Here is a 113,027-nt window from a genome sequence, read left to right as displayed (position 1 = left end):
GCTGTCGATCTCCTGTGGCCCGGTACTCGCCCGGTAAACCTTCTTCGCGTCGATGCGGGGTCCCCCGGACCGACGGCTCCGATTATCGCACGCATTCCCAGAGGCGCCGATCCGGCGCGTGCCATAATCCCCCGGTGTCCAGCGATCCCGGGGTGCGCGACGCCCCCACCCAGCAGCGCCCCGTCCTCTTCGCCGTCCTGCTGATCGTCCTCGGCGTGATCGGCTGGACCGCCGCCTTCGCTCTCACGAACGACAAGTTCGCCGCTCTCGAGAACCCCGATGCGGGCCTCGGCTGCGACTTCAGCCTGCTGGTGCAGTGCAGTGCGAACCTGAACTCGGCGCAGGGCGCGGTCTTCGGCTTCCCGAACCCTCTCATCGGCCTGGCGGCCTGGATCGCGCCGATCGTGGTGGGGCTGGGCCTGCTCGCGGGCGCCCGGTTCGACCGGTGGTTCTGGGCGGCCTTCAACGTCGGCTTCCTGCTGGCCCTGGTGTTCGTGGGCTGGCTCATCGCGACGAGCGTCTTCGCGCTCGGAACCCTCTGCCCCTGGTGCATGCTCACCTGGGCCGTCGTCATCCCGGGCTTCTGGCTGGTGACGCTCCGCAACCTCCGTGAGGGCGTGTTCCCCGTCCCCGCCGGGGTGCGCCGCTTCGCCGGTGCCGCCTACGGCTGGGTCCCGTTCATCACGCTGCTCTGCTACCTGCTGATCGCGGTGATCGCGCAGGTGAGGCTGAACGTGCTCGCCTACCTCTGACGGACGTCGTCAGAGGCAGGCGGCCGAGCGGCTCAGGCGAACCAGAGGCCGAGCTCGCGCGCGGCCGACTCCTCGGAGTCGGACCCGTGCACGAGGTTCTGCTGGACCTTGAGGCCCCAGTCGCGGCCGAGGTCGCCGCGGATGGTGCCGGGCGCGGCCGTGGTCGGGTCGGTGGTGCCGGCGAGGGCGCGGAAGCCCTCGATCACGCGGTCGCCCGCGATGCGCAGGGCGACGATCGGGCCGCTCTCCATGAACTCGACGAGCGGCTCGTAGAAGGGCTTGCCCTCGTGCTCCGCGTAGTGGGCGGCGAGCAGCTCCCGGTCGGCCTCGACGAGCTTCACGTCGACGAGGGAGTAGCCCTTCGCCTCGATGCGGCTGAGGATCTCGCCGGTGAGGTTGCGGGCGACGCCGTCGGGCTTGACGAGGACAAGGGTCTCCTGGGTGGCCATGGTTCAGCGGTCTCCTTCGGTGGGGTCGGTGGGCTCCGCCGCCCGGCGCGTCTGAGCGTCGAGGCGGGTGCCGGTCACCATGCAGTACGTCCACAGCGCCACGAAGGCGGCGCCGATCACGTACATGATCGGGACCAGCAGGCCCGAGGCCACGATAACGAACTGCAGCACCCAGCCGATGCGGAAGCCGACCGGCCGGTTCAGCAGGCCCAGAGTGGCGACGAGCGCGAGGCAGACCACCGCTCCCCCGACCAGCACGATCACGGGGTCGGCCGCCTTCAGCCCGAAGGCCACCAGGGTGGCGAGGAAGACGATGACCGCCTCGAAGCCGAGCACGATCGAGCCGAGGCTCTCCCGGACGGTCCGCGAGCGCCGCGGGCGCCCGGCCCTCACGCGCCCAGCCAGTTCTCGTCGCGGGCCGCGGTGATCGTGCGGCCGACGAGGGTGATCGAGCCCGTGACCAGCAGGGCGCCCTTGTCGGTGCGCGCCGCGAGGACGCGACCGGCCGTGAGAGCACCCAGCGGGTCGTCGGCGACGCGGACCGCCTCCTCCGGGAACACGGTGCGGGCGAGCGCGGCGAGCTCCTCGGCGGGCATCGCCCGATCGCTCGGCGCCGTGGTCACGATCAGCTCGTCCACCACGGGGCGGAGCTCCCGGAGGATCCCCTCGGCGTCCTTCTCGGCCAGCACGCCGAGGACGGCCGTCACGCGGTCGAAGTCGAAGTAGCGGCCGAGAGCGGCGGCGAGGGACGCGGCACCGTGCGGGTTGTGCGCCGCGTCGACGACGGTGCGCGGAGCGAGTCCGACGAGCTGCAGGCGGCCCGGGGAGGTCGCGGCGGCGAAGCCCTCGTCGAGGACGTCGCCGGTGAGCTCCTGCGTCCCGCCTCCCAGGAACGTCTCGACCGCGGCGACGGCCACGGCGGCGTTCTCGGCCTGGTGGTCGCCGAAGAACGGCAGCAGCAGCTGCTCGTACGTGGTGACGAGTCCCCGGACGGTGACGACCTGGCCGCCGACGGCGACGGTCGTCGACTCGACGTCGAACTCCGCCCCCTCGACGACGATCGTCGACTCGGTGGCCTCGGCCGCGTGCCGCAGCACCGCCTCCGCCTCCGGGACCTGCCTCGCGGAGACCACCGAGGCGAGCGGCTTGACGATGCCCGACTTGGTGCGCGCGATCTCCTCGATCGTCGAGCCGAGGCGGTCGGTGTGGTCGAGGGCGATCGGCGTGAAGACGGCGACCTGCGCGTCGGCGACGTTCGTCGAGTCCCACTCGCCGCCCATCCCCACCTCGACGACGGCCACATCGACCGGCGCGTCGGCGAAGGCCGCGTAGGCCAGGACGGTGATCGCCTCGAAGAAGGACAGCGGCGCCTCGCCCTGCTCGGCCAGCTCGGCGTCGGTCATCCGCAGGTACGGCTCGACGTCCTGCCAGTTGTCGGCGAGGCTCCGGTCCGAGATCGGCTCTCCGTCGATGACGATGCGCTCGTTGAAGCGCTCGAGGTGCGGACTGGTGAACAGGCCCACCCGCAGCCCGTGGGCGCGCAGCAGGCTCTCGATCATCCGGCTGGTCGAGGTCTTGCCGTTGGTTCCGGCGATCTGGATCACCGGGTAGGCGCGCTGCGGGTCGCCGAGGATCTCGACGGCGCGCCGGGTCGGAGCGAGGCGCGGGCGGACGCTCGCCTCGCCCAGGCGCTCCAGCAGCGCGGCGTAGACGGCGTCGGCGGCCGCGCGGTCGGCGTCGTCCGGCTCGAACGGATCAGACATCGGCGGCCTCGACCTTCTCGACGCGGATGATGGCGGTGCCCGCGGGGCCGAAGGCGATCGCGCCCTCGCCGCCCTCGAGAGCCGTGGTGAGCGGAGTGAACGCGCATCCGGTCGCGAGGGTCTCCTCCGCGATCCAGAGCGCGTGCGGCTCGAGCGCCTGCAGGCTCGGCTCGTCGAGCACGACCTCCAGGACGATCCGGTCGCTGACCTCGAACCCGGCCGCCTTGCGGGCGTCCTGCACCGCGCGGATGAGGTCGCGGGCGAGCCCCTCCGCTTCGAGCTCGGGGGTGGTCGCCGTGTCGAGGAGCACGAAGCCCCCGCGCGGGAGCAGGGCGATGGCGCGGTCGTCGCCGGCCGAGCCGCCGACTTCGAGCGTGAGCTCGTACTCGCCCTCGACCAGCTCGACGCCGCCGGCGGTGACGACGCCGTCCGTCTCGCTCCAGTCGCCGGCCTTGGCGGCCCTGATCACGGTCTGCACGCCCTTGCCGAGCCGGGGCCCGGCGGCGCGCGCGTTGACCGCGAGACGGGAGGTGACGCCGTAGTCGGCGGCGCTGGAGTCGACCAGCGGCACCAGCGACACCTCCTTCACGTTCAGCTCGTCGCGGAGGATCGCCTCGAACGGCGCGAGCTCGGCGGCGTCGGCGACCACCACGGTCAGGCGCGCGAGCGGCAGGCGGACGCGGAGCCCGGCCTGCTTGCGGAGGGAGAGCGCGGTGGACGAGATGCCGCGGACCGCGTCCATCGCGTGCACGAGCGCCGGGTCGGCGGGGAACTCGTCCGCCTCCGGCCAGTCGGTGAGGTGGACGCTGCGGCCGCCGGTCAGGCCCTGCCAGATCTGCTCCGTGACGAGAGGCAGGAGCGGGGCGGCGACGCGGCACACGGTCTCGAGGACCGTGTAGAGCGTGTCGAACGCCTCCGATCCGCGGCCGTCCTCGTCGACGCCCTGCCAGAAGCGGTCGCGGGAGCGGCGCACGTACCAGTTCGTGAGCACGTCGCTGAAGTCGCGGAGCGCGGCGGCCGCGAGCGTGGAGTCCAGCGCCTCGAGCCGGCCGGTCACGGTCTCGACCAGATCGCGGGTCTTGGCCAGCAGGTAGCGGTCGAGGACGTCCTCGGAGCCGGTGCGCCTGGTCGCCTCGTAGCCGCCGCCCGCCGAGGCGTTGGCGTAGAGGGAGAAGAAGTACCAGGTGCTCCACAGCGGCAGCAGCACCTGGCGGACGCCCTCGCGGATGCCCTCCTCCGTCACGACGAGGTTGCCGCCCCGGAGGACCGGGCTCGACATCAGGAACCAGCGCATGGCGTCGGAGCCGTCGCGGTCGAAGACCTCGGCCACGTCCGGGTAGTTGCGCAGCGACTTGGACATCTTCTGCCCGTCGTTGCCCAGCACGATGCCGTGGCTGACCACGTTGCGGAACGCCGGGCGGTCGAAGAGCGCGGTGGAGAGCACGTGCAGCGTGTAGAACCAGCCGCGCGTCTGCCCGATGTACTCGACGATGAAGTCCGCCGGGTTGTGGGTGTCGAACCAGTCCGCGTTCTCGAACGGGTAGTGCACCTGGGCGAAGGGCATCGATCCGGAGTCGAACCAGACGTCGAGGACGTCGCTGATCCGGCGCATCGTCGAGCGCCCGGTCGGGTCGTCGGGGTTCGGGCGGGTCAGCTCGTCGATGAACGGCCGGTGCAGGTCGTCCGGGCGCACGCCGAAGTCGCGCTCCAGCTCGTCCAGCGAGCCGTAGACGTCGATCCGCGGGTACTCCGGGTCGTCGCTCTTCCACACCGGGATCGGCGAGCCGAAGTAGCGGTTGCGGCTGATGGACCAGTCGCGCGCGCCCGAGAGCCACTTGCCGAACTGGCCGTCCTTGACGTTCTCGGGGACCCAGGTGATCTCCTGGTTGAGCTCCTCCATGCGGTCGCGGATCGCGGTGACGCGGACGAACCAGCTCGAGACCGCCTTGTAGATCAGCGGATTGCGGCAGCGCCAGCAGTGCGGGTACGAGTGCTCGTAGCTCGCCTGGCGGAGCAGCCGGTGGCCCGCGCGCAGGAGCTGCGTGAGGGGCTTGTTCGCGTCGAAGACCTGGAGGCCGGCGACCTCGCTGATCTGCGGCAGGAAGCGGCCGCCGTCGTCGACCGAGATGATGACGGGGATGCCCGCCGCCTCGCAGACCTTCTGGTCGTCCTCGCCGTAGGCGGGCGCCTGGTGCACGATGCCGGTGCCCTCGCTGGTGGTCACGTAGTCGGCGACGAGGATGCGCCACGCGTTCTGCGTGCCCCAGGCCTCGGTGTCCGCGTAGTGGTCCCAGAGGCGGTCGTAGCTGATCCCCTCGAGCTCGGAGCCGCGGTGGGTGCGCGAGACGGCGGCCAGGGCCGACTCCGCGTCCGGATAGCCGAGGTCCTTCGCGTAGGCGCCGACCTGGTCGATGGCGAGCAGGTACTCGGCCGAGAGCTCGCGCTCCTCGGGCTCGCCCCTGCCGTCGGCCGCGCCGTTCGGGCCGGCGGGGACGACCGCGTACTCGATGTCGGGCCCGACGGCGAGCGCGAGGTTCGTCGGCAGCGTCCACGGCGTCGTCGTCCACGCGAGAGCGCGGACCGCCGTCAGCTGGAGCGCCTCCGCCGTCTCGCCGACCAGCGGGAAGGTGACGGTGACCGTCTGGTCCTGGCGCATCTTGTAGACGTCGTCGTCCATCCGCAGCTCGTGGTTCGAGAGCGGCGTCTGGTCGCGCCAGCAGTACGGCAGCACGCGGTGGCCCTCGTAGGCGAGGCCCTTGTCGTAGAGCTGCTTGAACGCCCAGATCACCGACTCCATGAAGGTGGGGTCGAGCGTCTTGTAGTCGTCGTCGAAGTCGACCCAGCGCGCCTGGCGGGTGACGTAGTCCTGCCACTCCCCGGTGTAGCGCAGCACCGACTCCTTCGCGGCGGCGTTGAAGGCCGCGACGCCCATCTCCTCGATCTGGGACTTGTCGGTGATGCCGAGCTGCCGCTCCGCCTCGAGCTCGGCGGGCAGGCCGTGGGTGTCCCAGCCGAAGCGGCGGTGCACCTGGCGTCCGCGCATCGTCTCGAAGCGGGGGAAGACGTCCTTGGCGTAGCCGGTGAGGAGGTGCCCGTAGTGCGGCAGGCCGTTGGCGAAGGGCGGGCCGTCGTAGAAGACCCACTCCGGCGCTCCCTCGCGCTGCCGGATCGACTCCTGGAAGGTGTCGTCCGCCTTCCAGTACGCGAGCACGCGCTCCTCGATCTCGGGGAAGCGCGGCGACGGGGACACGCCCCGGCCGAACGCGGAGCCCTCGGCGGGCTCGGCTCCGTGCGGGGTGGGCGGGGTCAGGGGGTAGGTCACGTGCGGTCTCCTGGCAGTGCTGCTGGTCTGCACGAGGACGGCCCGCCCGGATCTCAGACCCCGGGCCGGGTCGCGGTACCACCTCGCTTGGACCGGTCGGCCGGTCGCTCCCGGAGGAGTGCCCGCTGACGCGTTCCCACTCGATCGGCTGTCACGGGCCGCACCCGTCCGGGTCTACTGGGCGCAGGCCGGAGCCGGCGCCGTTCTTCCGGAGACTCACCGGTGATGGCCGGGTCGAAGTCGTCCGGCGCTATCCTAGCGCGTCGGGGGAAGCGGAGCAGGAGCGGGTCATGGTGCGAGGAGTGCAGCGCGGACGGCCCCGCGCGTCGTCGCGGTCCATGCTCGAGGACGCCGCACTGGACCTCTTCGTCGAGCAGAGCTACGCGGGCACGACGATCGAGCAGATCGCCCAGCGGGCGGGGGTCTCGCGCAACACCTTCTTCAACTACTTCGAGTCCAAGAGCGACGTCTTCTGGGTGCTGGTCGACGACCGGCTGGCCGAGCTCCCGGAGGCGCTGGCCGAGACGGCGGCAGAGGCGCCGGTGATGGACGCGCTCGGCGACGCGCTGCTCGCGATCGGCTCCGGCTTCGGACCCGCGACGGTGCCGTGGGTGCTCACCCAGTCCGAGATGATCGGCAGCGTCCACGAGCTGCAGGCGTCGGCCCTCGGCCGCCTCGCCCGGCAGGCGGCCGTCATCGCCCGCTTCGTGGAGGAGCGGAGCGCGCGCCCGCTGCCCTCGCACCTCTCGCGCGCCATCGCCTACGCGAGCGTCGGAGCCGCGGTGGCGGCCGTGCAGGCGTGGGCCGCGGCGGGCCCCACCCGCGGCGAGCTCGTGCCCTATCTCGACGAGGCGCTCGCGCCCGTCCGCGCCGGCTTCACCCCCGTCGTCGACTGACCCGGCTCCCGCCGCTCCGGTAGAATCGTCGCGGCCGGCGGGCGACTCGCCCCGGAGCCCCCATCCAGGCACCATCACCACCGACGCGGTGCCGCCCATAGCGAACCGGAGCATCATGACCCTCGCCGACCGCCTCCCCGCGAAGCCCGCCCTCGAGGGCCTGGAGGGCACGTGGGGCCTCCGCTGGCAGACCGACGGGACCTACCGGTTCGACCGCACCGGCCTCACCCGCGCCGACGTCTACTCGATCGACACCCCGCCGCCCACCGCGTCCGGGTCGCTGCACATCGGGCACGTCTTCTCCTACACGCACACCGACGTCGTCGCGCGGTTCCAGCGGATGCGCGGCAAGAGCGTCTTCTACCCGATGGGCTGGGACGACAACGGACTGCCCACCGAGCGCCGCGTGCAGAACTACTACGGTGTGCGCTGCGACCCGACGCTCCCCTACGAGCCCGGCTTCACGCCTCCGTTCGAGGGCGGCGACAACAAGAGCAGCAAGGCCGCCGACCAGAAGCCGATCTCGCGCCGCAACTTCGTCGAGCTGTGCGAGCGCCTCACCGTCGAGGACGAGAAGCAGTTCGAGGACGTCTGGCGGGCCCTCGGCCTGTCCGTCGACTGGTCGCAGAGCTACCGGACCATCGGCGACGAGTCGCAGGCCGCCTCGCAGCGCGCCTTCCTCCGCAACCTCGCCCGCGGCGAGGCCTACCAGGCGCAGGCCCCGACGCTCTGGGACATCACCTTCCGGACCGCCGTCGCCCAGGCGGAGCTCGAGGACAAGGACCAGCCCGGCGCCTACCACCGCCTCGGCTTCCACCGCGACGGCGGCGAGGACGTCTTCATCGAGACGACCCGTCCCGAGCTGCTGCCCGCCTGCGTCGCCCTCGTCGCGCACCCCGACGACGAGCGCTACCAGGCGCTGTTCGGCACCACCGTCCGCACGCCGCTCTTCGACGTCGAGGTCCCGGTGCTCGCGCACCACCTCGCGCAGAAGGACAAGGGCTCGGGCATCGCGATGATCTGCACCTTCGGCGACATCACGGACGTGGTCTGGTGGCGCGAGCTCGACCTGCCCAACCGCGCGATCATCGGCTTCGACGGCCGCCTGATCTCGGAGGCTCCCGCCGCGATCACGAGCGACGCGGGCCGCGCCGCCTACGAGCAGCTCGCCGGCAAGACCGTCTTCTCCGCCAAGCAGGCCGTCGTAGCGCTGCTGAAGGAGTCCGGCGAGATGGTCGGCGACCCGCGCCCCATCACGCACCAGGTCAAGTTCTTCGAGAAGGGCGACAAGCCGCTCGAGATCGTGTCGACCCGCCAGTGGTACATCGGCAACGGCGCTCGCGACGCGGTGCTCAAGGAGCGCCTGCTGGAGCTCGGCCGCGACGTGCGCTTCGTGCCGGAGTTCATGCGCGTCCGCTACGAGAACTGGGTGAACGGCCTCTCCGGCGACTGGCTGATCTCGCGCCAGCGCTTCTTCGGCGTGCCGATCCCGGTGTGGTACCCGCTCGATGGCGACGGCAACCCCGTCTTCGACTCCCCGATCGTGCCGGACGAGGCGGCGCTGCCGGTGGATCCCTCCAGCGACCCGGCCCCCGGCTACACGGAGGACCAGCGCGGAGCGGCGGGCGGCTTCCAGGGCGAGCTCGACGTGATGGACACCTGGGCGACCTCCTCGCTGACCCCGCAGCTCGCGGGCGGCTGGGAGCGGGACGACGAGCTCTGGCAGCTGGTCGCTCCCTACGACCTGCGCCCGCAGGGCCAGGACATCATCCGCACCTGGCTCTTCTCGACCCTCCTGCGCTCGCAGCTCGAGGACGGCCGCGCCCCGTGGAGCACGGCGACCGTCTCCGGCTTCATCGTCGACCCCGACCGCAAGAAGATGTCGAAGTCGAAGGGCAACGTGGTCACTCCCGCCGCGATGCTCGAGCAGCACGGCTCGGACGCGGTCCGCTACTGGGCCGCCTCCTCGCGCCTGGGCACCGACGCGGCCTTCGACCCGCAGAACCCGACGCAGATCAAGATCGGCCGCCGACTGGCGATCAAGATCCTCAACGCGGCGAAGTTCATCCACGGCTTCCCTCTCGCCGAGGGCGCCGAGGTCACCGACCCTCTCGACCTCAGCATGCTGGCCACCCTCGACACCGTGGTCGCCGACGCGACGACGGCGCTCGAGAACTACGACCACGCCCGCGCCCTCGAGACGACGGAGGCGTTCTTCTGGACGTTCTGCGACGACTACCTGGAGCTGGTGAAGGAGCGCGCGTACAGCGAGGACGGCGCGTCCGCCGCGACCGCCCTGCACCGGGCGCTCGACGTCCTCCAGCGCCTGTTCGCGCCGTTCCTGCCGTTCGCGACGGAGGAGACCTGGTCGTGGTCGCACGACGACTCGGTGCACCTGCGCCCCTGGCCGGCCGTCGAGGGCCTGGGCGGCGACCCCGCCGTCCTGGCCGCGGCGAGCTCCGTCCTCACGGCCATCCGGCGCGCGAAGACCGATGCGAAGGCCTCGCAGAAGACGCCGGCCCGCTCCGCCCTGGTGACGGCGCCCGCCGAGCTCGTCGCGTCTCTCCGACTCGCCGCGGGAGACCTCGCGGCCGTCGGCAGGATCGCGACGCTCGACTTCGCCGAGGGCGACGCCCTCGCGGTCGGCATCGAGCTCGAGACCGAGGCGTAGCGCCGCTCCCGGGAGGCGGGAATGGTCCCGCCTCCCTCCCCACCGTCGAGAGGACCCCTCCCATGCAGCTCGGAACCCGCTGGTCGGTCGGCCAGGTGCCGCCGCAGACCCTCCCCGAGATCGTCGTCACCGCCATCGGCGACGTCGAGGGCGAGCTCACCGCGGCCGGCACGGCGACCGCCGACTGGCGCTGGACGCTCACCTGGCTCGAGGGCAGGCCCGTCCTCGAACTCGACGACGGCACGACGATCACCTACCGTCCTGACGAGGACGCTGCCTACATCACGCAGCCGCAGGGCCGCGTGGAGGGCGAGGACGACGACGACTGGGGCTGACGCCCCCTCGCGGCGCGGTCGCCGAGCCCGGTGAACGCGCGCGTCCTGCGATCCTGAGCCGGAGCCCTCTCCCTCGCTCGAGCTCTAGGCTCGCAGGATGAGCGCTCCCGATCCCGTCGCCGTCCTGCTCGAGCCGAGCGGACTCCCCCACGGGCTCCCCGACTTCGCCGCCGTCGACCCCGAGGCCTACCGCCCGGCGTTCCTCGAGGCCCTCCGCCGGCACCGCGCCGAGATCGACGCGATCGCCGGCGCCTCCGAGCCGCCGACCGTCGAGAACACCCTCGTCTCCCTCGAGCGGACGGGCCGCGAGCTGCGCCGGGTGAGCGCCGTCTTCTTCACCGTCGCCGCCTCCGACCGCACTCCGCTCACCGACGCTCTGGAGGCCGAGCTCGCTCCGCTGCTCTCGGCCCACAGCGATGCGATCAGCCTCGACCCGCGCCTGTTCGCCCGGCTCCGCACCCTCGCCGAGCAGTCGTCGGAGCTCGACCTCGACGCCGAGACGGCCTACCTCCTCGAGCGGAGGATCACCGGGTTCGAGCGCTCCGGTGCGCTCCTCGACGACGCGGGGAAGGCACGGCTCGGCGAGCTGAACGAGCAGCTCTCGACCCTGACCACGCGCTTCGAGAAGGACCTGCTCGCCGAGTCGAACGACCGGGCGGTCCTGCTCGAGGACGTCGCCGGCCTCGACGGGCTCGACGAGTCCGACGTCTCGGCCGCCGCGCGCGCCGCCGCCGACCGCGGCGTCGACGGCTGGCTGATCACCCTGCCCCTCTACTCCGGCCACCCCTGGCTCGCGCGTCTGCGCGACCGCGGCGTCCGCGAGCGCGTCCTGCGCGCCTCTGTCGGCCGCGGTGCGGAAGGCGGGCCGCACGACACCACCGCGACCCTGCAGCGGATCGTCGCGCTGCGGGCCGAGCGTGCAGCTCTGCTGGGCGCGGCCTCGCACGCCGAGTTCGTGATCTCGGGCCAGACCGCGGGCTCGCCGGAGCGCGTCCTGTCGCTGCTGCACGAGCTCGCCGCTCCCGCCGCCCGGAACGCGAGGATCGAGCTCGAGCGGATGCAGGCCTCCGCCGACGCCGAGCAGGACGCCGCCGGAGCGCCGCGCTTCACGATCGAGGCGTGGGATCGTGCCTACTACGAGGAGCGCGTGCGGTCGGAGAGCTACTCCGTCGACTCCAGCGCACTGCGTCCCTTCTTCGAGCTGGAGCGGGTGCTCCGGCACGGCGTGTTCGCCGCCGCCACCGGTCTCTACGGCGTCCGCTTCTCGGAGCGGAGCGACCTGGCCGGCTACAGCGAGCACGTCCGCGTGTTCGAGGTGCACGAGGAGGACGGGACCCCGCTGGGCCTGTTCCTGCTCGATCCCTTCACCCGCGACTCGAAGCGCGGCGGGGCGTGGATGAACTCCCTCTCCAGCCGCACCTCGCTGCTCGGCGACTCCGCCGTCGTCGTGAACAACCTGAACCTGTCGGCTCCGGGCCCGGGCGAGCCCGCCCTTCTCAGCCTCGACGAGGTGGAGACGCTCTTCCACGAGTTCGGGCACGCCCTGCACGGCCTGTTCGCGAGCACGCGGTACCCGCGCTTCGCCGGTACCGCGGTGTTCCGGGACTTCGTCGAGTTCCCGAGCCAGGTGAACGAGACGTGGGTGCGCCGCCCCGGGCTCCTCGCCGAGTACGCCCGCCACGTCGAGACCGGCGAGGCCCTGCCCGCGGGGACCGTCGAGCGCCTCGAGGCGTCCGCGCTGTGGGGCGAGGGCTTCGCGACGAGCGAGTACCTGGCGTCCGCCCTGCTCGACCTCGCCTGGCACTCCCTGCCGGCCCCGGTCGAGCCGCGCCACACGGCCGCCTTCGAGCGCGACGTGCTCGACGGCGCGGGCCTCCTCCTTCCCGCCGTGCCGCCCCGCTACCGCAGCACGTACTTCGCGCACGTCTTCTCCGGCGGCTACTCCGCGGGCTACTACTCCTACATCTGGAGCGAGATCCTCGACGCGGACACGGTCGAGTGGTTCGAGGAGAACGGCGGCCTCGACCGCTCGGCGGGCGAGCGCTTCCGCCGCGGGGTGCTCGAGCTCGGCGGCTCCCGCGATCCGCTCGACGCGTACCGCGCGTTCCGCGGGCGGGATGCGCGGACCGAGCCGCTGCTCGCGCGCCGCGGCCTCCTCTAGCGGCGCCGGGGGACGAGCCAGGCGAGGAGGACGAGTCCCACGACCAGGCCCCAGAACGCCGATCCGATCCCCGCGATGGTCGTGCCGGAGGCGGTGACCAGGAGCGTCGCCGCCGCCGGCAGCCGCAGCCGCGCGTCCTCCACAGCGGCCTGCACCGCCGACACGAACACCCCCAGCAGCGCCAGACCGGCGACCGCCTCGATCAGCAGCGGGCTCGCGGAGGACACCAGCGCGGCGGCCGCTCCGGCGAACACGCCCAGCACGAGGTAGGAGGCGCCCGCCGAGACCGAGGCGACCCAGCGCTGCTCCGGCCGCGGCGAGGCCTCGGGACCCGCGGTCAGCGCGGCGCTGAGCGCGGCGTAGTTGATCGGCACTCCGCCGAAGACCGCCGAGACCCCGGAGAGAGCACCGGTCGAGACGATCCCGGGACGCGAGTGGGCCGCGAAGCCGAAGCTCGTCAGCACCGCGATGCCCGGGATGTTCTGCCCCGCCATGGTGACCACGTAGAGCGGCAGGCCGATCCCGACCATCGCTCCGATCTCGAACACCGGCGCGACGAACTGCGGCACGGGGAGCAGCGGTGCACCGGCGAGTGCCGCGCCGTCCGTCACGACCAGCAGCACGATCGCCAGGGCGATCGCGGCCGGCACCGCCCAGCGGGGCAGGAGCCGCAGGAGCAGCAGCCAGAGCAGGATCACCGGCAGCGCGAGCGCGGGGATCTCGACCGCCGCGCGCACCGGCGCCAGGACGAGCGGGAACAGGATGCCCGCGAGCATGGCGTTCGCGAGCGGCCGCGGGATGCGCGCGACGAGCCTCCCGAGCGCCGGCCACAGCCCGGTGACCACCAGCAGAGCGGAGGCGACCAGGAACGCTCCGACCGCGCGGTCGAAGCCGCCGGGGAGCGTCGCGGTCGCGGCCAGCAGGGCGGATCCCGGCGTGCTCCAGGCGAAACTCATCGGCACGCGGTAGCGGATGCTCAGCACGATGCAGAGGACCCCCTGCAGCACGCAGACGGCGAGGAGGCCCGAGGCTGCCTGCACGTCGGTGGCGCCCACCGCGACCACCCCGGCGAGCACGATCGCGAACGAGCTCGAGAAGCCGGTCAGGGCGGCGACGATCCCGGCGAGCAGCGGCTGGACGATGGCGGAGCCTCCCGGAGGATCGACCGGCACCGAGGCGACCGGACGCGCCGTCGGCGCGCTCCGCCAGGTTAGGGAAGCAGGAGCGCCTCGCCCGACGATCCGCCGGGCCAATCGCGGTGAACTGGCAGAGCGGGGCGGGGAGCGACTAGGCGCTCTTCTCCTGGCGACGGGGAGCGTGGGGCACGATCGTCGGGGCCGCGTTGTCGAGCACCGCGGCGCGGGTGACGACGACGCGCGCCACCTCGTCCGAGGAGGGCACCTCGAACATGATCGGGCCGAGCACCTCCTCGAGGATCGCGCGCAGTCCGCGGGCGCCGGTCTGACGGAGGACCGCCAGGTCCGCGATGGCCTCGAGAGCGCCCCGGTCGAACTCGAGCTCGACGCCGTCGATCTCGAACATCCGCTGGTACTGCTTCACGAGCGCGTTGCGCGGCTCGGTGAGGATCTGCATGAGCGCGACCTGGTCGAGCTGCGTGACCGTCGTGACGACGGGGAGGCGCCCGATGAACTCGGGGATCAGCCCGAACTTGTGCAGGTCCTCCGGGAGGACCTCGCTGAAGATGTTGATCTCGTCTTCCTTGTTGTGCAGCGGGGCGCCGAAGCCGATGCCGCGCTTGCCCGCCCGCGACGAGATGATGTCCTCGAGTCCGGCGAAGGCGCCGGCGACGATGAAGAGGACGTTCGTCGTGTCGATCTGGATGAACTCCTGGTGCGGGTGCTTCCGCCCGCCCTGCGGGGGCACGGAGGCGACGGTGCCCTCGAGGATCTTGAGCAGCGCCTGCTGCACTCCCTCGCCCGAGACGTCGCGCGTGATCGAGGGGTTCTCGGCCTTCCGCGCGATCTTGTCGACCTCGTCGATGTAGATGATGCCGGTCTCGGCACGCTTGACGTCGTAGTCGGCGGCCTGGATGAGCTTGAGGAGGATGTTCTCGACGTCCTCGCCGACGTAGCCCGCCTCGGTGAGGGCCGTGGCGTCCGCGACAGCGAAGGGCACGTTGAGGCGCTTCGCGAGGGTCTGGGCGAGGTAGGTCTTCCCGCAGCCCGTGGGGCCGATGAGCAGGATGTTGCTCTTGGCGATCTCGACCTCGTCGTGGATCGCGTCGGCGGCGGTGATGGTGTTGCGGGCCCGCACGCGCTTGTAGTGGTTGTACACGGCGACGGCGAGGGCCTTCTTCGCCTGCTCCTGCCCGATCACGTACTCCTCGAGGAAGCCGAAGATCTCCTTCGGCTTCGGGAGGTCGAACTCGTGGCTCGTCTCCTCGCTCGACTCGGAGAGGCGCTCCTCGATGATCTCGTTGCAGAGCTCGACGCACTCGTCGCAGATGTAGACGCCCGGTCCCGCGATGAGCTGCTGGACCTGCTTCTGGCTCTTGCCGCAGAAGGAGCACTTCAGCAGGTCGGCGCTTTCGCCAATACGTGCCACGGGGATGCCCCACTTCCTTGTCGTGCGTCTGTCGTGCGTCGGTCGGTCGTGCAACGGAGCCCGGAGCTCCGGCCGGTGCGAGCGGGACGAGCCCCCTGACACTGCTCCGAGCCTAGCCGCTGAGCCGCGAGGGCTCGGCAGGCGGGCCGGATTCGCCGTGCCTTGCGCCTCGTGTGGCGCTTTGCTACGGCGACGGAGGACGCAGAGAGGGGCCGGGCGGCGGATCGCTCCGCCACCCGGCCCCTCCCGGACGCCCTACGCCGTGAGAGCCGGGAGGCTCTTGCGGCTGGTGAGCACCTGGTCGATCAGCCCGTACTCGAGCGCGTCGCTCGCGCCGAGGATCTTGTCGCGGTCGATGTCCTTCTTGACCTGCTCGATCGAGCGGTTCGAGTGGTGCGACAGCGTCTCCTCGAGCCACTCGCGCATGCGCATGATCTCGGCGGCCTGGATCTCGATGTCCGAGGCCTGGCCCCCGCCCTGCTGCACGGCGGGCTGGTGGATGAGGATGCGCGCGTTCGGCAGCGCGAGGCGCTTGCCGGGCGTTCCCGCGGCGGTGAGCACGGCGGCGGCCGAGGCGGCCTGGCCGAGCACGACCGTCTGGATGTGCGGGCGGATGTACTGCATCGTGTCGTAGATCGCCGTCATCGCGGTGAAGGATCCACCGGGCGAGTTGATGTACATGACGATGTCGCGGTCCGGGTCCTGGCTCTCGAGCACGAGGAGCTGGGCCATGATGTCGTCCGCGGAGGCGTCGTCGACCTGGACTCCGAGGAAGATGATGCGGTCCTCGAAGAGCTTGGCGTACGGGTCCTGGCGCTTGTAGCCGTAGGCCGTGCGCTCCTCGAACGTGGGGAGGATGTAGCGCGAGGACGGTGCGGCTCCGGAGCCGAACGCCGTTCCGCCGAAGGTGGGTGTGGTCATTGTCTGTTCCTGATCTCTCGGCGCGTTCGCTGGACTACTCGTCGATGGCGGTTCCGCCACCGCCGGCCACGTCGGTCGCCGACGAGCGGATGTGGTCGACGAAGCCGTAGGCCAGGGCCTCCTCGGCGCTGAACCAGCGGTCGCGGTCGCCGTCCTCGTTGACCTGCTCGACGGTCTTGCCGGTCGCCTTGGCGGTGATCTCGGCGAGGCGCTTCTTCATGTCGAGGATGAGCTGCGCCTGGGTCTGGATGTCGGAGGCCGTGCCGCCGAAGCCGCCGTGCGGCTGGTGGAGGAGCACCCGCGCGTTCGGGGTGATGTAGCGCTTGCCCTGGGTTCCGGCGGTGAGGAGCAGCTGGCCCATGGAGGCCGCCATCCCGATGCCCACGGTCACGATGTCGTTCGGGACGAACTGCATCGTGTCGTAGATCGCCATGCCCGCGGTGATGGAGCCGCCGGGCGAGTTGATGTAGAGGTAGATGTCCCGCTCGGAGTCCTCGGCTGCCAGGAGCAGGAGCTTCGCGGCGATCTCGTTCGCGTTCTCGTCGCGCACCTCGGAACCGAGCCAGATGATCCGGTCCTTGAGCAGGCGGTCGAAAACACTGTTGGGCATAACCATGTCGGCCATGTATTGCTCCGTTTCAGTTGTCGCTTCGGAGGCGAATCTATCGGACGCCGCCAGGCCGATCCGGCCGTGTTCGCCCGGGGCGGAGCGGGAGTCGCTCGTGTTCGCCCGGGGCGGACCGGAGCCCCGCAACGAGAGGAGCCGCCCTCCGACGGATCGGGGGGCGGCTCCTGACGTGCTCGCGGGACTACTCCGCGGCCGGGGTCTCCTCGGCGGGAGCGGCGGCCTTCTTCTTGGCCGGCGCGCGCTTCTTCTTGGGGGCCGGGGCGGGCTCCTCCTCGGCGGCGGGCTCCTCGGCGACGGGCTCGGCGGGGACCTCGGCGTCGGCGGCGGCCTGAGCCTCCTCCGCGACCTCGGTCTCGTCCGAGGCGACGGCCTCGTCGGAGGCCTCGACGGCCTCGTCGTCACCGGGAACCGCGGTGAACGCGGTCAGGTCGACGGCGTTGCCCTCGGTGTCGGTGACCTTCGCCTTGCCGAGGACGATCGCGAGCGCCTTGTTGCGGGCGACCTCGCCGACCATCTGGCCGATCTGGTTGTTCTCGGACAGGATCTTGATGAACTCGTTCGGCTCCATGCCGTACTGCGCCGCACCCTGGATGAGGTACTGCGTGAGCTCGTCCTGGCTGACCTGGACCTTCTCCTGCTCGACGACGTGGTCGAGGAGGATCTGCGTCTTAAAGGTCTTCTCGCTGGCCTCCTTGACCTCGGCGCGGTGCTCGTCGTCCTCGAGGCGGTTCTCGCCCTCGAGGTGGCGGTGCACCTCGTCCTCGACGAGACCGGCGGGCACGGGGACCTCGACGAGGGCGAGCAGCGCCTCGACGAGCTTCTCGCGGGCCTCGCCGCCCTGGCCGAAGGTCTTCTGCTGAGCGGCCTGCTCCTTGAGCGACTCGCGCAGCTCGGCGATGGTGTCGAACTCGCTGGCGATCTGCGCGAAGTCGTCGTCGGCCTCGGGGAGCTCGCGCTCCTTGACGGCGGTGAGCGCGACGGCGATCTCGGCCTGCTCGCCGGCGTGGTCGCCGCCGAGCAGCGGAGCGGTGAACGTGGTGCTCTCGCCCGCGGTGAGCGAGTCGAGCGCCTCGTCGATGCCCTCGATCAGCTCGCCCGAGCCGAGCTCGTACGAGATGGCGTTGGCGGTGTCGACCTCGACGCCGTCGATGGAGGCGACCAGGTCGATCTGCGCGAAGTCTCCGGTCTTCGCCGGGCGGTCCACGGTGACCAGGGTGCCGAAGCGGCTGCGGAGCTTGTCCAGCTCGGCGTCGACGTCGGCGTCGGTGACCTCGGCCGCCTCGACGGTGAGCTCGATGCCGTCGTAGTCCGGGACGGTGATCTCGGGGCGCACGTCGACCTCGATGGCGAGCTCGAGGTCGCCGGTGAAGTCCTTGTCGCTCGGCCAGGCGACGATGTCGGCCTGGGGGCGGCCCAGGGGGCGGACCTCGGTCTCGCGGACGGCCTCGCGGTAGAAGCCGTCGAGGCCCTCGTTGACCGCGTGCTCGAGCACCGCGGCCTTGCCGACGCGCTGGTCGACGATGGCGGGCGGGACCTTGCCCTTGCGGAAGCCGGGGACGTTGATCTGCTCGGCGATGTGGCCGTAGGCGTGCGTGATGCTGGGGCCGAGCTCGTCCGGGGTGACCGAAATCGCGAGCTTCACGCGGGTCGGGCTCAGCTGTTCTACCGTGGTCTTCACGTGAGGGGATCTCCTGTGCTGGTTGGTGTCGGCGCCGGATGACGGTCGTCACGGGTCGATGTCGTCACGATGAGTACTCGTGGTCGGGGCGACAGGATTCGAACCTGCGACCTCCCGCTCCCAAAGCGGGCGCTCTAGCCAAGCTGAGCTACGCCCCGGATGCGCGGGCCTGGGCACCGTGCGTGAGACTCTCGTCGAGCCGTCCCCGCACGTGCGCTTGCGCGACACGCCGAAATGGCCTTCGCAAGTGTACTGCACCGCGGCAGCGGCGACCGGAACCGCGCGGCGGAGGACGACCGGGGTGTCCACGGTGCTCGCGCGATGTACTACGCTGTCCTGGTGCCCGGTCGGGAGATCCGGACGCACCGGTTCGCGGTCGTCAGACCGCCGATCCGGGGCTGTAGCTTAGTGGTAAAGCCTCTGTCTTCCAAACAGATGATGCGAGTTCGATTCTCGTCAGCCCCTCTCCTCTCGAAGAGCCCCGGATGTCCGGGGCTCTTCGTCGTTCCGAGGCGTTCCGGGCGTGCTCAGCCGACCGCGCCGCGGTGCTCCTCCGTCAGGGCGAGGTACGAGGCGGCGTTCCGGCGGATGCCCTCGCGCTCCTCCTCCGTCAGCTCCCGCCGGACCCTCCCGGGGACGCCCGCCACCAGCGAGCCCGGCGGGACGACCGTCCCCTCGAGGACGACGGCGCGCGCGGCGATCAGCGAGCCGGTGCCGATGACGGCCCCGTTCAGGACGGTCGCGCTCATGCCGACCAGCACGTCGTCCTCGAGGGTGCAGCCGTGCAGCACGGCGTTGTGCCCGACCGAGACTCCGGCGCCGATGACCGCGTCGTAGTCGGCGTCGACGTGGACGACGACGCCGTCCTGGAGGTTGCTGCCGGCGCCGAGCTCGATCCGCGCGTGCTCGGCGCGCAGGACGGCGCCGTACCAGACGCTCGCCCGCTCCCCCAGGCGCACGGAGCCGATCACGGTGGCGCCCGGAGCGACCCACGCGGTGTCGGCGATCTCCGGGGCGCGTCCCCCGGTCAGGGCGAGGACGCGGGCGCCCTCCGCAGGACTCGACGGCATCGGGTTCTCCTCTTCTCCGGTGGTCAGCGCCCGGCGCGCAGGAAGGCGAGGACCGCCAGCACCCGCCGGTGGTCGGAGCCCGAGTCCTCGAGCCCGAGCTTCTGGAAGATCGCGGTCACGTTCTTCTCCACGGCGCCCACGCCGACGAAGAGAGCGGAGGCGATGCCCGCGTTCGTGCGCCCCTGGGCCATCTGCTCCAGCACCTCCCGCTCCCGCGGGGTCAGCGAGGCGAGCGGGTCGCGGTTGCGCTGCAGGAGCGAGGCGACGACCTGCGGGTCGAGGACGGTTCCGCCCGCCGCGACGCGCTCGACGGCGTCGCGCAGCTCCTCCACGGAGGCGACGCGGTCCTTCAGGAGGTAGCCGAGTCCGCCGTCGCCGGAGCCGAGCAGCTCCTGCGCGTAGGTGACCTCGACGTACTGGCTGAGCAGGAGGACCGACACCTGCGGGTAGCGCCGGCGGATCTCCAGCGCCGCGCGGACGCCCTCGTCGCGGAAGGTCGGCGGCATCCGGACGTCGAGCACGGCGACGTCGACCCCGGCCGGGTCCCGCGCCAGATCGGCGAGCAGGGCGTCCGCGTCCCCGAAGGCGCCGACGGAGGCGAACCCCGCGTCCTCGAAGAGGCGGACCAGGCCCTCGCGCAGGAGGACCGAGTCCTCGGCGATGGCGACGCGGATCACGGGCACGCCCTCAGGATAGGGCGGCCGGGCGGTAGGGGACGTGCACCCCGACCGTGGTCGGCCCGCCGACCGGCGACTCCACGCTCAGGATCCCGCGCAGGCCCCGGACGCGCCCGCCGACCCCCTCGAGACCGTGACCGGCGACCGGCGACGCCCCGCCGACTCCGTCGTCCACCACCCAGGCGTCGAGCCAGCGCTCCCCCGGAGTGCCGGAGTCGCGGGTGTCGAGGTGCACCCGCACCGATCGGGCACGGGAGTGCTTGGAGGCGTTGGCGAGCAGCTCGGCGACGACGAAGTAGACGCTGCGCTCGACCTCGGGCGGGACGTCCGCCACGGGGTGCTCGGTGAGGACCTCGACCGGCACCGGGCTGAGCTCGGCGAGCGAGTGCACCGCCGCCTCGAAGCCCCGGTCCTGCAGGATCGGCGGCGCCACTCCGCGGGAGAGGGCGCGCAGCTCGTCGAGCGCGGCGCGCACGTGCTCGCGAGCCTCGTCGACCAGGCGGGCGGCGGACTCCGGGTCGGCGGCGAGTCGGTTGCGGGCCGAGGCCAGGTCCATCTGGACCCGGATCAGGCGCTGCTGCGGGCCGTCGTGGATGTCGCGCTCGAGCCGGCGCAGCGCGCGGTCCTCGGCGGCGACGGCTGCGCCACGGGAGGCGCTCAGCTCGGCGACCTCGCGCTGGAGCGCCTCCGACTCCCACGGGCCGAGCAGGAGACGGTCGACCAGCCAGTGCAGGAGGGAGAGGCCGCGGGTGGCGAACGGCAGGGTCGAGACGAAGAGGACGGTCGTGGCGACCGTCGCCGCGGCGACCAGTCCCGCCGGAGGCTGCGGGGCGCCCAGCAGAGCTGCTCCGCTCTCGGCCAGCAGGCGGGCCGGACCGGGGGCCCCCGTGAGCGCGGCGGCCACCGTGCCCGGGCCCGCCCAGGTCCACAGCGCGAGGAGCAGTCCGGACAGCAGCGCGAGCACCGGAGCCACGACGAGCGTGTGCAGGAGAGCGAGCCAGTAGTGCCCGTCGATCACCGGACCGTAGAGGGCGAAGGTCGACGGAGTGACGGAGGAGGGCGGTCGCCGCCACTGCGGCCGGGGGACGGCGGGCCGTCCGGCCAGCACGTCGAGGCCGACGGCGGCCCGCGAGAAGAAGCGCGCCGTGTAGAGGGCGGCGGGCAGGAACACCAGGCCGATCAGGACTCCGACGAGCCCGAGCGCGACGGCCAGCGCGACGCCGGCGCAGAAGGCGCCGAGGAGCGCGACCGGGATCGCGGCCACCAGCGCGAGCACCTCCCGGGGCAGTCCGCGCCAGAGCCGGAGGTAGGCGCGCGAGGCCTCACCGAGGGCCGTCGATGCTCCGCTCATCCGCGCCTCCTGTCCGCTCCCGCCGCCGCCGCGACCCGGTCGAGCGTACCGGCGGCACGGCTCCGGGCACCCGGGGGGAAGCCCCCGTGACGCCCCTCCGCGACCGAGGTGAGCCTGTCCTTCACCGGACTGAGCCGAGCCTGCGCTTCCTTGCGGCGCCGAGGGATCTGCGTACTGTTGACGATCAGTCACCCCCTCTCGAAAGGACCAGACGATGTCCACCACGTCCGTCACGTCGCTCACCTCGTCGAACCCGGATGTCGCATCCGGAGTCGCCCAGTTCCTCAGCCCCGTCGTCGTCGAGATGACCGCGCTCGCCGTCAACGGCAAGCAGGCGCACTGGCACGTCCGCGGCGCCAACTTCATCGGCGTCCACGAGCTGCTCGACGCGATCGTCGGCCGCGCCATCGAGTGGGCCGACCTCGCCGCGGAGCGCGTCGTCGCCCTCGGCCTCCCGGTCGACGCCCGCATCCAGACCGTCGCCTCGGCGACGCAGTCCGAACCCCTCACCCCCGGCTTCCAGCGCTCCGAGAACGCGATCGTCGAGATCATCCGCCAGATGGACGTCGCCATCGCGACCGTCAACACGGCGATCGCCGAGCTCGCCGAGATCGACGCGAGCAGCCAGGACGTCGCGATCGAGATCGGCCGCGGCCTCGAGAAGGACCGCTGGTTCCTCTTCGCCCACGTCAGCGAGAGCTGAGCATCACGCCTCGACTGGCCCGCGGATCCTCGGATCCCGCGGGCCGTCGTCGTTCCCGGGCCCGTTCGCGCGATCCGGAGCAGCCGGTGTCGCGACGGGCGCGGGTCAGCCGCCGTGCGTGAAGCGGCCCGCCAGGAGGGTCGCGGCGACCGGCATGGATCGGAGGGCTCCCGCGTCGGCGGCGAGCGGATCGCGGTCGACCACCACGAGATCGGCGGGATCGCCGGCCGCGGGCGTGAGCCGGCGCACCCGGGTCGAGGCGACGATCGCCTCCTCGACGCTCACCCGCTGCTCCGGATGCCAGGGCTCGTCGCCGGGCAGCGCCCGCGCGACCGCGGCCGAGATCGCGACCCACGGGTCGAGCGGAGCGACCGGAGCGTCCGAGCCGAGCACCACGCGGGCCCCGGAGTCGAGCAGCGAGCGCAGCGGGAACGCCCGGCCGGTGCGTCCCGGCCAGTACCGCTCCGCCACCTCGCGGTCGTCGAGCGCGTGCGCGGGCTGCACTCCGGCCTCCACGCCGAGCGCGGCGAACCGCGGAAGGTCGGTCTCCGCGAGCAGCTGAGCGTGCTCGATCCGGCCCCCGCCGACCCGGCCGAGCGCGTCCAGAGCCAGTGTCGCCGCGGCGTCTCCGATCGCGTGCACGGTGGAGCGGATGCCCCCGGCGGCCGCGCGGGCGAGCAGCTCGTCCAGCTCGGCGGGCTCCACGGTGAGGACGCCGTAGCCGTCGTGGTCGGCGTACGGGTGGGCGCAGTAGGCGGTCCTCGTGTTGAGGGAGCCGTCGATCAGGACCTTCAGCGGGCCCATCCGCAGCAGGCCGTCACCGCCGTCGAGCTCGTCGCCCGTGCGCAGTCCCTCCGCGAGGGCGCGGTCGAGGTGGTCGCGGTAGACGCCGGTGTCGACGCGGAGGGAGCGGGTTCCGCCGTCGACGCGACGGGGCCAGTCCCCCGCGTTCCAGCGCATCTCGAGGTCGACGACGCCGACCACCCCGCGGGCCGCAGCCCGCCGGGCCGCCGCGTCGGCGAGCGCGTCGAGCTCGTCGTCGCCGAGGGCTCCGAGTGCGGTGACGAGCTCGAAGCAGGCGTCCTCGCGCAGCAGCTCGGGCTCGGGATCGACGGCGTAGCGCCGGTACGCGGCGGAGTTCAGCCAGGCGCAGTGCAGGTCGCCGCTGATCAGCACGACGGGCCGTTCCGGAGAGACCTCGTCCAGGAGCGCGGTCGTGGGCGGCTCCGGCCAGAGGCCGTCGCGGAAGCCGAAGCCGATCAGCGTGCCGGTACCGGGCTGCTCCGCCAGGCGACGTCGGACCGCGTCCGCCGTTCCGCGGGCCGAGTCGGCTGACGAGACGTCCAGGCGCGGTGCCGTCATCGCCCACTGGGAGAAGTGGACGTGCTCGTCCCAGAGGCCGGGGAGCACCCAGCGCCCGTCGAGGTCGCGCACCTCGTCGCCCGGGGCGGCGGCGGCCTCCGGTCCGACCGCTTCCACGCGGCCGTCGCGCAGGAGCACGGCACCGGGTCGGGACGAGCCGAGGAGGCGGGCGCCCCGGAGCAGGAGACCGCCGGTCATCGGGCGGCCTCGCGGAGCGCGGGGCGGACGGCTCGGCGGGCGCGGGACCGGGCCGGCGTCTCTCCACCGGCGCTCACGACTGGCACACCGGGCACCAGTAGAGCTTGCGCGCGCCGATCTCCTCGAGCAGCACGTTCGTGCCGCAGACGCGGCAGGGCAGACCCTCGCGCTTGTAGACGTAGTTGCGCTCGGCGCGGCTGCGGACGGCTTTCGAGCGCTCGGTCTTCGTCAGGCCGCGGCGCGTGATCATCATCCCGGTCCGGATGCCGTCCTCGAGCAGGTCCGCCCAGTCCCGCCACAGCTCCTGTGCGAGCTCCAGCGGCACCTGCTTGCCGGGAGTGTGCGGGTCGAGGCCGGCGCGGTAGAGCAGCTCCGCGCGGTAGATGTTGCCGATGCCGCTGACCACGGACTGGTCCATCAGCACCAGCCCGACCGGCGTCGCCGTCCTGCGGAGCCGGTTCACGAAGCGGTCGCGCGCCTCGTCGGAGTCGTCGTCGGCCGGATCCGGACCGAGGCGGGCGAGGAGGGCCTCCACCTGGGCGAGGTCCATCACCTCGCAGGCGGTGGGGCCGCGCAGGTCGGCGACCGTCTCCTCCGTCATGATGCGCACGCGCACCGCGCCCACGGGCGGCGGCGGGAACTCGTCGAGGTCGGAGTCGGTCTCGTGCTCCGTCTCGGAGAGGCGCACGGCGCGGCGGCGCCGGGGAGCGCCGATGCTGCTGCCGGCCTTGCCGTCCGGGAACAGCGGCGAGACGTGCCCGAGGAAGTCCCACGCACCGTAGAGGCCGAGGTGGACGTGCAGCGTCAGGTCGCCCTCGAAGCGCAGCAGCAGGTGCTTGCCGACGGCCGTGGACTCGAGGACCTCGCGCCCGTCGAGGAGCGCGGCTCCTTCGGTGAAGCGGCCCTGGGGGCTGCTGGTCGCGACGCGGTGCCCGACGACGTCGCGCTCGAACTGCAGGGCGATCCGGTGGACGGAGTGCCCCTCGGGCACTCAGCGCTCCTTCGCGGCGGAGTCGACGACCCGGCCGGCGATGTCGCCGGTGGCCTCGTACTCGGCGAGCTGCGCGATACGGCGCACGTGCCGCTCCTCGAAGGTGAAGGGCTCGGCGACGAACGCGTCGATGAAGCCGGTGGCCTCCTCGACGGAGTGCTGGCGGGCCCCGATCGAGATGACGTTCGCGTCGTTGTGCTGGCGGGCCAGCACGGCGGTGCTCAGGTTCCAGACGAGTGCCGCGCGCACGCCCGCGACCTTGTTCGCCGCGATCTGCTCGCCGTTGCCCGAGCCGCCGAAGACGACGCCGAGGGCCTCGACCCCCGCCTCCTGATCGCGGACGACCGCGGCGGCGGCGTTGATGCAGAAGGACGGGTAGTCGTCCAGCGGGTCGTAGGACGTGGGGCCGTGGTCGATCACGTCGTGACCGGCGGCACCGAGGTGCTCGATCAGGTGACGGCTGAAGTCCAGCCCTGCGTGGTCCGTGGCGATGTGGATGCGCACGAGAGAACTCCTCCGGAAGAGCCGTCTGGGGCCCGCGGTGCCCGGGCCGGGAGCCAGAGTACCGCGGGTCGGCTCAGTCGAACTGCGGGTCGCGGGTCCGCGAGCGCTTGAGCTCGAAGAAGCCGTCGAAGGAGGCGGCGGCGACGATGCCGTCCCAGAGGGTCAGCGCCTGCTCGCCCGTCGGGATCGGCGAGATGACGGGGCCGAAGAAGGCGACGTCGCCGATCGCGATGACCGGGGTGCCGACGTCCTGGCCAACCCGCTCGATCCCGTCGAAGTGGGAGGCGCGCATCGGCTCGTCGTACTCGTCCGAGTCGGCGTGGGCGGCGAGCTCCGCGGGCAGGCCGAGCTCGGCGAGCGACTCGGCGATCACCGCGTCGACGTCGGTGCGCCCCCCCGGGTGGATCCGGGTGCCGAGCGCGTCGTAGAGCGGCTTCACGTGCTCGCGGCCCTCGCGCTCGGCGACGGCGGCGACCAGGCGCGTGTAGCGCAGCGCGCGCGGGAGGAAGGCGCGGTACGAGTCGTCCACGTCCTTGTCCTCGTTGAGGACGGCGAGGCTCATGATGTGCCACTGCACGTCGAGGTCGCGCGCGGGGGTCACCTCGTCCACGAATCGCGAGGTCATCCAGGCCCACGGGCAGGAGGGGTCGAACCAGAAGTCCACAGAGGTCATGGGGACACGCTACGCCGCTCGCCGGGGCCGCGTCCGCGCTCCCCGGCGGCTCCGCAGGATCGGCGCCACGGGGCTCCACGGCGGGTCCCGGCAGCTCTAGGGTGGATCGGCGGCGCCCGCACCCCGGCGCCCGCGGCAGCGCCCGAGACGAACGGATGGAGCACCCCCGTGCCAGGAGACAACCTCACCCGGAGCGAGGCGCAGGAGCGCGCCTCGCTGATCCGGGTCCACGACTACGACATCGCCCTCGACCTGACCCGGGGAGCCGAGACCTTCCTCAGCACGACCACGGTGCGCTTCTCCGCCACCGAGGGCGCCTCGAGCTTCATCGACGCCGTCACGGGCACGGTCCACTCCGTCACCCTCAACGGCGCGGAGCTCGACCCCGCCGACGTCGCCGACGGCGTCCGGATCCGCCTCGACTCCCTGGCTGCGGACAACGAGCTCACCGTCGTCGCCGACATGCTCTACACCAACACGGGCGAGGGCCTGCACCGCTTCGTCGACCCCGTCGACGGCGAGGTGTACCTGTACTCGCAGTTCGAGGTGCCCGACTCCCGCCGCGTCTTCGCGGTGTTCGAGCAGCCGGACCTCAAGGCCGAGTTCCGCTTCACCGTCACCGCGCCCGCGCAGTGGCAGGTCGTGTCGAACCAGCCCACTCCCGAGCCGGTCCCGGCGGGCGAGGGGATCGCGACCTGGAGCTTCGAGCCCACCCCGCGCATCTCCTCCTACATCACGGCCCTCGTCGCCGGACCCTACGTGGTCGAGACCGACTCGCTCGTCTCCTCCGACGGCCGCACCATCCCGCTGGGGGTCTTCGCCCGGGCCTCGCTCGCGCCCTTCCTCGACGCCGACTACGTGTTCGAGAAGACGAAGCAGGGCTTCGCCTTCTACGAGGAGAAGTTCGGCGTCCCGTACCCGTTCGCGAAGTACGACCAGCTGTTCGTCCCCGAGTTCAACGCCGGCGCGATGGAGAACGCGGGAGCGGTGACCTTCACCGAGACCTACGTGTTCCGCTCCAAGGTGACGGACGCGATCAAGGAGCGCCGGGTCGTCACGATCCTCCACGAGCTCGCCCACATGTGGTTCGGCGACCTGGTCACGATGAAGTGGTGGAACGACCTCTGGCTCAACGAGTCGTTCGCCGAGTACGCCTCCACCCTCGCCACCGCGGAGGCGACGGAGTGGACCGAGGCGTGGACCACCTTCGCCGCGATGGAGAAGAGCTGGGCCTACCGCCAGGACCAGCTGCCCTCGACCCACCCGATCGTCGCGACCATCAACGACCTCGAGGACGTCCAGGTCAACTTCGACGGCATCACCTACGCCAAGGGCGCCTCGGTGCTCAAGCAGCTCGTCGCGTGGGTCGGCGAGAAGGAGTTCCTCGCCGGCGTCCACGAGTACTTCGTCAAGCACGCCTTCTCGAACACGGAGCTGCGCGACCTGCTGGTCGAGCTGGAGGCCACCAGCGGGCGCGACCTCACCGAGTGGTCGGCGCAGTGGCTCGAGACGGCCGGCGTGAACACGCTCCGCCCCGAGATCGCGGTCGACGAAAGCGGAGCGATCGCGTCCTTCGCGATCCTGCAGACCGCGGTCGAGGAGTACCCGACGATCCGCCCGCACCGCCTGGCGATCGGCCTGTACGACTTCGAGGGCGAGCGCCTCGTCCGCGTCGACCGCCTCGAGCTGGACGTCGACGGGGAGCGCACCGAGGTGCCCGAGCTGATCGGCCGCACCCGTCCGGCGCTCGTGCTGCTCAACGACGACGACCTCGCCTACGCGAAGGTCCGCCTCGACGACGCCTCGCTCGCCGTGGCCGTCGAGCACCTCGCGAGCATCGACAGCCCCCTGGCCCGCTCGCTGGTCTGGGGCTCGGTCTGGGACTCGACCCGCGACGCCGAGTCGGCGCCGCGCGACTTCGTCCGCCTCGTCCTGGGCAACGTCGCGACCGAGACCGAGTCCACGACCCTGCGGACGGTGCTCAACCAGCTCGTCGCCACCGCCACCCAGTACGTCGCTCCGGAGTACCGGGCCGAGGTCGTCGAGGAGGCGGGCGATCAGCTGTGGACGCTCGCGCAGAGCGCCGAGCCGGGCAGCGACGCGCAGTTCCAGTTCGTGAAGTTCTTCGCCGCGATCGCGTCCACCCCGGCGCACCTCGAGGCCGTGCAGGCGCTGCTCGACGGCTCCACCGCCCTCGGCGGCCTCGACATCGACACCGACCTCGGCTGGGAGCTGCTGATCGCTCTCGTCGCCGGCGGGCGGGCCGGTGCGGACGACATCGACGCGGCGCTCGCCTCGGACAACACGGCGACCGGCCAGCAGTCGGCCGCGCACGCCCGTGCCGCACTGCCGACCGCGGAGGCGAAGCGCGCGGCGTGGGACTCCGTCACGGCCGACGACTCGGCACCGAACACGATCGTCCGCTCGACGGGCCTGGGCTTCCAGCGCGCCGCCGACCCGCGCCTGCTCGACGCGATGGTCCCGGTCTACTTCGACGCCCTCCGCTCCCTCTGGGAGTCGAAGAGCTACAAGATCGCCGAGTACCTGGTCGTCGGCTTCTACCCGGCCGCCACGCCCTCGCAGGAGATCGTCGACGCCACCCGCGCCTGGCTCGACGCGAACCCGGAGGTCCCGGCGCTGCGCCGACTCGTGATCGAGAACCTGGCCGGCGTGGAGCGTGCGCTCCGCGCCCAGGAGCGCGACACCCGGGGCTGACAGTGAGCCGCCCGGTCCCCGGCGCTCGGCGCTGCGGGACCGGGCGGCTCTCCCCGCTCCCGGCGCCTAGCGCTGCGGGACCGAGCGGCGCTCCGGCCCGTCGTAAGCGGACAGCGGCCGGATGAGCGCGTTCGAGCCCCGCTGCTCGATCACGTGGGCCGTCCAGCCCACCACCCGCGCGGCGACGAACAGCGGAGTGAAGATCCCGGTGTCGAAGCCCATCAGCCGGTAGGCGGGGCCGGACGGGTAGTCGAGGTTCGGCAGGATCCCCGTCCGCTCGGCCATCGCCGCGGCCAGGGCGTCGTACAGCTCCATCATCTCGCCGGCCCCCTCGTGCTCGGCGAGCCGCCGGAGAGCGGCGTCCATGGTCGGCACCCGCGAGTCGCCCGACTTGTAGACCCGGTGGCCGAACCCCATGACCTTCCGGCGCTGCCCGAGCGCCTCGGCGAGCCACTCGCGGGACCGCCGGTCCGCCTCCGGTCCGGTGCCGACCTCGTCGAGCACGCGCAGCACGGCCTCGTTCGCCCCGCCGTGGAGCGGTCCCTTGAGCGCTCCCACGGCGGCGGTGACGGCGGAGTGGACGTCCGACAGCGTCGACGTCACGACGCGGGCCGTGAAGGTCGAGGCGTTGAAGGAGTGCTCGGCGTAGAGCACCAGCGAGACGCGGAACGCGTCGACGACGACCGGCTCCGGCACCTCGCCGAAGGTCGTCCAGAGGAAGTTCTCGGAGTAGTCGAGGTCGTCGCGCGGCTCGATCGGCTCGAGGCCGCGCAGGCGGCGCTGGGCGTAGGCGACGATCGCCGGCAGTGCCGCCCAGAGCCGCACGGAGCGCTCCAGCACGGCCTCGGGAGCGTCGGCGTCCGGATCCTCCTCGAGCGCGCCCAGGACGCTCACCGCCGTCCGCACGACGTCCATCGGGTGCGCCGACAGCGGCAGCAGGTCGATCACGGTGCGCACCTCGGGGGCCAGGGCGCGGTGGGCCCGCTCCACGGCGGCCAGCCCGGCCGTCTCCTCCGCAGTGGGGAGCTCGCCGTGCCAGAGCAGCCAGGCCACGTCCTCGAACGAGGTCCCCGCCGCGAGCTCCTGCACGGGGTAGCCGCGGTAGAGCAGCGAGTTCGACGCCGGGTCGACCTTCGAGACGGCCGTCGTGTCGACGACGACCCCCACGAGTCCCTTGCGGATGTCCTGATCGGTCGTGCTCATCCTTCGCTCCTTCGCGAGAGGCGGGCGGCGGCGCCGGGGAGCGCCGCCGGTTCGTGCGGGTCGGCGCGCTCAGGCGCGGTAGTGGTCGGCGAGCGAGAAGTCGAAGACGCCCTCGTCGAAGCGGCTGTACGAGGCGTAGTCGAGGAGCTCGTAGAGCTCGGCGCGCGTCTGCATGCCCGGGACCTCCGAGCGGAGCGAGCCCTCCGCCTTGAGGGCGTCGAGTGCCCGCATCGCGGCGCCCATCGCGATCCGGAGCAGCGAGACCGGGTGGATCACGACGTTCACGCCGACGTCGGCGAGCTGCTGCGCGGTGAACAGCTCGCTCTTGCCGAACTCGGTCATGTTGGCGAGGATCGGCACGTCGATCGCGGCGCGCACGGCCTCGAACTCGGACAGGTCGCGCATCGCCTCGGGGAACACTGCGTCGGCTCCGGCGTCGACGAGGCGCTTGGCGCGGTCGATCGCGGCTGGCAGGCCGTCGAGGGCGCGGATGTCGGTGCGGGCCATGATCACCAGGTCGGAGTCGCGGCGCGCGTCGACGGCGGCCGCGATCCTGCGCACCGAGGTCGCCTCGTCGACGACCGCCTTGCCGTCGAGGTGCCCGCAGCGCTTGGGGTTCACCTGGTCCTCGATGTGCAGCCCCGCGACTCCGGCGTCCTCGAGCATCTGCACCGTGCGCGCGACGTTCAGCGGCTCGCCGAAGCCGGTGTCCGCGTCGACGAGGACCGGCAGGTCGGTCAGGCGCGCGATCTGCTGCGAGCGGCCGGCCACCTCGCTGAGCGTGGTGAGCCCGATGTCCGGCAGCCCCAGCTCGGCCGAGAGCACGGCGCCCGAGACGTAGATCCCGTCGAAGCCCTTCGCCTCGATGAGGCGCGCGGAGAGCGGAGTGAACGCGCCGGGCAGCTGCAGCAGCTCGCCCGAGGCGAGGCGCTCGCGGAAGAGGCGGCGCTTCTCGGCGGGAGTCCGGGTGGAGTGGAGCATCGGGCGTCCTTCCCAGGGCGGTGTCCGGGTCCGAGCGGACCCGCCTCGAATCTATACGCGCTCGGGGCTCGTGCACCCGTCTCGGAGGGAGGCGTCCCGTAGCCTGGAGCGGTCATGCTGCTTCTTCAGACCTCCACCCCGGACCCTGTCGCCGCCACCGTCTCCTTCTTCGAGTCCGAGCCCTTCTGGAAGGTGGTCGCGATCCTCGGGATCGTGCTGGGCGCGCTGCTGGTGCGCGTCATCGCCCACTTCGTGATCGGCCGCGTCGTCGATCAGATCGTGTCGGGAGTGAAGCGCCGACAGCGCGTCGAGGACACCCAGTCGATCGCCGCGTCGCCGCTCGCGGCCGTGCGGGTGGTGCAGCGCACGCGCACGCTCGGGTCGATCCTCAACAACCTGAGCTCGATCCTGATCGTCGTCATCGCCCTGGTCATGATCGTGACGACGATCGACAAGGACCTCATCGGCTCCTTCGCCCTGCTGACGGCCGCCCTCGGCGCGGGCCTCGGCTTCGGCGCGCAGAACATCGTCAAGGACGTCCTGAACGGGCTGTTCATGGTCGCGGAGGACCAGCTCGGGGTCGGCGACGTCGTCGACACCGGGCAGGCGACGGGCGTGGTCGAGTCGGTCGGCGTCCGCGTGACGCAGATCCGCGACGTCAACGGCACCCTCTGGTTCGTCCGCAACGGCGAGATCGTCCGGGTCGGGAACATGTCGCAGGGCTGGTCGCGCGTCATCGTCGACCTGGCCGTGCCCTATGAGACGGACCTCGAGCAGGTGCAGTCCACGGTCCTCGCGACCGCGAACGAGCTGGCGGCGAGCAGCCGCTGGCGGGCCCGGATCATCGACAAGCCCGAGCTCTGGGGCCTGGAGTCCATCGCCGACGACGCCCTGGTCATCCGGGTCGTGGTCAAGACCCGCACCACCGCCAAGGACGACGTCGCCCGCGAGCTGCGCCTGCGCCTGAAGAAGTCGCTCGACGCGCTCGACGTGAAGCTCCCCTCGCTGGCCACCGTCGTCCTCGAGGGCTTCGAGGGGGCGACGAGCGTCGGAGGCGCCAAGCCGCCGCGGACCACGCCCTCCCCCACGATCAGCACCGAGCACGGCAAGCCCGTGCGACTCCCCCGCGCGCTGCGGCGCGGGAGCGGGATGCCGCCCCAGGACGGCGGCGGCACCTCCGGCCCGACGGGAGCGCGCTCGTGAGCGGCCTGCAGATCGGCGGCACGCCTCCGCTGCGCAGCTTCTGGGAGCACATCGGCGGCCGGCCGACCTTCGAGCGCCTGGTCCGCCGCTTCTACGAGGGCGTCCGCGAGGACGAGGTGCTCTGGCCGATGTACCCCGAGCACGACCTCGAGGGCGCGATCCAGCGGCTGACCGGCTTCCTCGAGCAGTACTGGGGCGGCCCGGGCACCTACAGCGAGGAGCGCGGCCACCCGCGCCTGCGGATGCGGCACCAGCCGTTCCGGATCAACCCCGAGGCCCGCGACCACTGGCTCCAGCACATGCGGACGGCCGTCGACGATCTCGAGCTCGCTCCGGCCGACGACGCCCTGCTCTGGGACTACCTGGAGCGCGCCGCCCACGCGATGGTGAACACCTTCGAGGAGTAGCCGCTCAGGCCGGGGTGCGGACCAGCACGTGTCCGCGCCGTGAGGTGAGGCGGCGCCAGGCGCCGCTCTCGAGCAGGGCGACCGGGTCGTCGGCGCCGAGGAACCCGAGCGCGAAGAGGGCGAACGCCGCTCCCGCCGGGACGTCCTCGAGGCCGTCGAGCGGGCGGCCCCAGACGCTCGACCGCACGCGGCCGACGATCTGCTCGCCCGTCTCGGAGCCGACGGCCGCCGCGATCTCGTCGATCCCCTCGCGCGCGACGCGCTCCAGGAAGCCCGGGTCCACGGGCTCGCGCCGGGTCCAGCCGCCGCGGGGCGGGGAGACGCCCGCCCAGGGCCCCGCCGTCGCGTCGTCGCCGTCGGGCAGGACGACCGGCTTGCCGTCCGCTCCGCCCGGCTCCCACTGCAGGCGGGCGAGGCGGTCCGACAGCGCACGGATCGGCACGACCCGGTCGAAGCCGGCGGGCTCGTCGAGCGCGAAGACGCGCAGGCCCAGCACGGTCGCGGAGCGGTCGAGCAGACCGCGGGGCTGGAGGATCGGCGTGTAGGCGGCCAGCACGTGGTCGTCGGCGAGGAGCCGGACCGCACCGTCCTCGACCCGGGCCGAACGGCCGAGGAAGACGCGCAGATCCGACAGGCTGGGCGGATCCGCCAGGGAGAAGGACGAACTCATCGCGTCGATAAACTTACCCGAGGCCGCTCGCCCCACCGCCCGACACCCCGGAGGTACCGTGCCCGATCCCCTGTCCTCGTTCCTCACCGCGCTCGACCTGACGGACACCGGCGCCCGCACCAGCGAGGACATCTCGACGGGTCCCTCGCAGTGGATGCCCGAGGGGCGGGTCTTCGGCGGCCAGGTCCTCGCGCAGTCGCTCATCGCGGCCGGTCGCACCGTCGAGGGGCGCTCCGTGCACTCGATGCACGGGTACTTCCTCCGCCCCGGGGACGTCTCCCTGCCGATCACGTTCTCGGTCGACCGGATCCACGACGGCCGCTCCTTCTGCACGCGGCGGACGCAGGCCTACCAGAACGGACGCCCCATCCTCTCGATGATCGCCTCGTTCCAGACCGAGGACGAGGGCCTCGACCACCAGGCGCCGATGCCGGAGGGGATCCCCGACCCGGAGTCGCTGCCGAGCACCGCCGAGATCCTCGCGGGGGTCGACCACCCGGTCGGCAGCTTCTGGGCCACGCAGCGCCCCTTCGACGTGCGGCACGTCGAGCAGCCGGTGTACCTCCGGGCCGACCCCGAGCGGGTCGCGCACCAGAGCGTGTGGATGCGCTCGCTCGGACCGCTGCCGGACGATCCGATGCTGCACCGCGCCGCCCTCGCCTACGCGAGCGACTACACGATCCTCGAATCCACGCTCCGCCGGCACGGTGCGGCCTGGACGACGCCCGGCCTGCGGATCGCGAGCCTCGACCACGCGATGTGGTGGCACCGCCCCGCGCGCGTGGACCAGTGGCTCCTCTACGTGCAGGAGGCGCCGAGCGCGTCCGGCGGACGCGGGCTCTCGCTCGGGCGCATCTACACGCAGGAGGGCGTGCTCGTGGCGAGCGTCGCCCAGGAGGGCATGGTCCGCGTCCCCCTGGGCTGAGCTCAGCCCCGCTTCGAGAAGGTGATGGGCTCCTCGACGTAGGGGCCCCACGCCTCGCGGAGCTCCTCCGGGATGCGCTGGGGCCTGCCCGTCGCGGCGGTGACCAGCACCAGAGTGGTGGCCGCCTTCGTGAAGAGCACCCGCGGGACGACGCCGGCGGGCGAGTAGAGCTCGTAGCAGACCTCGAGGCTCGCCCCGCCGATCCGCCCGATCCACAGCTCCACGTCGATCGGCGCGCGCATGTACGGGATCGGCGCGAGGTACTCGATCTCCTGCCGGGCGATGAGGCTGATCGACTCGGCGCCCGGCCGTGCGTCGAGCACCGCCGTCGCCATCCCGCCGGGCTGCGGCGAGTCCGGCTTCCAGAACGCCTGAATGCGCGCCTCCTCGAGCAGGCGCAGCATCTCGGCGTTGTTCACGTGCGCGTAGGCGTCGAAGTCCGACCAGCGCAGCGGGATGGCGACGTGCAGGCGCATCAGTCGCGGGTGAGCTTGCGGTACGCGGAGCGGTGCGGCTTCGCCGCGTCCGGGCCGAGGCGCTCGATCTTGTTCTCCTCGTACGCCTCGAAGTTGCCCTCGAACCAGTACCAGTTGGCCGGATCCTCCTCGGTGCCCTCGTAGGCGAGGATGTGGGTCGCGATGCGGTCGAGGAACCACCGGTCGTGCGTGATCACCACGGCGCAGCCCGGGAACTCGAGGAGCGCGTTCTCGAGGCTGCCCAGGGTCTCGACGTCCAGGTCGTTGGTGGGCTCGTCGAGCAGGAGCAGGTTGCCGCCCTGCTTGAGCGTCAGCGCGAGGTTGAGGCGGTTCCGCTCGCCGCCGGAGAGGACGCCGGCCTTCTTCTGCTGGTCCGGGCCCTTGAAGCCGAACTGCGAGACGTAGGCGCGGGAGGGGATCTCGGTCTTCCCGACGGTGATGTAGTCGTGCCCGTCGGAGACGACCTCCCACAGGTTCTTCTGCGGGTCGATGCCGCCGCGGCTCTGGTCGACGTAGGAGATGTCGACCGTCTCGCCGATCTTCAGGTCGCCCGAGTCGAGCGGCTCGAAGCCGACGATCGTCTTGAAGAGCGTGGTCTTGCCGACGCCGTTCGGGCCGATGACGCCGACGATGCCGTTGCGGGGCAGCGTGAAGCTGAGGTCGTCGATGAGGACGCGCTCGCCGAACTGCTTGTGCAGCTTCTTCGCGTCGATGACCTGGGAGCCGAGACGTGGGCCCACCGGGATGACGATCTCCTCGAAGTCGAGCACGCGCGTCTTCTCGGCCTCGGCCGCCATCTCCTCGTAGCGCGCCAGGCGCGCCTTCGACTTGGCCTGACGGCCCTTGGCGTTGCTGCGCACCCAGTCGAGCTCGGTGGTGAGCCGCTTGGCGAGCTTGGCGTCCTTCTTGCCCTGGACCTCCAGGCGGGCGCTCTTCTTCTCGAGGTACGTCGAGTAGTTGCCCTCGTAGGGGTAGAGGTGGCCGCGGTCGACCTCGGCGATCCACTCCGCGACGTTGTCGAGGAAGTACCGGTCGTGGGTGACGGCGAGCACGGCGCCGGGGTACTTCGAGAGGAACTGCTCGAGCCAGAGCACGCTCTCGGCGTCGAGGTGGTTGGTGGGCTCGTCGAGCAGCAGCAGGTCGGGCTTCTGCAGGAGGAGCTTGGTGAGCGCCACGCGGCGCTTCTCGCCACCCGAGAGGTTGGTGACGAGGGAGTCCCCCGGCGGGGTGCGCAGCGCGTCCATCGCCTGCTCCAGCTGCGAGTCCAGGTCCCAGGCGTCGGCGGCGTCGATCGCCTCCTGCAGGGTCCCCATCTCGGCGAGGAGACTGTCGAAGTCGGCGTCCGGGTCGGCCATCGCGAGGGAGATCTCGTTGAAGCGGTCGATCTTGCCCTTGATCTCGCCCACGCCCTCCTGGACGTTCTCGAGCACCGTCTTGGTCTCGTCGAGCTCGGGCTCCTGCATCAGGATGCCGACGGTGTAGCCCGGGCTGAGCCGCGCCTCGCCGTTGCTCGGCGTGTCCAGCCCCGCCATGATCTTCAGGATCGTCGACTTGCCGGCGCCGTTGGGCCCGACCACGCCGATCTTCGCTCCCGGCAGGAACGACATGGTGACGTCGTCCAGGATCAGCTTGTCGCCGACCGCCTTCCGCGCGCGCACCATCGAGTAGATGTATTCAGCCATGCCCAGTCCTCAAGTCCGTCGGTCTGCGCGGAGTCGGGTCGCCCGCCGGTCCCCTGCTCCGCGCGGAGGCGCTGACGGAGGCTCGGACCGGGGCGGGACGCCGGGCCCCGGCCGACGCGGAGCGCAGGCCGCGGGACCGTCCGCACCAGTCGAGGATAACGGGAACTCGCCGGTCCGCGTCGGAGGGAGCGTCTGAACGCGGACCGCCCTCCGCTCCGGCCGGGCCGGTGGGGAGGGCGGATCGCGTCAGCGGACGACGGTGCGGATCAGCTGCAGGGCGTCAGGCGCTCCACCGCCTCGGACAGCGTGTCCGTGCTGCCGAGCAGGATCACCTGCGTCGCCTTGGACGCGGAGATGTCGGCGAGGACCGCCCGGGGCACGCAGGTGGGCTGGACCGCGAAGAGCGGGCTCCCGGTGTAGCCCGCCGCCGTGGCTCCGGCCAGGGCGTCGGGGAACTTCTCACCGGTCGCGAGGTAGACGGTCTTCGCCGAGGTGAAGGCCGCCTTGTTCAGCTTCTCCGAGGTGTCGTACCGGTCGGTCCCGCCGATGCGGGTGATCACCGGGCCCGTGATCGAGCGCTCGATGCCGGTGCTGACCGAGAGCGAGGAGCCCGCGATTGTCAGCGTCCTGATCTTGAGGCCGCTGATGATCTGCTGGGTGAGGGGGTCCACCGTGGAGCCGGTGCCGTTGGTCAGCACCACCGGAGCGTCCTTCGCGCCGGCCGCGGCGCTGGCGCTCAGAGCGTCGGGGAACTTCTCGCCCGTCGCCAGCCAGGCCCTCGAGGAGCCGGTGGGGAAGGCGTACTGCAGGATCTTCTTCGAGGTGTCGTAGCGGTCGACTCCGCCGAGGCGCGTGATGTTCCTGTTCGTCGCGTACCCGGCCAGGTCGTTGTAGACCTGGCTGCCGACGCTGAGCTCGGAGCCGACGACGACGATCTTCGCGGGCTTGAGACGCGTCAGCTCGGTGCGGACGACCTGGCTCATCGAGTCGCGGTCGACCAGGAGCAGCGGCCCGCCCGCCTTGGCCGCGGCGGGTCCGGCGCTGAGCGCGTCCGGGAAGTTCTGCCCGGTGGCGACGTAGACGACGGGGACGTTCGCCGGGAAGGTGCGCTTGGACACCTCGACCGCGGTGCCCTGACGGTCGGTGCCCGAGATGCGCGAGACGACCGGCGAGCCGGCGGGCGGGGCCGTCGGAGTGGTGGTCGGCGCGGGCGTGACCGGAGGAGTGGTCGGGGTCGGCGTGACCGGCGGGGTGGTCGCGGTGGCCGTCGGGGACGGCGTGACCGGCGGGGTGGTGGCTCCGCTTCCCGTCACACGGACCGCGGCGTCCGACGTGATGGTCGCTCCGCGGGGCTGCTCCACCCTGCCGTTGCTGATGCCGGTGACCTGGAGCAGGCTGCTCACGCGGTCCTTGTAGGCGTCGTAGGCGCTGGACGGGATCGTCACGGTGACCTTGGACTGATCGTTGTCCGCGACCACCTGGGCGGGGATCCGCTCGGTCCTGCTGGGACCGACGTAGGCGGCGAGCCCCTGGAGGTCGTAGAAGCCGGGCTGGTTGGACTCGAGGACGACGGTGTCGCCGCCCTTCACGTCCGGCACCTCAGCGGAGTTGCTGTAGGCGAAGTAGGCGGCGCTGCGCTGGAGCGTCTGCGCGGTCCCGCTGAGGTCGACCCCGCCGACGCCGCCGCTGCCGGAGGCTCCGGCGACGGAGAGGGTGGCCGACGTGGTCAGCTCGTAGCCGCTGTCGACCGGCTGGCCGATCGGCTCCCGGGGGTTCTTGATCGGCTGCTTCTGCGCCGTGATCTGGAGGGCGACGGTTCCACTGCCGAACGAGGCGAGGGGCTGCTTCAGGTCGATGCGGAAGCTGCGGCTCCCGGACGCGAGCTTCGCCGACCCGGCGAGGTCGTAGTCACCGATCGCCCAGTTGTAGGTCGTGAACGCCGGATAGGAACCCGTCGGCCGAGCGGAGTCGGAGAGCGTGACGTCGAGACCGGTGACGTCGCCCGCGACGGGACTGATCTGGGCGGCCGAGAACGTCTCGGTGGTCGACCAGTTGTAGGGACTCGTCAGCGCGACCATCCGGCTCTCCGCGGCGGCGGCCGCTCCGGCTCCTGTCGTCACTCCGAGGACGACGGCTGCCGTGCTCGCGACCGCGATGGCGGTGCGCCTCCACCTCGCTCGCGTCGTCGTCTGCGGTCGGGATGTGGTCATGGCGAGTTCCCCCTCGTCGTGGTCCTCGTGCCGAGCACTCCCGTCGGCACGTCCGTCGCGGTGCCCGCGCTGGGGCACACGTGTCGGTCCGGGCAGCCTAACCGTGCGGAGCGGCGTCCCGGGGAGGGGAGGGCGCCGCCGACCACCGGGATCGTCGACCGGTCCGCCCGCACGAGGCTGTGCTCACGCTCGGATCCGCACCGGTCGGAGTGGTCCTGCAGGAGCGACGGGCGAACTCCGGGCTCTCTCGGGCTCGACGGGCGAGGGGCCTCGTCGAGGATCCTTTCGCCCTTTCCGACCCCGACCGGGGCGCATGGCGGGGCGGTTGCCGGTTGGGTCCGGCGCGTCAGCCCTGGATCGGGGCGGTTCGGCCGACCAGGCAGGCGCCGGTCGCGATCGGTGCCGCGATCACCGCCCGCACCCCGCCGCTCTTCGGGCCGTACTGGCCGATGAGGCACGACTCCCCGAGCTTGACGGAGACCTGCACCGAGTCCGCGTCGAGTCCGACCGAGGTCTCGTCCGCTGTCAGCTGCATCGACTCGCGGGAGAACCCCGCCGCGACGAGAGCGTCGACCACGCTGGAGCCGCTCACCTCCGGATCGGGCTCGGCCGCCGCGCGAAGGGTCTGCTCGAACACGGGGAGGTTCTGCTCCGTCGTCCCGCCCGGCACGAAGGCGACGGGTGCGGCGGACTCCGCCGGTGCCGGCGCCTCGGCCGCGGAGGAGGACACCACGGGGTCCGGCGCCGACGGCGACGTGCAGCCGGAGAGGCAGACGGCGAGACCGCCGAGCACGAGCGCGATGCGGGCCGCTCGGTTCCGTGTCACGCCCGGCTCCTCCCGACCGGGACGGCTCTCGCTCCGGTCCCCCGGATCAGAACGGGGTCTCCCCGGATCCTACCGAGAGACCGGGAGCGCCTCCGCCGACGCCCGCCGCCACCGGCGGCTCTGGCGCGGCATCACCGCGGTCATGGCCCGACGCGCCCCAGTCCCCCGCCGCGGCGCCCTCGCGCGGCGCCTCCTCGCTCCACGCGGGCTCGGCGGCAGGGGCGGGAGCAGAGGCGCGCCCGACGGTCTTCGTGAAGCTGCTGGTCCCCCATGCGAGGTCGTGCCCGATTCCCTCGGCCGTGAGGACCACATCCGTACCGGCCTTGCCTCCCGCCTCCCAGGCCCTCACCCCGAGCCGCCCGGAGACGAGGATCCGGTCGCCGCGCGACAGGGAGGACAGCGCGTTGCCGGCCAGGCCGTTGAACGCGGTGACGGTGTACCAGTTGGTCGAGACGTCGACCCAGCGCTGCTCCGAGCGGTCGTAGCGCCGCTGCGTCGAGGCGAGCCGGAAGCTGGTCATCGCGGTGCCGCTGGAGGTGTCGATGCTCCGGGGCTCGGTGCCGATGGTCCCGATGACGGTCAGGGTGTCGGTCATGGTCGTGTCCTCTCTACTCCTGCCCCGCCACGGCTGCGACGGGCACGGCGCCCGGGCGGAGGGGGCTGGTACCGCTCGGGCGCCGCAGGGCCAGTGTCGCGACGAAGGGCCCGCCTCCGAGGTGGAGGCGGGCCCTTCTGGGGAGAGGACGAGCGGATCGTCCCCTGTGGAGGAGCGTTACGACGCGGTGATGTACCTCGAGTAGGACTTGCGGATCTTGTTCACCTTGGGCAGTGCGACGGCCATGCAGTAGCCCTGGCCCGGGTTCTTCGCGAAGAAGTCCTGGTGGTAGTCCTCGGCGGGGTAGTAGACGCCCAGCGGCGAGATCTCGGTGACGATCGGGCCGTCCCACCACTCGGACGCACGGTCGCGCGCGGTCTCGAACAGCTCCTTCTCCTCGTCGGAGGAGTAGAACATCGCCGAGCGGTACTGCGTGCCGACGTCGTTGCCCTGGCGGTTCAGCTGTCGCGGGTCGTGCAGGGTGAAGAAGACGTCGAGGACGACCTGCTCGGGGATGACCTCGGGGTCGAAGGTGACGGCGACGGCCTCGGCGTGGCCGGTGCGCCCGGAGCAGACGTCCTCGTAGTCGGGCTCGGTCGTGCGGCCGCCGGTGTAGCCGGAGACGACGTCGGTCACGCCGTCGAGGACGCGGTAGACGGCGTCCAGACACCAGAAGCATCCTCCGGCGAGTACGAATGTGCGCATTGCGTGTGACTCACTTCCTGTCGCGTCGACGCGTCCGGGGTGCCGGAGGCGTCAGTCGGTCCAACACGCTCACCGCCCCCTGCATTCCGCGGATCCTCCCCCTGCAATAGAGTCGCGGCGTGAGCTACGACGCCGCCCCCGCCCGCTACGACCGCATGGACTACCGACGCACCGGACGGAGCGGTCTGCTGCTGCCCGCCCTGTCGCTGGGCCTCTGGCACAACTTCGGATCCGACCGCTCCCTCGACACGCAGCGCGCGATCCTCCGCCGCGCGTTCGACCTGGGCGTCACCCACTTCGACCTCGCGAACAACTACGGACCGCCCTACGGCGCCGCCGAGACGGCCTTCGGCCGCATCCTCGCGGAGGACCTCCGCCCGTACCGCGACGAGATCGTCATCTCGTCCAAGGCCGGATACGACATGTGGCCCGGCCCGTACGGGGACGGCGGCTCGCGCAAGTACCTGCTCTCCTCGCTCGACCAGAGCCTGCAGCGGATCGGCGTCGACTACGTGGACGTCTTCTACTCGCACCGGCCGGACCCGGAGACTCCGATCGAGGAGACCATGGGCGCTCTCATCTCGGCGGTGGAGTCGGGCAAGGCGCTCTACGCCGGCATCTCGAACTACTCGCCCGAGCAGACCCGGGCCGCGCAGGCGGCACTGGCGGGCAGCGGAGTGCCGCTCCTCCTGCACCAGCCCCGCTACTCGCTCTTCGACCGCGGACCCGAGGACGGCCTCTTCCCCGTGCTCGACGAGCTCGGCACCGGCTGCATCGTCTTCTCGCCGCTGGCGCAGGGGCTCCTGACGGACCGCTACCTCGACGGCACCGTGCCGGAGGGGTCCCGTGCGGCGACGTCGCGCTTCCTCTCCTCCGACCGGATCGACGAGGCGTACCTGACGCGCGCCCGCGGCCTGAACGCGATCGCGCAGCAGCGCGGCCAGTCGCTGGCCCAGCTCGCCCTGAGCTGGGTGCTCCGGGTGCCCACCGTCACGAGCGCCATCATCGGCGCGTCGAGCGTCGCGCAGCTCGAGCAGAACGTCGCCGCGCTGGACGCCGGCCCCCTCTCGCAGGAGGAGATCGACGCGATCGAGGAGTTCGCGGTGCACGGCACGACCCTGCGCTGACGCCCCGGCGGGGATGTCGGTGGTCGGCCGTAGTCTGCGACAGCACTCGGCCGGTGGGTGCTCCGAGACTCGAGCAGGAGGAACCGATGTCCCTGTCCACGCTGCACGCCACCCGCACCCCGCCGACGCTCACCCGGGTCAACGCCCGGCTGTGGCGCGTGAGCACCGGCTCGGGCGCCGTGGTCGGTCACATCGAGCTGGTCGAGGATCCGCTCGGCGAGCGGTACCGCGCCCGGCTGCTGCGGGCGGGCATGCCCGCCGGCGCCGAGCTCGGCGAGTTCTGGAGCGTCGACGACGCGATCGAGGTCTTCCGCGTCGCCTGACGCGCCGATCCGCCCGGTCGGCGGCGTGCCGACCGGGCCGCGGCGACCGCCCCGGATAGCGTTCGCCCCATGCAGTGGTGGAACGAGTTCATGTCCTGGATCCGCACGAGCGACGGGCACCAGGCGGTCTTCACGGCCGCTGTGGTCCTGCTGGCCGTGGTGGTCGGAGCGATCGTGATCGCCTCCGTCTTCAGAGCGTCCATCGCGCGCCTCATCCGTCAGCAGGATCACGAGCGGAAGAACGCGGTCATCGCGACGCTCGTCGACGCCGCGGTCGACGCCTCGGCCTGGAACGTCCTCAGCAGCCCGGAGCGCGTCCTCAGCGACCGCGCGTCCGCGCAGGCCGAGACGCACCTGCGCCTCCTGCCCGTCAAGGGCTCCGGAGTCGCGGCCAACTGGGCCGCTCACGAGCTCGCCGAGCTGAAGCACACGTCGAGCACCGGCGGCTACCAGACGCAGGCGAGCGTGGGCGAGTTCCGCGACCGTCTCGTGCAGTGGCGGGACAAGCCCGGGCGCGCCCGGAAGGCCTTCCTCGCCGACCTCGAGCGCTGGCGCTTCTCGGAGACGGGTCGAGACCGCTCCGCCGAGTCCGCTCCGTCGTCCGATCGGGCCGCGAGCAACGCCGAGGCCGCTCCCCAGCGCACCGCTCCCCCGGCCGCCGCACCGACCGGCGTCGCACCGACCGCCGTCGCACCGGTCGTCGTCGGCGCGGGCTCCGCCTCCGGCTCTGCAGCCCCGCAGACGCCCACGATCGTCCTCCCCGCGTCGGCCGGGGACGCCTCGCAGGAGGAGACCCGTCGCCTGCTCGCCGACGTCGACCGACTGGAGGTGCCCTCGCGCGAGCGTCCCGTGGAGGAGCTGCCGCCCGTCGACCCGCAGCGCTCGGCTCCTGCCGCCGAGCCGCAGCCGGATGCGGAGCACGACGCGACGCCGTCGGCTCCGGCCGACGGAGACCGCGACGACGTGCCGGCCGATGACGAGGCCGTCGTCCGGGCGGACGAGGCCCGGTTCGAGCGGTCCGCCTCGGACGACGACCGAGGCCAGGAGCGCAGCTCGGTCTGAGTGCTCCCGACCACGAGAAGAAGGCCCCGATCGCGAGTGCGATCGGGGCCTTCTCCGTGGTGCGGGCGGTGCGTGTACTGACTAGCTGTGTGCATCACGTGCACGGGCGACTCGGCCGACCAGTACGGCGAGGGGCGCCGCGACGATCGTCCACGCGACGGCGATTCCACCGAGGATGGCGAGGAGCAGCATGGTCGTACCTCCGTTCGTTACGTCGTTGTAATTCCGGACACCCCAAGACTAGGTGCCTGAATGACACTCAAACGACATCGGGTGGGAAACACGCCGGTGTTGCCTCCGATTTGCCGGTGTGTTACTGGTGCAACCTCCGCGAGTCCTCGTCCGAGGGTCACCGGAGCGGAGGAAAACCCCGTGGGTGCCGGGATCCCCGGACGCCGGGCGAGTCGACCCCCGCGGGACTCCTCACCCGTGGAACACTGTCCCCTCGTGAGCAGTACGCCTCCCGGCTGGTATCCGGATCCAACCCGCGTTGGCACGATGCGGTACTGGGATGGTGAAGCCTGGACACCTCACATGGCTCCGGCGGCGCCGACCGTCATCGAGATCCGACGGACGCCCGGGAACGGTCCGGCCGTCACGGCTCTAATCCTGGGGATCCTCAGCGCGCTTCCCACCCTCACAATCTTCCTCACCCCCCTCGCAATACCGACGGCCGTCCCCGGCGTCGTATTCGGCATTGTCGGCATCGTCCGATCCACCAGGGTCGGCGGGAGAGGTCGCGCGCTCGCCCTCTGGGGGTTGTGCCTCTCGGCTGCGCCTCTCACCCTGCTCGTCTTCCTGTGGGTAGCAGGGTCCGTCCTTCGCTGAGGCCGGAACCGCCCCACGACCGCGGCGCAAGACAGGGCTCCGATCCGATGGTGCCCCCGGCAGGAATCGAACCTGCGACCAAGAGATTAGAAGGCTCCTGCTCTATCCGCTGAGCTACGGGGGCGGACTCCGACCACGATACCGAAGCGCAGAGGCCGCGCCCGCCGGGGCCTAGGCGCCCCGGACGAGTCCCAGCACTCCCACGACCAGGGAGACCACGGCGAGGGCGAGCGACACGCCGATGAGCACCGTGTGCACGCGGAGGAAGGTCGTCGCGCGACCGTCCGCGTCGCGCGCCCGCGGGTCCTTGCGGACGCGGCGGAGGAAGGGCGGCCAGACGATCGCGTTCCACACGGCGTTGACGATGAGGAGGCAGCAGGCGAGCGTGATCACGAGGGTCCAGTGTAGGAGGAGCGGGACGGCCGGACCGGGTGTCGGCGGCCGCCGATAGACTGCCCCGCATGAGTAGCGCCCCCGACCGTCTTGTCTGGATCGACTGCGAGATGACGGGGCTCGACCTCTCCGTCGACGAGCTCGTCGAGATCGCCGTCGTCGTCACCGACTTCGAGCTGAACCCGCTCGACGAGGGGCTCTCCCTCGTCATCCGGCCCGACGCGACCGCGCTCGAGAACATGGGCGACTTCGTCCGGTCGATGCACGAGACCTCCGGCCTGCTGGTCGAGATCCCCTCCGGCGTCAGCGTCGCGGAGGCCGAGTACGAGGTGCTGGAGTACGTGCTGAAGCACGTCCCGGCCGAGCAGCAGGCCCCCCTCGCCGGCAACTCGATCGGCACCGACCGCGCCTTCCTCGCGAAGTTCATGCCGCGCCTCGACGGCCACCTGCACTACCGCAACGTCGATGTCAGCACGATCAAGGAGCTGGCACGGCGCTGGTTCCCGCGCATCTACTTCAACGCGCCCAAGAAGCACGGCGGACACCGCGCTCTCGCCGACATCCTCGAGAGCATCCGCGAGCTGCAGTACTACCGCCGTGCCGTGTTCGTGGAGCAGCCGGGGCCGAGCACCGCCGAGGTGCAGGCCGTGTCGGCCGCCGTCGTGGACGAGTTCGCCTCGCGGATGTAGTACTCTCGTACAGTTGCTTCGGCGGGTCACCCCGCCGGAACACGCTCCTGGTGGGTATAGCTCAGTTGGCAGAGCGCCTGGTTGTGGTCTAGGAGGTCGCGGGTTCGAGCCCCGTTACTCACCCCAGTGGCTGTGCATGCAGCGGAAGAGGCCCGGAGTTCCGACTCCGGGCCTCTTCGCACATCCGGCGACCGGCAGCGATCGCCGACGCAGAGAGGTCCCGGATGCTCGAGCTGGACGAGGACGCCTTCGAAGCCCTGGTGATCTCCGAGCTCGACGCGCTCCCGGACGACATGGTCGACGGGCTCGACAACGTCGTGTTCGTCGTGGAGGACCGGCCCGAGGACGGGACCCTGGATCTGCTCGGCTACTACGACGGCGTCGCCCTCACCGAGCGTGAGCGCTACGGCTTCGGCGAGATGCCCGACCGCATCGTGCTGTTCCGCGAGCCGCACCTCGCCGCGTGCGACGATCTGGACGCGCTGCGCGACGAGATCCACGTCACGCTCGTCCACGAGATCGCCCACTTCTACGGCATCGACGACGACCGGCTGCACGAGCTCGGCTGGGCCTGATCACCGCCGAGGGCGAGCCTCCCACCGGCATCCGCGCGTCGCCGCGCTCGGAGGGGACCCCTCAGCCGCGCACCGCTCCCCCGCCGCCCGTGTCCAGCACGAGGTCGGCGTTCTCCCGGGGCCGCTCCCGAGCGCAGTAGGACCGGAAGTCGCGGTCCCAGGCGTCCCAGTGCGGAGCGAAGAGCTCGCCGTCGCGCTCGAGCGCGCGCACGCGCCGCACCTCGTCGTCGGCCTCCAGCCAGACCACTAGATCGGCGTGGCGGCGCGCGGCGGCGCCGGCCGATCCGCAGCCCTCGAGCACGAGAAGCGTCTCGCGGACGACGCGGCGCCCGGCCGTCGTCCCCGCGGCCCAGTTCCAGGGCCGCCAGTGCGCCGCGAGGCCGAGGCCGTGGGGGCGGACGAGCGTCCCGGCCGTCTCCCGCGACGCCCGGTCCAGGCCCGTCCAGCCGGGGTAGAGGTCGTCCATCCGCACGAGCGCGACCGACGGTGCCGCCGGCGCGAGACGGAGCTGCTCGACCAGCGCGCGCGCGAACGTCGACTTGCCGGAGCCGCTCGGTCCGTCCAGCAGCACAGTCCGACGCCGCCGCGCGATCACGGAGCGGGCGAGGTCGCCCGCCGTGTGATCCGTCAGCGGCAGGATCCGCTCAGCCATGCAGGACGAAGCTCCAGGAGCCGGTGACGACGGCGGCGGTCACGGCGACGGCAGCGATGAGCACTCCGCCCGCGAGCAGCAGGAGGTCGCCGGCTCCGAGGCGCGACTGCCGCGCCCAGGTGCGCGGGACGCCGGAGCCGAAGCCCTTCGCCTCCATCGCCGTCGCGAGCCTGCTCCCCCGCCGGATGGCCAGCACGAGCAGCGAGAACGTGCGGGCCGCGAGGCTGCGGAGCGCCTCGACGGGCCCGCGGCCGTCGGCGACCCCACGGGCCCGGCGGGCCATCGACAGGGTGCGCCAGTCGTCGACGAGCAGACCGACGAGCCGCATGCCGGCGAGAGCGCCGAGCACGAAGCGCGAGGGCAGGCGCAGGATCTGCGCGAGGCCGTCCGCCAGGTCCGTCGGGTCGGTGGTGGCGATGAGGACCACGCTCGGCAGTCCGATCGCCAGGACGCGCAGCGCGATGGCCAGCCCGAGGGCGACGGATCCCTCTGTGACCGACACGATGAGGAACTCCGCGTAGACGGCGCCGCTGTCGCGCCCGTAGAGGACTGTCGAGAGGCCGGCGAGCGGAGCCGCGATCCAGACGGGAGCCGTCCGCCGCACGAGCTCACCCGCCCGGAGCCCCGCGAAGGGCAGAACCAGCAGCTCGAGCGCCAGTGCTGTCGCCGCGGAGACCGCATCGACCGTGAGGAGGAGCGCGAACGCGATGACCAGGCTGGCGAGGAGCTTGGCGACCGGGTTGGCCCGGGCGATCCGGCTGCGCGCGGGAACGGAGTCGAGGAGCGTCATCCCGACACCGCCTCGCGGGCGCCGAGGATGACGACCGAGTCGGCGAGGGCGGCGACCAGCGCCTCGTCGTGGGTGACGGCGAGCACCGCCGTGCCCGCGTCGCGCTGCTCGGCGAGGAGGTCGACGAGCACCTCCCAGGTCAGGCGGTCCTGCCCGAAAGTCGGCTCGTCGAGGACGAGCACGGACGGCGACCGGGTGAGGGCGGACGCGACGGCCAGGCGCCGCTTCTCGCCTCCGGAGAGGGTGAACGGATTGGCGTCGGCGAGGTGCGCGAGGCCGAGGCGCTCCAGGAGCTCCTCCGCCCGATGCCGCTCCGTCTCGTCGCGGGCGCCCAGCGCGAGCTCGGCGCGCACGCGAGCGGTGAGGAACTGGTGCTCCGGCTCCTGGAACACCATCGCGATCCGTCCGGCGAGCTGAGCCGAGGTCCAGCGGATCGGCTCCGGGCCCGCACCGGCGCGGAGCGACTCGGAGGCGGTCACCCGCCCCGCGACCGGCGGCAGGAGACCGGCCAGCGTGAGCGCGAGGGTCGACTTCCCCGCGCCGTTGGGTCCCAGCACGGCCGTGGCCCGCGCGGAGTCGACGGCGAGCTCGAGCCCCGAGGCCACGATGGTCGAGCGGCGGCGCCCGAGGACGGGCCGGCCGATGGCGAGGTCGTGCGCGCTCAGGGCGGCGGGCGAGGGCAGCACGCTCGCCCCGCGCCGGGCGGGGGTGTCACCGGGCAGCCAGACGCCGGAGGCGCGGAGCACGTCGTGCGTTCGATCGAGGACCTCGACCGGAGCGCCGTCGGCGACGACCGCGCCGTCCCGCCCGAGCACCACGACCCGGTCGACGAGGCCGACCCACACGTCGACCCGGTGCTCGACGACGATCAGCGTCGCCCCCGTGCGGGCGGCCGTGCGCTCCACCGCCGCCCGCACCTCGCGTACACCGTCCGGATCGAGGTTGGCGGTGGGCTCGTCGAGGAGCAGGAGCCGCGGACGCATGGCGAGCACACCCGCCAGGGCGAGCCTCTGCTTCTGCCCGCCCGAGAGCGCCGAGGTGGAGTGGTCCAACGGCACGTCGAGCCCGACGTCGCCGAGTGCCTCCCGCACCCGCGCGGGGATCTCCTCGCGCGGCACGCCGAGGTTCTCGCAGGCGAACGCGACGTCGTCGCCGACCCGCGCCAGGACCGCCTGAGTGTCCGGATCCTGCAGCACGAGTCCCGCGACACCGCGCCGGGTGAGCGGCGCGGCTCCGTCGATCTCGAGCTCGCCCGCCGCGGAGCCGTCCTCCTCCCCGCCGAGGACGCCGGCCAGGGCGTGCAGCAGCGTGCTCTTTCCCGCGCCGGAGGGGCCGAGGAGCAGCACGCGCTCCCCCGGCTCCAGCGCGAGATCGAGGCCGGAGAGGGCGTCGCGGGAGCGTCCCGCGTGCCGCCAGCTCCAGCCCCGCGCCCGGACGTAAGCGCCGCTCATCGAGCGCCCGCGCCGGCTCCCTCGACCGTCCGGCCCTCGCGCCCGGAGGCGAAGCGGTCCAGCGCTCCCGAGGCCGCGAGCCCCCGCACCGCGAACCAGGACAGCAGCCCGGCCAGGAGCGCGCCCGAGACGATCGAGGAGGCGACGTAGACGGTCTTGAAGAGCGCGTCGTTGACGGCGTAGTACGACAGCAGGTCGTTGATCGCGAGGGCCAGCCCGGCACCGGCACCGGCCAGCATCGCGACGAGCGGACGGCCGCTGCGGTAGAGGAAGAGCGCCAGGACGATCTCCGCGCCGAGCCCCTGCACGAGTCCGGAGATCAGCACGGTGAAGCCCCACTGGGTGCCGATCAGGGCCGACACGGCCGCGGCGACCAGCTCGGTGTAGAGCGCGGCTCCGGGCTTGCGGATGATCAGGCCGCCGAGGACGCCGGCGAAGAGCCAGCCGCCGCCGAGGAGCCCGCCGAGCCCGGGCAGGAACTCGAAGGCGAGGCCGAGGACGTTCGTCGCCAGGCCCCAGGCCCAGAAGACGATCCCGCTCGCGACGGCGACGACGCTCGCCACCACGATGTCGACGACCCGCCAGCGCAGATCGCGCCGGGCCGGGGCGGAGGAGGTGAGGTTCTGCGCGTTCGTGTTCTGCGCGTTCGTGTTCTGCGCGTTCGTGTTCTGCGCGTTCGTGTTCTGCACTGACGTGCCCTTTCGTGGAAGCGAATGGAGGGCACGGGTTGGTAAGAGGAGATCGAAACGTTCCTTCGCTGGCATGACCCAGATCAGGTTCGACGGTCGAAGGCTGCTGCCTTCCTCTCAGCCCGGTGCACCGGACTCCCGTGTTCGTCGGCAATCATAGACGTCATGTCGTGGTCGGTGGTCGTCGTCCTGGCCGTGCTGCTGATCGTCCTGCTGCAGGCCCTGCTCTGGCAGCGCCGTGCGCGGATCCGCCGCGAGCTGCTCAGCTACGGCACGCGGGTGCCGGCGCGCGTCGTCGGGCCGGATCCGGCACGCGGCGATCGCGATTCGGCACGGGATCTGGGCAGGCTCCTGGTCGTCTACCGGACCGCCGAGGGTGTGGAGAAGCGCGCGCAGAAGTACCCGCTGAAGCGGGGGGACGCGTGGATGGCCGGTGAGCCCGCCGCGGTGATCTACGACCCCCGCCGGCCGGACGACGCCGAGCGTCTGATCGTCGGCTTCGGCCGGACGAAGAAGAAGTGGTACCCCGCGCGCCAGCAGCGCGCCAGCTGACGCGGGGCCGCTCCGGCTACTTCTTGAGGGCGCGGATGATGCGCGCGAGGGCCTTGCCGGTCACCCACACGAAGGGGATGCCGACGGCGAGGACCGAGATAACGTTCGGCTGGAACCGCAGGCCGAGGTCGTCCTTGATGTACGCGCCGATCGGGATGACCGTGGCGCCGCCGCCTCCGCCGCCGCCCTCCTGGCCGTCCTCGGAGCCGCTGCCTCCGCCGAAGCCGAACCAGCGGAGGGCGACGGGGACGAGCGAGACGCCGTCGACGGTGACGGGCTCGCCGTAGATCGTCGCGGTACCCGCGGTGGTGACGGTGTCGGCCAGGGAGACTGCGATGTTGGGCATGGTGCGACGGTACTCCGCGGCTCTCCGCGGCGACAAGCGGCCCGCCGGGGCGCACAGGACTCGTCCATGGACCTCCGGGGACCTGCTGCCATGATCGACGGATGTCCGCCCGCACCCGCCGCCGCCGCCCCGTGCGCTCGGCCGCGGTGGCGGTCGCGAGCCTCGTGCTCGCCGCCTTCCTCGCCTTCCACCGCGCGCTGCCCGATCCGATCGGCTGGCTGTCGGTCCTCGAGGTCGGGATCCCGTGGACGGGGCTCGTCGTGTTGCTCCTCATCGCGGCCGCGGCGGCCCTCCGGTCGCGCCGGACGGCGGCCGCGGTCACCGTGCTGGCGATGGTCTACGGCGTGCTGGTGCTGCCGGTCGCGCTTCCGGCGCCGGCCGTGCGCTCCGGCTCGTTCACCGTCGTCAGCCAGAACATCGAGACGAGCGGCGACGCCGGTGGGCTGGCCGCCTCGCTCGCCGCCCGCGGCCCCGACGTGATCGCGCTGCAGGAGCTCGACGGAGACGCCGTGGACGCGGTCGACGCCGAGCTGGCCGACGAGTATCCGTACTCGTCCGTCTCGAGCACCGTCGGCGTCTGGAGCCGGACCGAGCTGACCGACGAGGAGCCGCTCGACCTCGGTCTCGGTTGGGAGCGCGCGCTCGCCGTCGACGTCGACACGCCGGTCGGCAGCGCGCGCCTGTTCGTGGTGCACCTGGCCTCGTTCCGGCCGGGCGACCACGAGGAGCGGGACACCATGCTCTCGAACCTCGCCACCGCTCTTCGAGACGACGCGTCGGAGCGGACACTGGTCATCGGCGATTTCAACACGCCGACGGACGACCACCTGTTCGCTCCGGTGCTGGCGGAGGCGGGTCTCGTCCGCACGGGTGGAGTCGGCTTCCCGGCGACCTGGCCGTCCCTGCTGCCGCTCGTCTCGCTCGACCACGCGCTCGCCGACGGCGTCACCGCCGCGATCGTCGCGGTCCTGCCGCCGAACGGCTCCGACCACCGCCCGATCAGTCTGACGATCGGTTCCGCGTAGCGAGCGTGTCGCTGAGGTCGATCCCCTTGGCCGACTCGGGAGCCGACCGGGACAGGAGCGAGGCGGGACGCACGGCCCCGGAGCCGAAGCGGGCGGCCACGCCGTCGACCGCGAGCTCCGCGTCGCGCCAGTCGTCGGAGTCGCTCCACAGGGAGAACGCGACGTCGTCGCCCTCGACCAGCTGCTCGCCGCGCACGCCGATCAGCCGCACGGGCCGCCGCATCGGGTTGGCCGCCTCGAGGAGCGCGGAGGAGGCCTCGTAGAGGACCCGGGCCACGTCCGTCGCCTCGACGAGCGTGCGGGAGCGGGTGAGGGTGCTGAAGTCGCCGAAGCGCACCTTCACCGCGACGGTGCGGCAGCGCACTCCCGAGCGGCGCATCCGCACGGCGACCTTGTCGCAGAGCCGCAGCAGCTCACGACGGACGAGCTCGGGGTCGGCCACGTCGTCGGCGAACGTGATCTCGTGTCCGGCGCTCTTCTCGATCTGGCGGGTGTCGACCGGCCGCGGATCCACCCCGTTCGCCAGGGCGTGCAGGCGCCTCCCGGTCGCCTCGCCGAGAGCGGACACCAGCGACGGCAGCGGGGTGGTCGCGACGTCGGCGACGGTGCGCAGACCGCGGCGCAGAAGCGCCTCCTCCGTGCTCGCGCCGACTCCCCACAGCGCGCTCACGGGCAGCGGATCGAGGAACTCGCGGACGCCGTCGGCGGGGACGACCAGCAGACCGTCGGGCTTGGAGCGGCCGGAGGCGAGCTTGGCGACGAACTTGGTGCTGGCGATCCCGACCGAGCAGGTCAGTCCGAGCTCGGCGTGCACCCGGCGGCGGATCTCGGTGCCGATCGCGAACGGTGAGCCCGAGATGCGGCGGGCACCCGCGACGTCGAGGAACGCCTCGTCGATGCTCAGACGCTCGACCAGCGGCGTGAAGGAGTCGAAGATCGCCATGACGCGGCGAGAGGCCTCGCGGTAGCGCTCCATGTGCGGCTCGAGGACCACGGCCTGCGGGCAGCGGCGGAGGGCGACCGCCATGGGCATCGCCGAGTTGACGCCGTAGCGGCGCGCCTCGTACGTCGCCGCTGTGACGACGGAGCGCGCTCCGTGGTGGCCCACGATGACCGGCCTCCCGCGCAGATCCGGCCGGTCGAGCAGCTCGACGGAGGCGAAGAACGCGTCCATGTCGATGTGCATGATGCTCGCGCGCGGGTCGTCGAAGGGCTCGGTCGTGACCTGCCGCCCCGTGCCGTCCTGCTTGCTCATGCGGTGCCGTCCTGCTCGCTCACGCCGCGCCGTCCTGCCTGCTCACGCCGCTCCGTCCTGCTCGCCCACGCCTCGGGACATGCTCGCACGCACCACCGACATCGGCCGCTCGACCGCTGCGCCCGGGCCGGCCGGGAATGAGCGCCGACCACTCGCGGTTGACCCGAGCACCACGACGCTCCGGAGAGACCATGACGCACGAGCACCCCGACTCCCCCACCGCCACCGAGACCGGCCCCGGCGCCGAGATGAGCCGCTGGCTCGATCTGCAGGACCGCGCCCACCGCGCCTTCGAGCTCCGGCTGAGCGCCGTCGAGGACTGGTCGGCCCCCACGCCCGACACCGAGTGGGACACGCGCGCGCTCGTGCTGCACGTCGTCCGCGAGCAGCAGCGCGCGCACACGCTCCTCTCGGGGGGCGACGAGTCGGCGCTGCGCCTCGAGTCCGTCGCCACCGATCTGAGGAGCGAGTGGCGTCGCGTGACCGACCGCCTGCGCGACGCTGTCCGCACCGTCGACCCGGCTGCGACCGTGCAGCTGGGGCGCGACACCGTCAGCGCCGTCGAGCTGCTGCAGGAGCAGACGGCAGATGTGACCGTCCACGCCTGGGACCTCGCCCGCGCGACCGGCAGCGACGAGCGGCTGGACGAGGAGCTCGTCGCAGCGGTCTGGGAGCTCTTCGCACCCCAGGAGGAGACCCTGCGCGCGAGCGGCCTCTACGCCGCGCCCGTGCCGGTCGACGACGCCGCCTCCCTCCAGAGCCGCCTGCTCGCCATCACCGGACGCGACGACCGCCTCGCCGCCTGACGGCCCGGCGCCCGAACGCCGTCAAGGCCTGGGGCGTCCAGGGACGCCGCGGCAGGATGGAGGGGACCACGAACACGGGGCGACCCGCCCCGACGAGGAGAGGAACGTCCATGACACGCATCGCCGTCATCGGAGCCCACGGCAAGGTGGGGCAGCAGATCCTGCACCTGCTCTACGACGCCGGCCACGAGTCGGTCGGAGTGATCCGCAACCCCGATCACGCCGAGGACATCGTCCGGCTGGGCGGCGAGCCGCTCGTGCACGACCTCGAGGACACCACGCCCGAGGCCTTCGCCGAGGCGCTGGGCCACGTCGACGGCATGGTCTTCACCGCCGGAGCCGGACCCGACTCGGGCCCGGAGCGCAAGCGCACCGTCGACCTGGGGGCGTCCGTCCTCAGCCAGAAGGCCGCCGCGATCGTCGGGGTCCAGCACTTCGTGCAGGTCAGCGCGATCGGTGTGGACGAGCCGCTCCCCGAGGACACGCAGGAGGGCTGGAAGGCCTACGTCGAGGCCAAGCGCGACGCCGACGCGGCACTGCGCGACTCCGGCCTCGACTACACGATCCTCCGCCCGGGCGGGCTGACGGACGACGAGGGCACCGGCACGATCACGCTCGGCACCTCCGTCGAGAAGGGGAGCATCCCGCGAGCGGACGTCGCCGCGACGGTGATCGCCGCCCTGGCGCAGCCGACCTCCATCGCGAAGACGTGGGAGATCGTCTCCGGTCCCACCGCGATCGAGGACGCGGTGGCTCAGGGAGCCTGAGCCCCGGCACCTCCTCCTAGAGTGGGGCGGGTGAGCACCCACCCGCCCCGCCCCTGGATCCGCAGCTACGCGCCCGGCGTGCCGACGGAGCTCGAGCTCCCGACCGGCTCGCTCGTCGACATCGTCACCGATTCGGCCGAGCGCTATCCCCACCAGGTCGCGCTCGAGTTCTTCGGCCGTTCGACCAGCTACTCCCAGCTCGCCGACGAGGTGGAGCGGGCCGCCGAGGGACTCCGCCGCCTGGGCGTTCGCGCGGGCGATCCGGTCGCCCTCGTCCTCCCGAACTGCCCGCAGCACGTCGTCGCCTTCTACGCCGTCCTCCGGCTCGGCGCCGTGGTGGTCGAGCACAACCCGCTCTACACCCCGCGCGAGCTGCGCCACCAGTTCGAGGACCACGGCGCTCGTGTCGCGATCGCCTGGAACCGCGTCGTGCCGACGGTGCAGGACCTCCCGGCCGATCTCGGCGTCGAGACCGTCGTCGCCGTCGACCTCACCCGCGCGATGCCCGCCTCGATGCGCGCAGCCCTCCGCCTGCCGCTGAAGAAGGCCCGGGAGTCGCGCGCCGCGCTGACCGGGCCGGTCCGCGGTGCGATCGAGTGGGAGTCGCTGCTGAGGCGGCGGATCGACCCGGCGCACCCGCGCCCGGTCGCGGAGGACCTCGCGGTCATCCAGTACACGAGCGGCACGACCGGCACGCCCAAGGGCGCCGAGCTGACCCACGCGAACCTGACGGCGAACGCCGCCCAGTCGCGCGCCTGGGTGCCGACGGTCCGCCGCGGCGACTGCGTGGTCTACGCGGTGCTCCCCATGTTCCACGCCTACGGGCTGACGCTCTGCCTCACCTTCGCGATGAGCATGGGCGCGCGCCTGGTGCTGTTCCCGAAGTTCGACCCGGAGCTGGTGCTGAAGGTCGTCAAGAAGCACCCCGCCACCTTCCTCCCGGCCGTTCCGCCGATCGCGGAGCGCCTGGCGCGCAGCGCGCAGCAGCGGGGCGTCTCCCTGCGCGGCATCGAGATCGCCATCTCCGGCGCGATGCCGCTCGACCCGGCGCTGGTCGACTCGTTCGAGGCGCTGACCGGAGGCACGCTCGTCGAGGGCTACGGCCTCTCGGAGACCTCTCCGGTCCTGATGGCCAACCCGGTCGGTCCGACGCGACGCGCCGGGACGGTCGGGCTCCCGCTGCCCGGCACCGACGTGCGGATCGTCGACCCCGAGGATCCCGACACGGAGGTGGCGACCGGCGAGCAGGGCGAGCTGGTCGTGCGCGGTCCGCAGGTGTTCCGGGGCTACCACCGCAAGCCCGACGAGACGGCGGCGACCTTCACCGGCGACGGCTGGTTCCGCACCGGCGACATCGCGACGATCGACGAGGACGGCTTCGTGCGCATCGTCGACCGGATCAAGGAGCTCGTGATCACGGGCGGCTTCAACGTCTCGCCGTCCGAGGTGGAGGAGGTGCTGCTCCGCCTGCCCGAGATCAAGGAGGTGGCGGTGGTCGGCCTGCCCGATCCGCGCAGCGGCGAGTCCGTGGCGGCGGCGGTCGTCCTGGAGCCGGGCGCGCAGCTCGACGTCGCAGCCGCCCGCAAGGCCGTCAGGGAGGCGCTGACGCCCTACAAGGTGCCCAAGCGGATCACCGTCGTCGACGAGCTGCCGCGGAGCATGATCGGCAAGGTCCTCCGCCGCCAGGTGAAGGCCATGCTGACCGACGAGGACTAGCCCGGAACGAGCGAGGGCCCCCGACCACTGTCCGTGATCGGGGGCCCTCTGCAACGAGGCTAGAAGCCGAAGTCGCCGCCTCCGAAGTCGCCGCCCCCGCCGAAGTCGCCTCCGCCACCGAAGTCGCCGCCGCCGGAGTCGCCCCAGCCGCCGCCGTCTCCGGCGTCCGCACCGGAGGCGTCCGCACCTCCCGCATCCGCTCCGCCGTCGGCCGAGGCGTCTCCCCCGCCGTCACCGCCGGCGTAGTCGCCTCCCGCGTCGGGGAGGAACGCGCCCGCGATGGCCGAGCCGATCGCGAACCCGGCGATCGTGCCGAGCATCGAGGAGGCGAGGACGCCGCCGAAGCCCATGCCTCCGCCGCCGGAGAAGCGCCGCTCCATGAATCCGGGCTGGCGCAGCTCGCTCCGCGTGGCGGACTGGGCGAGCGTGCGGGGGTCGTCGTCCTTCGGCGCGTCGCCGACAGGGGCCCCCTCGCTGAGCTCTCGGAAGACCTGCTGGCGCTGCTCCGGGGTCAGCTGCTCGAAGGCCTCGCGGTGCACCTGCTCGATCGCCTCGGGCGGCGCGGTGCGGAGGAGGTAGCGGTAGCGCTCGATGGCACGCTCATCGTCGGTGCGCGGAGACGTCGCCGGAGGGGAGCCGTACTCGGGCCTGCGGTCCGCGGCCTGCGGCGGCGCGTACGTCGAGCGGCGTGCGCTCTCGGGCTGCTCGTCGCGGCCCAGCAGTCGGTCCAGGAATCCCATGATCTCCTCCTCGGCGCCCGACGGACGCACACCGCCACCGTAGGCCTCCCACCGCTCCGGGTGCTGAGCGTTCTCTCAGAGGCTGCTCGGAGCGGGGGCCTCGGTCACTTCTGCTTCGGGATGACCACCCACATCACGAGGTAGGCGATGATCTGCGGCCCCGGGAGGAGGCACGAGAGCACGAACAGGAGACGCACCACGAAGGGGCTCCAGCCGAATCGGCGGGCGAGACCGGCACAGACGCCGGCGATGATCCTGCCCCGACGGGGGCGCACGAGAGTAGCCATGACTCCACTCTGGCGCAGGGCGCCTGAGCGGGGCATCCGGGAAACCCCCTAGGTCTGCGCGGGAGTCCCGTCGAGCTCCTCGGGCCGGAACGCTCCGACCGAGCGGGCGAAGGCGGCGGCGCGCTCGGCGTCGGCCTCCGGCCAGACCACGTGGAAACGCTCGAAGACCACGTCGCCGATGCCGCCCGGTGAGACGCGGGCGAAGTAGCGGCGGTGCCCGTCGAGCCAGGAGGCGCGCGTGCGGTCCCCCTCGCCCTCGGCCCAGGCGAACGCGTCGTCGACGGAGTCGAGCGGACCGGTCCGCACCTCATCCGTCACGAGCACGACACGCGCCGCTCCCGCGCCGTCGCAGACGATCCAGTGCTCGCCCGCGACGGGCGCCCCCTCCTCGGCGAGGGACGCCGTGGCCGTCTTCACTCCGCGCCGCACGAGGCCCAGCAGCTCGTCCGCCATCGCCGTGCTGTCGCCGAACGCCTCGACCGGCGGGAGCGCCTCGTCGACTCCCGGATGTGCGGAGCGGTACTCCGCCCAGAGGAGCGCCGCCGAGGCGGCGTCGGGGTCGGGGAGGGCGGTGCGCTCCGGCGCGGCGGGCACGAGCGCCACGATGTTCGCCCCGGCCAGGGAGGCGGGATCGTCGGGGTGGTTGTCGGGCGTGGTGACCGTGTCGAAGGGCCAGTGCTGCTGGAGCCAGCGGCGCGCGTAGGCGTCGAGCTCCTCCTCGAGCCGCGAGCCCCGGACGGCGGGGACGACCCACCAGGAGGCCTCGGCGGAGTCGCCGCCGCCGGGCCGGACGCTCAGAGCGCCCAGCGCCTCGGTGCGGTCCGGGCCGACGAGCAGGAACGCGTGCGCTCTGCCCGCACGCGACTCCTCCTCGAGGCGCAGGAGACCGCGCACGTCGTCGCCGAGGGACGCCGACGGCAGGGCGGCCGGATCGTCCCCGCGGAGGAGAGCCGCGAGCCACGGTCGCTGCTCGCCGATCACCGCGTGCAGGAGGTCCGCATCGCTCGAGACGAGAGGACGCAGGAGGGCGCCCGCCGGCAGCTCGAGCCGCGCGGGAAGGGGCGCGTCGCCGGTTCCACCGCTCATGACCGCACCTCCCCGCGCACCGGCTCAGCCGGCCGCGCGCTCCAGCACGAGCTCGCGGACGCGGGCGGCGTCGGCCTGCCCCTTCATGGCCTTCATCACGGCACCGATCACGGCACCGGCGGCCTGAACCTTGCCGTCGCGGATCTTCGCGAGCACGTCGGGCTGCGAGGCCAGTGCCGCATCGATCGCCTCGATGAGCGCTCCGTCGTCCGAGACGACCGCGAGTCCCCGGGCGTCGACGACCTCCTGCGGGGTGCCCTCCCCCGCGATGACGCCCTGGAGGACCTCGCGGGCGAGGCGGTCGGTCAGCGTGCCGCTCTCGATCAGACCGGCGAGCTCGGCGACCTGCGCCGGAGTGACCAGGGAGGCCGGGTCCTCGCCCGCCGCGTTCGCGAGGCGCGCGATCTCCCCGGTCCACCACTTGCGGGCCGCCTGCGGAGCGGCTCCCGCGGAGACGGTCTCGGTGATCTCGACCAGCAGGCCGCTGTTGGCGACGTCCTGGAACTCGAGGTCGGTGAAGCCCCACTCCTGCTTGAGGCGGCGGCGGCGGTCGGCGGGCTTCTCGGGGAGCGCGGCGCGCAGCTCCTCGATCATCTCGGGGCTCGGCACCACCGGGAGCAGGTCAGGCTCCGGGAAGTAGCGGTAGTCGTCGGCGTCGCTCTTGGGCCGGCCCGCGGAGGTGCGGCCGGTGTCCTCGTGCCAGTGGCGCGTCTCCTGCGTGATCGTGCCGCCCGCGGCGAGGATCGCCGCCTGGCGCTGGATCTCGTAGCGGACGGCGCGCTCGACCGAGCGGAGCGAGTTGACGTTCTTGGTCTCGGTGCGGGTTCCGAGCTTCTCCTGGCCGATCGGGCGGAGCGAGACGTTCGCGTCGCAGCGCAGGTTGCCGCGCTCCATCTTGGCGTCCGAGATGCCGAGCGCCAGCACGATGTCGCGGATCGTCGCGACGTAGGCCTTCGCGTACTCGGGCGCGCTCTTCCCCGCGCCGTAGATCGGCTTCGTGACGATCTCGACGAGCGGGACCCCCGCGCGGTTGTAGTCCACGAGCGAGTACTCGGCGCCCTGGATGCGGCCGGTGGCGCCGCCGACGTGCGTGAGCTTGCCGGCGTCCTCCTCCATGTGCGCGCGCTCGATCGGGATCTGCACGAGCGAGCCGTCGGCCAGCTCGATCTCGACCGAGCCCTCGAAGGCGATCGGCTCGTCGAACTGCGAGATCTGGTAGTTCTTCGCCAGGTCCGGGTAGAAGTAGTTCTTGCGCGCGAAGCGGCTGGACGGGGCGATCGAGCAGCCCAGGGCGAGGCCGAGGCTGATCGAGTAGCGGACGGCCTGCTCGTTCACGACCGGCAGCGAGCCCGGGAGGCCGAGGTCGACCGGGGTCACGTTCGTGTTGGGCTCGGACCCGAACTCGTTCGGCGCGTCCGAGAACATCTTGGTCTTCGTGTTGAGCTCGACGTGCACCTCGAAGCCGAGCACCGGCTCGAAGGTCTCGAAGACCTCGTCGTAGTCCATCAGCTCGGGAGCGGACGTGTGCGCGGAGGCCATCAGACGGCACCTTCCTCGGTCGCGGAGAGCACGGAGTGGGTCAGGTCGGGGGCCTGCGCGAGGAGCGGGCGGCCCCACTTCTCCTCGAGCAGCGCCTCGAGCGCGGCGCCCACGGTGTAGAGGCGCACGTCCTCCCGGGCGGGAGCGAGGAACTGGATGCCGACGGGCAGCCCGTCCTCGTCGGCGAGGCCGGCGGGGACGGAGATGCCGGGGATGCCGGCCAGGTTCGCCGGGATGGTCGCGACGTCGCCGCGGTACATCGCCAGCGGGTCGTCGAGCTTCTCGCCGAGGCGGTAGGCGGTCGTCGGTGCCGTCGGCGAGGCGATCACGTCGACGTCCGCGAAGGCCGCGTCGAAGTCCCGCTGCACCAGGGTCCGGACCTTCTGCGCGCTGCCGTAGTAGGCGTCGTAGTAGCCGGCCGAGAGGGCGTAGGTGCCGAGGATGATCCGGCGCTTGACCTCGGGGCCGAAGCCCTGCTCGCGGGTCGCGGACATGACCTGCTCGACCGTGCCGCCGCCCTCCGGCGTGACCCGGAGGCCGAACCGGACCGAGTCGAACTTGGCGAGGTTGCTGGAGGCCTCCGCGGGGAGGATCAGGTAGTAGGCGGCGACCGCGTGCTCGACGCTCGGGAGGCTCACCTCGACGACCTCGGCTCCGGCGCCCTGAAGGATCTCGAGCGCCTCGTGGAAGCGCGCCAGCACGCCGGGCTGGAAGCCCTCGCCGCCGTCGAGCTCCTTGACCACGCCGATCCGGAGGCCCGTCACGTCGGCGCGGCGCACCGCGTCGGCGAAGGAGGGCCAGGAGTCGCGCAGCGACGTCGAGTCGCGCGGGTCGTGGCCCGCGATGACGTCGTGCAGCAGCGCGGAGTCGAGGACCGTCCGGGAGACGGGGCCGATCTGGTCGAGGCTCGAGGCGAGCGCGATCGCTCCGTAGCGGGACACGCCGCCGTAGGTCGGCTTCACGCCGACGGTGCCGGTCACGTGCGCGGGCTGACGGATCGATCCCCCGGTGTCGGAGCCGAGGGCCAGGGGCGCCTCGTAGCTCGCGACGGCCGCGGCGGACCCGCCGCCGGAGCCGCCGGGGATGCGGTCGAGGTCCCACGGGTTGTGGGTGGGGCCGTAGGCGCTGCGCTCGGTGGTCGAGCCCATCGCGAACTCGTCCATGTTGGTCTTGCCGATCGGGACCAGCCCGGCCTCGCGGACCTTGCGCATGACGGTCGCGTCGTAGGGCGGGCGCCAGCCCTCGAGGATGCGGGAGCCGCTCGTGGTCGGCATGTCGTTCGTGACGATGACGTCCTTGACCGCGAGAGGCACCCCGGCGAGGGGGTGCAGCGACTCGCCGTCGGCCCGCCGGCGGTCGATCGCCTCGGCGGACGCGACCGCGCCCTCGCGCGCGACGTGGAGGAAGGCGTGGACCGCTCCGTCGACCGCGTCGATGCGCTCGAGGTGGGCGCGGGTGGCCTCGACCGAGGAGACCGAGCCGTCGGCCAGCTTCTCGGAGAGGGCGGACGCGCTGAGGCGGACGAGCTCGTCGCCGTGCGCGCTCACTGCTCCTCCCCCAGGATCGCGGAGACCTGGAAGCGGCTGCCGTCGTGCTCGGGCGCGCCGGAGAGGGCCTGCTCGAGCGTGAGGGTCTCGCCGACCACGTCGGGCCGGAAGACGTTCTCGAGCGGGATCGGGTGGCTGGTCGCCGGCACGTCGGGCGTGGCGACGGCCTGGACCGCGCGCACGGAGTCGACGATCTGGCCGAGCTCCCTGGTGAGGCTCCCGATCTCGTCGGAAGTGAGGTCGATCCTGGCCAGCTGGGCCAGATGGGCGACCGTGTCGGCCGTGATCTCGGACATGCGTCTCCGTCTGGTGGTTCGGGGGGATTTCCGGCCGCCAGTCTACTCGGCGCGCCCGCACCGACTCCGCCCGTGCCGCCCGCCCGTCAGGAGCCGCCGAAGAGGCTGGCGCCGTGCTTCAGGAGTGCGTTGTACGCCCCCTCGTAGGTGGTCGGCAGGTCCTCGCCGGGCTCGCCGTACCGGGCCAGCAGCAGGCCCATCAGGCCGACGGCGGGCGGGCTCAGCGGCTTGTCGCGGTTCACGTGCGCCGGATGCGCCGGTGCCGACTCGGGGTTCGGGGGCAGGTACTGCGGCACCGTGGTCGGCCAGTCGCCGATCTGCCGCGGCTCGTCGAGGGTCAGCACCCCGAAGAGGTCCGGGGCGGAGGCGTCGCGAGCGGTCAGCGGCTCGAGGCCGTGCAGGGCGCTGAGGGTCCGGATCACGGCGCCGTGGTGCAGCTCGTCGTGCACGATCGTGCCGGCCCTCGTGTAGGCCGAGACCGCGATCGCCGGCACGCGGCAGCCGAGCCGGTCGAAGGCGAAGCCCATCTCGCCCTCGCGGCCGTCGCCCGGCGGAGTCGCCGACGGCGGGGGGACGTGGTCGTAGAGGCCGCCGTGCTCGTCGAAGGTCGCCAGCAGGAGCGTGTTCACCGCGTTCGAGCCGGTCGTGCTCGCGCTCTCCCGGATCGCCGAGTACACCTGGTGCAGCAGCAGCTCGCCGGCGCGGACGTCGGACAGCGCGCTGTCGTAGACGGGCGTGCCGTCGACCTCGTCCTCGTGCAGGACCCCGGTCGGCGGGTGCATGTCGTTGTGGTCGAAGACGAGCCGCGGCTCGAGGAAGGCGTAGTCGGGCAGCTCGCCGTTCTCCACGTCGGCGTAGAAGCGGTCCATCGTCGAGAAGTGGGTCTTCCAGTACTTCTCGAGCACCGGCGCGTGCAGGAAGCCGGTGTAGGAGACCACCTGCAGCGCGTCGAAGTAGACGCGCCAGGTCCTCCCCGCCTCCTCGAGGCGGTTGAACACCGTCGGCGCGTCGGCCAGGTCGTCCGCGAGCCACTTCTCGTAGCCGCCGCCCTGCTTGTTGGTGACGAAGCCGTGCGAGGTCGACGCGTGCAGGAAGGACCGGTTGCAGAAGGTCTGGGAGGGGACGGCGCAGAACCACTGGTCGAAGACGGCGAACTCGCGGGCGAGGGTGGAGAAGACGGGCAGCATCTCCGGTGAGAAGCCGCCCATGATCGTCCGCGCCTCCTCCGCAGTGGGCTCCTGCCCCTTCTTCATCACCCTCAGGTGCTGGACGTAGTCCTCGAGGAAGCCGCTCATCGTCGGGGCGGAGGCGTCGGCGGGCGCGTTGAAGGGCGCGGTCATGGCGCCGACGGTGCGGCCGGCGTTCTCGGGCGGATCCACCGTGCCGAAGAGCTGGGTGTTGACGTGCGGGTACTCCTCGCCCGGGTCCGGGTCGGGCTGGCGCATCACGGAGTCGGTGGCGCCCTCGTAGACGTGCGTGCCGACGGTCAGTCCCCCGGCGCTGGTGTTCGTCCGCTCGTCGGGGAGGAGGCCCTCGAAGCTCTCGCCCGCGGGCAGGTCGTCCGGTCCGTAGAGGCGGCCGAGGACGTTGTCGAAGGAGCGGTTCTCGAACATGATCACGACGACGTGGTCGAATCCCGGCTCCGTGCGGGCGGGCAGTCGCGGCTCCTCCTCGCGGCGGGGGCCGGAGGCGACGGCCGCGCCGATCGCGCCGCCGGCGAGGGCTCCGGCTCCGACTCCGGCGGCGGCGGTGCCGGCCAGGAAGCGGCGGCGCGAGCGGGAGCGGGGAGCTCCGTCGTCGCGCTCCGAGGGAGTCCGCTCGCTGATCATCTCCGCCGCCTCTCCTGCGCCGCCTGCGCCTGCTCGGAGTGTAGCGACGCGCCCGGGACGGCGGCTCGAACGCGGGCGAGCAGTCCGGCCTCCGGCTCGGGGTCGACGTGCGCGCGGCGGGCCGCGTCGCGGAGGCGCCGCCCGACCGGCGCGGGCGGCGCGAACGCCGGCGCCGTGCGGGGCCAGCGCGCGAGGGGGCGGTCGGGACCGCCGAGGAGTGCGGCCAGCTCTCGGACCTGCGGATCGACGAGCGCCCGGCGCACGCCCGCCCGGGCGCGGACGAGCTGCGCGGGAGTCTCCGGACCGAGCGGCACGCCGATCCGTGCACCCGAGGGGACGGCCGAGGCGAGCACGAGCGCCGGCACCGTGCCGGGCCGCTCCGCGCTCCCCCGCGCGGTGACGACGAGCAGCATCCGCCGCCCCGCCCGCTCCCCGTCGCGGACGGCGTCGAACACGACGTGCAGCAGCTGCTCCGCGAGGCGCGCATCGGCGGATCGATCGGTGCCGGCGGCTGCGGCGTCGGCGAAGTCGGCCGGATCGACGAGGGACCGCGACTCGACCAGGACGAGCGGAGGCAGGGTGCCGGCTGCGGCCTCGGCGGCCAGCGCGTCGACGGGAAGGAGGCGCCCGCCGCGGGAGCCGGCGGCGCCCGGATCGCGGTGGGGCCACTCCGGATCGGCGAGGAGCGTGGTCGAGACGCCCTGCCGCTCGTCGACCGCGAGAGCCCAGCCGGTGCCGGTCTCCCGGGCCGCGCGCAGGGCGGCCGGCAGCGGATCGCGGCCGTCGGCGCGCCAGTGGTCGGCCCGGGCGAAGGCCGTGGCGAGGAGCGCGTGCACCGGCAGCATCTCGGGGGCGAAGCGTGCGCCCGGAGGATCGTCCGGGCCGGGCGCGGTCATCACGGCGTCCGTGCCGCCGGTGAACACCGGGCCGTCCGGATCGTCGAGCGCGCCGAGGACCTGGTCGCGGCTGCGGCCGGCGAAGGAGAGCACGACCACGTGGTCGATCCGCCCGAGCACCTCGGCGGTCCGGCGCTCGGCGGCGGTGGGCCGAGCCGCGGCGTCGAGCGCGAGCGACGCTGCGTCGGCGAGGGAGCGGCGCAGGAACGCCCGCCGCTCCCCGCCGCCCGCGTCAGGCATCGGGCCCGGTCGGCTCCTCCGTGCTCGGGGCGGTCGTGTCCGGGACGGCGTCGGTCTCCGGCACGGCGTCGTCCTCCGGCGAGGCGTCGGAGCGCGATGCGCCGGCGACGTCCCCGTCCTGGCCGGCGGCGGCCTCCTCCGGAGCGTCGGCGGACGCCTCCTCCGGCAGCGCGATCGCGTCCGGTCCCTCCGTCACCAGGAGGTGGAACTCGGCCGCGGTGATGATCCGGAGCCCCAGGGCCTCGGCCTTGCCGAGCTTGCTGCCGGCGCCGGGACCGGCGGCGACGTAGTCGGTCTTCTTGGAGACGCTCGAGCCGGCCTTGCCGCCGGCCGCGAGGATGGCCTCCTGCGCCCCCTCGCGGGAGTACCCCTCCAGGCTGCCGGTCGCCACGACCGTGAGACCCGCGAGCACCCCGCCGGCGGCGTCCACGGCACCGGGACCGGGGTGGCCGGGCGTGGCGAAGCGCACTCCGGCCGCGGCCCAGCGGTCGACGATCTCGACGTGCCAGTCGACCTCGAACCAGGCGATCAGGGCGTCGGCGATGATCCCGCCCACCCCGTCGACCGCGGCGAGCTCGTCGCGGCTCGCCACGCGGATCGCGTCGAGCGAGCCGAAGTAGCCCGCCAGCGCGCGCGCGGCGACCGGGCCGACGTGCCGGATGCTGAGCGAGACCAGCAGGCGCCACAGCTCCTTGGTCTTCGCCCGCTCGATGTTCTCGATCAGCCGGAGGGCGTTGGTGGAGGGCACGGAGGCGGCGTCCCCCGCGAAGGCTCCCGCCTCCGGGTCGAAGGCGCCGTCCTTGGCGAGCTGCCGCTTGCGCTTGAAGGGCGTGACGACCTTCGGATCGCCCTTCGCGTCGAGCTTCTGCAGACCCGTCTCGGAGTCGCGGACGACGACCTCGATCGGGAAGAGATCGGCCAGCGTGAGCTCGAACAGGCCGGCCTCGGTCCGCAGCGGCGGCTCGGCGGGCACCAGGGGCTGGGTCAGGGCGGCGGCGCTGACCTCGCCGAGCGCCTCGATGTCGAGCGCGCCGCGGCTGCCGATGTGCTCGACGCGCCCGCGGACCTGCGCGGGGCAGGACTCCGCGTTGGGGCAGCGCAGGTCGACGTCGCCCTCCTTGGCCGGAGCGAGCGTGGTGCCGCACTCGGGGCACTGCGTCGGCATCACGAACTCGCGCTCGGAGCCGTCGCGGAGCTCCACCACCGGGCCGAGCACCTCGGGGATGACGTCCCCGGCCTTCCGCAGCACGACCGTGTCGCCGATGAGCACGCCCTTGGCCTTGACCACGTCGGCGTTGTGCAGCGTGGCCTGGCGCACCTCGGACCCCGCGACCTTCACCTTGGTCATCTGGGCGAACGGCGTCGCGCGGCCGGTGCGCCCGACGCTCACGACGATGTCGAGGAGCTTCGTGTGGACCTCCTCGGGCGGGTACTTGTAGGCGATCGCCCAGCGCGGCGCCCGGCTGGTGGCGCCGAGCTCGTCGTGCAGCTCGAGCTCGTCCACCTTCACGACCACGCCGTCGATCTCGTGCTCGACCGAGTGCCGCTCGCGGCCGTAGCGGTCGACGAAGGCGAGCACCTCCTCCACCGAGGCCGAGACGCGGTTGTGGCCGCTGACCGGCAGTCCCCAGGAGGAGAGGAGCCCGTAGACCTCGGACTGGGTCGCGACAGGCGGGTCCGGCCAGGCGCCGATGCCGTGCACGTAGAGCGCGAGGGAGCCGACGCGCGCCTCGCCGGCGCGCAGGTCGAGACCCGACTTCTTGTCGAGCTGCTGGCGGAGGCCGCCGCTCGCCGCGTTCCGCGGGTTGGCGAAGGTCGGGAAGCGCCGCAGTGCGCTCGTGCGCGCCTTCTCCTCCTCGAAGACGCCTCGGGTGGCGGGCGGGCGGGACGACCAGCGGGTCCGCGCCTCCTCGACCGCCTCGTCGCGCAGCGTCTCCTGGAGGGCGTTCAGCTCGGCGAAGGCGGCCACGGGGATGAAGACCTCGCCGCGGACCTCGACGAGTGCCGGGTGGCCCTCGCCGGAGAGGCGCTCGGGGATGCCCGCGACGCGGAGGGCGTTGACGGTGACGTCCTCGCCGGTGCGGCCGTCACCGCGGGTCGCCGCCGTGACGAGGCGGCCGTCCTCGTAGTGGAGGGAGATCGCGAGCCCGTCGATCTTGAGCTCCGTGAGCCAGGCGACGGGGCGGTCGGCCGAGGCCACCGTCTTCTCGCACCACTCGCGCAGCTCCTCGGCCGAGAACACGTTGTCGAGGGAGAGCATCCGCTCGGCGTGGTCGATCGGGGCGAGGCCCGCTCCGACGATCCCGCCGACGGTCCGCGTCGGCGAGTCCTCGGCGGCGAGCTCGGGGTGCTCGGCCTCGAGCGCGGCGAGCTCGCGCACCAGGGCGTCGTACTCGGCGTCGGACAGCGGCGAGGAGTCGGCCGCGTAGTAGTCGTCGCTCGCCGACCGGATCCGCGCCCGCAGCTCCTCGACGCGGGCGGCGGGCTCGACGGCGCTCACCGGAGCACCGCGGCGTCGGCCGCGACCGTGCGGTCGATCGTGCACTGGCCCAGCACGCGGGTGCCGAGGTAGACGACGGCCGTCTGGCCGGGGGCGACGCCGTCGAGCGGCGAGTCCGGAGTGATCACGAGCTCCACCCTGCCATCGACGTGCGACACCATCGCGGAGGCGGGGACCGGGTCGGCGTGCGCGCGGATCTGGACGTCGCAGCGGAAGGGCGCGTCCGCGTCCTCGGGAGCGGCGCCCGCCCAGGTGAACCGCTCGCCGGCGATCTCGCCGATGCGCAGAGCCTCGCGCGGACCGACCACGACCTCGTTGCTCACCGGCCGCACCTCCAGGACGAAGCGGGGCCGTCCGTCGGGCGCGGGGACGCCGAGGTGCAGGCCCCGGCGCTGGCCCACCGTGTACCCGTGGGCGCCCTCGTGGGAGCCGACCACCGCGCCGTCACGATCGACGACCGCTCCGGTCTCGGGGGCGACGCGCTCGGCGAGCCAGCCGCGGGTGTCGCCGTCGGGGATGAAGCAGATGTCGTAGCTGTCGGGCTTGCTCGCGACGCTGAGGCCCCGCTCGGCCGCCTCCGCGCGCACGATCGCCTTGGACGGCGTGGAGCCGAGCGGGAACATCGAGTGCCGAAGCTGCTGCTCCGTCAGCACGCCGAGGACGTAGGACTGGTCCTTCGCCTCGTCGCTCGCGCGGTGGAGCTCCGGGGAGCCGTCGGCGGCGGTGCGGAGGGAGGCGTAGTGGCCGGTGCAGACCGCGTCGAAGCCGAGGTCGAGAGCCTTCTCGAGCAGGGCGGCGAACTTGATCCGCTCGTTGCAGCGCATGCAGGGGTTCGGGGTGCGGCCCGCCGAGTACTCGGCGACGAAGTCGTCGACGACGTCCAGCTTGAACCGCTCGGAGAAGTCCCACACGTAGTACGGGATGCCGAGGACGTTCGCAGCGCGCTGCGCGTCCATCGAGTCCTCGATCGTGCAACACCCCCGGCTGCCGGTGCGCAGCGTGCCGGGCATCCTGCTCAGGGCGAGGTGCACGCCCACCACGTCGTGCCCCGCCTCCACCGCGCGGGCCGCGGCCACCGCCGAGTCCACTCCACCGCTCATCGCCGCCAGAACCTTCACCGTGCGAGTCTACGTTTCCCGCGGGCGCGGCCGGCAGGGGTTCAGGCGGGCAGCACCGCGCGGTTCGAGAGTCCGGCTCGGGCGGCGCGGGCGTAGGCGCTGGGCAGCGCGGCCAGGAGGGCGTCGACGTCCGCGTCGGTCGAGGTGTGGCCGAGCGTCATCCGGAGCACCCCGCGGGCCTCGTCCTCGCTCCGGCCGAGCGCGAGGACCACGTGCGAGGGCTCCGGGATCCCCGCCGTGCAGGCGGACCCGGTCGAGACGGAGACGCCCGCGGTGTCGAGGAGGAAGAGGAGGGAGTCGCCCTGCGCACCGGGGAAGGCGAGGTGCGCGTTGTTGGCGACCCGGCGTCCGGAGTCGAGGGCGGGCCCGGTCAGGGTCGCCCCCGGCACGGCGGCGAGGACGCCCGCGACGAGCCGGTCGCGCAGGGCGGCCAGGCGCTGCGCCTCCGCCGACAGCTCGGCGTCCGCCTCGACCGCGGCGGCGGCGAAGGCCGCGGCGCCGGGCACGTCCTGGGTGCCGGAGCGGACGCCCCGCTGCTGTCCGCCTCCGTGCAGCACCGGGACCACGCGGGCGTCGCGGGCGAGCACGAGCGCACCGGTCGCGATCGGCCCGCCGACCTTGTGACCCGAGACGCTGACGGCGGCCAGTCCCGCGCCGCGCCCGGAGCCGGAGGCGCGGCGGATCTCGGCGATCCGCAGCGGCACGTGTCCGAGGGCGGCGACCGCGTCGACGTGGAGGGGGACGCCGGCGCGGGCGCACACCGCCGCCAGCTCGGCGATCGGGTTGATCGTCCCGATCTCGTTGTTGACCCAGAGCACCGTGACCAGGGCGACCGATCCGGGATCCTTCTCCAGCGCCGCGGCGAGCGCCTCCGGCCGCAGGGTGCCCTCGTCGTCGAGAGGCAGCCACTCGAGGACGGCGCCCTCGTGCTCGGCGAGCCAGGCGGCCGAGTCGAGCGTCGCGTGATGCTCCCCCTCGGCGACCAGGACCCGGACGCGGGCCGGGTCCTCGCTCCGGCGCTGCCAGTAGAGGCCCTTGATCCCGAGGTTGACCGCCTCGGTGCCGCCGGCGGTGAGGATCACCTCGATCGGCTCGCAGCCGAGCACCCCCGCGAGCGCCGACCGGGCGTCCTCCAGCCGGCGGCGCGCCTCCTGGCCGGAGCCGTGGACGGAGGAGGGATTGCCGGCGTGGGCAGACGCCTCCGCGAACGCGGCGAGCGCCGAGGCCCGCAGCGGGGTGGTCGCGGCGTGGTCGAGGTAGATCACAGCAGCCTTTCGTCCCGCGTCGGCGGCACGGAGGGAGCCGGTGCCCGTCACTACTGTAAGTCGCATGACCTCTCACGATCCCCTGGCCCGGCTCGGCGTGACCGTGGACGATCAGGGCGGTGAGCTGCGGGTCTGGTCCCAGAGCGCGAGCGCCGTCGATCTGCTGCTGTACGACGAGAAGGATCCGACCTGGGTGACCCGCACGGTCCCGCTGGCGCGCGACGACGCCGCGGTCTGGTCCGCGCGCTCCGATCTGCTGGCCCCCGGCCGCCGCTACGCCCTGCGCGTCGACGGGCCGACGGGCCCCCGGCACCGCTTCGACCCCCGCCGGGCCCTGCTGGAGCCGTACTCCCGGGGCCTGCACCGGGTGGCGGAGAACGAGTGGCGCTCGGTCGTCGTGGACGACGCGTTCGACTGGGGCTCCTCCTCCCGGCCCGGCACCCCGATGGACCGCACCGTGATCTACGAGGCGCATGTGAAGGGGCTGACCCGGCTGAACCCGGCGCTGCCCGTGGAGCTGCGCGGCACCTACGCCGGCCTGGCGCACGAGTCGACGGTCTCGGCGCTGCTCGATCTGGGCGTGACGGCGGTCGAGCTGCTGCCCGTGCACGCGTTCGTGTCGGAGCAGCGCCTGCTGCGGCAGGGGCTGACCAACTACTGGGGCTACAACACGCTGAACTTCTTCGCCCCGCACGCCGCGTACGCCTCCTCCACCGCGCAGCGCGGCGGACCGACCGCGGTGCTCCGGGAGTTCAAGGGGATGGTGAAGCTCCTGCACGAGGCCGGCCTCGAGGTGATCCTGGACGTGGTCTACAACCACACCGCCGAGGAGGGGCCGGGCGGGCCGATGTCGAGCCTGCGCGGGATCGACGACGCCGGCTGGTACCGCCAGACGCCCGAGGGCCACTACGTGGACGTCACCGGCTGCGGGAACACGATCGACTTCGGCCGGCCCGCGGCGCAGCGCCTCGCGCTGGACTCGATGCGCTACTGGTCGGGCGAGGTCGGGATCGACGGCTTCCGGCTCGACCTGGCCGCGACCCTCGGCCGCGACGAGATCGCGCACTTCCGGAGCGACCACCCGCTGCTGCGGGCCGCGGTCGAGGATCCGGCGCTGGCCGGCGTGAAGATGATCGCCGAGCCCTGGGACGTGGGAATGGGCGGCTGGCAGACCGGGAACTTCCCGGCCGGGTGGTCGGAGTGGAACGACCGCTACCGCGACCGCGCCCGCAACTTCTGGCTCTCGGACATCGACTACGCCCGCCGCGCCGGCACGGCCCCCGTCGGCATCGGCGGCTTCGCGACCCGGCTCTCGGGCTCCTCCAACACCTTCTCGGCGGAGCGGGGCCCCCTCGCGTCGGTCAACTTCGTCACCGCGCACGACGGCTTCACGCTGGCGGACCTCGTCTCGTACAACGTCAAGCACAACATCGGCAACGGCGAGTCGAACCGCGACGGAGCCGACACCAACCGCTCCTTCAACCACGGCTTCGAGGGCCCCACCACCGACGAGCGGATCACGCTGGCGCGGCGCAAGGCGATGCGGAACCTCCTGGGCACCCTGCTGCTGTCGGCCGGCGTGCCGATGATCGCGGCGGGCGACGAGACCGGGCGCAGCCAGCGCGGCAACAACAACGCCTACTGCCAGGACTCGGACCTGACCTGGGTGCGCTGGGAGGGCCTGGCCGACTGGCAGCTCGCGCTCCGCGCGCACACGCGCACCCTGCTGCGCCTGCGGCGCGAGCACCCGGCGCTGCGTCCCTCCCGCTACGGCAGCGGCGACGCGAGCGAGCCGGGCGCCACGACCATGACGTGGTTCGACGCCCACGGGCGCGGGATGAGCGAGCACGACTGGACCTCCGCCGCCAACCGGACGTTGCAGTACCTCGCAGCCTCGACGCCGGTCGAGGGCGAGCCGGACCGTGTCCTGCTGGTGGTGCACGGCGTCGAGCAGGACACCACGGTCGTGCTCGCCGACGGCGAGGGGGTCACCGGCTACACGCGCCTGTGGAACAGCGAGGAGCCGGAGCCGCTGGAGCACGGCGAGTCGTTCGAGCCGGGGCAGGTCATCCGCGTGGCCGGCACCTCGATGCAGCTCTTCGCCGCGCACGGGCCGGCGGCCGAGCAGGACGCCTGATGGCGCGGAGCGGGCCGGGAACCCCGGCGACCGTCGCGCTGACGGCGGCGGGTGTCCCCTTCACTCCCCGCCAGTACCGGCACGACCCGGCCACGACGCGCTACGGGCTCGAGGCGGCCGAGGCGCTCGGCGTCGAGCCGGAGCGCGTGTTCAAGACCCTGATGGTCGATGTGGACGGCGAGCTCGTGGTGGGCGTCGTGCCCGTCACCGGCTCGCTCGGGCTGAAGGAGCTCGCGGCCGCGGTCGGAGGCAGGCGGGCGGCGATGGCCGACCCCGTGCTGGCCCAGCGCCGGACCGGCTACGTGCTCGGCGGCATCTCGCCGCTCGGGCAGAGGACGCGGCACCGCACCGTGATCGACGAGACCGTCGAGCTCCACGACACGGTGCTCGTGTCGGGCGGGCGCCGGGGCTTCGACATCGAGCTCGCCCCCGCCGACCTCGTCGCCGCGACGGCCGCCCTCCTCGCCGACATCGCGCGCTGACCCCTGCTCCCCCGCCGTCCTCCTCCGGGCGCCGTCCTCCTCCCGCGAGACCCCGTCCCGGTCCGCGAGGCGCCGAGGAAGGCGCACCGGAGCGGCATCTCGCGGAGAGGGACCGGGCGGGGTCAGCCGGCGGCGGCGGCCAGGCCCAGCTCGGCGGAGCGGGCCAGGAGGGGATGCCGCGGCACGACGCGGACGGTGTAGCCGAAGGATCCGCTGCGGTCGAGGGTGACCACTCCGGCGTAGGGCACGCGCCCGACCGCGTCGGCCGGCACCACGGCACCCGACTCCTCGACCACCTCGAGCTCGTGGTGGCGGACCTCGGTGAGCGAGCCGTCAGCGGACGTCGTCCCGTAGACGACCTCGACCGAGACGTCCGCCGGCGAGAGCTCGCCCAGGCGCACGCCCGCCCGCACGGCGAGCCGGTCCCCGCGCTGGGGCACCGCGTCGATCCCGCCGGATTCGACGGACGCGACCGCGACCCCGGGCCAGCCGGCGCGGACCCGCCGCTTCCAGCTCGCCAGCTCCTTGGCCGGCTCGAAGTGGTCGGCGGCGACGGCGCGCCCTGCCTCGGCGGCCGGCGAGTAGAGCGCCTCGACGTACTGGCGCACCATCCGCTCGGCGGAGAGCTCGGGCGAGAGGGTCGCGAGGGTGTGCCGGATCGACCGCACCCACCGCCGGGGCACGCCGTCGTGATCGCGCTCGTAGTAGCGCGGCACGACCTCGGTCTCGAGCAGCTCGTAGAGCGCCTCGGCCTCGAGCGTGTCGCGGGCCTCCGGGTCGAGCGCGCGGTCGGAGGAGGGGATCGCCCAGCCGTTCTCGCCGTCGAAGTACTCGTTCCACCAGCCGTCGAGGATCGAGAGGTTGAGCGAGCCGTTGAGCGCCGCCTTCATCCCCGAGGTGCCGCACGCCTCGAGCGGGCGCAGCGGGTTGTTGAGCCAGACATCGGTGCCCGGGTAGAGCAGCTGCGCCATCGCGATGTCGTAGTCCGGCAGGAAGACGATCCTGCGGCGCACGTCCGGCTCCTGCGCGAAGCGGACGAGCCGCTGGATCAGGCGCTTCCCCTCCTCGTCGGCCGGGTGGGACTTGCCCGCGATGACGATCTGGATCGGGTGCTGCGGGTGGGTGAGCAGCGCACGCAGACGCTCGGGGTCGTGGAGCATCAGGGTCAGCCGCTTGTAGGTCGGCACCCGCCGCGCGAAGCCGATGGTGAGCACGTCCGGGTCCAGCAGCTCGTCGAGCCAGGCCGGCGGGAGGCCGCCCGGGTTCTGCTCGCGCCAGGAGCGGGCGGCCCGGCGGCGGGCGTCCCGCACCAGCTGCTCCCGCATCGCCCGGCGCGCGGCCCACAGCTCGGTGTCGCCGAGCGAGCCCGAGGCCCAGTCGGCCCGCGTCGTGTCGTCGGTGCCGAGCCGCTCCTCCGCGAGCCGCCGGAGGATCGGATCGGTCCAGGTGGCCGCGTGGACGCCGTTCGTCACCGAGCCGATCGGCACCTCCGCCGTCTCGAAGCCGGGCCAGAGGCTCGAGAACATCGAGCGGCTGACCTCGCCGTGCAGCGTCGAGACGCCATTGGAGCGCTGCGCGAGCCGCAGGCCCATGTACGCCATGTTGAACGCCGTCCCGGAGTCCCCCGGCTCGGCGCCCAGCGCGAGCACGTCCTCGACCTGCACGCCCGGGAGCAGCTCCGTGGAGAAGTACTCCTCGATCATCCCGCGGTCGAAGCGGTCGATGCCCGCCGGCACCGGAGTGTGCGTGGTGAAGACCGTGCTCGCCCGCACCACCTGGAGAGCCTGGTCGAAGTCCAGGCCCGCGCCGATCAGGCCGGAGATGCGCTCGAGCCCCTGGAAGCCGGCGTGCCCCTCGTTGGTGTGGAACACCTCCGGGAGGACGCCGCCCGAGACCTCGGCCCAGAGTTCGAGCGCGCGGACCCCGCCGATGCCCAGCAGCAGCTCCTGCAGCAGGCGGTGCTCGCCCCCGCCGCCGTAGAGGCGGTCGGTGACGGAGCGGAGCGAGTCCTCGTTCTCGGGGATGTCGGTGTCGAGCAGGAGGAGGGTCACCCGGCCGACCTCCGCGCGCCAGACCCGGGCGTAGAGCGCGCGCCCCTCGGGGAGCGCCAGCACGATGCGGGCGGGCGAGCCGTCGGCGAGACGGACGACGCGCAGCGGCAGCCCGTCGGGATCGAGCGAGGGGTAGGACTCGAGCTGCCAGCCGTCGGCGGAGAGCTTCTGCGAGAAGTAGCCCGACCGGTAGAAGAGGCCCACGCCGGTGAGCGGCACGCCCAGGTCCGAGGAGGCCTTCAGGTGGTCGCCCGCGAGGATGCCGAGTCCGCCGGAGTACTGGGGCAGCGCCGCCGCGATGCCGAACTCCGGCGAGAAGTAGGCGATCGAGCGCGGGGCGGACTCCGGCAGCGACTGGTACCACCGCGGCTCGGTGCGGTAGCGCTCCAGCTCGTCGCGGAGGCGCCACGCCTCGTCGACGAAGCCCTGGTCCCCCGCCAGCTCGGCGAGGCGCTCGGGGCTCACTGCTCCGAGCAGAGCGGTGGGGTCCGCTCCCCCGCGCCGCCACAGCTCCGGATCGACCCGCTCGAACAAGCGCCGGGCGGGCTCGTGCCAGGCCCAGCGGAGATTGCCCGCCAGATCGCCCAGAGCCGAGAGCTCGGGCGGGAGGACGGAGCGGACGATGAAGCGGCGGATCGCCTTCACGGCACCCCTCGACTCTCTGCGGACCCCGGAGCGCCCGGTCGCGGAGCACCGGGGCGGTCGCGCTCGGTCACCCTAGCGGACCCCGACCACCGCGGATCGGCGGGACGCGGACCCGCCTCGACGCTCCGGCACGCGCTCCCCAAGTCCGTTTGCACAGGCCCGAGCGCGGGCGCAAGCGTCGTGTGCGAGCCGCCGCCGGTCGCTACTGTCGTGACGTGGCTCAGATACCTTTCGGCAAGGCTCAGAACGGCAAGGACGCACGGCGAGCGGGTCGCGGACGCGCACCCCAGGAGGCGTCGGCGCCTCCCGAGACGGCCGCCCCGGTGACCGCGGACGCACCCCACGCGTCGCCGGCGACCGCGACGACCGGGAGCGGCTACCGCGTCCGGGCCGAGCGCCTGCCGATCATCGACCCGCAGCCGCGGCTCGAGGACGACCGCTGGCCCGCGAAGGCGTTCGTCGGCGAGGTCGTCCCCTTCGCTGCCACGGCCTTCCGCGAGGGGCACGACCTCATCGGCGTCGACCTCCTGCTGCGCTCGCCGTCCGGGGCCGAGTCGGAGCACCGCATGTCGCTCCTCGCGACCGGCACCGACCGCTACGGGCGCCTCGTGGCCCTCGACGAGGAGGGCGATTGGAGCTACCGCATCCGCGCCTACGCCGACGACTGGGCGACCTGGCTCCACACGGCCGAGGTCAAGATCCCGGCCGGCCTGGACATCGACGTCACCTTCGCCATCGGCGAGGGCCTGCTGCGCAGCGGCGCCGACGACTCCTCGCGGCCCGAGGGCGAGCGCAGCCTGCTCTCCGACACCGCCGCCCGCGTCGGCGACACCACGCTGAGCGCCGAGGAGCGCCTCGCCGCGGCGACCGGTCCCGCCGTCCACGGCGCGCTCGACGCCCGCCCGGTGATGAGCCTCACGAGCGTCTCGGAGCCGCGCACCGTCCACGTCGAGCGCACCCGCGCCGGCGTCGGCGCCTGGTACGAGTTCTTCCCCCGCTCCGAGGGCGCCGTGCGCCACGAGGACGGGACCGTGACCAGCGGATCCTTCCGCACCGCGATCGACCGCCTCCCCGCTGTGGCCGCGATGGGCTTCGACGTGCTCTACCTGCCGCCGATCCACCCCATCGGCCGCTCCTTCCGCAAGGGCCCGAACAACACGCTCGACGCCGGCGAGAACGACCCCGGCTCGCCGTGGGCGATCGGCTCGGCCGAGGGCGGCCACGACGCGATCCACCCGGACCTCGGCACCGAGGACGACTTCCGCGCCTTCCACGCCGCGGTCGAGGCCGCGGGCCTCGAGCTCGCCCTCGACTTCGCCCTGCAGGCCTCGCCCGACCATCCCTGGGTCACCAGCCACCCCGAGTGGTTCACGACCCTCCCCGACGGCTCGATCGCCTACGCCGAGAACCCGCCGAAGAAGTACCAGGACATCTACCCGATCAACTTCGACAACGACCCCGAGGGCATCCGTCAGGAGTCGCTGCGGGTCCTGCGGCACTGGATCGACCTGGGCGTGCGGATCTTCCGCGTCGACAATCCCCACACGAAGCCGCTCGACTTCTGGGAGTGGATCATCCACGAGGTCAACGCCGAGCACCCCGAGGTCGTCTTCCTCGCGGAGGCGTTCACCCGCCCCGCGATCATGCGCGCGCTCGGCAAGGTCGGCTTCCAGCAGTCGTACTCGTACTTCACCTGGCGCAACACCAAGGAGGAGCTCGGCGAGTTCTTCACGAGCATCTCCCACGAGACGGCCGACTACATGCGGCCGAACCTCTTCGTGAACACTCCGGACATCCTCACCGAGTACCTCCAGTACGGCGGCCGCTCGGCGTACAAGGTGCGGGCGGCCCTGGCCGCGACCGCGTCGCCGCTGTGGGGGGTCTACGCCGGCTACGAACTGGTCGAGAACGTCGCTCGCCCGGGCGCCGAGGAGAACATCGACAACGAGAAGTACGAGTACAAGACGCGCGACTGGGCCGGCGCTGAGGAGTCGGGCCGCTCGCTGGCGCCGTACATCACGCGCCTCAACGAGATCCGGCGCTCGCACCCCGCGCTCGGGCAGCTGCGGAACCTGCACGTGCACGGCAGCGACGACGACGCGATCCTCGTCTACTCCAAGCACCTGCAGGCCGCGTTCACGGGCACCGGGACCGACGACACGATCATCGTCGTCGTCAACACCGACCCGCACTCGGCCCGCGAGACCACGGTCCACCTCGACCTGCCCGCGATCGGGCTCGACTGGAGCGCGACCTTCGAGGTCGAGGACCTGATCACCGGCGCCGTCTGGACCTGGGGCAGCGACGACTACGTGCGGCTCGACTCGTTCGTCGAGCCCGTGCACATCCTGAGCGTGAAGGCGGACGAGCGATGAGCGGAACCACCCCCGAGGGCACGAGCCCGGCCGAGGAGGCGGGCCTCAGCGCGCACGCCGAGACGGTCCCCACGACGGGCACCAGCTCGGCGACCACCTCCGGCCACGGCGCGCACGTCGCCGACGCGGCACCCGACGCACGACAGCACCCCGGAGCGGACGGCGAGAACGCGCGCAGCTACGCGGTCGAGACGGTCCCGGAGGCGCCTCAGCCGGTCGCGGGCGACGACGCCGTGACCGTCGAGCGCGACGCCGACGACGCGGAGTCCGCTCCGGTCGGCAGCGGGGCCGAGGGCGACCTGCCCGACGACACGGACGCCGCCGATTCCGTCGCAGCCGACAGCGCCGCTCCCCTCGAGACGACCGCCGGCCCCGCCGAGGCGACCGCGGACCCCGCGACCGCTTCGGGCCCCGTCGACGGCACCGCGGCGATCGCGCTGCCCGACATCCCGGAGTGGGTGCTGCAGCAGCTCGCCACCGGCAGCAACGCGCTCCCCCACGACGTCCTGGGCCAGCACCTCGTCGCGGCCCCCGGCGTCTCCGACCCGGTGACGGTCGTCCGCGTGCGCCGCCCGCTCGCCGAGAAGGTCGCCGTGGTGCTCGCCACCGGCGCCCGCGTCGAGCTGAGCCACCTCAGCGACGGGATCTGGCAGGGCTTCCACGTCCTCGGTCCGCAGGCGTACACGGTCGAGGCCCGCTACGGCGGCGGCGGCGAGTGGACCGCGGAGGACCCCTACCGGTTCTCGAAGACGGTCGGCGACTTCGACCTCTACCTCATCGGCGAGGGCCGCCACGAGCGTCTCTGGGAGGCGCTCGGTGCCCGCCACCGCGAGCACGAGGGGATCTGGGGCACGAGCTTCGCCGTCTGGGCCCCGCACGCCCAGGCCGCTCGGGTCGTCGGCGACTTCAACGACTGGAACGGCGAGGGCCACTCCCTCCGCAACCTCGGGACGACCGGGGTCTGGGAGATCTTCGTCCCGGGCGTCGAGCCCGGAGCCTCCTACAAGTTCGACCTGCTCTCGCGCGACGGCCACTGGGTCCGCAAGGCCGACCCGATGGCCCGCGCCACGGAGGTGCCGCCCGCGACGGCGTCCAAGGTCCCCGTCTCGCACCACCAGTGGGGCGACTCCGGCTGGATGGAGAAGCGAGCCTCGGTCGATCCGCACACGCAGCCGCTCAGCGTCTACGAGATGCACCTCGGCTCCTGGCGTCCGGGACTGGGCTACCGCGACCTCGCGGACCCGCTGATCGAGTACGTCACCGAGCTCGGCTTCACGCACGTGGAGTTCATGCCGCTCGCCGAGCACCCGTTCGGCGGCTCCTGGGGCTACCAGGTCACCGGCTACTACGCCGCCTCGAGCCGCTTCGGCACGGCCGACGACCTCAAGTACCTGATCGACCGTCTGCACCAGGCCGGCATCGGCGTCATCGTCGACTGGGTGCCCGGGCACTTCCCGAAGGACGACTTCGCCCTCGCCCGCTTCGACGGCGAGCCGCTCTACGAGCACCCGGACTGGCGCCGCGGCGAGCAGATGGACTGGGGCACCTACGTCTTCGACTTCGGGCACACCCAGGTGCGCAACTTCCTCGTCGCGAACGCCCTGTTCTGGCTCGAGGAGTTCCACGTCGACGCCCTGCGCGTGGACGCCGTCGCCTCGATGCTCTACCTCGACTACTCCCGCAAGGAGGGCGAGTGGCTGCCGAACCAGTACGGCGGACGCGAGCACCTCGAGGCGATCAGCTTCCTCCAGGAGGTCAACGCCACGGCCTACAAGCTGCACCCCGGCATCATGATGATCGCCGAGGAGTCGACGAGCTGGCCCGGCGTCACCCAGCCCACCAGCTCCGGCGGCCTCGGCTTCGGGCTCAAGTGGAACATGGGCTGGATGCACGACTCGCTCGACTACATGGCGAACGATCCGCTGTGGCGCCAGTACCACCTGGGCGAGATCACCTTCTCGTTCGTCTACGCCTTCAGCGAGAAGTTCGTCCTGCCGATCAGCCACGACGAGGTCGTGCACGGCAAGGGCTCGCTGATCCAGAAGATGCCGGGCGACCACTGGCAGCAGCTCGCGAACGTGCGCGCCTACCTCGCCTTCATGTGGGCCCATCCCGGCAAGCAGCTGCTCTTCATGGGCCAGGAGTTCGGCCAGTACTCCGAGTGGAGCGAGGAGCGGGGCCTGGACTGGTGGATCCTCGATCAGCCGAGCCACCGCGGTCTCTGGAGCCTCGTCGGTCAGCTGAACCGCGTGTACCGCGACTCGCCGTCGCTCTGGGAGCTCGACCACGAGCAGTCGGGCTTCGAGTGGATCGACGGCGGCGCGGCGGCGGCCAACGTCGTCTCGTTCCTGCGCAAGGACAGCGAGGGTCGCCCGATCGCCGTCATCGCCAACTTCTCGGGCTCGCCCGTGCACGGCTACCGCGTGAGCCTGCCCACGGCCGGCCGCTGGGAGGAGCTCGTCAACACGGACGCCGAGATCTACGGCGGCAGCGGAGTCGGGAACTTCGGAGCGGTCGAGGCTCGCGAGGAGCCGTGGGCCGGCCGCCCGGCTTCCGCCGAGCTGGTCCTGCCCCCGCTGGCCGTGCTCTACCTGCGACCCGCCGACTGATCGGTCCCCGCACGGAAGAGGCCGCCCGCCGCGACGATCGTCGCGAGCGGGCGGCCTCTCGGCGTTCCGGCCGGCGTCAGTAGAGCAGGCCGGTGAGCCGGGCCCGAGCCTTGTTGACGCGCGGGTCGGTCTGACCGACGATCTCGAAGAGCTCCAGGAGGCGCGCGCGGACGGCGGCCTTCCCGTCGGCGTCGAGCCGCGGGAACATCGAGAGCAGCCGGTCGAAGGCGTCCTCGACGTGGCCGCCCGAGACGTCCAGGTCGGCGACGGCGAGCTGCGCGTCGAGGTTCGACGGCTCGGCCGCGGCGGTCGAGCGGATGTCGTCGAGCGTGCGGCCCTGGAGGCGGGCCAGCAGCCGCACCTGGGCGAGACCGGCGACGGCGAGGTCGTCGCGCGGGTTCTGCGCGATGGCGGTCTCGTACTCGGTGATCGCCGCGGCGTAGTCGCCCCGGTCGATCGCGTCGTAGGCCTCCTGGTGGTGCGGCGGCAGCGGCTCCGGCTCGGGCTCCGCGCCCTCGGCGGGAGCGGCTCCACCCACCGGCACCGTGCCCGTCACACCGTTCTGAGCCGCGAGCTGGAGGACCTGCTCGAGCAGGTCGCGCAGCTGCTCCTCGGCGACGAGGCCGCTGAACAGGGGCACCGGGCGGCCGCCGATGATCGCGGCGACCGTCGGCACGGACTGCACCTGGAACGCCTGCGCCAGCTGCGGGCTCGACTCCACATCGACCCCGACGAGCACGAACGCGCCGGCGTACGAGACGACGACCTTCTCGAGCAGCGCGGTCATGCTCTGGCTCTGGTCCGACCAGGAGCCGCGCAGGTCGACGATCACCGGCACGCGCGACGAGAGCTGGACCACCTGGTCGAACTCGGCGTCGCCGGCGGTCAGCAGCAGCGGATTCGCGCCGGGCGCGCCTCCGGGAGCGGCGGGCGCGGCCGGGGCGCCGGCGGAGGCGGCGGGCGGGGTGCGGCGGTTCACCAGCGACGAGAGGTCGACGGCGCCGCGGAGGTTTCCGGGCAGGGGCGGGACGGTGCTCACGGCAGCTGCACCACCGAGACGAGTCCCTGGCTCCATCCGAGCATCACGATCTTCTCCTCCGATCCGACGGGCGGTACGTAGAACAGCAGTTGGTATCCGTAGGTGGTCTCGATGCCGGTCGTCGACTTGTCCGTGCCCAGCAGGGTCTGCGAGGCGCCGGAGGTCGAGACGGTCGAGCCCTCGGCAGTGGGGCGGACGGTCGACGTCTCGGCGATGCTCGCCGCGACGAGGGCCCCCGAGTCGTTCGTCGCGAGCGCGATCGTCGGCGACGTGCCGGCGGCGTTCGAGAACTCGATCGAGGCGGTGTCCGGGAGCGCCTCGCGGTCGGCGTTCTTCTTGTCGACGCCGACCTGCCCCCGGAGGGTGTCGCCGTCGGCCGCGAAGAGCTCGGCGTACTGGCTCGAGTCGCCGTTGGCGAGCACGTCCGCGTACGCGGAGCCGACCGACTGCGGGGCGAGCTTCATCAGGCGCGAGTCGGGCGCCACGATCGACGTGCCGACGGTGACGGGCGCGACGTCGGGGATGCGCGCGTTGGCCTCGAGCGAGATGGCGTAGTCGACCTTGTAGTCGACGCGCGGGCTCGCCTGGCTCATCATCAGCGCGATCGGGGCCTGGGTGGAGTCCGTCGAGTTCTGCACGACGGCGGTCACCAGGCGCGGCCACGACTCCGTGTCCTGCGGGAGCACCAGGCTCACCGGGGAGGCCGGGATCGTCTGCGGCGGGTCGATCGTCCCGCCCTTGGCGACGACGTCGTAGTTCGTGGTGCGCTCGGTGAGCGCCTCGCCCTGGAAGCGCTCGGCGAGGATCCCGGCGTCCCGGGCGGCGTCGGCGCGCGACGCGACATCGGCGACCTCGGCGACGACGGCCTCCGCCTGCTGCGTGGTGACCACGGGGGTCGGCTCGGCCGAGACCGGCTCTGCCCCCGCGGTCGCCGTGGCGGACGCGGTCGGCGCCTCGCTCGCGCCCGCGGCGAGATCAGGCCAGTAGTCGGAGCTGCAGCCGGAGAGGAGGACGGTCGTCCCGAGGACGACGGGCAGCACCAGGGCCGCCCGGCGGCGCGAGGGCGCCGGCGACGCCGTGGAGGCCTGGATCCCGGCACGCGGCCGGGGACGGCGGGCACCGCGGGGAATCCGGCCCTGCGGTCCCTTCCGGCGCGGGCCGTGCTGGCGGCGCAGGTGGACGAAGGCCCAGATGTAGAGGACGAGGCCGAGGAGGAGGAACACGGCTCCTCCGAGCAGCAGCGGGCCGGCGAGGGGCGTCGCGGTGTCCACGGGCCAGCTGACGCGCACGGAGTCGGCTGCCGGCGCGGTGCCGTCGCTCGCGATGAGGATGGAGACGTCCTCCGGCACGTCGAGCGCCAGGGTCACGCTGCCGCTCCCCTCGAACTCCTCGAGCCAGAGGTCGGAGCCGCGCGGATCGACGACCGCCGCGTCGGCGGTCTCGACGTCGGAGGAGAGCTGGACGCGCTCGCCCGTCTCCTCCGCGGAGGTGAGGGAGTCGTCGGCGCGCTCGTAGCCGATGGCGTCGTAGCTCGAGCCGCCCACCCAGCCCAGCACGTCGGAGGTCCGGGCGTAGGCGACGACGAGGTCGCCGCTGCCCTCGACCGTGATCGTCTGGCGTCCCGGGTTGGCGCCCAGGGTGCTGCCGTCGATCACCGCGTAGGGAGCGGAGGAGTCGAGCGCGGTCTCGGCGGTGAGGGACTCCGGAGGAGCCCAGACCGTCCGCTGACCGATGCCGAGCACGATCATCGCGGCAGCGATGACGGTGGCGATGATGGCGAAGACGAACCGCACGAAAGAACTCCTCCTGCGTTGCCGGATCGGGGTGACGGCCGGGGCCGGCTCGGGGTACGCAGCCGGACCGGGGCGCGACGGCAACAGACAAAGACAGTCCACGATAGCCGATGCCCTCGCTCCGATGCCCGGGAGAAGCCGAGAGTGCGGCCCGGGCGGCGCGCGGTGCGGGTGTCGCCCCGGCCGCGGCCTCCCTGCTGAATACACTTTCCCAGTGCCGCGAGCCCCACCGCGGTCCTGCTCTGAAGGAGACGACGTGGCGAACGACGAGGCCGAATTCACCCAGGTGTTCCGTGGCTACGACCGGGACGAGGTCGACAAGGCCGTCCAGGGCCTGCGCCGCGAGCTCATCCACTCGAACACCCAGGCGGCCGAGAGCGGCCGCGAGGTGAAGCGCCTGTCCTCCCGGATCGAGGGCCTCGAGAAGGAGCTGCAGCAGGTCGGCACTCCCACCTACGCCGGCCTGGGCGCCAAGCTCGAGCACACCCTGCGCGTGGCCGAGGAGCAGTCCGAGCGGATCATCGCCCAGGCCGAGAACGACGCCTCCGCCCTCCGCCGATCCACCCGCGACGACGGCGACCGCATCCTCCAGGAGGCGCGCGACGAGGCCGAGCGCCTGGTGACCGAGGCGCGCCGCCGTGCAGACCGGACCCGCGACGAGTCCGAGGCGCAGGCCGCGGCGACGCTCGGCAAGGCCGCCGACGACCGCGACGTGATGACGCAGGACGCCGTCCGCGAGGCCGCCGCGATCCGCGGCACCGTGGCGACCGAGGCCGCCGAGACCCGCGCCACCGCGAAGCGCGAGGCCGCCGCGATCCGCTCCGAGGCCGAGCGCGAGGCCGCGGAGATGCGCGCCGTCGCCGCCCGCGAGATCGAGGTCGCCCGCGCCGAGGCCGCCCGCCTCGCCCAGGCCAACGAGCTCCTGCGGGCCGAGGTCGCCTCCGAGGTCGACCGGCTCCGGGCGGCCGTCGAGGCCGAGGTCGCCCAGGCGCGCGCGGCGGTCGAGGCCGAGGTGCTCTCGACCCGCGCCGCGCTCGACGCCGAGGTCGCCGCCGCCCGCGCCGAGGGCGCGCGCGAGATCGCCGACCAGCGCACCCGGCTCACCCAGGAGCGCGCCGAGGCCGTCGCCGTGCTCGACGCCGAGCTGGCGGGCCTGCGTGCCGCGTCCGCCGACGAGGCCGCTGCGCTCTCGCGCGAGGTCGAGCAGGCCCGGATCGACCTGGTGGTCGAGCTCGCCGCGCGCCGCGAGGAGGCCGACCGCGACGACCTGCTCCGCCACCAGGAGGCCGTCGCGCAGACCCAGCGCTACCTCGACGAGTCGAACCTGCAGCTCGCCGACGCCATCCGACGCGCGAACGACAAGCGCCTCGAGGCGGACGCCCTCCGCAGCGACGCCCTCGACGACACGACGCGACTGCGCCGGAAGGCCCAGGACGACTCCGACGCCCTGCTCGACGACGCGCGCGACCAGGCGCAGACGCTCGTCGCGGACGCGGAGCGCCGCAGCCGCGAGCTGATGGACACCGCCGAGCGGCGCCTCGACGAGATCCGCACCGAGCGCGACGCGATCGCCGGCTACGTGTCGGGACTGCGCGGGCTCATCGGCCACATCGACGGACTCGCGGACGACGGCGACGGCTCCGACGGCAGCGGCTCTGACGGCGACGGCTCTGACGGCGACGGCTCCGACGGCGGCTCGTCCGGCCGCTAGGCGGCCGCCGCGCGGGTCGGCTCAGCCGAGCTCGCCCGCCCACTCCGTCGGCAGCGGGGACGAGGCGGGCGCGACCACGCGCACGATCTCGTCGAGGACCCGGCGGGTCTGCGCCTCGCCGACCCAGAGGTGCTTCCCGCCCTCCACAGCGACGAGGTCCAGCTGCGGCACGCTCGCGAAGCGCTCGGCGGCCGCCTCCGGCCGCAGGTAGTCGTCGAACTCCGGGACGAGCGCCACGAGCGGGCGGCCGTCCTCGCCCCAGGCGGCGACCTCCTCCGCGCTCGTGCGGTGCAGCGGCGGCGAGAGCAGGATCGCTCCCTCGACGGGGTGCTCCCTCCCCCACTTCAGCGCGAGCTCGGTGCCGAAGGACCAGCCGACCAGCCAGGGGTGCGGCAGTCCGCGGTCCGCGACGAGGGCCAGGGCTGCGGCGACGTCGGCGCGCTCCTCGGTGCCGTGTCCGAACGCGCCCTCGCTCGTGCCGCGCGGCGACGCGGTGCCGCGGGTGTTGAAGCGGAGGACCGCCAAGTCGGCGAGCGCGGGCAGCCGGGCGGCGGCCTTCCGCAGGATGTGCGAGTCCATGAAGCCGCCGTGGGTGGGCAGCGGATGCAGGGTGACCAGGGTCGCGACCGGCTCGTGCTCCAAGGGCAGCGCGAGCTCCCCCACCAGGGTCAGGCCGTCGGCCGTGTGCAGCTCGATGTCCTCGCGACGGGCGGGGAGGACGACGCCTCCGCGGATCTCGTGGGTCATCGTGCTCCTCGGATTCTCCAGCAGTGCGTGTGCCAGTGGCGGCGGCCGGCCAGATCGGCCGCGTCGCCGAGCGCGCCGTCGGCCCGCCAGGTGACCAGGTGCGGCTGGCCGATGTCGATGGTGAGCCCGCAGCCCGGGCAGAGGTAGTTCTTCACGGCCCGCGCTGCGGAGACGGGCTGGACGTTCCACTCCCGACCGGCGTGGGACTCGGTCCGCCGGAAGCCGGCGAGCATCTGCGAGAGGTCGCGCTGCTCGTCGTCGTCGTCACGGCGGCCGCCCCGGGGTCTGTTGCTGCGCGGCATCCCCCCAGTCTAGGAGGCCGCCGCCGTGCCCCTTCCGTCAGTGGGAGCTGTCGTCCATCTCGAGCCGGGTCTCCTCGGCGTCGAGCATCAGCTGCGCCCGCCGCAGCGTCCGCGAGGAGTAGACCCCGCGCCCCCGGGCGTCCAGCAGTGCCTCCCGCTCGGCGAGCAGGACCGCTCGGCGCAGCCGCAGGTACTGCGCGTGCGGGCCGAGCGGCGCGTCCTCCGCACGGCCGACCTGCTCCCACGCCACCTGCGAGCGGGTCAGAGTGTCGCGGCGCACGCGCTCGAGCACTCGCTCGCCCGCCTCGCCGTCGGGCAGCTCCGCCACCGCCTCGGGCAGGGCCTGGATGCCCGTGGCCGTGACCTCGTCGAGCAGCGTCGCGAGCTCGCGGCGGTCGGCCTCGCCGTCGGTGCCCCGGATGCCGGTGAGCCTGATCAGCGCGGGGAGCGTCGCACCCTGCAGGAGCAGCGTCACGACGGCGACGGTGAAGGCGATCAGGATCAGCTGGGATCGGTAGGGAGTCTCGTCCGGCAGCGACTGGGCCGCGGCGAGCGTGACCACGCCGCGCATCCCGGACCAGGACAGGACGACTCCTCCGCGCCAGCCGAACGCCTCGCTCGCGGTCGCGGCCAGATCGGTCTCGCGCCGGAGGTAGAGCCGCTCCGCTCTCACCTGCCGCCGCCGGAAGCGCTCGTCGCTGGTGGCGCTGTTGCGCAGTCGCATGAGGCCCACCGCCAGCCGCCGGTTGATCCGCTCCGCCCGCCGACCGGAGCTGCGCAGCCACAGGAGCAGCGGCCACACGAAGAGGGCCCGCAGCACGATCAGGATGACCACGGTGGCCAGACCCAGCAGCACCGCGGTGCCCACTCCGAACTCGCCCGGGTCCACGACCCCGGAGACGATCGCCTTGATCTCGGCGCCCATGAGCAGGAAGACGCCGTTCTCGAGCAGGAACTGCGCCGTCCGCCAGTTCACCCGCTCGCTGATCCGCGACTGCGGCGAGAGGAAGCGCGCGCTGTTGTGCCCCGTGTAGATCCCGGTGACCACGACGGCGAGCACCCCGGACGCGCCCAGCTCCTCGGCCGGGATGTAGGCCAGGAACGGCACGGCGAAGGACACGGCGGTGTCGAGCACCGGGTCCCGCAGCTTCGAGCGAACGAAGACGGTGAGCACGCCCATCACCAGTCCGAGGACGATCGCCATCAGGACGGAGTAGACGAAGAGGACCCCCACCTCGCCCACGTCGATCGCGTCGGTCGTGACGGAGGCGCCGACCACGGCCGCCGCAGCCGTCGCGGCGCGCAGCAGCACCAGCGCCGACGCGTCGTTCACGAGGCTCTCGCCCTCGAGCACCGTCACCAGGCGGGGCGGGAGTCCGAGCTTCTTGCCGATCGAGGTCGCGGCCACCGCGTCGGTCGGGCTCACGACGGCGCCCAGAGCGATCGCCGCGGGCAGGCTCAGATCGGGGAACACGAGGTAGAGGAAGCCGCCGACCACGAGGGCGGTCACGACGACCAGCAGCACCGAGAGCCCGAAGATCGAGCGCAGGTTCCGCCGGAAGTCGGTGAGGGGCACCTGGATCGCGGCCGAGTACAGCAGCGGCGGCAGCACGCCCGCGAGGATCAGCTCAGGCTCGACCTCGATGTCCGGGACCCCGGGGAGGTAGGACGCGCCGATCCCGATGACGACCAGGAGCAGCGGTGCGGCGATCCCGAGGCGGCTCGAGAACCGCGCGACGGTGACGACCGTGATGATCCCGACGACCCCGAGCAGCGCGTAATCCACGGCACCAGGGTAGCGAGAGCCTCAGCCCGCCGGACGCGGTGCCGAGCGGAGGGGAGCGATCAGTACCAGCCGACCGATTCGGAGTGGGCCCAGGCACCGCAGGGCGAGCCGTAGCGGCCGGAGATGTAGCCGAGGCCCCAGGTGATCTGGGTGCTCGCGTTGGTCGCCCAGTCGGAGCCGGCCGACGCCATCTTGCTGCCGGGGAGTGCCTGCGGGATGCCGTAGGCACCGCTGGACTTGTTCTCGGCGTAGACGTTCCAGCCGGACTCGCGGTTCCAGAGGAGGACGAGGCAGTCGTACTCGCTGTCGGCCCAGCCGCGCTGCACGATCATGTCGTACGCGATGGCCTTCGCGGATCCGGGATCCGGAGCGGCGGCGCGCTGGACGGGAGCGGCGGTCTCCGCCTCGGCGGAGCCCGACTCCTCCTCGTCGGCGGTCGCGGAAGCGGTCTGAGTCTCGGTCGGAGTGGGCGTCGGGGTCGGAGTGGGCGTCGGCTTCGCCTCGGCGCCGAACGAGTCGCGCTGGACGGTCCGCTCGACGGCGTCCGCGACGACGAGCCGCTGCGCGGAGTCGCCGTTGAAGCGCGCCGGGGCCTGGTAGTAGGGGGAGGCGACCGCGCCGCTGGACGGATCGACGACGTTCACCATGCCGAACGCGATCGAGGCCGTGAAGGCCAGCACCGTCACCGGGATCCGAGCCCAGGAGCGCCGCACCGGGGTCTGGTGCGGGACCGCCGGGCGACCGCTGGTGCGGTTCGCGGGCGTGTGGGCGACGGAGGTCTGAGGATGCTGAGCCACGATTACGAAAGCATAACGGACGATGACCTGATCGGCCAGCAGATCCGGCTCCGATCAGCGGACCGCCAGCATCACGTCGACGACCGTGTCGAGCAGCAGGTCGACCTGGGCCTCGGCGTACCCGCCGCGCTGCGGGGCGAAGGAGACGGTCCGCACGTCGTCCACGGTCAGCACCGATCCGTCGCGGAAGTAGCCGGAGATCCTGTCGGCGAAGGCGTCGACCTGGCGGATGTTGTAGCCCGTCGTGAGAGCGCCGGCCCGGGTGAACCGCTCGCGGGGAGCGCGGGCCAGCCGGTTCACGATCTCCTGGGCGGTCGACCGCGCGTCCGCGAGCCACGCCTCCTCGCCCCGGGCCGCGATCGCGTACTGGCGCTCCCGCAGGGCGAAGGCGTCCTCGAGGCGCTCGAGCGCCGCATCGACGTGGGGCGCGGAGTAGCCGCCCTTGCGCAGGGTGAACGCGGTGTGCCGCAGGTCGGCGGCGCGGAGGTCCGCCGGTCCCCCGGAGAGCTGCGAGTAGGCCTCGCGCGCCGACGCGAGGAAGGAGTCGACCTCGGCCGTGTCGTAGCCGGGACGGGACTCGCGGGCTCGGGGGAAGGGAGCGGTCATCCCGACATCATGCCAAGCCGCGCGCCGGGAGCGGAATCGGCACGCCCCGGTGAGGCGTGCGCTCAGTGGGCGAAGAGGAAGTACAGCACGTAGGCCGCTGCGGCCGACGGCAGGATCGAGTCCAGCCGGTCGAGGACTCCCCCGTGGCCGGGCAGCCAGGAGCTCATGTCCTTGATGCCGATGTCGCGCTTGATCAGCGACTCGGCGAGGTCGCCGAGCGTCGCGGTGAGCAGCACCACCGCCCCGAACACCGCACCGACCCACCAGGGCTGGCCGAGCATCAGCAGGGCGAGCAGGACGCCGACGACGATCCCCGCGACGGCCGCACCGGCGAACCCCTCCCAGGTCTTCTTCGGGCTGATCCGCGGTGCCATCGGGTGCTTGCCCCAGGTGAGTCCGCTCACATAGGCGCCGGTGTCGACGACGATCACGAGCACCAGGAACGCGAACGCCCAGAGCTGGCCGCCGGGCTCGGCGACGAGACGGATCGCGAAGGCGCCGAGGAAGGTCGTGTAGCCCTGGACGAACGCGCCGAGGCCGATGTCGAGGGCGAGGTCCCTCCGGCTCGAGGCGGTGCGCCGGAAGAGCTGCTCCCCCAGCCGCCAGAGGCCGACGAGGACGGATCCGCCGAGGACGGTGGCCCACGCGGCGCCGAGGCCGCCGTAGTATGCGGCCGGCACGGCGACGACCGCCACGATCCCGGTCGGGATGCGCGGGATGTCGCGACCGGCGTGGCGCAGGGCGTTCGAGAGCTCGAGCGCCGCGAGCAGCACCACCACCCCCGCGAGCACCATGAAGAGCTCCTTGACCAGCAGCAGGCTGACGACCATCGCGCCGCCGCCGAGGAGTCCGATCGCGGTCGCCGACACGAGGTTCCGGCCCGAGCGCGCGGTGAGGCGGTCGTTCGTCGCCTCGAGCTGGGCGCGGGTCGCCTCGAGCTGGCGCTCGACGTCGGCCCGGCCCTGCTGGGCGCGCGCACGCAGCGCGTCGCGGGTGACCATCCGGGATCCCCGGGCACCCGGGACGTGCGGAGACGGTCTCTTCTCGCCGCCCTCGGGTCCTTCGGGGATCTCGGGCACCGCTACACCTCGAGCAGTTCGGATTCCTTGCGCTTGAGCGCCTCGTCGATAGCGTCGACGTGCTGCTTCGTGAGCGCCTCGAGCTCCTTCTCGCCGCGGGCGAGCTCGTCGTCGCCGATGTCGCCCTTCAGCGCGTCGAGGTCGTCCTTGCCCTTGCGGCGGATGTTGCGCACCGCGATCTTGGCGTCCTCGGCCTTGGTGCGGACGATCTTGACGAACTCCTTGCGGCGCTCGGCGGTGAGCTCCGGCAGGGTCACGCGGATGATCGTGCCGTCGTTGGTCGGGTTCGCGCCGAGGTTCGGCATGTCCCGGATGGCCTGCTCGATGTCGCGCAGCGAGCCCTTGTCGTAGGGCGTCAGGACGAGCGTGCGGGCCTCCTGGTTCTGCATCGAGGCGAGCTGCGACAGCGGCGTCGGGGTGCCGTAGTAGCTCACCAGCACCTTCTGGAACATGCCGGGGTTCGCGCGTCCGGTGCGGACCGTGGAGAAGTCCTCCTTGGCGACCTCGACGGCCTTGCCCATCTTGGTCTTCGCGTCGGCCAGTACATCCGAGATCACAGGGAGCTCCTTAAGAGAGGGAAGTGGTCAGTCTAGTTCGAGACGAGCGTGCCGAGCTCGGCGCCGCGGATGGCCTTCGCGACGTTGCCCGAGGGCTCCATGCCGAAGACCTGCATCGGCATGCCGTTGTCCATGCAGAGGCTGAACGCGGTGGAGTCGACCACCTTGAGGCCCCGCTGGAGCGCCTCCTGGTAGGTCAGCGCGTCGAGCTTCTTCGCGTCGGGGTTCGTCCGCGGGTCGGCGTCGTACACGCCGTCCACGCCGTTCTTGGCGACGAGGACCACGTCGGCGTGCGTCTCGAGCGCGCGCTGCGCGGCGACCGTGTCGGTCGAGAAGTACGGGAGTCCGGCGCCGGCGCCGAAGATGACGACGCGGCCCTTCTCCATGTGCCGGATCGCCCGGCGGGGGATGTATGGCTCCGCGACCTGCGTCATCGCGATCGCGGACTGCACGCGCGTCTCGGCGCCCGCCTGCTCGAGGAAGTCCTGGAGGGCGAGGGCGTTCATCACCGTGCCCAGCATGCCCATGTAGTCGGCCCGGCCGCGGTCCATGCCGCGCTGCGAGAGCTCGGCTCCGCGGAAGAAGTTGCCGCCGCCGACGACCACCGAGATCTCCACCTCGGTCGCGGCATCGGCGATCTCGCGCGCCAGGGCGCTGATCACGTCAGGGTTCACGCCGAGCGTGCCGGCTCCGAACGCCTCCCCCGACAGCTTCAGAAGCACCCTGCGGCGCTTGCTCGTCGTCATCGCATCCGTCTCCGTCATGGACGTTTCCTCCCGTAGACCCGTACAAACCTATCCCGCGCGGAGCGGGCCCGCGACCACGCCCGGGACCGCCCCGGGCAGAGCGAAGGGAGCCCGGGTCGACTGAACGACCCGGACTCCCTCCTGCAGTGCTGTTAGGCGCCGACCTTGAAGCGGGCGAAGCCCGACACGGTCAGGCCCGCGTCGCTCAGGACCTTGCTGACGGACAGCTTGTTGTCCTTCGCGTAGTCCTGGTCGAGCAGCGCGACCTGCTTGAAGTACGCGTTCACGCGTCCCTCGATGATCTTCGGCAGGGCGGCCTCGGGCTTGCCCTCGCCGCGCGAGATCTCCTCGACGATGCGGCGCTCGTTGTCGACCTCGGACTGCGGCACGTCCTCGCGCGAGAGGTAGGACGGGTTCGCGAACGAGATGTGCTGGGCGACGGAGCGCGCGGTCTCGGCGTCCTCGCCCGCGTAGCCGACGACCACGCCGACCTGCGGGGGCAGGTCCTTGTTCGTCTTGTGGAGGTAGATCGCGAAGTGCTCGCCCGAGACGGATGCCACGCGGCGCAGCTCCACCTTCTCGCCGAGGATCGCGGCCTCGTCGTTGATGAGGTCGGCGACGGTCTTGCCGTCGGCGGGGGCCGCGAGGGCCTCCTCGACCGTGGTGGAGCCGGCGGCGACGACCGCTGCGAGCACGGCGTCGGCGAGGGCGATGAACTTCGTGCCCTTGGCGACGAAGTCGGTCTCGCACGCGAGCTCGATCATCGTGGCGACGCCGTCCTTCTCGGCGGCGGCGACGAGGCCCTCGCTCGTGGAGCGGTCGGCGCGCTTCGCGTTGCCCTTGGCGCCCTTGAGGCGGAGGATCTCGACCGCCTTGTCCAGGTCGCCGTCGGCCTCGACGAGCGCGTTCTTCGTGTCGACCATGCCGGTACCGAGCTGCTCGCGCAGCGTCTTGACGTCAGCGAGGCTGAAATTTGCCATGTTCTCGGAACTCCTCTTGGTTCGGAAACCCTGTGGCGCCGTCACTCGCGGCGGCGGGCTCACGGGAGGAGCCCAGCACGCCGAGGTGACGGCGGTTCTTACTCGTGGTGAACGTGCACCGACCGAGCGGGGGCCGGACGACCGCGGGTACGGCGTCCGACCCCCGTCACGGAACGGGGTGTCAGGCGGTGGCGGTCTCGTCGGTCGAGGTCGCGGCGGCGTCGGCCTCGGGGGCCTCCTCCGCGGCGGGGGTCTCGGCCTCGACGACTGCCTCGTCGGCGGTCTCGGCCTCGGCGTCGGCGACCTTCTCGGTCTCCGCGCCGGCCTGCTCGTTCGGCTCCTGCACGTCGGCGGCGGGCGCTCCGGTGGAGAGCAGCTCCTGCTCCCACTCGGCCAGCGGCTCGACGGCGGAGACGTTGCCCTCGGCCTCGGGCTTCTGGTGGCGCTGGATGAGGCCCTCGGCCGCGGCGTCGGCGACGATGCGGGTGAGCAGGCTCACCGAGCGGATCGCGTCGTCGTTGCCCGGGATCGGGTACTGGACCTCGTCCGGGTCGCAGTTCGTGTCGAGGATGCCGATGACCGGGATGCCCAGCTTCTTGGCCTCGTCGATCGCGAGGTGCTCCTTCTTGGTGTCGACGACCCAGAGGGCCGACGGCGTCTTCGAGAGGTTGCGGATGCCGCCGAGCGACTTGTGCAGCTTGTCGAGCTCGCGCTTCTTGATGAGGAGCTCCTTCTTGGTGAAGCCGCTCTTCGACGTGTCGTCGAAGTCGAGCTCCTCCAGCTCCTTCATGCGGGCGAGGCGCTTCGAGACCGTCTGGAAGTTGGTCAGGAGGCCGCCGAGCCAACGCTGGTTCACGTAGGGCTGGCCGACGCGGGTCGCCTGCTCCGAGATCGCGTTCTGCGCCTGCTTCTTGGTCCCGACGAAGAGGATGGTGCCGCCGTGGGCGACCGTCTCCTTGACGAAGTCGTAGGTCTTGTCGATATAGGCCAGCGACTGCTGGAGGTCGATGATGTAGCTGCCCGAGCGCTCGGTCAGGATGAAGCGCTTCATCTTCGGGTTCCAGCGACGGGTCTGGTGCCCGAAGTGGACGCCGCTGTCGAGCAGCTGGCGCATGGTGACGACTGCCATGAGTCGTTCTCCTTGTCTCGGGGCCCGGGCGCACGACGGCGCCGAACTCCCGTTCGGTTGTCTGCGACGGCCGGTCGGCACGTCGCCCTGGCGCCCGGCGCACTCCCGCCCCGGCCGCGTGAGCGGAGAGGGACCGTGGGGAGCGGAGGCCGAATGGGCGCGCGTAGTCACCCCGACGAGCGAGGTGCTCCGTGGAGTCTAGCACCAGGACGGCCGCCTCCCCCGCTGCTGCGGGAGGGCGGCCGTCGGGGCGCGGGAGACCGGTGCTACTTGCGCGCCGACTTCATCACGGTGCGGATGTGCAGGGTGTCCATCTCCTCCAGAGAGCGGCCCTTGGTCTCGGGCACGAACATGAAGACGAAGACGAACGAGATCGCCGCGAAGGCGGCGTAGAGGCCGTAGGCCAGGGTGAGCGACACGTCCTGCGAGAGGATCGGGAAGGTCACCGTGATGGCGAAGTTCGCGATCCACTGGGCAGATGCCGCCAGGCCGAGGGCGGCCGCCCGGATCCGGTTCGGGAAGATCTCGCCGAGGAGGACCCACACCAGCGGGCCCCAGGTCGCGCCGAAGAAGACGACGAACGCGTTCGCCGAGACGAGGGCGATCGGCCCCCACGCGCCGGGCAGCGAGACGTCCTCTCCGCTGATCGTCGACTGGCTGAAGGCGATGGCCATCAGTGCGAGCGAGACAGCCATGCCGGCCGATCCGACCAGTAGCAGCGGCTTCCGGCCGACCTTGTCGACCAGGAAGATCGCCACGAAGGTGACGACGACGTTCACGACCGAGGTGAAGACCGAGATCGCGAAGGAGTTGGACTCGTCGAATCCGACCGCGCTCCAGAGCGAGGTGGAGTAGTAGAAGATCACGTTGATGCCCACGAACTGCTGGAACACCGACAGCAGGATGCCGACCCAGACCACCGGGAGCAGGCCGAGGGCGGGACCGCGGAGGCTGGAGCGCTTCGCGTTCTCGGAGTCCTCGTCGATCTTCTTCTGGATGTCCGCGAGCGCCTCGTCGACCTCGTCGCGCGGCGTGACCGTCGCGAGCACCGCGCGGGCGTCCTCGGAGCGGCCGCGGGTCGCGAGGTAGCGGGGCGATTCCGGCAGGGTCAGGGCCAGGAGGCCGTAGATGACCGCAGGCACGGCACAGGCGATGAACATCCAGCGCCACGCGGCGACGCCGAACCAGAAGGGCTCGGAGGCGCCGTCCGCGCCGTTCGCGATGAGGGTGTCCGAGAGCAGGGCGGCGAAGATGCCGAGCGTGATCGCCAGCTGCTGCAGCGACGCGAGGGCGCCGCGGATGGCCTTGGGCGCGATCTCCGAGATGTAGGTCGGAGCGATCACGGAGGCGATGCCGATGCCGAGGCCGCCGACCACGCGCCAGAGCACGAGGTCCCAGACCGCGAACGCCGCGCCGGCGCCGATCGAGGAGATGAAGAAGAGCCCGGCGCCGAGCAGCATGACCTTGATGCGGCCCCAGCGGTCGGCCAGGCGGCCCGCGAGGTACGCGCCGAGTGCGCAGCCGAGCAGCGCGGAGGCGACGGCGAAGCCGATCAGCGCGGCCGAGAGCTGGAACTCGCCCTGCACCGCCTCCACGGCACCGTTCACCACCGACGAGTCGAAGCCGAAGAGGAAGCCGCCGACCGCCGCCGCGATCGCGAGGCCGATCACCTTCCTCTTCAGCTTCGCCGCCGAGGGGTTCGGGATGTCCGCTCTCCCGCTGGTCGTGTCAGATCGTCCGCTGGTCATGGTCGTCTCCGATTCTCGCCGCCGGTGGGGGCGGGGTGCCGCTCCCGAGCCGGATCACCGGCACGTTACTCCTCGCCGCGGCACCGCCGGGACGGGTTGCGCTCTCCCCCGGCCGATGTCCTCCCTCCACAGCCGGGCCCGCCGCGCTCTCCTCCCCTGATCCGCTCGGCCGACCACCGGTCCCGGACCGGCTCCAGGAGGGTGGCCGCATGCTCCGATCCCGACTCCTGCGCCCGGGCGTGTTCGCCCTCGCCGCTCTGCTCGTCGGGGCGCCTCTCGGCGCCTCGCCCTCCGGCACCTCGTCCCCCGGCCGGTCCGACCCGCGGTGGAATTCACCCGTCCCGGGGTTCTCCCTCGTGGAGCCGTGGGGCGCGCCGGCCCACCGCTACGCCCCCGGGCACCGCGGGATCGACCTCGCCGCAGCGGCCGGGCAGCCCGTGGTCGCCGTCGCTGCGGGTACCGTGTCGTTCTCGGGCAGGGTGGTCGACCGGTCCGTGGTGAGCATCATGCACGCGGACGGTCTGGTCTCGACGGTCGAGCCGGTCGACGGATCGGTGACGGCGGGGCAGGTCCTCACCGCGGGCCAGCCCGTCGGATCAGTGGGTGCGGGCGGCCACTGCGACGGGAGGTGCGTGCACCTCGGCGTCCGCGAGGGTGGCGACTATGTCTCGCCGATGCGGTTCTTCGGCGGGATCCCCCGGGCGGTGCTTCTGCCGATGGACGACGTGTCGCCGGGTGTTGAGCGAGTGGCGCGGAAGGGTGCGTCCGGTGACTCGCGCGTCCGGTCAGGCGCGGGGGTGGGCGAGGCGGTAGGCGTCGCGGATCCGCTCGGTCGAGACGTGGGTGTAGATCTGCGTCGTGCCCAGGCTCGCGTGGCCGAGCAGCTCCTGGACGGCGCGGAGGTCGGCTCCGCCGTCGAGCAGATGGGTCGCCGCGGTGTGGCGGAGGGTGTGCGGGCCGGACGGTCCGGAGCCCTGCCCGCCGTCGAGGAGCCTCGCCACGACGCCGTAGACCGTGCGCGGGGTGAGGCGCGCGCCCCGCCGTCCCAGCAGCAGGGCCCCGCTCCCGTCGCCGGTGGCGAGAGAGGGTCGGGCGCGCTCCAGGTAGTCGACGAGCGCCTCCTTCGCGGGGACGCCGAACGGGACGACCCGCTGCTTGGCGCCCTTGCCGGTGACGAGCACGGTGAGCCTGCCGAGATCGACGTCGCCCAGGTCGACGGCGACCAGCTCGGAGACGCGGATGCCGGAGGCGTAGAGCAGCTCGACGATCGCGAGGTCCCGCAGCGCCACCGGGTCCTCGGTCGCGCCTCGCGCCGCGACCGTGTCGAGCACCTGTTCCGCCTGCGGGAGCGTGAGGACCCGCGGCAGTGTCCGTCCCGACTTGGGCGTCTTGAGGCGTGCGGCGACGTCGACGGGGAGCCGCTCGGTCCGCTGCGCCCAGGAGGAGAAGGAGCGGACGGCCGCGGTGCGCCGGGCGAGGGTCGCGCGGGCGATCCCCGACTCCGACTCCTGCCAGAGCCAGTCGCGCAGCAGCTCGAGGTCGAGCTCGGCGGTGAGGAGCCGCCCCTTCTCCTCGGTGTGGGCGATCAGGCGCGCGAGGTCGGAGCGGTAGCCCTTCGCGGTGGCGGGCGAGAGGGACCGCTCATCGAGGACGTAGCGGAGGAAGTGCTCGACCGAGTCGGCGAGCGTCTCGCCGGTCATGATCCGTCCGGCATCCGCGACCAGAGGTCGATGCGCCCCTGCTCGTCGAGCCCCTCGAGCCGCTCGATCAGGTCGGTGCCGAACCGCGTCGCGATCGGGGCCGGTGCCGTCGGCACGAACGAGGCGGCCACCGTCTCCGGGTGGACGTGGACGAGCGAGAGGCTCTGCGCTCCGTCGACGCCGGCGAGCTCCCGCTCGGGCGCTCCGAGGTCCATCGTGTAGCTGGTGGCGCCGGCGACGAGCACGGGCACGCCCGCGAAGGTCGCAGCCGTGGGGTAGTGCAAGTGGCCGCCGAGGATCGCGCGGACGTCGGTTCCGCGCACCACCTCCTCGAGGCGGTCGATCCCCCGCAGCTCGAGCACGGTCATCGCGCCGAGCGGCGTGGGCAGCGGAGGGTGGTGCAGGGCGAGGATCGTCCCCAGCGGGGCCGGTGCGGCGAGCTCGTCCTTCAGCCAGGCCAGCTGGGCGTCGGTGAGGTCGCCGTGGTGGAAGCCGGGCACCGCGCTGTCGAGCGCGATGAGCCGGAGCCCGCCGAGGTCGACGACCTGGTCCACGGGTCCCGCGCCCGCCGGGTCCTGCTCGAGGAGCACCCGCCGGAACGCTCCGCGCTCGTCGTGGTTGCCCATCACCCAGACGATCGGGCAGCCGAACCGCTCGCCCACGGGGTCGAGCTGCTCGCGCACGCGCCGGTAGGCGTCCTCCTCGCCGCGGTCCGCGACGTCCCCGGTCACCACGATCGCGTCCAGGCGTCCGCCGCGCTCGGCCAGCCGGCCGACCGCCTGCGCGAGGCGGGCGACCGTGTCGACCTTCCCGTAGAGCGGAGCGCCGTCGGCCAGCAGGTGCGTGTCGCTCAGATGCGCGATGACCCTGTCGGCAGCGCGGAAGTGCCCGAGCTGCGGGCGCTCTCCGCCGTGTCCTGCTGCCGTGGCGTCCATGCCGCTCCCCTCGCCGATGCCCCTTCAGCGTAGGGCGGACCGCCGACAGCGCCGCGGCGGCGGGGCCGCTCACCCGGGTGCCCGCTCCCAGTCCCCGTCCTCGGAACGGTGGACGCGTCCGTCTGCGAGGAGCGCACCCAGCGCCGACAGTGCCGAATCGAGCGAATCCCCGGAGAGCCGGGCGACGGTTGCGGCGTCACAGCCTCCTTCGGATTCGACGACGGCCAGGACTCGCGCCTCAGCCGCGGTCAGCGCTCGGCACGATCCGTCGGCGTCGCCGACGGCGAGCAGTTCGAGCACATCCGCCGGCGAGGTGACGCAGGTCGCCGCGTACTCGCGGAGGAGCCGGTGGCAGCCGGCGGAGGAGGCGCTTGTCACCGGGCCCGGGACCGCGCCGAGGGGGCGGCCCAGGGCAGCCGCGTGGCCGGCGGTGTTGAGGGAGCCGGAGCGGGCGCCGGCCTCGACGACGACGGTGCCCGCGGTGGAGGCGGCGATGAGGCGGTTGCGCTGCAGGAATCGCCAGCGGGTGGGCGTGGTGCCCGGCGGGACCTCCGTCGCGACGGCGCAGCCGGGGGTGGCGATGATGCGGTGGAGGAGGTCGGCGTGAGCCGTCGGGTAGAGGCGGTCCGCTCCCCCGGCGAGGAAGGCGACCGTGCGGCCTCCGGAGCCGAGGGCGGCGCGGTGGGCGACCGCGTCGATCCCGAAGGCACCGCCCGAGACGACGGAGACGCCTCGCGCCGCGACGCCCGCGGCGAGCTCGGCGGCCACGTGCTCGCCGTAACCGGTCGCAGCGCGGGCGCCGACGAGGGCGAGGCGGTGCGGCGGATCGAAGGCGGCGGGATCACCGCGCAGCCAGAGCAGGAGTGGCGCGTGCGGCCCGAGGTCGTCGAGCGACTCGGGCCACACGGGAGCCCCGGGCAGGAGCAGCCGGGCGCCGAGTCGCTCGGCGATCTCGAGACGTCGGAACAGGAGCCTGCGGTCCAGGCGCGGTCGCCAGCGCGCCAGCCCCGACTGGAGCGCGGCGACCTCGGAGTCGAGGGGCGCGAGCGCCGCGCCTCCTTCGTCGGAGGGAGCGCGATGCGGGGGCGCGAGGATCTCCTCCGCGGACGACGAGGACACGACGTGGGCGAAGGCCTCGGCCGCGCCGACCCTCTCGATGAGGAGGGCGGCGACGGAGTCGCCGGGCTCGGTCAGAGAGTTCCAGCCGCACCGGGCAGCAGCGTCGACGAGTGCGCTCCGAGCGCAGCCGGACTCACCCGAAGGCTCGCCGTCGGCAGCCGAGTCCGGATCGGCTGCGCCCCTCGGCAGCAGTCGGCGAACAGCATCGAGCTCCGCGCCGTCGAAGAGCGCGTCGGGCCGGATCACGCGGCACCCCCGCGGAGGACGAGCGCGCGCGCGAGGTGGGCTGCTGACGGCCGGTCGGCTGCGTCGAGGTCCGCGAGCGTCCAGGCCAGGCGCAGGACCCGGTCGTAGCCGCGCATGGTCACCAGACCTCGCTCCAGAGCCCGGTCGAGCGTGCGGGACTCGGCACTGGTCGGGCGCACCGGGTCCGAGCGCAGCCAGGCGCCGGAGACCTCCGAGTTGAGCGTCCACGGAGTGGAGGCGAGGCGAGCCGCTGCCAGGGACCGCGCCGCAACGACACGGGCGCGGGCCTGCGCCGTCGACATGCCGGACGTGTCTCGACGTGCGGCCAGCTGAGCCGCGCTGATGCGGCGGACCGTCAGGCGGATGTCGACGCGGTCGAGCAGCGGTCCGCTGAGCCGCGCGAGGTAGCGGCGGCGGACCGAGGGAGCACAGGTGCAGGTCTCTCCGGGGATGCCGAAGCGGCCGCACGGGCACGGGTTCGCCGCGAGGACGAGCTGCACCCGCGCGGGGAACTCGGCGACGGCGTTCGCGCGGTGGATGCGGATCACGCCGGATTCGAGCGGCTGGCGCAGCGCATCGAGGGCGACGGACGAGAACTCGGGGGCCTCGTCGAGGAACAGCACGCCCCTGGTGGCGCGGGCGACCGCGCCGGGACGGATGCGGCCGCTGCCCCCGCCGACGATCGCTGCCGACGAGGCCGAGTGGTGCGGACTCTCGAACGGCGGCCTGCGCACCAGCGCGCCACCGGTCGGCGCTCCGACGAGCGAGCGCATGCAGGTGGCCTCCAGCGCTGCGTCGTCATCGAGGTCGGGGAGGATGCCTGGAAGGCGCGAGGCGAGCATCGTCTTCCCGGCGCCGGGAGGCCCGAGCAGGAACACGTGGTGCCCGCCCGCCGCCGCGACGACCATCGCCTCGGCCGCCTCCTCGTTCCCCACCACGTCGGAGAGGTCGAGGCGGGCCTCCGGCTCGGACACCGTCGCAGACGGCGGCGCGGCCTCGGGGAGCACCGGCACTTCCCACTCGGCTCCGTGCCAGACGGCGGCCGCCGCCAGCGAGGAGACCGCGATCACCTCGACGCCGTCGACCAGCTCCGCCTCGAGGCGGTCCTCGACGGGGACCATCACGCGGCGCCTGCCCTCGCGGGCGGCCGCGAGCACCGCGGGCAGCACGCCGGGGACGGAGCGCAGCCGGCCGTCCAGCCCGAGCTCCCCGATGTGGACGACCGCGGCGACCGACTCCGCATCGACCTCACGGAGCGACGCGAGCGCGGCCAGCCCGATGGCGAGATCGAAGGCGGAGCCGTGCTTGGGCATCGCGGCCGGCGAGAGGTTCACGGTGATCTTGTATTCGGCGATGGTGCTGCCGGAGTTGATCGCCGCCGAGCGCACCCGCTCCTTCGCCTGGGCGAGCGCGGCGTCGGGCAGGCCGATGATCACCATGCCCGGGGTGCCGTCGGCCGAGTGGGCCTCCACCCCGACCACGGCTCCCGCGAAGCCGACGAGACCGACCGCGGAGGTCCTCCCCAGGCCCATCAGGCCACCGCCCGCAGGTGCCGGATCTGCGACGGGACTCCCCCGGGAGCGACGATGCCGACCGCGTCGATCCGCAGATGCCGGGAGCGCTCGTGGTGCTCGTCGGCCCAGGCGTAGGCGAGTCGGCGCAGGCGCTGCGCCTTGGCCCGCGTGATGGCCTCGACCGGCAGTCCGAAGCGCGTCGACGAGCGCGTCTTCACCTCCACCACGACCAGTGCCGACCCGTCGCGGGCCACGATGTCGAGCTCGCCCTCGCGGACCCGCCAGTTGCGGTCGAGGATCTCGAATCCGTTGTCTCTCAGGTGCGCCGCCGCGATCTCCTCGCCGCGCCGCCCCAGTTCGTCCTTGTCCATGCGTCCTCCTGCCGGAAGCGTGCAGGAGCAGAGAGGAGCGTCGGACGGCCGGGAGGGGATCCGGGGAGAAGAGGGCCGAGGAGGCGGGTGGGGAGGGACGTCGGGCCGGGGTCTTCGGACGCCGCCGGGGGCGGCTATGCGACCAGCAGGAGGAATCCGCGTTGCCTGAAGACGAGACCTGCGGAGCCGCGGATCCGAGAGAGCTCCGGAGCGGGGTGGGGCTCCTGGCACCGGGTCTCGATGCGCCGTCGGAGGCGGCTACGCGACCAGCAGGGGGTCCGGAGCCTGCCGCGACAGAGGGCTACTCGTCGAGCGCGAGCTCCTTGGGGAGCTCGAACTCCTTGCGGGAGAGCTCCTCGACGTTGACGTCCTTGAAGGTCAGCACGCGCACCGACTTCACGAAGCGGTCGGAGCGGTAGACGTCCCAGACCCACACGTCGCGCATGGTCAGCTCGAAGTAGAAGTCGTGCTCGGTGTCGCGGCGGACCAGGTCGACCTCGTTCGCCAGGTAGAACCGGCGCTCGGTCTCGACGACGTACGAGAACTGCGAGACGACGTCGCGGTACTCCCGGTACAGTGCCAGCTCGACCTCGCGGTCGTAGTCCTCGAATTCGTCCTCATCCATCGTTGGACAATCCTACGCCGAGCCGACGGGCACGAACGCCGGGAGCGGCTCCTCGACGCTCTCCCGCGACTTCGACAGCCAGGTCACCCGGTGCAGCGGGGACGGGCCGACCCGCTCGATCCCCGCCCAGTGCGCGGCGCTGCCGTAGCCCTTGTTGCTGTCCCAGGCGTAGTCGGCGAAGTCGTCGTGGTGGCGCACCATCTGACCGTCCCGGCCCACCTTCGCGAGCACGGAGGCGGCGGAGACGGCGGCGCAGTCGCGGTCGGCCTTCACGCGGGTGACGATCGACAGCTCGGCCGCCCACTCGCCCAGCGCGGGCGTCAGCCAGTCGTGGGCGCCGTCGAGGAGGACGACGGCGGTGGCGAGGTCGACGCCCTGGTCGGCGAGGCGCTCGATGCCCCTCGATGCGGCGCGGCCGAGGCCCGCGATGATCCCGGTCTCGTCGATCTCGTCCGCCGAGGACTCGCCGATCGCCCAGGCCGAGACCCACTTCGCGACTCCCGGCAGGAGCGCCTCGCGGCGGGCGGGAGCGAGCATCTTGGAGTCGCGGAGCCCCTCGGGGAAGCGCCCGCAGCGGCTGCCGATCGACACGACGCCGACCGAGACCGGGCCGGCGATCGCGCCGCGGCCGACCTCGTCGCAGCCGATGACCGTCTCGTAGCCCTGCCGGAAGAGGCGCCGCTCCTGCGTCAGCGTCGGCTCGGCGACGACCACCTAGCCCTGCCCGCTCTGCGCGTCGTCCGAGCCCTCCTCGGAGGCCTCGGTGTCGACTCCGCGGAACACCGACGGGTAGTCGTCGAGCCACGCCCACTGCTGCACGGGCCAGGTGACGAGGATCGCGCGCCCCACGACGTTGTCGATCGGCACGAAGCCGCCGCCCGGCTTGTCGGTGTTGTAGCGGGAGTCGGCGGAGTTGTAGCGGTTGTCGCCCATCACCCAGAGCGAGCCCTCGGGCACGACGACGTCGAAGGGGGTGGCCGAGACGGCCTGCACCCCGTCCGGCAGCTTCACGTAGGGCTCGTCGATCGGGTTGCCGTTGATCTCGACCTGGCCGAGCGGCGTGCAGCAGGTCACGTGGTCGCCGGGCAGGCCGATGACGCGCTTGATGAGGTGGTCGTTGCTGTCGGGAGCGGTCAGGCCGACGAGCGCGAGGGCGGAGTCGACCGCGGCCTGGAACGGCGGCACGTTGGGCTCGGAGCTCGGCGAGAGCCATCCGCCGGGATCGCGGAAGACGACGACGTCGCCGCGCGAGATCTTCACCACTCCGGGTACGAGCTCGTTCACGAGGATCCGGTCATTCTCGACGAGCGTCTGCTCCATCGAGGAGGAGGGGATGTAGAAGGAGCGGATCAGGAAGGTCTTCACGAGGAAGGAGACGAGCACCGCGACCACGAAGATGATCAGCACGTCGCGGAGGAAGAGCAGGACTCCCCGGCGCTTGCGCGGGCGCTTCTCGGACGGATCCGCCGAGTGGCGGGCGTGGTCCTCGCCTCCGGGGAGGCGGACCGGGGCCGTGCTGTCTGTCATCGCTCGCCGTCGCCCCTACTGTGCATCACCGGGTGGACTCCCCGGACGGATCGCCCCCGAGAAAGGGAGGAACCCCGGTCCATCATAGGTGGACCGGGGTTCCCGAGAAGTCGTGCGGAAGCCGCTCAGGCGTCGCGCTTCTCCTTGATCTTGGCCTTCTTGCCGCGCAGGTTGCGCAGGTAGTAGAGCTTCGCGCGACGGACGTCACCGCGGGTGACGACCTCGATGTGGTCGATGACCGGCGAGTGCACGGGGAACGTGCGCTCGACGCCGACCTGGAAGCTCACCTTGCGGACGGTGAAGGTCTCGCGGACGCCCTCGTTGGAGCGGCCGATGACGACGCCCTGGAAGACCTGGATGCGCGAGCGGGAGCCCTCGACGATGTTGACGTGGACCTTGACGGTGTCGCCGGCACGGAAGTCCGGGACATCGCTGCGGAGGGACGCCGCATCGACGGAATCGAGGATGTGCATGCTGTATCGCTCTCCGTGCCCGCCACAGGTCGAACACCGTTTCGTTGATGGAAGTCGGTCGTGCCCACGTCGTCGCGGCTCCCCTGTGGCAGAGCCTGCGCGAGGCACAAGCGCTCATTCTGCCATGCCGCGTCGATCCGAGTCAAAGCAGGCTCGTCTGGAGGGCAGGGTCACCCGGAGGGCAGAGCCGCGCAGAGGGCGGGTCCGTCGAGAGGGCCGAGCCGTGGAGCAGGGCGGGGCCTCGCAGTGGGACAGCGTCTCGCAGGAGGCCCGAGCCCTCAGAGGACGATGGTCTGCCCGTCCTGCGGGCGCTCCGGGTCGAAGCCCTCGCCGGCGACGGGGCGGTGAGCGCCCTCGGCCTGCACGGACGCCGCCTCCGAGAAGGCGAGGAGAGTGGCCCTCGCGTCGCCGAGGAACCGCCACGCCGAGTGCCAGAAGGCCGCCACTCCGAGGACCACCGAGAGCAGGCCCAGCGCCCAGGCGCCGGGCGGGAAGAAGCCGAAGGCGATCAGGGAGAGGTGCCAGGCGCCGACCACGGCCACGTCGCCCCACGCGGGAGTGCGCGTGGGCCGAACGGTCACCCGGAATGCGACGATCGCGGCCACAGCCGCCAGCGCGACCGTCAGAATGGGGAGGGCGATCACCAGGCCGAGCACGGTCCAGCCGCTCGATCCTCCGAAGACCCCGTAGCCGAGGAGGATCCACAAGGGCAGCACGATCGCCGCCGGGAACTGCCAGGAACCGAATGCCCGTCGCGTGCGCATGCACCGACCGTACCCACCACCGCTGAGCGAGGGCTCAGCGGACCCCGAGAGGATCAGGATGATCGAGCTACGCACCCCCGCCGAGATCGAGGAGATGCGTCCCGCCGGCCGCTTCGTCGGCGAGGTACTGAAGGCCACCTCCGCCGCCGCCGCGGTCGGCGTGAACCTGCTGGAGCTCGACCGGCTCGCCCACGACATGATCCGCACGGCCGGCGCCGAGTCCTGCTACATCGACTACCACCCCTCCTTCGGCGCGAGTCCCTTCGGCAAGGTCATCTGCACCTCCGTCAACGACGCGGTGCTGCACGGCCTGCCCTTCGACTACCGGCTGAAGGACGGCGACCTGCTCACCCTCGACTTCGCCGCCTCCGTGAACGGCTGGGTCGCCGACTCGGCCATCAGCGTCGTGGTCGGAACGCCGCGCGAGGAGGACCTCGCCCTCATCGACACCACCACCCGCGCGCTCGAGGCCGGCATCGCCGCCGCCCAGCCCGGGAAGAAGATCGGCGACATCTCCGCGGCCATCGCGGCCGTCGCGCACGCCGAGGGCCTGTCCATCAACACCGACTTCGGCGGCCACGGCGTCGGCCGCACGATGCACGGCGATCCGCACATCCCCAACGACGGACGCGCCGGCCGCGGCTATCCGCTCCGCCCGGGCCTCGTCGTCGCGATCGAGCCGTGGTTCCTGCAGACGACCGACGAGATCTACACGGACAAGGACGGCTGGACCCTCCGCAGCCGCGACGGCTCGCGCGGCGCCCACATGGAGCACACGATCGCCATCACCGAGACGGGGAACATCGTCCTCTCCGCGCGGGACTGATCAAATGGTGGACAGTACCGCTATCCGATAGCGATACTATCCATGTGCGAATCTCGGAGCTCAGCCGCAGCAGCGGCGTCAGCCTGCCCACGATCAAGTACTACATCCGGGAGGGGCTGCTGCCGCCGGGCGACGCCGCCGGTCCCCAGCGAGCGGAGTACGGGGACGCCCATGTCGCCCGCCTGACGCTGCTCCGGGCGCTCATCGAGAGCGGCGGCGTCGGCATCGCCGGCGCGAAGCGGATCACGGCCGCGCTCGACGCGGGCGTCGGTCCGACAGCGGCCTTCGAGGTGGCGCAGGACGTGGTCTCCGTGAGCGCCGACTCGACCGCGTCCGCCACCGAGGCGTCGACGCGGCGGATCGCCGAGGCCGCGGGCTCCGACCACTGCGGCCACTCTGCCGTCGCGACGGCGGCACGGGCGCTCGACGCGCTCGAGCTCTCCACCGGACCGATGAGCGCCGGCTGGCTCGAGGCCTACGCCCGCGCCGCCGCCCTCGTCGCCTCCGCCGACCTCGACGAACTGCAGGCCCGCGAGAGCGTGAGCGAGCAGGCTGCCGTCGCCGCCGTCGGCACCGCGCTCGGAGACGTGGTGCTGCAGTCGCTCCGGCGCGTCGCCCAGGCGCGCGAGACGCAGAGCCGCTTCGGCTCGACAGAGGTGCCCCGATGAGCGCCGCGACCGAGACGCCCGCGCGCACGGCCTCCGCTGCTCCGCACCGGCCGCTCCTGGTGCTCGCTGCCGCGATGGCGGTCGGCGCCCTCCTCTGCGCGATCGCGCTGGTCGTCGATCCCCGCGAGCTCGGCGGGCAGCCGCTCTGGGGCAAGCCGCTGAAGTTCTGCCTCTCGATCGCACTGTACGCCGTGACGCTCGCCTGGCTGATCGGGCTCGTGCCCCGCCGGCGCCGCCTCGCCCGAGCGCTGGGCACGGTCGCGGCAGTCGGCCTGGCGGTCGAGATGGTCGTGATCGGAGGCGCCGCCCTGGTCGGCGAGCGCAGCCACTTCGACGTCTCCACTCCCCTGCACGCCGCGCTCTGGGCCTCGATGGCCGTCTCGATCGTGGTGGTCTGGCTGGCGACGCTGGTCCTCGCCGCCCTCCTGGCGCGGGTGCCGCTCGGCGACCCTGCGCTGACGCTCGCCGTCCGCGCCGGACTCGTGATCGGGCTCGTCGGGATGGCCCTCGCGTTCCTGATGACGGGGCCCTCGCCCGGCCAGATCAGCGACTACCAGGGCGTCGTCGGCGCGCACGCCGTCGGAGTCGCGGACGGCGGACCCGGCCTCCCCCTCCTGGGCTGGAGCACCACGGGGGGCGATCTGCGCATCCCGCACTTCGTCGGGATGCACGCTCTGCAGGGGCTCCCGCTGCTCGCGCTGCTGCTCGGACGGCTGGCACCCCGGATCCCCGTGCTGCGCCCCGGATCCACCCGGCTGCGGCTCGTCGCACTGGCCTCGGCGGGCTGGGCGGCCGCGGTCGCCCTCACCTGCTGGCAGGCGCTGCGCGGTCAGGCGCTGACCGCACCGGACGCGCTGACCCTCGCCGTCGCTACTGTGGCCGTGGTCGCCCTCGCCGGAGGGACGATCCTCACCCTCGCACGAACGGAGGCCCGCGCATGAGCCGGCTGCACCGCGGCTGGACGCCGCTCGGGATCGTCTACCTCGTCCTCGCCCTCGCCGGGCTGATCGGGACCTGGACCTGGAACGTGAGGGCGATGCAGGAGGGCGCGGACGTCCTCGCCGGCCTCGCCGCGGGCGGGCCGTGGGTGTCGTCGTTCTCGACCGACCTGCTGGTCGTCGCGATCGCGGCCGTCGCCTTCATGGTGGTGGAGGGCCGCCGGATCGGGATGCGCCGCGTGTGGATCCTGGTGCTGCTCGCGCCGCTGGTCGCCCTCGCGTTCGCGTTCCCCCTCTTCCTCGCCCTCCGCGACCGGCACCTGGCCCTCGCGGCTCGGTGACCGTGCGGCGCGGGGCTAGGGAAGCAGTTCGGGGCGGACGCGGCGCGTGCGCTCGACGCTCTGCTCGTGGCGCCAGGCGGCGATCGCCCCGTGGTTGCCGCTGAGGAGCACCGGAGGGACGTCGAGGCCCCGCCAGGAAGCCGGCTTGGTGTAGCTCGGGTACTCGAGCAGCCCGTCGGAGTGGCTCTCCTCGACCAGGCTCGCCGGGTTGCCGACGACGCCCGGGACCAGGCGTCCGACGGCCTCGATCATCGCCATCACGGCGACCTCTCCTCCGTTGAGGACGTAGTCGCCGAGGCTGATCAGCCGGACCCGCGCGCGCTCGGCGGTGTGGTCCACGACGCGCTGGTCGATGCCCTCGTAGCGGCCGCAGCCGAAGACGAGGGAGGACTCCTCCGCGAGCTCGCGGGCGGTCGCCTGGGTGAACAGCTCGCCCGCGGGCGACGGGAAGATCACGACGGGGTCGTCCGCGCCGTCGAGGATCGTGTCGAGCGCCTCGCCCCACGGCTCCGGTCGCATCACCATGCCGGCACCGCCGCCGTAGGGCGTGTCGTCGACGGTGCGGTGGCGATCGTGCGTGAAGTCGCGCAGATCGTGCACGCCGAGCTCGATCAGCCCGCTCTGCCGCGCACGGCCGAGCAGGCTGATGTCGAGCACGCCGAAGAACTCCGGGAAGATCGTGACGATGTCGATCCTCACGACCGGGGCTCCTCCTCGGGGGCGGCATCGGAGGCGGCCGGGGGCTCGTCGTCGGCGGGCTCCTCGAGAGCGGCGTCCGCGTCAGCGGAGTCCGCGTCATCGGAGGCGTCCGGCGCGTCGGCGTCCGCAGGCGCGCTCAGCGCCGGGTCCGCGAGGTCGACACCGCTGAGGTCGACCGCGGCGGGCTCCTCCTCGGGAGCCTCCTCGAACAGGCCGATCGGAGGCGTGACCGTGACGATCCCGGCCGCGGCGTCGACGGAGGGGACGATCGCGTTCACGAACGGCACCATCACCTCGCCGGAGGGGGTACCGACGATGAGCAGGTCCTGCGCAGGGAAGTGGTCGACGCGGCGGACGGTGCCGACCTCGACGCCGTCGCGGACGACCTTCATGCCGACCAGCTGGTAGTCGTACCAGGAGTCGTCCTCGCCCGGCTGGGTCTGCACCTCCTCGTCGATCCAGAGGATCGCCTTCAGGAGGGTCTCAGCGGCGTTGCGGTCGTCGACGCCTCGGAAGAACGCGACGGGGTGGCTGTTGTACCAGCGCAGCTCGACGAGCTCGAGCTTCTTGCCGTGCCACTCGGAGGTGCGCGGGACCTGCAGCGTGAACGTGGATCCGGGGGTGAAGCGCTTGTCGGGCTCGTCCGTGTACAGCTCGAGCTTGATGGCGCCCTTGAGTCCGTGGGCCTTGGTGAGTCGGGCGACGCGGAGCTGCGTCGTGCCCGGTCCGGTGACCGACACCTCTACTTGTCGGTGTCGACGACGTCGACACGCACGCGGCGCCCGTCGGCGAGCGCGGCGACGAGAGTGCGGACGGCCTTGGCGGTGCGACCGGAGCGTCCGATCACGCGGCCGAGGTCCTCGGGGTGCACGCGCACCTCGAGGACCTCTCCGCGCGGGGAGCTCGTGGCCACGACACTGACCTCATCGGGGTTCTCGACGATCCCCTTGACGAGGTGTTCGACGGCGGGAGCGAGCACTGACTACGCCTCGGTGGAGGTCTCGTCGACGGTGTCCTCGACCGGGGCGGCCTTGGCCGGAGCCTCGGACTTCGGCTTGAGGACGGGCTTCTTCTTCGCGTCGACGACGAACGGAGCCTTGGGCTCCTTCACCTGGACGGTGCTGACGGCGTCGGCGTCGCCCTTGAAGCGGCCCCAGTCGCCGGTCAGCTTGAGGATCGCGGCGACCTGCTCGGTCGGCTGCGCGCCGACTCCGAGCCAGTACTGCGCGCGCTCCGAGTCGACCTGGATGAACGAGGGCTGCTCGGTCGGGTGGTACTTGCCGATCTCCTCGATCACGCGGCCGTCGCGCTTGGTGCGCGAGTCGGCGACGACGATGCGGTAGTAGGGCGCCCGGATCTTGCCGAGGCGCTTCAGACGAATCTTGACAGCCACAATTCTCCTGTGTGGTCGTTGACCGGTGTCCGGTCGATGATGGATGAACTGAGCCGTGAGCGTGGGGGCACACCCGGCGGAAGCTCGAGGGGGTTTCGTCGGCGGTGAGTAGAGGGTCGACCGCCTCGGACCCGACGGATCATTCTGCCAGAAAAACCGCCCCGGTGCGGGCCCGGCACGCCGCCGCCCAGCGGCACCCTCGCGGGAGCGGGCCTCGCGGGACCGGGAAGGCCTCCGCCGGGGCTCGGCGTCCGCCCCGGCCGCAGGTGGCAGGATGGCGAGGCGCGTCCCGATCGGCGGACGCCCGGATCCGATGAGGACCACGCCATGGAGATCAGCTTCGCCGCATCAGACCGCTCCACGCTCGGGATCGAGTGGGAGGTCGCGATCGTCGACCGGCAGACGGGCGATCTCGCCAACGTCGCCGATGTGGTGCTGGAGGCGCTCCGCAGCGACGACGGCGCCCCGCACCCGCACATCACCGGCGAGCTCCTGCGCAACACGGTCGAGCTGGTCTCCGGCGTGCACACCTCCGTCCGCGACGCGGTCGCCGATCTGCAGGACCAGCTGCGGCAGGTGCGCGAGATCACCGACCCCATGGGACTCGACCTCGTGTGCTCGGGCACGCACCCGTTCGCGCAGTGGTTCGACCAGGCCATCACGGACAAGGAGCGGTACCACCGCCTCATCGACCGGACCCAGTGGTGGGGCCGGAACATGATGATCTGGGGCATCCACGTGCACGTCGGCGTCGAGCACCGCGACAAGGTGCTGCCGATCCTCAACTCCCTGCTCGACTACTACCCGCACCTGCAGGCGCTCTCGGCGTCGAGCCCGTTCTGGGGCGGGGTCGACACGGGCTACGCCTCGAACCGCGCGCTGCTGTTCCAGCAGCTGCCGACGGCGGGCCTGCCTCCGCAGTTCGGTGCCTGGGCGAACTACGAGGAGTACGTCGACGACATGATGCGCACCGGCGTCATCGACGACCACACGGAGGTCCGCTGGGACATCCGCCCCTCGCCGCAGTGGGGCACTCTCGAGATGCGCGCGTGCGACGGCCTCTCCTCCGCGGAGGAGATCGGAGCGGTCGCCGCGCTGATCCAGTGCCTCGTCGAGCACCTCTCGTCGCGGCTGGACGCGGGCGAGGACCTTCCGACGATGCAGCCCTGGTACGTGCGCGAGAACAAGTGGCGCGCGGCCCGCTACGGACTCGACGCCGAGATCATCCTCGACGCCGCTGGAGCGGAGCGGCTGGTCACCGACGACATCCGCGACCTGCTCGTCACCCTCGCACCGGTCGCCGAGCGTCTCGACTGCGTGAAGGAGCTCGGCGACGTCGAGCTGATCCTGGTCGCGGGAGCGAGCTACCAGCGCCAGCTGCGGACGGCGGCGGCGAACGACGGCGACCTCAAGGCGGTGGTCCGGGCGCTCGCGGGCGAGTTGCGCGACGGGCTCCGGGATCCCCGCTCATGACGCGTCCCGTCCTCCTCGCCGCAGCCGCGATCGGCGCGCTGGCCCTCGGCCTCGCCGGCTGCTCGTCCTCGACGACGACCGGCCCGGCGACCGCGTCCCCCGCCGGCACCGCCACTCCCCTCCCGACCGTCACCGCCGATCCGCTGCCGCTCTCGATCGGCGGCTCTCTTCCCGCCGGCTCCCGGGTGACGATCGTCGGCGACAGCATCGTGCGCGGTCTGACGGTCGACCCGGAGCAGGCCTGGCCCGCTCTCGTCGGCGACGACCTCGGCTGGGAGGTCACGAACCTGGGCTGCGACGGCGGCGGCTTCATCGAGCCGGGCGACTGCGGCGTCGCGATCGGCGACCGCGCGGAGGAGATCGCCGACACCCGGCCCGACGCGATCGTGCTGATCGCCAGCAGCAACGATCTCGGCTGGGATCCGGAGGACGTGGACGCCGCGATCGGGCCGGCAGTGGACGCGATCGTGTCCGCCTCGCCCTCGGCCCGGCTCATCGCGCTCGACTCGGTCTGGGGCCCCGACCCGCGCCCCTCCGATCTCGACGAGTACGACGCGGCGCTGGTCGAGGCCGTCACTGCCGCCGGCGGCGGTGCGCTCGAGTACCCGGACCCCCTCCGCGAGGACGGGCTGCTCGGCGAGGACGGCGTGCATCCCACCGTCGAGGGCCAGCGCGCCCTGGCCGACGCGTTCGAGGTGGCGGCCGAGAAGTCCGGCCTCGCCCGGGCGGTGCCGACCGGCCAGAAGGCGACGGACGCGCCGGCGGCCTGACTCCGACGCGGGGCGCCGCCCTGACGGCGCCCCGCCGGGTCAGCGCGCGGTGCTGTTCCGGCCGTCGCGCCAGCCGAGCAGATCGCGCACGGGCGCGAGGTCGATGTCCGGACCGGTGATGCCGAGCGTGAACAGGCGGGCACCCAGGTCGTACTGCTGGTCGAGCACGTCGAAGGAGGCGTCGCCGACACCGCCGCGCACGCTCGCGCCGGTCGAGATCTCGATCGCCGCCGGGTCGCGGTCGACGCGGCCGCACCACTCCGAGAGCACACCGAGCTTGCGCTCGAGCGTCGGGACGTCCGAGAAGCTGTGCCAGATGTCGGCGTGCTCGGCGACGATCCGCAGCGTCTTCTTCTCGCCGCCGCCGCCGATCATCACCGGGATGTCGCGGGTGGGCGCCGGGTTGAGCATCGACCACCGGCTGCGGATGCGCGGCATCGCCTCGGAGAGCTCGTCGAGGCGGGAGCCGGGAGTGCCGAACTCGTAGCCGTACTCCTCGTAGTCGCGCTCGAACCAGCCCGAGCCGATGCCGAAGATCAGACGGCCCTCGGCGCCCTTGGCGCTGATGTGGTCGACCGTGCGCGCCATGTCGGCGAGGAGGTCGGGGTTCCGGTAGCTGTTGCAGGTGACCAGCGGGCCGAACTCGATGCGGCTGGTCTGCTCGGCCCAGGCCGCGAGCATGCTCCAGCCCTCGAAGTGCGAGCCGTTCGGCTCTCCCGAGAGCGGGAAGAAGTGGTCCCAGTTGAAGGCGATGTCGACGCCGAGGTCCTCGAGCTCCGCGAGCGTGTCGCGGATGACCTCGTAGGGGACGTGCTGCGGTGCGATCTGGACGCCGATGCGGACGGGGCGCGCGTGTGCGGTTGTCATGCCCTCACGCTAGCGAGCGGTGCGCCTCACGGGGATCCCCGCTGCGGCCCCCGGAGGGACGGCGCGCTACTCCCCCGCCGGGTCCGGCGACGCCGAGGGCGCCTCGTCGCTCGTGGAGCGGGCGAGCTTGACGACGGTGGCCCCCTCGTCGTCGAACAGGCGGAGCCGTCCGCCGTCGAGCGAGGCCATCGCCGCCTCCGAGAAGATCATCGGCAGCGCGACGCCGTCGCAGGCGATCAGCGTGCTCGGCCCGGCCGACACGGTGAGGGCGCCCTCCTGGTCGATCGACCACTCGCCCTGCGCGCCGTTGCAGCCGTCGGAGCCCGTCCAGGTCCCGTCCTCCGCGATCAGGAGGAACGGCACGTCGGGCGCGTCGTAGGAGACGCCCGTCACCCAGCGGCCGACCAGGTCCTCCGGGGAGGGCGCCGTCATCGCGTCGACCCCGGAGCCCTCGGCGCAGCCGGTGAGCCCGAGCACGGCCGCGAGGACGAGGACCCCGCCCGCGCGTCCGGCCGCGATCCGCCTCATCGCCCGAGGAGCTTCTGCAGCTGCTCGAGCTCCTCCGGCGTGGGCTGGGCGCCCTTGCCGGCGCCGCCGCCCAGGCCGAAGCCGGAGCCGCCCGCATCGCCCGGGCGGGGCCCGGAGGTGATCGCCGCGTTCTCGGCCGCGCGCTTGGCGGGGTTGCCGGACTTGCTGCTCTTCTTCTTCTGCGGCTTCGGGCGGCCCTGGTAGCCGGCGCCGGGCACGGGGCCCATGCCGGGGACCGAGGGCATGCCGCCCTTGGCGACCGTCTTCATCATCTTGGCGGCCTGCTCGAAGCGCTGGACGAGCTGGTTGACGTCCGTGACCGTCATGCCGGAGCCGCGGGCGATGCGCAGGCGCCGCGAGCCGTTGAGCAGCTTCGGGTTGACCCGCTCCGCCTTCGTCATCGACTGGATGATCGCCTCGGTGCGCACGATCTCGCGCTCGTCGAACTGGTCGAGCTGCTCTCGCATGCCCTTCGCGCCGGGCAGCATGCCGATCATCTTCTTGATCGAGCCCATGTTGCGCAGCTGCTGCATCTGGCCGAGGAAGTCGTCGAGGGTGAACGTGTCCCCCATGATCTTCTCGGCGATCTTGCGCGCCTCGTCCTCGTCGAACGCGGACTGGGCCTGCTCGATGAGGGTCAGCACGTCGCCGAGGTCGAGGATGCGGCTCGCCATGCGGTCGGGGTGGAACTGCTCGAAGTCGTCGAGCGACTCGCCCGTGGAGGCGAAGAGGATCGGGCGGCCGGTGAGCGAGGCGACCGAGAGCGCCGCGCCTCCGCGGGCGTCGCCGTCGAGCTTGGAGAGGACGACGCCGGTGAAGTCGACTCCCTCCTGGAAGGCCTTGGCGGTCGCGACCGCGTCCTGGCCGATCATCGCGTCGATGACGAACAGGACCTCGTCGGGGTTCGTGACGCGGCGGATGTCGGCGGCCTGCTTCATCATGTCGGCGTCGACGCCGAGGCGTCCGGCCGTGTCGATGATGACCGTGTCGTACTGCTTGTCGGTCGCGAAGCGGATCGCGTTCTGAGCGACCTTGACCGGGTTGCCGACGCCGTTGCCCGGCTCCGGCGCGTAGACCGCGACTCCGGCCTGCTCGCCGACGACCTGCAGCTGCTGCACGGCGTTGGGGCGCTGGAGGTCGGCCGCGACGAGCAGCGGGGTGTGGCCGTCCTTGCCGAGGTACTTGCCGAGCTTGCCCGCGAGGGTCGTCTTGCCCGCGCCCTGGAGGCCGGCGAGCATGATGACGGTCGGCGGGCGCTTGGCGAACTCGAGCCG

The 113,027-nt window shown here is 72.5% G+C and carries 106 protein-coding genes, 4 tRNA genes, 1 pseudogene and 1 riboswitch (1 of these 112 running past the window's edge); of the genes and pseudogenes, 35 read left to right on the top strand and 76 right to left on the bottom strand.

Features of this window, described 5'->3' with window-relative positions; all coding sequences use genetic code 11:
- Positions 1-134 precede the first annotated feature (134 nt).
- Positions 135-752, top strand: a complete 618-nt coding sequence (locus C5D50_RS12055) for a vitamin K epoxide reductase family protein (protein ID WP_244230638.1) — start codon at positions 135-137, stop codon at positions 750-752.
- Positions 753-784: 32 nt separating this feature from the next.
- Here C5D50_RS12055 and ndk read toward each other — a convergent pair whose 3' ends face one another.
- Genes ndk through ileS form a run of 4 tightly spaced genes read right to left on the bottom strand, consistent with a single transcriptional unit; the run spans position 785 to position 6,286 of the window.
- Positions 785-1,201: a nucleoside-diphosphate kinase gene (gene ndk / locus C5D50_RS12050; protein WP_104283609.1), complete on the bottom strand. Its 417-nt coding sequence runs from the start codon at positions 1,199-1,201 to the stop codon at positions 785-787.
- A gap of 3 nt (positions 1,202-1,204) precedes the next feature.
- A complete protein-coding gene (locus C5D50_RS12045; RefSeq protein WP_258060376.1) occupies positions 1,205-1,594 on the bottom strand; it encodes a DUF4233 domain-containing protein in 390 nt (129 codons plus the stop codon).
- Entirely contained in the window at positions 1,591-2,964 is a 1,374-nt protein-coding gene (locus C5D50_RS12040) for a folylpolyglutamate synthase/dihydrofolate synthase family protein (RefSeq protein WP_104223687.1), read from the bottom strand. The genes C5D50_RS12045 and C5D50_RS12040 overlap by 4 nt, the downstream gene beginning before the upstream one ends.
- Positions 2,957-6,286: an isoleucine--tRNA ligase gene (gene ileS, locus C5D50_RS12035; RefSeq protein ID WP_374954269.1), complete on the bottom strand. Its 3,330-nt coding sequence runs from the start codon at positions 6,284-6,286 to the stop codon at positions 2,957-2,959. The genes C5D50_RS12040 and ileS overlap by 8 nt, the downstream gene beginning before the upstream one ends.
- 290 nt (positions 6,287-6,576) lie before the next feature.
- Between ileS and C5D50_RS12030 the strand changes: the two genes are divergently transcribed.
- From C5D50_RS12030 to C5D50_RS12015, 4 genes are all read left to right on the top strand, one after another.
- Entirely contained in the window at positions 6,577-7,182 is a 606-nt protein-coding gene (locus tag C5D50_RS12030; RefSeq protein ID WP_104223688.1) for a TetR/AcrR family transcriptional regulator, read from the top strand.
- 115 nt (positions 7,183-7,297) lie between these two features.
- Entirely contained in the window at positions 7,298-9,853 is a 2,556-nt protein-coding gene (valS, locus tag C5D50_RS12025; RefSeq protein ID WP_104283607.1) for a valine--tRNA ligase, read from the top strand.
- Positions 9,854-9,915: 62 nt separating this feature from the next.
- The gene (locus C5D50_RS12020) at positions 9,916-10,188 is read left to right on the top strand and encodes a hypothetical protein (protein WP_104261275.1); all 273 of its coding nucleotides are present in this window, start codon (positions 9,916-9,918) and stop codon (positions 10,186-10,188) included.
- A 97-nt stretch (positions 10,189-10,285) separates the two neighbouring features.
- Positions 10,286-12,349, top strand: a complete 2,064-nt coding sequence (locus tag C5D50_RS12015; RefSeq protein ID WP_104283606.1) for a M3 family metallopeptidase — start codon at positions 10,286-10,288, stop codon at positions 12,347-12,349.
- Here C5D50_RS12015 and C5D50_RS12010 read toward each other — a convergent pair.
- The 6 genes from C5D50_RS12010 to C5D50_RS11985 all read right to left on the bottom strand — a co-directional run bounded on the left by C5D50_RS12010 (position 12,346) and on the right by C5D50_RS11985 (position 18,299).
- Positions 12,346-13,521, bottom strand: a complete 1,176-nt coding sequence (locus tag C5D50_RS12010) for a benzoate/H(+) symporter BenE family transporter (protein WP_104283605.1) — start codon at positions 13,519-13,521, stop codon at positions 12,346-12,348. The two genes, C5D50_RS12015 and C5D50_RS12010, sit on opposite strands and share 4 nt — an antisense overlap.
- Positions 13,522-13,636: 115 nt before the next feature.
- Complete coding sequence (clpX, locus tag C5D50_RS12005; RefSeq protein ID WP_104223693.1) at positions 13,637-14,914, bottom strand: ATP-dependent Clp protease ATP-binding subunit ClpX; 1,278 nt, start codon at positions 14,912-14,914, stop codon at positions 13,637-13,639.
- 255 nt (positions 14,915-15,169) lie between these two features.
- Complete coding sequence (locus C5D50_RS12000) at positions 15,170-15,835, bottom strand: ATP-dependent Clp protease proteolytic subunit (RefSeq protein ID WP_068253282.1); 666 nt, start codon at positions 15,833-15,835, stop codon at positions 15,170-15,172.
- Between the two features lie 34 nt (positions 15,836-15,869).
- On the bottom strand, positions 15,870-16,460 hold the full coding sequence (locus C5D50_RS11995; RefSeq protein ID WP_097165884.1) for an ATP-dependent Clp protease proteolytic subunit: 591 nt from the start codon (positions 16,458-16,460) through the stop codon (positions 15,870-15,872).
- Positions 16,461-16,644: 184 nt separating this feature from the next.
- Positions 16,645-18,141, bottom strand: a complete 1,497-nt coding sequence (gene tig / locus C5D50_RS11990) for a trigger factor (RefSeq protein ID WP_104257383.1) — start codon at positions 18,139-18,141, stop codon at positions 16,645-16,647.
- 80 nt (positions 18,142-18,221) lie between these two features.
- Positions 18,222-18,299, bottom strand: a tRNA-Pro gene (locus tag C5D50_RS11985).
- A 236-nt stretch (positions 18,300-18,535) separates the two neighbouring features.
- On the opposite strand from C5D50_RS11985, the gene C5D50_RS11980 reads away from it, so the two are divergent.
- Positions 18,536-18,606: transfer RNA gene (locus C5D50_RS11980), tRNA-Gly, on the top strand.
- Positions 18,607-18,668: 62 nt separating this feature from the next.
- Here the strand turns inward: C5D50_RS11980 and C5D50_RS11975 are convergent.
- The 3 genes from C5D50_RS11975 to C5D50_RS11965 are packed head-to-tail and all read right to left on the bottom strand — an operon-like array spanning position 18,669 to position 21,239.
- Positions 18,669-19,211, bottom strand: a complete 543-nt coding sequence (locus tag C5D50_RS11975; RefSeq protein WP_104283604.1) for a gamma carbonic anhydrase family protein — start codon at positions 19,209-19,211, stop codon at positions 18,669-18,671.
- Positions 19,212-19,234: 23 nt separating this feature from the next.
- Positions 19,235-19,894, bottom strand: coding sequence for a response regulator transcription factor (locus C5D50_RS11970; RefSeq protein WP_104247297.1), 660 nt, complete (start codon positions 19,892-19,894; stop codon positions 19,235-19,237).
- Between the two features lie 4 nt (positions 19,895-19,898).
- Entirely contained in the window at positions 19,899-21,239 is a 1,341-nt protein-coding gene (locus tag C5D50_RS11965; protein ID WP_104283603.1) for a histidine kinase, read from the bottom strand.
- Positions 21,240-21,453: 214 nt separating this feature from the next.
- Between C5D50_RS11965 and C5D50_RS11960 the strand changes: the two genes are divergently transcribed.
- Positions 21,454-21,942: a Dps family protein gene (locus C5D50_RS11960; protein ID WP_104226731.1), complete on the top strand. Its 489-nt coding sequence runs from the start codon at positions 21,454-21,456 to the stop codon at positions 21,940-21,942.
- Positions 21,943-22,047: 105 nt separating this feature from the next.
- On the opposite strand, the gene C5D50_RS11955 is transcribed toward C5D50_RS11960, so the two are convergent.
- The 4 genes from C5D50_RS11955 to C5D50_RS11940 all read right to left on the bottom strand — a co-directional run bounded on the left by C5D50_RS11955 (position 22,048) and on the right by C5D50_RS11940 (position 25,670).
- Positions 22,048-23,502, bottom strand: a complete 1,455-nt coding sequence (locus C5D50_RS11955; protein ID WP_104283602.1) for an amidohydrolase — start codon at positions 23,500-23,502, stop codon at positions 22,048-22,050.
- A 73-nt stretch (positions 23,503-23,575) separates the two neighbouring features.
- Complete coding sequence (locus C5D50_RS11950) at positions 23,576-24,493, bottom strand: Fpg/Nei family DNA glycosylase (RefSeq protein ID WP_104283601.1); 918 nt, start codon at positions 24,491-24,493, stop codon at positions 23,576-23,578.
- Complete coding sequence (locus C5D50_RS11945) at positions 24,494-24,997, bottom strand: ribose-5-phosphate isomerase (protein ID WP_104223700.1); 504 nt, start codon at positions 24,995-24,997, stop codon at positions 24,494-24,496.
- Between the two features lie 73 nt (positions 24,998-25,070).
- The gene (locus C5D50_RS11940) at positions 25,071-25,670 is read right to left on the bottom strand and encodes a DsbA family protein (protein ID WP_104283600.1); all 600 of its coding nucleotides are present in this window, start codon (positions 25,668-25,670) and stop codon (positions 25,071-25,073) included.
- Between the two features lie 168 nt (positions 25,671-25,838).
- On the opposite strand from C5D50_RS11940, the gene pepN reads away from it, so the two are divergent.
- Complete coding sequence (pepN, locus tag C5D50_RS11935; protein ID WP_104283599.1) at positions 25,839-28,385, top strand: aminopeptidase N; 2,547 nt, start codon at positions 25,839-25,841, stop codon at positions 28,383-28,385.
- 66 nt (positions 28,386-28,451) lie between these two features.
- Here pepN and C5D50_RS11930 read toward each other — a convergent pair whose 3' ends face one another.
- Positions 28,452-29,588 carry a bifunctional 2-methylcitrate synthase/citrate synthase gene (locus tag C5D50_RS11930; protein ID WP_104283598.1) on the bottom strand — a complete coding sequence of 379 codons (1,137 nt, stop codon included), beginning with the start codon at positions 29,586-29,588 and terminating at the stop codon, positions 28,452-28,454.
- A 69-nt stretch (positions 29,589-29,657) separates the two neighbouring features.
- Positions 29,658-30,569, bottom strand: a complete 912-nt coding sequence (gene prpB / locus C5D50_RS11925; RefSeq protein WP_104283597.1) for a methylisocitrate lyase — start codon at positions 30,567-30,569, stop codon at positions 29,658-29,660.
- Positions 30,570-30,683: 114 nt separating this feature from the next.
- On the opposite strand from prpB, the gene C5D50_RS11920 reads away from it, so the two are divergent.
- Both C5D50_RS11920 and C5D50_RS11915 read left to right on the top strand, forming a co-directional pair.
- Positions 30,684-31,772: a mechanosensitive ion channel family protein gene (locus C5D50_RS11920; protein ID WP_104283596.1), complete on the top strand. Its 1,089-nt coding sequence runs from the start codon at positions 30,684-30,686 to the stop codon at positions 31,770-31,772.
- On the top strand, positions 31,769-32,179 hold the full coding sequence (locus C5D50_RS11915) for a globin (protein WP_279630823.1): 411 nt from the start codon (positions 31,769-31,771) through the stop codon (positions 32,177-32,179). The genes C5D50_RS11920 and C5D50_RS11915 overlap by 4 nt, the downstream gene beginning before the upstream one ends.
- Before the next feature lie 4 nt (positions 32,180-32,183).
- On the opposite strand, the gene C5D50_RS11910 is transcribed toward C5D50_RS11915, so the two are convergent.
- A complete protein-coding gene (locus C5D50_RS11910; RefSeq protein WP_104283595.1) occupies positions 32,184-32,849 on the bottom strand; it encodes a hypothetical protein in 666 nt (221 codons plus the stop codon).
- A gap of 58 nt (positions 32,850-32,907) precedes the next feature.
- On the opposite strand from C5D50_RS11910, the gene C5D50_RS11905 reads away from it, so the two are divergent.
- A complete protein-coding gene (locus tag C5D50_RS11905) occupies positions 32,908-33,774 on the top strand; it encodes an acyl-CoA thioesterase II (protein WP_244230637.1) in 867 nt (288 codons plus the stop codon).
- 2 nt (positions 33,775-33,776) lie between these two features.
- Here the strand turns inward: C5D50_RS11905 and C5D50_RS11900 are convergent, their stop codons facing one another.
- From C5D50_RS11900 to msrA, 6 genes are all read right to left on the bottom strand, one after another.
- Entirely contained in the window at positions 33,777-34,250 is a 474-nt protein-coding gene (locus tag C5D50_RS11900; RefSeq protein ID WP_104223707.1) for a thioesterase family protein, read from the bottom strand.
- On the bottom strand, positions 34,250-35,932 hold the full coding sequence (gene ettA, locus C5D50_RS11895) for an energy-dependent translational throttle protein EttA (RefSeq protein WP_104223708.1): 1,683 nt from the start codon (positions 35,930-35,932) through the stop codon (positions 34,250-34,252). Before ettA ends, C5D50_RS11900 begins: the two co-directional genes overlap by 1 nt.
- A 266-nt stretch (positions 35,933-36,198) precedes the next feature.
- Complete coding sequence (locus tag C5D50_RS11890; protein WP_104283592.1) at positions 36,199-38,142, bottom strand: cell wall-binding repeat-containing protein; 1,944 nt, start codon at positions 38,140-38,142, stop codon at positions 36,199-36,201.
- Positions 38,143-38,488: 346 nt separating this feature from the next.
- Positions 38,489-38,968 carry a DUF6993 domain-containing protein gene (locus C5D50_RS11885; RefSeq protein WP_104283591.1) on the bottom strand — a complete coding sequence of 160 codons (480 nt, stop codon included), beginning with the start codon at positions 38,966-38,968 and terminating at the stop codon, positions 38,489-38,491.
- Positions 38,969-39,014: 46 nt separating this feature from the next.
- Positions 39,015-39,563: a single-stranded DNA-binding protein gene (locus C5D50_RS11880; protein ID WP_104283590.1), complete on the bottom strand. Its 549-nt coding sequence runs from the start codon at positions 39,561-39,563 to the stop codon at positions 39,015-39,017.
- Positions 39,564-39,740: 177 nt separating this feature from the next.
- A complete protein-coding gene (gene msrA / locus C5D50_RS11875) occupies positions 39,741-40,268 on the bottom strand; it encodes a peptide-methionine (S)-S-oxide reductase MsrA (RefSeq protein ID WP_104223713.1) in 528 nt (175 codons plus the stop codon).
- Between the two features lie 119 nt (positions 40,269-40,387).
- Here msrA and C5D50_RS11870 point away from each other — a divergent pair, with 119 nt between their 5' ends.
- From C5D50_RS11870 to C5D50_RS11855, 4 genes are all read left to right on the top strand, one after another.
- Positions 40,388-41,395 carry an aldo/keto reductase gene (locus C5D50_RS11870; RefSeq protein WP_104283589.1) on the top strand — a complete coding sequence of 336 codons (1,008 nt, stop codon included), beginning with the start codon at positions 40,388-40,390 and terminating at the stop codon, positions 41,393-41,395.
- Between the two features lie 86 nt (positions 41,396-41,481).
- On the top strand, positions 41,482-41,718 hold the full coding sequence (locus C5D50_RS11865) for a hypothetical protein (protein WP_104223715.1): 237 nt from the start codon (positions 41,482-41,484) through the stop codon (positions 41,716-41,718).
- A 69-nt stretch (positions 41,719-41,787) separates the two neighbouring features.
- Positions 41,788-42,780 (top strand): hypothetical protein, encoded by a 993-nt coding sequence (locus C5D50_RS11860; protein WP_104283588.1) that lies wholly within the window; start codon positions 41,788-41,790, stop codon positions 42,778-42,780.
- Between the two features lie 252 nt (positions 42,781-43,032).
- Positions 43,033-43,608 carry a DUF2510 domain-containing protein gene (locus C5D50_RS11855; RefSeq protein WP_104283587.1) on the top strand — a complete coding sequence of 192 codons (576 nt, stop codon included), beginning with the start codon at positions 43,033-43,035 and terminating at the stop codon, positions 43,606-43,608.
- A gap of 48 nt (positions 43,609-43,656) precedes the next feature.
- Here C5D50_RS11855 and C5D50_RS11850 read toward each other — a convergent pair.
- Together C5D50_RS11850 and C5D50_RS11845 are read right to left on the bottom strand one after the other, a co-directional pair.
- A tRNA-Arg gene (locus C5D50_RS11850) sits at positions 43,657-43,732 on the bottom strand.
- Between the two features lie 47 nt (positions 43,733-43,779).
- Complete coding sequence (locus tag C5D50_RS11845) at positions 43,780-44,001, bottom strand: SCO4848 family membrane protein (RefSeq protein ID WP_104223717.1); 222 nt, start codon at positions 43,999-44,001, stop codon at positions 43,780-43,782.
- Positions 44,002-44,069: 68 nt separating this feature from the next.
- On the opposite strand from C5D50_RS11845, the gene orn reads away from it, so the two are divergent.
- The 3 genes from orn (at position 44,070) to C5D50_RS11830 (ending at position 45,265) form a co-directional block, all read left to right on the top strand.
- On the top strand, positions 44,070-44,690 hold the full coding sequence (gene orn / locus C5D50_RS11840) for an oligoribonuclease (RefSeq protein ID WP_104223718.1): 621 nt from the start codon (positions 44,070-44,072) through the stop codon (positions 44,688-44,690).
- Positions 44,691-44,740: 50 nt separating this feature from the next.
- Positions 44,741-44,816, top strand: a tRNA-His gene (locus C5D50_RS11835).
- 98 nt (positions 44,817-44,914) lie between these two features.
- Positions 44,915-45,265, top strand: a complete 351-nt coding sequence (locus tag C5D50_RS11830) for a metallopeptidase family protein (protein ID WP_104223719.1) — start codon at positions 44,915-44,917, stop codon at positions 45,263-45,265.
- A 61-nt stretch (positions 45,266-45,326) separates the two neighbouring features.
- Here C5D50_RS11830 and C5D50_RS11825 read toward each other — a convergent pair whose 3' ends face one another.
- From C5D50_RS11825 to C5D50_RS11810, 4 genes are read right to left on the bottom strand one after another with little or no spacing between them, the layout of a single operon-like run.
- On the bottom strand, positions 45,327-45,917 hold the full coding sequence (locus C5D50_RS11825; protein WP_219813621.1) for an AAA family ATPase: 591 nt from the start codon (positions 45,915-45,917) through the stop codon (positions 45,327-45,329).
- Positions 45,910-46,707, bottom strand: a complete 798-nt coding sequence (locus C5D50_RS11820; protein WP_104223720.1) for an energy-coupling factor transporter transmembrane protein EcfT — start codon at positions 46,705-46,707, stop codon at positions 45,910-45,912. The genes C5D50_RS11825 and C5D50_RS11820 overlap by 8 nt, the downstream gene beginning before the upstream one ends.
- Positions 46,704-48,158, bottom strand: coding sequence for an ABC transporter ATP-binding protein (locus C5D50_RS11815; RefSeq protein ID WP_104283586.1), 1,455 nt, complete (start codon positions 48,156-48,158; stop codon positions 46,704-46,706). Before C5D50_RS11815 ends, C5D50_RS11820 begins: the two co-directional genes overlap by 4 nt.
- On the bottom strand, positions 48,155-48,847 hold the full coding sequence (locus C5D50_RS11810) for an ECF transporter S component (protein WP_374953318.1): 693 nt from the start codon (positions 48,845-48,847) through the stop codon (positions 48,155-48,157). Before C5D50_RS11810 ends, C5D50_RS11815 begins: the two co-directional genes overlap by 4 nt.
- Positions 48,848-48,890: 43 nt before the next feature.
- A riboswitch (TPP riboswitch) is annotated at positions 48,891-48,998 on the bottom strand.
- 14 nt (positions 48,999-49,012) lie between these two features.
- Here C5D50_RS11810 and C5D50_RS11805 point away from each other — a divergent pair.
- Entirely contained in the window at positions 49,013-49,399 is a 387-nt protein-coding gene (locus C5D50_RS11805; RefSeq protein WP_104223723.1) for a DUF3592 domain-containing protein, read from the top strand.
- Positions 49,400-49,415: 16 nt separating this feature from the next.
- Here the strand turns inward: C5D50_RS11805 and C5D50_RS11800 are convergent, their stop codons facing one another.
- Positions 49,416-49,745: a hypothetical protein gene (locus C5D50_RS11800; RefSeq protein ID WP_104223724.1), complete on the bottom strand. Its 330-nt coding sequence runs from the start codon at positions 49,743-49,745 to the stop codon at positions 49,416-49,418.
- A gap of 101 nt (positions 49,746-49,846) precedes the next feature.
- Here C5D50_RS11800 and C5D50_RS11795 point away from each other — a divergent pair, with 101 nt between their 5' ends.
- Entirely contained in the window at positions 49,847-50,770 is a 924-nt protein-coding gene (locus C5D50_RS11795) for an endonuclease/exonuclease/phosphatase family protein (protein WP_104283585.1), read from the top strand.
- Here C5D50_RS11795 and dinB read toward each other — a convergent pair.
- Positions 50,745-52,025: a DNA polymerase IV gene (dinB, locus tag C5D50_RS11790; RefSeq protein WP_104226745.1), complete on the bottom strand. Its 1,281-nt coding sequence runs from the start codon at positions 52,023-52,025 to the stop codon at positions 50,745-50,747. The genes C5D50_RS11795 and dinB overlap by 26 nt on opposite strands.
- 191 nt (positions 52,026-52,216) lie before the next feature.
- Between dinB and C5D50_RS11785 the strand changes: the two genes are divergently transcribed.
- From C5D50_RS11785 to C5D50_RS11775, 3 genes are all read left to right on the top strand, one after another.
- Positions 52,217-52,831 carry a TIGR03086 family metal-binding protein gene (locus C5D50_RS11785; protein WP_258069609.1) on the top strand — a complete coding sequence of 205 codons (615 nt, stop codon included), beginning with the start codon at positions 52,217-52,219 and terminating at the stop codon, positions 52,829-52,831.
- 110 nt (positions 52,832-52,941) lie between these two features.
- Positions 52,942-53,598 (top strand): SDR family oxidoreductase, encoded by a 657-nt coding sequence (locus C5D50_RS11780; RefSeq protein WP_104283584.1) that lies wholly within the window; start codon positions 52,942-52,944, stop codon positions 53,596-53,598.
- A gap of 30 nt (positions 53,599-53,628) precedes the next feature.
- Entirely contained in the window at positions 53,629-55,314 is a 1,686-nt protein-coding gene (locus tag C5D50_RS11775; RefSeq protein ID WP_104289014.1) for a long-chain-fatty-acid--CoA ligase, read from the top strand.
- Between the two features lie 59 nt (positions 55,315-55,373).
- On the opposite strand, the gene C5D50_RS11770 is transcribed toward C5D50_RS11775, so the two are convergent.
- The 11 genes from C5D50_RS11770 to C5D50_RS11720 all read right to left on the bottom strand — a co-directional run bounded on the left by C5D50_RS11770 (position 55,374) and on the right by C5D50_RS11720 (position 68,657).
- The gene (locus tag C5D50_RS11770) at positions 55,374-56,054 is read right to left on the bottom strand and encodes a hypothetical protein (protein ID WP_104232676.1); all 681 of its coding nucleotides are present in this window, start codon (positions 56,052-56,054) and stop codon (positions 55,374-55,376) included.
- A gap of 104 nt (positions 56,055-56,158) precedes the next feature.
- Entirely contained in the window at positions 56,159-56,341 is a 183-nt protein-coding gene (locus C5D50_RS11765; protein WP_104223873.1) for a PspC domain-containing protein, read from the bottom strand.
- A gap of 48 nt (positions 56,342-56,389) precedes the next feature.
- The gene (locus C5D50_RS11760) at positions 56,390-57,427 is read right to left on the bottom strand and encodes an ASCH domain-containing protein (RefSeq protein ID WP_104254940.1); all 1,038 of its coding nucleotides are present in this window, start codon (positions 57,425-57,427) and stop codon (positions 56,390-56,392) included.
- A 24-nt stretch (positions 57,428-57,451) separates the two neighbouring features.
- Positions 57,452-58,966, bottom strand: a complete 1,515-nt coding sequence (gatB, locus tag C5D50_RS11755) for an Asp-tRNA(Asn)/Glu-tRNA(Gln) amidotransferase subunit GatB (protein WP_104283580.1) — start codon at positions 58,964-58,966, stop codon at positions 57,452-57,454.
- Positions 58,966-60,513, bottom strand: coding sequence for an Asp-tRNA(Asn)/Glu-tRNA(Gln) amidotransferase subunit GatA (gene gatA / locus C5D50_RS11750; protein ID WP_104247609.1), 1,548 nt, complete (start codon positions 60,511-60,513; stop codon positions 58,966-58,968). The genes gatB and gatA overlap by 1 nt, the downstream gene beginning before the upstream one ends.
- A complete protein-coding gene (gene gatC / locus C5D50_RS11745; RefSeq protein WP_104223877.1) occupies positions 60,510-60,809 on the bottom strand; it encodes an Asp-tRNA(Asn)/Glu-tRNA(Gln) amidotransferase subunit GatC in 300 nt (99 codons plus the stop codon). The genes gatA and gatC overlap by 4 nt, the downstream gene beginning before the upstream one ends.
- An 86-nt stretch (positions 60,810-60,895) precedes the next feature.
- Entirely contained in the window at positions 60,896-62,638 is a 1,743-nt protein-coding gene (locus tag C5D50_RS11740; RefSeq protein WP_104283579.1) for an alkaline phosphatase family protein, read from the bottom strand.
- A complete protein-coding gene (locus C5D50_RS11735; RefSeq protein ID WP_104283578.1) occupies positions 62,635-63,774 on the bottom strand; it encodes a hypothetical protein in 1,140 nt (379 codons plus the stop codon). The genes C5D50_RS11740 and C5D50_RS11735 overlap by 4 nt, the downstream gene beginning before the upstream one ends.
- Complete coding sequence (gene ligA / locus C5D50_RS11730) at positions 63,767-66,274, bottom strand: NAD-dependent DNA ligase LigA (protein WP_104289011.1); 2,508 nt, start codon at positions 66,272-66,274, stop codon at positions 63,767-63,769. The genes C5D50_RS11735 and ligA overlap by 8 nt, the downstream gene beginning before the upstream one ends.
- A complete protein-coding gene (mnmA, locus tag C5D50_RS11725; RefSeq protein ID WP_181065512.1) occupies positions 66,271-67,392 on the bottom strand; it encodes a tRNA 2-thiouridine(34) synthase MnmA in 1,122 nt (373 codons plus the stop codon). Before mnmA ends, ligA begins: the two co-directional genes overlap by 4 nt.
- Before the next feature lie 41 nt (positions 67,393-67,433).
- A complete protein-coding gene (locus tag C5D50_RS11720) occupies positions 67,434-68,657 on the bottom strand; it encodes a cysteine desulfurase family protein (RefSeq protein ID WP_308471098.1) in 1,224 nt (407 codons plus the stop codon).
- Between the two features lie 64 nt (positions 68,658-68,721).
- Between C5D50_RS11720 and glgX the strand changes: the two genes are divergently transcribed.
- Both glgX and ybaK read left to right on the top strand, forming a co-directional pair.
- Complete coding sequence (gene glgX / locus C5D50_RS11715; RefSeq protein WP_104283575.1) at positions 68,722-70,794, top strand: glycogen debranching protein GlgX; 2,073 nt, start codon at positions 68,722-68,724, stop codon at positions 70,792-70,794.
- The gene (gene ybaK / locus C5D50_RS11710; protein ID WP_104226855.1) at positions 70,794-71,276 is read left to right on the top strand and encodes a Cys-tRNA(Pro) deacylase; all 483 of its coding nucleotides are present in this window, start codon (positions 70,794-70,796) and stop codon (positions 71,274-71,276) included. Before glgX ends, ybaK begins: the two co-directional genes overlap by 1 nt.
- 122 nt (positions 71,277-71,398) lie before the next feature.
- Here the strand turns inward: ybaK and glgP are convergent, their stop codons facing one another.
- Positions 71,399-73,972, bottom strand: a complete 2,574-nt coding sequence (glgP, locus tag C5D50_RS11705; protein WP_104283574.1) for an alpha-glucan family phosphorylase — start codon at positions 73,970-73,972, stop codon at positions 71,399-71,401.
- Between the two features lie 224 nt (positions 73,973-74,196).
- Here glgP and C5D50_RS11700 point away from each other — a divergent pair, with 224 nt between their 5' ends.
- Together C5D50_RS11700 and glgB are read left to right on the top strand one after the other, a co-directional pair.
- Entirely contained in the window at positions 74,197-76,347 is a 2,151-nt protein-coding gene (locus C5D50_RS11700; protein ID WP_374955348.1) for an alpha-1,4-glucan--maltose-1-phosphate maltosyltransferase, read from the top strand.
- Positions 76,344-78,956 (top strand): 1,4-alpha-glucan branching protein GlgB, encoded by a 2,613-nt coding sequence (glgB, locus tag C5D50_RS11695; protein WP_104283573.1) that lies wholly within the window; start codon positions 76,344-76,346, stop codon positions 78,954-78,956. The genes C5D50_RS11700 and glgB overlap by 4 nt, the downstream gene beginning before the upstream one ends.
- A 76-nt stretch (positions 78,957-79,032) precedes the next feature.
- Here the strand turns inward: glgB and C5D50_RS11690 are convergent, their stop codons facing one another.
- A complete protein-coding gene (locus C5D50_RS11690; RefSeq protein WP_104283572.1) occupies positions 79,033-79,995 on the bottom strand; it encodes a tetratricopeptide repeat protein in 963 nt (320 codons plus the stop codon).
- The gene (locus C5D50_RS11685) at positions 79,992-81,788 is read right to left on the bottom strand and encodes a hypothetical protein (protein ID WP_104283571.1); all 1,797 of its coding nucleotides are present in this window, start codon (positions 81,786-81,788) and stop codon (positions 79,992-79,994) included. The genes C5D50_RS11690 and C5D50_RS11685 overlap by 4 nt, the downstream gene beginning before the upstream one ends.
- Positions 81,789-82,044: 256 nt before the next feature.
- Here C5D50_RS11685 and C5D50_RS11680 point away from each other — a divergent pair, with 256 nt between their 5' ends.
- On the top strand, positions 82,045-83,499 hold the full coding sequence (locus C5D50_RS11680; RefSeq protein ID WP_104283570.1) for a DivIVA domain-containing protein: 1,455 nt from the start codon (positions 82,045-82,047) through the stop codon (positions 83,497-83,499).
- A gap of 21 nt (positions 83,500-83,520) precedes the next feature.
- Here C5D50_RS11680 and C5D50_RS11675 read toward each other — a convergent pair whose 3' ends face one another.
- The 11 genes from C5D50_RS11675 to C5D50_RS11625 form a co-directional block, all read right to left on the bottom strand.
- Positions 83,521-84,246 carry an alpha/beta hydrolase gene (locus C5D50_RS11675; RefSeq protein WP_104283569.1) on the bottom strand — a complete coding sequence of 242 codons (726 nt, stop codon included), beginning with the start codon at positions 84,244-84,246 and terminating at the stop codon, positions 83,521-83,523.
- Positions 84,243-84,548, bottom strand: coding sequence for a hypothetical protein (locus C5D50_RS11670; RefSeq protein WP_181027199.1), 306 nt, complete (start codon positions 84,546-84,548; stop codon positions 84,243-84,245). The genes C5D50_RS11675 and C5D50_RS11670 overlap by 4 nt, the downstream gene beginning before the upstream one ends.
- A gap of 37 nt (positions 84,549-84,585) precedes the next feature.
- A complete protein-coding gene (locus C5D50_RS11665) occupies positions 84,586-86,334 on the bottom strand; it encodes a sodium:proton antiporter (RefSeq protein WP_104283568.1) in 1,749 nt (582 codons plus the stop codon).
- Between the two features lie 59 nt (positions 86,335-86,393).
- Positions 86,394-87,131, bottom strand: coding sequence for a lytic transglycosylase domain-containing protein (locus C5D50_RS11660; RefSeq protein ID WP_258069606.1), 738 nt, complete (start codon positions 87,129-87,131; stop codon positions 86,394-86,396).
- 54 nt (positions 87,132-87,185) lie between these two features.
- Positions 87,186-87,737 carry a DivIVA domain-containing protein gene (locus C5D50_RS11655; RefSeq protein WP_104226865.1) on the bottom strand — a complete coding sequence of 184 codons (552 nt, stop codon included), beginning with the start codon at positions 87,735-87,737 and terminating at the stop codon, positions 87,186-87,188.
- A 62-nt stretch (positions 87,738-87,799) separates the two neighbouring features.
- Positions 87,800-88,738, bottom strand: coding sequence for a phosphatidate cytidylyltransferase (locus C5D50_RS11650; protein WP_104232500.1), 939 nt, complete (start codon positions 88,736-88,738; stop codon positions 87,800-87,802).
- An 80-nt stretch (positions 88,739-88,818) separates the two neighbouring features.
- Complete coding sequence (gene frr / locus C5D50_RS11645) at positions 88,819-89,373, bottom strand: ribosome recycling factor (RefSeq protein WP_104232499.1); 555 nt, start codon at positions 89,371-89,373, stop codon at positions 88,819-88,821.
- Between the two features lie 32 nt (positions 89,374-89,405).
- Complete coding sequence (pyrH, locus tag C5D50_RS11640; RefSeq protein ID WP_219814716.1) at positions 89,406-90,119, bottom strand: UMP kinase; 714 nt, start codon at positions 90,117-90,119, stop codon at positions 89,406-89,408.
- 152 nt (positions 90,120-90,271) lie between these two features.
- On the bottom strand, positions 90,272-91,099 hold the full coding sequence (gene tsf / locus C5D50_RS11635) for a translation elongation factor Ts (protein ID WP_104223895.1): 828 nt from the start codon (positions 91,097-91,099) through the stop codon (positions 90,272-90,274).
- 181 nt (positions 91,100-91,280) lie between these two features.
- The gene (rpsB, locus tag C5D50_RS11630) at positions 91,281-92,228 is read right to left on the bottom strand and encodes a 30S ribosomal protein S2 (RefSeq protein ID WP_104223896.1); all 948 of its coding nucleotides are present in this window, start codon (positions 92,226-92,228) and stop codon (positions 91,281-91,283) included.
- A gap of 266 nt (positions 92,229-92,494) precedes the next feature.
- Positions 92,495-93,976, bottom strand: a complete 1,482-nt coding sequence (locus tag C5D50_RS11625) for a sugar porter family MFS transporter (RefSeq protein ID WP_104223897.1) — start codon at positions 93,974-93,976, stop codon at positions 92,495-92,497.
- 209 nt (positions 93,977-94,185) lie between these two features.
- On the opposite strand from C5D50_RS11625, the pseudogene C5D50_RS17010 reads away from it, so the two are divergent.
- A pseudogene (locus C5D50_RS17010) lies at positions 94,186-94,638 on the top strand (murein hydrolase activator EnvC family protein); the annotation flags it as partial.
- A gap of 123 nt (positions 94,639-94,761) precedes the next feature.
- On the opposite strand, the gene C5D50_RS11615 reads toward C5D50_RS17010, so the two are convergent.
- From C5D50_RS11615 to C5D50_RS11570, 10 genes are all read right to left on the bottom strand, one after another.
- Positions 94,762-95,676 (bottom strand): tyrosine recombinase XerC, encoded by a 915-nt coding sequence (locus tag C5D50_RS11615; protein ID WP_104283565.1) that lies wholly within the window; start codon positions 95,674-95,676, stop codon positions 94,762-94,764.
- The gene (locus C5D50_RS11610; RefSeq protein ID WP_104223899.1) at positions 95,673-96,611 is read right to left on the bottom strand and encodes a phosphodiesterase; all 939 of its coding nucleotides are present in this window, start codon (positions 96,609-96,611) and stop codon (positions 95,673-95,675) included. Before C5D50_RS11610 ends, C5D50_RS11615 begins: the two co-directional genes overlap by 4 nt.
- 69 nt (positions 96,612-96,680) lie before the next feature.
- Positions 96,681-97,976: a DNA-processing protein DprA gene (dprA, locus tag C5D50_RS11605; protein ID WP_258069604.1), complete on the bottom strand. Its 1,296-nt coding sequence runs from the start codon at positions 97,974-97,976 to the stop codon at positions 96,681-96,683.
- Positions 97,973-99,508: a YifB family Mg chelatase-like AAA ATPase gene (locus C5D50_RS11600; RefSeq protein ID WP_104283564.1), complete on the bottom strand. Its 1,536-nt coding sequence runs from the start codon at positions 99,506-99,508 to the stop codon at positions 97,973-97,975. The genes dprA and C5D50_RS11600 overlap by 4 nt, the downstream gene beginning before the upstream one ends.
- Positions 99,508-99,861 carry a YraN family protein gene (locus tag C5D50_RS11595; RefSeq protein ID WP_104223901.1) on the bottom strand — a complete coding sequence of 118 codons (354 nt, stop codon included), beginning with the start codon at positions 99,859-99,861 and terminating at the stop codon, positions 99,508-99,510. The genes C5D50_RS11600 and C5D50_RS11595 overlap by 1 nt, the downstream gene beginning before the upstream one ends.
- 301 nt (positions 99,862-100,162) lie before the next feature.
- On the bottom strand, positions 100,163-100,486 hold the full coding sequence (locus tag C5D50_RS11590; protein ID WP_055792576.1) for a DUF2469 domain-containing protein: 324 nt from the start codon (positions 100,484-100,486) through the stop codon (positions 100,163-100,165).
- A gap of 12 nt (positions 100,487-100,498) precedes the next feature.
- Positions 100,499-101,200, bottom strand: a complete 702-nt coding sequence (locus tag C5D50_RS11585; RefSeq protein WP_104283561.1) for a ribonuclease HII — start codon at positions 101,198-101,200, stop codon at positions 100,499-100,501.
- Complete coding sequence (lepB, locus tag C5D50_RS11580) at positions 101,201-102,013, bottom strand: signal peptidase I (protein WP_104223903.1); 813 nt, start codon at positions 102,011-102,013, stop codon at positions 101,201-101,203. It abuts the gene before it with no gap.
- Positions 102,014-102,138: 125 nt separating this feature from the next.
- Positions 102,139-102,486, bottom strand: a complete 348-nt coding sequence (gene rplS, locus C5D50_RS11575; RefSeq protein ID WP_104223904.1) for a 50S ribosomal protein L19 — start codon at positions 102,484-102,486, stop codon at positions 102,139-102,141.
- Positions 102,487-102,764: 278 nt separating this feature from the next.
- On the bottom strand, positions 102,765-103,250 hold the full coding sequence (locus tag C5D50_RS11570; RefSeq protein ID WP_146086925.1) for a DUF4175 domain-containing protein: 486 nt from the start codon (positions 103,248-103,250) through the stop codon (positions 102,765-102,767).
- A 58-nt stretch (positions 103,251-103,308) separates the two neighbouring features.
- Between C5D50_RS11570 and map the strand changes: the two genes are divergently transcribed.
- Genes map through C5D50_RS11550 form a run of 4 tightly spaced genes read left to right on the top strand, consistent with a single transcriptional unit; the run spans position 103,309 to position 106,023 of the window.
- On the top strand, positions 103,309-104,076 hold the full coding sequence (gene map / locus C5D50_RS11565) for a type I methionyl aminopeptidase (RefSeq protein ID WP_104223906.1): 768 nt from the start codon (positions 103,309-103,311) through the stop codon (positions 104,074-104,076).
- 44 nt (positions 104,077-104,120) lie between these two features.
- Positions 104,121-104,744 carry a MerR family transcriptional regulator gene (locus tag C5D50_RS11560; RefSeq protein ID WP_181137343.1) on the top strand — a complete coding sequence of 208 codons (624 nt, stop codon included), beginning with the start codon at positions 104,121-104,123 and terminating at the stop codon, positions 104,742-104,744.
- Positions 104,741-105,685 carry a hypothetical protein gene (locus C5D50_RS11555; RefSeq protein WP_104283558.1) on the top strand — a complete coding sequence of 315 codons (945 nt, stop codon included), beginning with the start codon at positions 104,741-104,743 and terminating at the stop codon, positions 105,683-105,685. The genes C5D50_RS11560 and C5D50_RS11555 overlap by 4 nt, the downstream gene beginning before the upstream one ends.
- On the top strand, positions 105,682-106,023 hold the full coding sequence (locus C5D50_RS11550; protein ID WP_104250523.1) for a DUF2834 domain-containing protein: 342 nt from the start codon (positions 105,682-105,684) through the stop codon (positions 106,021-106,023). The genes C5D50_RS11555 and C5D50_RS11550 overlap by 4 nt, the downstream gene beginning before the upstream one ends.
- 15 nt (positions 106,024-106,038) lie before the next feature.
- Here C5D50_RS11550 and trmD read toward each other — a convergent pair whose 3' ends face one another.
- From trmD to rpsP, 4 genes are read right to left on the bottom strand one after another with little or no spacing between them, the layout of a single operon-like run.
- Positions 106,039-106,722, bottom strand: coding sequence for a tRNA (guanosine(37)-N1)-methyltransferase TrmD (gene trmD, locus C5D50_RS11545; protein WP_104256310.1), 684 nt, complete (start codon positions 106,720-106,722; stop codon positions 106,039-106,041).
- Positions 106,719-107,462, bottom strand: a complete 744-nt coding sequence (rimM, locus tag C5D50_RS11540; protein WP_104283557.1) for a ribosome maturation factor RimM — start codon at positions 107,460-107,462, stop codon at positions 106,719-106,721. The genes trmD and rimM overlap by 4 nt, the downstream gene beginning before the upstream one ends.
- A gap of 2 nt (positions 107,463-107,464) precedes the next feature.
- The gene (locus C5D50_RS11535) at positions 107,465-107,701 is read right to left on the bottom strand and encodes an RNA-binding protein (protein ID WP_068210678.1); all 237 of its coding nucleotides are present in this window, start codon (positions 107,699-107,701) and stop codon (positions 107,465-107,467) included.
- A gap of 3 nt (positions 107,702-107,704) precedes the next feature.
- A complete protein-coding gene (gene rpsP / locus C5D50_RS11530) occupies positions 107,705-108,115 on the bottom strand; it encodes a 30S ribosomal protein S16 (protein WP_104283556.1) in 411 nt (136 codons plus the stop codon).
- 327 nt (positions 108,116-108,442) lie between these two features.
- On the opposite strand from rpsP, the gene C5D50_RS11525 reads away from it, so the two are divergent.
- Both C5D50_RS11525 and C5D50_RS11520 read left to right on the top strand, forming a co-directional pair.
- Complete coding sequence (locus tag C5D50_RS11525) at positions 108,443-109,588, top strand: glutamate--cysteine ligase (RefSeq protein ID WP_104283555.1); 1,146 nt, start codon at positions 108,443-108,445, stop codon at positions 109,586-109,588.
- Complete coding sequence (locus tag C5D50_RS11520) at positions 109,585-110,358, top strand: SGNH/GDSL hydrolase family protein (protein WP_104250521.1); 774 nt, start codon at positions 109,585-109,587, stop codon at positions 110,356-110,358. The genes C5D50_RS11525 and C5D50_RS11520 overlap by 4 nt, the downstream gene beginning before the upstream one ends.
- Positions 110,359-110,397: 39 nt before the next feature.
- On the opposite strand, the gene C5D50_RS11515 is transcribed toward C5D50_RS11520, so the two are convergent.
- The 3 genes from C5D50_RS11515 to ffh form a co-directional block, all read right to left on the bottom strand.
- Positions 110,398-111,225: an LLM class F420-dependent oxidoreductase gene (locus tag C5D50_RS11515; protein WP_104283554.1), complete on the bottom strand. Its 828-nt coding sequence runs from the start codon at positions 111,223-111,225 to the stop codon at positions 110,398-110,400.
- Positions 111,226-111,291: 66 nt separating this feature from the next.
- A complete protein-coding gene (locus C5D50_RS11510) occupies positions 111,292-111,753 on the bottom strand; it encodes an META domain-containing protein (protein WP_104283553.1) in 462 nt (153 codons plus the stop codon).
- Positions 111,750-113,027 carry the 3' portion of a signal recognition particle protein gene (gene ffh, locus C5D50_RS11505; RefSeq protein ID WP_104226882.1) on the bottom strand. 279 nt of this gene lie beyond the right edge of the window, so only the last 1,278 of its 1,557 coding nucleotides appear in the window; its start codon lies off the right edge, out of view; the stop codon is at positions 111,750-111,752. Before ffh ends, C5D50_RS11510 begins: the two co-directional genes overlap by 4 nt.

It is taken from the genome of Rathayibacter sp. RFBD1 (assembly GCF_002932915.1).
GTDB lineage: Bacteria > Actinomycetota > Actinomycetes > Actinomycetales > Microbacteriaceae > Rathayibacter.
This window is presented reverse-complemented; position numbering and strand designations above follow the sequence as displayed.

Coding starts and splice junctions, on each gene's coding strand:
- ndk (WP_104283609.1), bottom strand. CDS start 1,201: ATGGCCACCCAGGAGACCCTTGTCCTCGTCAAGCCCGACGGCGTCGCC.
- C5D50_RS12040 (WP_104223687.1), bottom strand. CDS start 2,964: ATGTCTGATCCGTTCGAGCCGGACGACGCCGACCGCGCGGCCGCCGAC.
- C5D50_RS12030 (WP_104223688.1), top strand. CDS start 6,577: ATGGTGCGAGGAGTGCAGCGCGGACGGCCCCGCGCGTCGTCGCGGTCC.
- valS (WP_104283607.1), top strand. CDS start 7,298: ATGACCCTCGCCGACCGCCTCCCCGCGAAGCCCGCCCTCGAGGGCCTG.
- C5D50_RS12020 (WP_104261275.1), top strand. CDS start 9,916: ATGCAGCTCGGAACCCGCTGGTCGGTCGGCCAGGTGCCGCCGCAGACC.
- C5D50_RS12015 (WP_104283606.1), top strand. CDS start 10,286: ATGAGCGCTCCCGATCCCGTCGCCGTCCTGCTCGAGCCGAGCGGACTC.
- C5D50_RS12000 (WP_068253282.1), bottom strand. CDS start 15,835: ATGACCACACCCACCTTCGGCGGAACGGCGTTCGGCTCCGGAGCCGCA.
- C5D50_RS11995 (WP_097165884.1), bottom strand. CDS start 16,460: ATGGCCGACATGGTTATGCCCAACAGTGTTTTCGACCGCCTGCTCAAG.
- C5D50_RS11975 (WP_104283604.1), bottom strand. CDS start 19,211: ATGCCGTCGAGTCCTGCGGAGGGCGCCCGCGTCCTCGCCCTGACCGGG.
- C5D50_RS11965 (WP_104283603.1), bottom strand. CDS start 21,239: ATGAGCGGAGCATCGACGGCCCTCGGTGAGGCCTCGCGCGCCTACCTC.
- C5D50_RS11960 (WP_104226731.1), top strand. CDS start 21,454: ATGTCCACCACGTCCGTCACGTCGCTCACCTCGTCGAACCCGGATGTC.
- C5D50_RS11955 (WP_104283602.1), bottom strand. CDS start 23,502: ATGACCGGCGGTCTCCTGCTCCGGGGCGCCCGCCTCCTCGGCTCGTCC.
- C5D50_RS11940 (WP_104283600.1), bottom strand. CDS start 25,670: ATGACCTCTGTGGACTTCTGGTTCGACCCCTCCTGCCCGTGGGCCTGG.
- C5D50_RS11930 (WP_104283598.1), bottom strand. CDS start 29,588: ATGAGCACGACCGATCAGGACATCCGCAAGGGACTCGTGGGGGTCGTC.
- prpB (WP_104283597.1), bottom strand. CDS start 30,569: ATGCTCCACTCCACCCGGACTCCCGCCGAGAAGCGCCGCCTCTTCCGC.
- C5D50_RS11920 (WP_104283596.1), top strand. CDS start 30,684: ATGCTGCTTCTTCAGACCTCCACCCCGGACCCTGTCGCCGCCACCGTC.
- C5D50_RS11910 (WP_104283595.1), bottom strand. CDS start 32,849: ATGAGTTCGTCCTTCTCCCTGGCGGATCCGCCCAGCCTGTCGGATCTG.
- C5D50_RS11900 (WP_104223707.1), bottom strand. CDS start 34,250: ATGCGCCTGCACGTCGCCATCCCGCTGCGCTGGTCGGACTTCGACGCC.
- ettA (WP_104223708.1), bottom strand. CDS start 35,932: ATGGCTGAATACATCTACTCGATGGTGCGCGCGCGGAAGGCGGTCGGC.
- C5D50_RS11890 (WP_104283592.1), bottom strand. CDS start 38,142: ATGACCACATCCCGACCGCAGACGACGACGCGAGCGAGGTGGAGGCGC.
- C5D50_RS11880 (WP_104283590.1), bottom strand. CDS start 39,563: ATGACCGACACCCTGACCGTCATCGGGACCATCGGCACCGAGCCCCGG.
- msrA (WP_104223713.1), bottom strand. CDS start 40,268: ATGCGCACATTCGTACTCGCCGGAGGATGCTTCTGGTGTCTGGACGCC.
- C5D50_RS11865 (WP_104223715.1), top strand. CDS start 41,482: ATGTCCCTGTCCACGCTGCACGCCACCCGCACCCCGCCGACGCTCACC.
- C5D50_RS11860 (WP_104283588.1), top strand. CDS start 41,788: ATGCAGTGGTGGAACGAGTTCATGTCCTGGATCCGCACGAGCGACGGG.
- C5D50_RS11855 (WP_104283587.1), top strand. CDS start 43,033: ATGACACTCAAACGACATCGGGTGGGAAACACGCCGGTGTTGCCTCCG.
- orn (WP_104223718.1), top strand. CDS start 44,070: ATGAGTAGCGCCCCCGACCGTCTTGTCTGGATCGACTGCGAGATGACG.
- C5D50_RS11830 (WP_104223719.1), top strand. CDS start 44,915: ATGCTCGAGCTGGACGAGGACGCCTTCGAAGCCCTGGTGATCTCCGAG.
- C5D50_RS11825 (WP_219813621.1), bottom strand. CDS start 45,917: ATGGCTGAGCGGATCCTGCCGCTGACGGATCACACGGCGGGCGACCTC.
- C5D50_RS11820 (WP_104223720.1), bottom strand. CDS start 46,707: ATGACGCTCCTCGACTCCGTTCCCGCGCGCAGCCGGATCGCCCGGGCC.
- C5D50_RS11815 (WP_104283586.1), bottom strand. CDS start 48,158: ATGAGCGGCGCTTACGTCCGGGCGCGGGGCTGGAGCTGGCGGCACGCG.
- C5D50_RS11805 (WP_104223723.1), top strand. CDS start 49,013: ATGTCGTGGTCGGTGGTCGTCGTCCTGGCCGTGCTGCTGATCGTCCTG.
- C5D50_RS11800 (WP_104223724.1), bottom strand. CDS start 49,745: ATGCCCAACATCGCAGTCTCCCTGGCCGACACCGTCACCACCGCGGGT.
- C5D50_RS11795 (WP_104283585.1), top strand. CDS start 49,847: ATGTCCGCCCGCACCCGCCGCCGCCGCCCCGTGCGCTCGGCCGCGGTG.
- dinB (WP_104226745.1), bottom strand. CDS start 52,025: ATGAGCAAGCAGGACGGCACGGGGCGGCAGGTCACGACCGAGCCCTTC.
- C5D50_RS11785 (WP_258069609.1), top strand. CDS start 52,217: ATGACGCACGAGCACCCCGACTCCCCCACCGCCACCGAGACCGGCCCC.
- C5D50_RS11780 (WP_104283584.1), top strand. CDS start 52,942: ATGACACGCATCGCCGTCATCGGAGCCCACGGCAAGGTGGGGCAGCAG.
- C5D50_RS11770 (WP_104232676.1), bottom strand. CDS start 56,054: ATGGGATTCCTGGACCGACTGCTGGGCCGCGACGAGCAGCCCGAGAGC.
- C5D50_RS11765 (WP_104223873.1), bottom strand. CDS start 56,341: ATGGCTACTCTCGTGCGCCCCCGTCGGGGCAGGATCATCGCCGGCGTC.
- C5D50_RS11760 (WP_104254940.1), bottom strand. CDS start 57,427: ATGAGCGGTGGAACCGGCGACGCGCCCCTTCCCGCGCGGCTCGAGCTG.
- gatB (WP_104283580.1), bottom strand. CDS start 58,966: ATGGCCTCCGCGCACACGTCCGCTCCCGAGCTGATGGACTACGACGAG.
- gatC (WP_104223877.1), bottom strand. CDS start 60,809: ATGTCCGAGATCACGGCCGACACGGTCGCCCATCTGGCCCAGCTGGCC.
- C5D50_RS11740 (WP_104283579.1), bottom strand. CDS start 62,638: ATGATCAGCGAGCGGACTCCCTCGGAGCGCGACGACGGAGCTCCCCGC.
- C5D50_RS11735 (WP_104283578.1), bottom strand. CDS start 63,774: ATGCCTGACGCGGGCGGCGGGGAGCGGCGGGCGTTCCTGCGCCGCTCC.
- glgX (WP_104283575.1), top strand. CDS start 68,722: ATGACCTCTCACGATCCCCTGGCCCGGCTCGGCGTGACCGTGGACGAT.
- ybaK (WP_104226855.1), top strand. CDS start 70,794: ATGGCGCGGAGCGGGCCGGGAACCCCGGCGACCGTCGCGCTGACGGCG.
- glgB (WP_104283573.1), top strand. CDS start 76,344: ATGAGCGGAACCACCCCCGAGGGCACGAGCCCGGCCGAGGAGGCGGGC.
- C5D50_RS11675 (WP_104283569.1), bottom strand. CDS start 84,246: ATGACCCACGAGATCCGCGGAGGCGTCGTCCTCCCCGCCCGTCGCGAG.
- C5D50_RS11670 (WP_181027199.1), bottom strand. CDS start 84,548: ATGCCGCGCAGCAACAGACCCCGGGGCGGCCGCCGTGACGACGACGAC.
- C5D50_RS11655 (WP_104226865.1), bottom strand. CDS start 87,737: ATGACCGCTCCCTTCCCCCGAGCCCGCGAGTCCCGTCCCGGCTACGAC.
- C5D50_RS11650 (WP_104232500.1), bottom strand. CDS start 88,738: ATGGTCACCCGCGACGCGCTGCGTGCGCGCGCCCAGCAGGGCCGGGCC.
- pyrH (WP_219814716.1), bottom strand. CDS start 90,119: ATGACGACGAGCAAGCGCCGCAGGGTGCTTCTGAAGCTGTCGGGGGAG.
- tsf (WP_104223895.1), bottom strand. CDS start 91,099: ATGGCAAATTTCAGCCTCGCTGACGTCAAGACGCTGCGCGAGCAGCTC.
- rpsB (WP_104223896.1), bottom strand. CDS start 92,228: ATGGCAGTCGTCACCATGCGCCAGCTGCTCGACAGCGGCGTCCACTTC.
- C5D50_RS11625 (WP_104223897.1), bottom strand. CDS start 93,976: ATGACCAGCGGACGATCTGACACGACCAGCGGGAGAGCGGACATCCCG.
- C5D50_RS11615 (WP_104283565.1), bottom strand. CDS start 95,676: ATGACCGGCGAGACGCTCGCCGACTCGGTCGAGCACTTCCTCCGCTAC.
- C5D50_RS11610 (WP_104223899.1), bottom strand. CDS start 96,611: ATGGACGCCACGGCAGCAGGACACGGCGGAGAGCGCCCGCAGCTCGGG.
- C5D50_RS11600 (WP_104283564.1), bottom strand. CDS start 99,508: ATGGGCCTGGGGAGGACCTCCGCGGTCGGTCTCGTCGGCTTCGCGGGA.
- C5D50_RS11595 (WP_104223901.1), bottom strand. CDS start 99,861: ATGGACAAGGACGAACTGGGGCGGCGCGGCGAGGAGATCGCGGCGGCG.
- C5D50_RS11590 (WP_055792576.1), bottom strand. CDS start 100,486: ATGGATGAGGACGAATTCGAGGACTACGACCGCGAGGTCGAGCTGGCA.
- lepB (WP_104223903.1), bottom strand. CDS start 102,013: ATGACAGACAGCACGGCCCCGGTCCGCCTCCCCGGAGGCGAGGACCAC.
- rplS (WP_104223904.1), bottom strand. CDS start 102,486: ATGCACATCCTCGATTCCGTCGATGCGGCGTCCCTCCGCAGCGATGTC.
- C5D50_RS11570 (WP_146086925.1), bottom strand. CDS start 103,250: ATGCGCACGCGACGGGCATTCGGTTCCTGGCAGTTCCCGGCGGCGATC.
- map (WP_104223906.1), top strand. CDS start 103,309: ATGATCGAGCTACGCACCCCCGCCGAGATCGAGGAGATGCGTCCCGCC.
- C5D50_RS11555 (WP_104283558.1), top strand. CDS start 104,741: ATGAGCGCCGCGACCGAGACGCCCGCGCGCACGGCCTCCGCTGCTCCG.
- C5D50_RS11550 (WP_104250523.1), top strand. CDS start 105,682: ATGAGCCGGCTGCACCGCGGCTGGACGCCGCTCGGGATCGTCTACCTC.
- C5D50_RS11525 (WP_104283555.1), top strand. CDS start 108,443: ATGGAGATCAGCTTCGCCGCATCAGACCGCTCCACGCTCGGGATCGAG.
- C5D50_RS11520 (WP_104250521.1), top strand. CDS start 109,585: ATGACGCGTCCCGTCCTCCTCGCCGCAGCCGCGATCGGCGCGCTGGCC.
- C5D50_RS11515 (WP_104283554.1), bottom strand. CDS start 111,225: ATGACAACCGCACACGCGCGCCCCGTCCGCATCGGCGTCCAGATCGCA.
- C5D50_RS11510 (WP_104283553.1), bottom strand. CDS start 111,753: ATGAGGCGGATCGCGGCCGGACGCGCGGGCGGGGTCCTCGTCCTCGCG.